Genomic DNA, 115,343 nt, shown 5'->3' with positions numbered 1-115,343 from the left:
CAACAGAGCTTGTTTGATGACAGCAGGGCCCCGGCCGGCAAACATACTGCATGGGCTTATTGCCATGTACCCAATGGCTCTACCGTCGACATGACCACGATCATCGAAGAACAGGTAGAACGCTATGCCCCCGGGTTCCGGAAACGCATACTTGCGCGTCACACCTTCAACACCAAACAACTGCAGGAATACAACAACAACTATGTAGGGGGCGATATCAATGGAGGTATCCTCGACCTGGGTCAACTGTATACAAGACCTGCTTTTAGTTTATCGCCTTACAATACCTCAGCGCGTGGATTGTACATCTGCTCTTCTTCTACCCCACCCGGCGGCGGCGTACACGGCATGTGCGGCCACCATGCTGCGCGCAAAGCACTGCGTGACATCTTTAAGATCAAGCTGTAATCGGTCAACTGAAAATATACCCGGACGGATACGGGCACCCCGCCACAGCCTATTGGCCTTTTATCATTGCTGCACGGTGTACAGACATTTGCCCATCAGTGGCGAAAACGACAACAAATAGCAGCAATCTTACATCACCCCTGTATGCCCCCATTCCGCCATTGCCGGATTCATCCCCACTGACAATCATACTACTACCTAACCTACCCGGTTTCTACCCGCTTGCTCACCGCCAGAAAACTTAACATTGGGAGATAAACCCAAATACTACCTTTATGTTATCCTTATATTATCGCAACGTTATCATTTCGTAAATTGTATCAAATCAAATAGCACATGTCCACGAGTAAGAACACTGAAAAGAAGAGCAAGCCCCTTTCCAAGAAAAAAGAAACCCGTGCAGCCGTCAGCGAGCAACTGACAACTACCCTGACGGACCTGAAAGAAACATTGGGACAAAAGAAATTTGCCCGCCGCATCAAGAAGGCAGCGCGGTTGCTCACCGAAGGCATCAAGGCAAAAGCTGAAAAGAAAGAGAAAAAAGAGCAAAAGGAAAAGAAAGTAAAGAAAGTTAAAGCTAAAACAAAGACCAACAAGGCTAACAAGGTCAAGAAAGCGGTGGCTGTGAAAGCAGTAGCAGTTTAAAACAATTAAGTTGTTTCAATAACTTCCACCGGGCAGGCCGCTTTTTCCGATAAAGCCTTCGGATCAACGAGTGAACCTGCCGCCCCTTCCTCTCTTCCGGCTCCTCCGTCAACAAAGATCTTGCTTACATTGCCCGCGACCTCCAGTATGGAGTCGACCGATGCGTCGTTGCTGACCCGCACCGTGCAAGCGACACCGGCTGTCTGCGCCTTATCGCGGATCAGCTTTGCCTTGCTGTGCAATAAACGGCGGTCGTCATCGACGGCATCTGCAATGTCGGTCAGCGATTCAGCCGCATCGATATCGCTGGGAAACAGGTAGTCCTCTTCAACAGGTGGCTCCACCAGAAAGAGCACCTGTACATCCGTATGCTGTTGCCTGGCAAAGGCAAGCGCGTGGTCGAGAACACCATAATTAAAAGAGAGACCAGGGAAGATGACGAGAACGGCTGACATGGTACCTAGTTTTGTTTAAACCATGTCTGCAATTATGCAGCCAGCCGTACACTGCCACCGCGCTGGTTGCTTCATTTTATTTTACACCATCAGTCTATCTCAATTCCGGCTACACAGTTGCTCCTACTTCCCTACTTCCAGGCTTCGCCTGCCTCCGCATCGGATGCTTTTTCCAGTAGGTCAGGCTACGCCAAACCCATTCAAAGGGGCCGAAATTGAAATACCTTAACCACAGGTGGCTCCAGATGATCTGGATAAACCATACCGCAAGTACGACATAATAAACTTCCAACCGGTTCAGCTTACCATACTTACCAAAGCCTACCCCATAAAAGAAAAGGCCGCAGAGGAGGGATTGGGTGAGGTAATTGGTAAAAGCCATTTGTCCGACCGGCTTCATCAGGTTAAACAACCAGTTGAACCAGCCAGACCGGTAGAGCAGGATCAGCAGACCTAGCAGACCAATACTGCGGGCGTAACGCGAAAGCGTATACAAGTCTATGAATTCATTTTTGGCGTTCTCATACCAATTGAAATCATGCTGGATGGTTGCCAGCAGGCGCAGGTACGAAAGCGTCAACCCGATGCCAAGTCCCGCAATGGCCATGATCCAATATACCCTCAACGAAGCATGTCCGGTAATAATACCCAATTTGAAGAAGGCCATACCGAGGAACATGAAGGTCAACACATCCCAGGGACTGTAATAGAGATAGCGTACGAGAAAACGCATGTAGGTATCGCCGCGATACTCGTACACATCACCGAAAGAGCCTTGTGTTTTCCGGATGGCTTTTTCCATGCGCTTTACTTTCGAGGCGTGACTGCTTTCTTCCTTGAAACCCGTCATAGCAGCGAGGTCTTCTTTTTGTTGCACTGTCAGCTTGGTTTTCGTGGTATCGATGGCCGCTACCTGTTCACCGGTGGTGATGATGGCCTTATCCACGTACAGATCGCGTGTTTCGCGCCCCACCATGCAGAGCAGGCAGATGACCGAGCCTATGATCAGCTTTTTGGCAGGCAAGCGGCGAAACGTGAACATCAACATACCCAACAATGCATAGTCGAACAGGATATCCCCATACCAGAGCAACAGCCAGATATCGATAAGACCGAAGAGAAGGAGCCACAATTGCCGGCGCAGGAAATAATCCGCTGGCCAGCTCCCTTCCAGTTTCTTTTCTGCCCGGCTGGTAAACAGGAGGATGCCCGCACCAAACAACATGGAGAACAAGGCCCGCTGGGTACCTTCCGGCACCAGGCTCATCCAGTACCACAACTGGTAATTGATCCCCGTTTCCTTCCAGATAGAAGGATCGTACCCGACACCAGCGGGTAAACCGAACCCTGGGATATTCATGAGTAGAATGCCGAGAATGGCGAATCCGCGCAGGGAATCGAGCAGGCTGATGCGCTCAGCCTGGCTCACCGGTGTAGCCGATGAGGATAGGTGGGTTGTCATGTGGTTGGTTTGATAAAAGGCAAATTACACTGTCCATCCGGCGCTGCCTATCATCAATATAGGTGATTTGACGCGTAAGCGGCGGCCCCAAAAAGGGAACGGTCATTTTCCAGCGATCCGTCGCGGGCGCTCAGCCTGGTACCTATCGTTGAAGTGGGTCTCTTCCCGGTTAACGGGTAGCGTGCTGGTCTTGAAGCAGTAGCTGCTGCTCACTGCCGGTGGCAGGCCAGTGAAGCATTATCGAACTTAGCGATGATCGCTATAATGGTTCCTGCCTGCTGGACTATGCTTTAACGTTTCTTTACCGGTTGCCATATACGGTTATACCTGCCTGCTACGTTAGAACGGCATCCCGGGCGTATCCGCGACGGGCAGGCCTGCCAGGACTTGTCCATATCCTTTCCCACTAACTTCAAACCTGCTTATGCGTCTGATTATCTACTTGATCTTGGCCACGATGATTACCCCAGCCGCCCTGCGGGCGCAAAAGATCGATGCACTGCGCGACAGTGCGGAAGTGTTGGCATTTGTGGGAATGCTTAAGCACGATTGGTACCGCATTACGTACCAAAAGCCTGAAAGGTATTTCATAAAAAAATATGTCGCACAGCGGCAGCGCGGACTAGGGATTCGCCCCTACGAAAAGGCCGACATCGACGGCAACGGCCTTACGGATTTGCTGTTCAATGGATTTGACACAAGCGGCCGGCAACTGGCTTTTGTAGTACTGGACAGGGGGAATAACGACTTTCTATTAAAAGACTTAACCAATTATAGTAACAGCTCCTTCATCGCAGCACGACTAATAGCGCTTGAGCATACAACCTATATACTAACCAATATCATCGACTATCATTCTAAAAGGTACAGTAAAAAGACTGAACGCACCGAACGCACGGACACCATCCGTTTTGCCATGGACGCTTTTATAGAAAAAGGCGCCCCCGGCCAATTTACCATGCAGGAATTCAGGTATGCTATGTGTGGAGCGATGGGTATTGAACCATTTGCCTTGATCTTCAAAAACGATTCTGTCACCTACCTGAAAAGTACTTCACCATGGCGTACAGAAAATGAGCTACCCGGCGGTACCTATAGAGGCTGGCTACCCCCTGAAATAAAGAAAGAGCTTACTCAATGGCTACAATTGGTCAACTTTCCTGCACTTAGCGATTCCTATCCGGAGCATGGCAGCGACACCAGTCCACAAATCACGGTGCTCATCGACGACCAGGGAAAAAGGAAGCGAATTATTGATTTTGGGGAGGCTTCCTATTCCCTGCATGCGTTGGAACATTACCTATATCACCTAAAGGACAAACTGCAGTGGACCTGGATCGGTGAAGAGCAATACTTTTATACATTTGGGCCTGAATGGGATGAGTGATCTTCATTTGCCACAATAGCGAACGCATGATACGGTGATTGGGCAGTTTGCGGTCATGGGTATTTCCCCCCAAACCAATCCCCCAGCAACGCACTCACATTGACCGGAGCCTCCCGCTGCGGGAAATGACCTACACCTTCCAGCACCACCCGTTTATAATCAGCCGTAAAACAGTGTTCCATATTCTCTGACAGCTCAGCCGGATCACAGCCATCCTCTCCGCCCACGATCACCAGCGTCGGCACTTTCAGCTGTCCGATAGCGCCCATTCGCTGGGACAGAATATCATACAGAGGATCAGTCTTTTCCGTGCAGAACCGGCTGCGGTAACCCTGAAGGGTGATGGCAGCCCAGTCGGGGTTGAGGAAACTATGTGCCGTGGCTGCAAAGTCGGCTTCGTTGTACCAATCCGCCGGGCTCCAGGTATCCCACTGTATCCGGGCAAAACCCACCGGATCTTCAGCAACGGCTGCTGCGCCCTCTTCTATATACATGAACCACTGGTACCAGAACCGGCGGGCCTGCTCAAACCCAGGCATGTGGAATTGACCGTTGGGCTGGAAAGCCAGTCCCAGCGCGGCGATCCGCTTCACCCGTTCGGGGAATAATGCGGCCAATAGATAAGCGGCGCGCGCTCCCCAATCGTTTCCTGCCACCTGAAATTGTTCAATATTCAATGCATTGGCCAGGTCGATCACATCCTGCGCCAGCGCTACTGCCCGGCCATCGCGGATCGTGTCTTCCCGTAGAAAGCGGGTCTCCCCCGTACCGCGCAAATACGGCGTGATGGTTCGGAACCCCTTCTCATTCAATATGGGTGCGATGTGCTGCCAGCTCCGGACATCATCGGGCCAGCCATGTAGCAAGAAAACAGGCGACCCGTCGGCTGGCCCCTGGTCGAGATAAACAATGTCCAACAAGTCGGTTTGGATAGTATTGGTGCGCATATGAAAGGAAGTTGAATGGTACGATCCCCGATTGCAATTCTCAGACCTTCCGCGCCCGCCGGCCGCTCACTTCCCTGAATTGACGTAATTTTGCGCCAAATTCGATGATTTGAGCGCTACCGTGTTTTTGCTGACGCCGCCTTTTACACAACTGAACACGCCGTACCCGGCGACCGCCTACCTGAAGGGATTCCTCAACACCCGGAATATCACCGCCTTCCAGGCCGACCTGGGTATCGAAACCACCGTCGCGCTCTTCAACCGCCAGGGACTGCAGGAGCTTTTTGCACGCATCGACGCTCAGCCGCCCCAGGCTATCAACGACAATATTGCCCGTATCATCGCCTTACGGGATGACTATATCTCTACGATCGACGATGCCATCCTCTTTCTGCAAGGCCACAACCCTACCCTTGCCCACCGCATCTGCAAACGCGATTTTCTCCCAGAGGCAGGCCGCTTTGCCCAACTGGAAGACCTCGACTGGGCCTTTGGCTCCATGGGTACGCAAGACAAGGCCAAGCACCTGGCCACCATGTACCTCGAAGACCTGAGTGACCTCATCCGAGAATGTGTGGACGAACATTTTGGTTTTAGCCGCTATGCGGAACGCCTTGCGCGCTCCGCCAATAGTTTCGACGAACTATACGCAGCCCTGCAAAAGGACTACACGTTTATCGACCAACTACTTATCAACCTGCTGCAACAACACATGCAGGCCGTACAGCCCAAACTGGTCGCCATCTCCGTACCCTTTCCCGGTAATCTCTATACCTCCCTACGATGCGGGCAGTGGATAAAACAACACTATCCCAGCGTGAAAGTGGTGATGGGTGGCGGCTTCGCCAATACTGAATTGCGTGGCCTTACCGATCCACGTGTATTCGAGTTCTATGACTTCATCACCCTCGACGATGGCGAAGCACCCATCGAGAACCTCATACACCATGTGGAAGGCATTAAGCCTTTGGAAGAGCTGAAGCGCACTTTTACGCTGGTAGACGGGCAGGTCACCTATTTCAACAACAAAGCCTGCAGCGATTACAAACAGGGGCAGGTAGGCACGCCCGATTACAGTGATTTCCAGCTACACAAATACATCAGCGCCATCGAGGTAGTGAATCCCATGCACCGCATGTGGAGTGACGGCCGCTGGAACAAGCTCACGATGGCGCATGGCTGCTATTGGGGTAAATGCACCTTCTGCGATATATCGCTGGACTATATACGCCTCTACGAACCCATTGCGGCCGCCCTGCTCTGCGATCGCATGGAGCAACTGATCGCCCAGACCGGTGAAAATGGTTTTCACTTTGTGGACGAAGCCGCGCCGCCCGCTTTGATGCGCGCCCTGGCACTGGAGATCATTAAACGCAAACTGGTCGTGAGTTGGTGGACGAATATCCGTTTTGAAAAGAGCTTCACCCGCGACCTCTGCCTCTTGCTGAAGCGCTCGGGCTGTATTGCCGTATCGGGTGGATTGGAAGTAGCCAGTGACCGCTTACTCGACCTGATCCAGAAAGGTATTACCGTAGCCCAGGTAGCCCAGGTCAACCGCAACTTTACCGAAGCCGGTATCATGGTACATGCTTACCTGATGTACGGCTTTCCGACTCAGACGGCCCAGGAAACGATCGACTCGATGGAGATGATCCGCCAGATGTTTGCAGCAGGCATCCTGCAATCGGCCTTCTGGCATTTGTTTACCATGACGGCGCACAGCCCGGTAGGTCTCGAACCCGCAAAATTCAATGTGCGCCGCGAGAACGACAACACACCCACCTTTGCCAACAACGACATCGTACACATCGACGATACCGGCGCCGATCATGAATCCTTCAGCTTTGGGCTGAAGAAGTCTTTGTTCAACTTCATGCACGGCATCGGCCTGCAGGACCCTTTGCAGAAATGGTTCGAGTTCAAAGTACCGAAAACGAAAGTGGCTCCGGACTATATTGCGCAGACGCTTACACAGGATCAGTTTGCTGCGGCCAGGCCTACTACCAAGATCGTGTGGCTGGGCCGGCAACCTGCCGTGGAGCATATTACCAAAAGTAAAAAAGGCAATAGCTGGGAGATGACCTCCCTGACCTTCCAGGATAGAAAGGAGAAATACAGCATCAGTGTAGGCCGCGAACAAGGCGACTGGCTGGCCGACATGCTCAGCAAGCTCTCCATCACCAACGCAAAGACCTATACGTTACAGGAGGTCATGGACAGCTACCGTGATGCGGGCCTGGAAGATTTTGAATTGTTCTGGGATAATAAGCCGGTGAATACCTTGCACAAGATGGGGTTGCTGAAGTTATAAAAAAGGTCTGACCGGATAGGCCGGTCAGACCTGTACAATTGTCTGCTATCGGGTTACAAACGAACTACCCTGACGGTCCTCGTCTCTTTCCCCTTCATGACTTTAATGAAATAAACGCCAGACACCGAACCTGGCAGTAAGAACGGCTGCTTTTCCAATGCCGAAGCGGACGATACCTTCCTGGCAGCAACCACTTTACCCGTGATGTCGGTGAGCACCATTTCCAACGGCTGATTGGCCGCGCCAAGTACCAGCACGGTTACCGCATTGCCGGGTACCGGGTTTTGCAGCAGGCTGACTGCAAAGGCATCTTTCACGGGGGTCGAAGTAGCGGCCCGGGCCGTCAACAACTGGACCGCCATTTCCGCGGGCTCTGTGCCGTACACCAATTGTCCTTTCACATATACGGTCACGTGGGCGTTCTCGGTAAACACCTCCGCAGGACGGAATGAATGATCATCGGACTGCGTGAAGGCACTCCAGTTGGTCTTTGCCATGCGCTGTTGAATATTACCGGTGGTACTGGCCGGATACAAACTATCCGGTGCCGTGAACGACAACTCGAGGTAACTATCTGCCCCCTGTAACGGCGCGGCAAGGTTCACGACTTTCCCCTTTACATACTGGTTGCCCATGGCCGCATAATCCAGGTAGTAATTGACCACCTGGCTGCCATCTGCCGTAAACCAGTAACGGAGGGTAACGTCTGTATAGCTGACGGGTGTGTTGCCTTCATTGTTCAGCTTTACATAGTTGGCGATGGTATTGGTATTGTTGCCGGCATTTCTGCTGTATGCTTTCAGGTTGTTGACCACCGGCACTTCCAAAGGCTCGGTGCCGCCCACCAATACCTGGTTTTGGTACACTGTGATACGATCATTCTTCGCATACGCTATGGCAGGCGTATAAGAATAGTCGTTCATTTTCTGGAAATTAGTCCAGTTGCTCTTTGCAGCCCTGGTTTGTATAGGACCAGAATTGCCATTGGCTATCAGGTTACCGGCAGTGCTGTCGAATCGGTACTCCAGGTAACCGTAAGCTCCTTCCCGCGGTACCGGCAATTTCACATAACGCATTTTCACTTTATCGGTTCCCAATTGCGCGTAGTCGGTGTACAGGTTGGTCATGGGGGCAAAATCCTCCGCCGTCAGCCAATAGCGAATACTGATGTCTTTGTAAGGGATCGCTTCACTGGTTTCATTCTGCACCTGTAATTGGTTGTGAATGGTATTATCAACCGGCTTATTGGCCGCCGGATCTTTGTGCAATACGATCAACCTTTCAGCGGCCGGCAGGGAGAAATAGCCCCATACCCTGAACTCCAGGATACCGGTTGATTCTACATTGTGTTTCATCACTACACGCAGGCGACTGGTATTGAGGCCGTGCAGGGCAACCTGGTTAAAGGCATCTTTTACAAGCGGAACATCGGCCACCTTTACCCAGGCGGTGTCATTCCAGTATTCGAGGAAAGCCATGGTGGGTGTACGCACGCCCCCACCATCATCAAACCAATAGAGGTCAACCTTATCGATCACACAATTGGCTGGCCACTCGTAGGCGACCCACTGTAGCGAATCGGGACTGTACCAGTTGCCGTATGCCCCGTGGCTCTTATCTCCGGAGTTCAATGGCGTAAAGCCATCGTTTACCGCACCGAGTGTTTCCCAGGGCGATACATAAGAAGTTGATGCCGTAGCCACCAGGGCAATGTTCTCTGTTTGGGTACTGATCTTTACCACAGTACTGTAGACGCTGTTGCCGGCAGTAAATACCTGCCGTACACGATAGTAACTGTTGCTGCTGTTGCTGGCATGCGTTGCACGATAGGCCTGTGCAGCATTTTTAGCCAGGGTAGCTACCTTGATGAAGTGAATGCTATCGGTGCCATATTCCAATTCATAGTGGGCGATGGACTCATCCGAGATCGTTTCCCACTGCAATTGATTGGCGCCGTCTGTACGTGTGCCCGCAAAAGACAACAAGGTGTAGCCTGGTACCGGTAAGGCCGTTTCGGAACCCCACACGCGCCATTCGATAATGCCTGTCGATTGAACATTGCTGCGCATGGACAACCTGATCTTATTGGTACGGATACCGTTCAGCAACACCGTATTGAATGCGTCCCGTTGTACAGGTATGCTGCCGAGAGCAACCCACTCGTTGTCTTTCCAATATTCCGCGTAGGCAGTGTCCGGAACACGTATTCCGGTATTATCATCAAACCAATACACTTCGGTTTTATTGATGAGGTAGGCTTGTGGCCACTCATATAGCACCCATTGAAAAGAATTGGGATTGTTCCAGTTGCCGTATACGCCATGTCCGCGGTCGCCGGAGCCGGCAGGTGTGAAACCATCATTGATGGCAGCCAGCGATTCCCAGGAAGAAACAAAGGAGGTGGAAGGCGTGGCCGTGCGTGCGAGGTTTTGTACAAACTCCACCGGAACGCACGCGGGCGACTCGCTGATGGACATTTCCTGGTTGGAGAACAAAGTATACACAGGATTGATGTCGATATTCGACACATCCGCCGCGCCTTTACCATCACAGGCAGCACGACCATTGTTGGAATTGGGCGTCTGCAGGTAGACACCATTGGTGCTACAGTTTTCGATCTCTGCATCACCGCCTACGACTACACTGTTGCCCAGGGTGGCCCCCCACTCCAGTGCATTGTCTTTCAATAACACGTTGCCCGATACCGTACAATAGTTGAGGATCGCATTGTCAGTCACCTTCACATTGCCGCTGAAAGTGCCGCCGAATATCCGCCCATTACCGCTCACCACGACCTGGTCGCTGATCAAGGCATTCTCTACCCAGGCGGTACCTTCTATCCGTACATTACCGGTAAGCCGGGAAGTACCGCGCACGATGGCCTTCGGTCCCACATACACACTGGCATCCACGGTAGCACTGTTGCTCACCCAACCGCCGCCGTTGGCATGTATCCGGCCTGCCGATCTGAACTCCTCCCGGAAACCTGGCTGGTAACCTTCGGGCAAGGCATTGCTGACACTGATCTCATAGGGAAACCTTTTTATTTTGGGGAAGCCTGCCTCCCACACATAAGTAGTATGTGATGTGGGCGCACCCGCTACCACGAGGTACAGTGACGTCTCGTCTTCCTTCATCGCAAATGTCACCTCCGCCTCAGGCGAGGAATAGGATGCACTGTAGCGGGCCGTTGAACCATCTGCTTTGACGGCCACAAGACCATACCGCCAGCCGGCACCGGCCGTTTCGGCATGTCCTTTGAATTTTATTTTCACGATCCTGTTGGCGCAGGTAGGATGCAGAGGGATAATGTTATAGCCATAATCCTGCGGCGCCTGGTAGTCGGGCACCACAAAGCGCGGTAGCGAGTCGCTCACCCGTTTCAACAAAGTATATTGGCGCCACAGGTTGTGCGGCTCTGCATTCTGCAACCGGCGACGTTCGGCGCGTATGAAAGCACCGGTTCCCAGCACATTGTAGTCAGCGATGACATCACGTTTCGCATAATTCCATATAAAATCATTTAGCTGACTTTGTGTCCAGCCCTTGATTCGGCGATAAGTCATTAGTGGGTGTTCATTGGCAGCTGACTCCTGCCAGATCCTGTTCACCATGCCAAGGCTGTCCAATTCCTGTATCGTCAACAGGAGATTAAAAGCACAATAGTGGTGACGGGTAGAAGAGAACTGGAAACTGCGGGTAGCCATCCAGCGAGGGGCATCTTCCTTGGCAAATTGCGGATACATCTGCAATCGCATGAAGTTGGCATGCGTTTCCCAGAAGGACCCTGTAGACTGATTTCTAAACCCTCCCACCAGGTTGCGGTCGATATTGTTCTGTCCCTGTAAGGAGTGCGTAAGCTCATGGCTGAGCACAGCCCCATCCCGCACTGCATTGGGATGTACCCACATGGCGCCGATCACTTCATCATAGCTGCTGCCGAAAGCCCATCCGGTGGGGCCACCAGGTGGCCAGGTATCGTTGATCACGACGATGATCTTATACTTGCCCAGGTTAGTCGTAGCATCATCTTTAACAAAATGAATTTCCCGCACAAATTTCTGATACACTTTCTCCAATGTGTCCAGCACATGGGCCGGCGTAAACCGGAGGTTGGGATCAGCATACGTTTCCGGATGTTCTCCAACTACCGGCCCCCAAAAGCATACAAAGTTTTCTGATTGTACCGAACGGCTGTATGACCAGGTGCTCAAGGCGGGATCGGTTGAAAAAATGCGGGGAATATAAACCTGTTTTTGGGCGCTTGCATGGAGTGCAAACAATAGCAATAGAACTGCGTAGCATTTTCGCATAGACAATAGTTAATGGTAATGAATGGTTCATGCTGCACGATACCCACTGAGAGCGTGCGCAGTAAATGATTCTGAACGATGTTCCAGTAAAGAATGAAGATAACGAAGGCAGCCAGCAAGGGCCTGACTGATATTAACTAAAAGCAGCAGGAAGTTGACCGGTTTGTGATGGGTAGAAAATCACCCATATCAAAGTTGATCTGAGAATTTGCGGTAATTTAGCCATCCTACAAACATAATTCCATGGCACAATTCGAACTACCTTATTTCGGCGTGATCGATACCGACAACCCGGAAGAGTACTATGATGTCGAGATTGATTTGAATGGCAGGATGGTCGAAGTCGACCTCAACTTCGACACCAAATCCATCGACCCTTCCCGATTGGAAACTGTTAACACATTTCTGGGCAAATTATCCACCTACGACGCACAAAGCAGGCAGGAGATCCGCGACAACTATTTCCTGGAAGACAACAATACCCTAAAAGGCTTTATCGAATTTTACGTAGAGGAGATCGATCACGACGAGCTCATCGAAGCCCTGGGTGTTACCCGGGACGATATCGAGCAACAGGTACCACTACTTGAAAAACTACAACTGGTAAGGGTCGGTTTTTATCCGCAGCAGGAAGGCCAACTCGCCACTTTTGATTACAGCTTTGGCCGCGACTTTACCGACGAATTGGTCGTTGTCAACAGAAACGATGAAGGGCAACTGAGATATATTACCTGGGAGAGCTGACAGTCAAATCTCCGTTCGAATCCTGCACAGTTTTACGACTATGTTTTGACGAAAAATATGCTTCCAAAATATTCTTATTGTGCAGATGGTCTTCCTCTGGCAGATTTAAGCAAAATAGCTTCAACAGTTCTAGCTGAATATTGCTTAAAGATTGATTCTCTGGCATAACAGGTAAGGTTGTTAGAAAATTCTTTAACAATACTTCTCCCGAAACCGGCTGACAATTACTCACCCACCCTCCACATACTCCGCCCAGGCGTATGACTCCACCGACGCATTAACCGCCCGCCTGGTAGCCCTATCCAGCAACTGACAGGCATATTGCTGCCAGCAAACCTTTTCCGCAGGCGGCTCATGCAACAAGTCTTCGCGCATAGCGCCCTGACGCGTAGTGCGTTTAAACTGCTCCCTGATGCGCATACAAACGCCGTCGGCGCTGGCCACAGGCTGACCATATTGCCTGATCAGGTACGCCACGATCTCTTCGTCCTTCCACTGGTATTTCAACCAGGTCATGGCTTCTCCCGTCAGCTTGCGGTACAGTGTATGTTGTCTACGCCGCGCCGGCAAGGACGCATACACCGACGAAGCGATCCGTGAAGCCCGCGACAGTAAGGCAGCATATTGCATCGTCTTCTGGAAGGCAGGATCCTTCTTCACCCTGTCGCCGGAAAGCGGGTTACTGGTACGCATATAATACCGCCCAAACATCTTGTAGATGCATACCGGCCCAATAGTGCCGGTCATGATCGGTATGCCCTCGAAGCGTGCCATGTTTATTACTGCCTGCAAACATACGTCGCCCGCCTCCTGTCTGGATACGCCATGTTGCGACCCGGCCGTCAGGTAGGTACGAGCCCCTAGACAGGTAGGTATGAATGTTTCGTAGTCCTGGGCGGACAGGCGCCTGCCGATGCCCCCACTGGACCATCTTCCCCCGCCTAACCATCGGCCATCCATCGGCCATCCTCCGTAGTTAAAGCGCACTTCACCCATGGTTCATCGAGCCATTGGGCCAGTTTCGCCCCTCCAACAACGTACCCATGCCATGACCGACAAGCCCCCACCACCCCGGTCTACCACTCCTGCTGCCACCAATCAATAAGGGCCGGCACGAAGCCAGCCCTTGAATACAGATCAGGACATGTTATAACCTACTGCTCATACCCTGGATTCTGAGGCATTTTTGCCGGATCCAGCTTGTTCTCGTTCAGCGGGATCGGGAAATACCGGTCTTTGGTAGTGATGTTCGTCAAAGGTGAGTTGTCATAGTCGGCCTGACTCTTGGCTTTGAAGTAACTCACCAGTTCCTCCGCCGTGAAGAAACGGTTCAGGTCATGCCAGCGATGGTGCTCAAATGCCAGCTCAACCCTACGCTCATGCAGGATCGCCAGCTTCAGCGAAGGATAGCGGGTTGCATAGGCAGGATCAGCCATCATCACCGCATACAACGGACGTTTGGCGCGCTCGCGTACCATATCGAGGTACTGAATAGCCGTAGCATTGTCGCCCAGCAACAGGTGCACTTCTGCCAGGTTCAGGATGATGTCGGCATAGCGCAATACGATCCAGTCGTTGCCACCATACCCGAGGTTGGTAGCACCCGAACTGTTGTCACGGAACTTGGTAATGAAGTAATTCTTCACCGACACATCATTTGCATATTTAATGGTATAATCCGTACGCAGATCACCTGTTTCAAATTCCTTCAGGAGGTCCTTGGTGAAAGTACCACCAGCACCGGTAGAGGCAAACTGAGAGTTGATGGTCTCGCCCTTCGCCTGGTTGTTGGCAGCCAGACGCGAGCTGTAAGTGATATCCCCCTGCTTATAAGCGATCTGCCAGATGACCTCCTGATTGGTGCCCTTCTTCGTTACATCGAACACATCGGCAAAAGGAATATCGGCCAGTTTCGTGAAGGCACGCAGGTTGTAGCAAGCCGTCAAATAGGTCTTTGCATTATTCAGGTTACCTGTTTTATCAGCCGCCAGATCGGTAGCCATTTTCAGGTATACCTGACCCAGCAATCCATTAGCTGCCTGGAGTGATACACGGCCTTTATTACCGGCCGCCTGCACATTGGGCAGTTTGCTGGCCACGGCATCTTTCAGGTCCGCTACGATCGCCGCATAAATATTCTCCTTCATCTCCCGGTATGTCTTTGCCTTGATCGCATCGAGATCAACGACACGCTCCGTAAACAAAGGGACACCCCCAAATTCCTGTACGAGGTTAAAGTACATCAACGCACGGATGAATTTCATTTCCGCTTTGTACTGACTGCGTGTGTCTTCTGAAGCAAAGGTGATATTGTCGATCTTCGAGAGTACGACATTAGCCCGGCTGATGGGCGCATACAAAGCTGTCCAGTGGCTTTGCAGGTAAGTATTGCCCGCCACCAGCAAGAATGCCGTAAACTGGAAGGGCTCACCTGCGTTCGACTGGTTATCGGTCGTATTGATATCATCCGAGCGGTCATCGGTCCAGGTAGAAGCGCCTTCGCCGATACAGTTGCTACTCCGGAGTGCCTGGTATACACCATTGACGCCGTTGGCAATATCATTCTCAGTCTGGTAATTGTTGTCGACATTCACCGAGTTGGGATTGGTTTGCTCTACAAACTCCTTGTTGCAGGAACTCATTGCTCCCGCCACACCCAAACCGATCGTTAATACAAGTATGTTACGCATAAAAAATCTTTTTGTTGTTCAGGGCTTAGAATTGAAGTTTAAGGCCCAGGTTGTAAGCACGCATCAAGGGGTATTTTCCATAGTCTACACCCGGTGTCGTATTGTTTCCGTTGTTGTAATCCACTTCCGGATTGTAACCTAAGTAGTTGGTGATGGTAAAGGCATTGTCTACACTGGCGTACACACGCAATCCGCTGAGACCCGCCTTCTTCACGAACGCCAGCCCATTGAGGCTGTAACCGAGGGTGATATTCGTGCACCGGAAGAAGGAACCATCCTGCAGGTAAAAATCGCTCAAACGGGTGCTGTTGCTCTGGGTACCACCACGTGAAGCGCGGTAGATATGTCTGTCGCCGGGTTCCGCTTCGGAGCGGTAACGGTTCTTCACCACTGCATAGTTGTTGCCGGAGCCTTCCATGTTCTTGATATAATAATCCTGGGCATCTACTACATCATTGCCCTGAGAACCGTTGAAAGAAGCCGTCAGATCCAGGTTCTTATAGCTCGCACTCAACATAAAACCATAGGTAAAATCAGGGTAAGGAGATCCGATCACCTGCTTATCGGCATCGTTCACAATACCATCGCCATTCACGTCTTCGAAATACAGGTCACCGGGGTTAAGCGGTGTAGCATTGGCAGTAGAACGGGGAGGTCCTTTCAGCTTGTAGCCCGAAGGGAAGGTATTGTTGGGCAACAGGGCAGCATTGTCGGCCTTGATATTGGCCATGTCCGACTCGCGTACCATGCCTTTTACTTTGAAACCATAGAACATACCGATCGGCTGTCCCACCATGGTAACGTGGGTCGTATACGATCTTTCGCCGCCCTGGGAGAAAATAGGCGCAGCACCACCAAGGCTGGCCACCTTATTCTTATTGGCAGTGATATTACCACTCACATTCAGGTTGAAGTCGCGGCCCGTGATCGCTTTCACGTCGATCTGTGCGTCGAAACCGGTGTTGCGCACTTCTGCTTCGCGCAGGTTGGTGAGCACCGAAGTAGAACCGGAAGCAGCGGTAATGTTCATGCTGAACAGCAGGTCGTACGACTTACTGATGTAGTAGTTCACCAATAGGTTCACCCGGTTGTTGAGCAACCCGAAGTCAGCACCGAAATTGTACTGGGAAGTAGACTCCCAGCCCAGTTTGGGATCGGCTACCCTACCAGGTGCTGTGGCGGTGTACACCGTATTGCCAAACACGACGCCGGTAGGTGTTGCCATGTTTTGCTCGTAGTTGTAGTTACCGATGTTATTGTTACCAGACAGTCCCCAGCTGGCGCGCAGCTTGACCGTAGAGCCGGCACCCAGCCAGTCGCCGTAGAAGCTTTCATTGGAGAGGTTCCAGCCGGCGGATACAGAAGGGAATTTACCCCAACGGTTGGCCGGGCCGAAACGCGAAGAGGCATCGGCGCGGAAAGAAGCCGTCAGGTAATACTTGCTATCATAGCTATAGATCGCACGGGCCAGGTATGATACCAGCGTGGTGGTCGATTTACCGGCTCCGTTCAGGTAAAAGTTAGTAGCATCCGCTCCTTTAGATGACAGCTCCGGTACCTGGTCATTCGAAAAGCCATTGGCGCCTACGCTCACCATATCGCTGGTAGATTCCTGCGCGGTATATCCAGCCAGAACGTTCAGGTCGCCTTTACCGATAGACTTCTTATAGTTCAGGGTAAACTCAGCCAGCTTATCCATCAGGGTCGTCGTCTGCACCGATGTATTGGCTGCCCGGATAGCGGTGGGTGAACCCGGAGGATTGGCGCCGCTGCTCAGGTTGGTGGGATAGTAATATTCGTACTTCTCGTTGTAGGTCTGCACACCGAGGTTTACTTTACCAGTAAACCCTTTGAAGAATTCATACGTTGCGTTGGCGCCATAGGTACCCCGGGTACCTTTGCGGGTGATCTTTACGCGATCGGCCAAAGCAACGGGATTCTCGATCGTCTGGAACGCATAGTTGTATCCATCGATCGGCACGTTGGCATTACCCAGCGCATACGAACCATCAGCTTTGTATACCGGGAAGAAAGGCATGTATACCAGCGCACCCAGAATGGGGCCGTTGTTGAAGCGCCCTTCCTGCACCTCGCGGTTGTCGATATCGGTGACAAACATGCTGGAGCTTACTTTCAGCTTAGGGCTGATATCCGCATCGATGTTAGCGCGGAAGTTTATACGCTTCTGGTTGGTGAACTTCAGGATACCATCCTGGTTCTGGTAGCCACCGCTGATGAGGTAACGTACGTTGTTGTTACCACCAGTCAGCGACAGGTTATGACGTTGCATCAGCGCATTGCGGTACAGCTCGTCCTGCCAGTCTGTATTGTATTTGGGGCGCAGCACCGTCTGTGTGGGAAAATCATAGAACTCCTTGATCAGCGTGATGTTGCCGGGATTGGACCCCAGGCGGGCAATACGGGCAGCGTTGTCGTCACTGAAATAAGCATCGTTCCAGGCTATGCCTTTTGCAATGATCTGGTCTTTGTAAGCACCATTGCGGCCATCGGCAAACAGTTTGGCAAATTCATAGCTATCGAGCATATCCACTTTCTTCGCCAACTGGTTGATACCGGCCATATAGTCATAGCTCAGCCGGCCCTTACCCGACTTACCACGTTTGGTAGTGATGAGTACTACACCCGCTGCAGCGCGTGATCCGTAGATCGCCGCGGAAGCCGCGTCTTTCAGGACCTCGATCGACTCGATGTCATCGGGATTGATGAAGACATCGTTACCGGCGGTATTGGAATTGTAACCACCAGTACCGTTGCCGCCGTTGCCCGGGCCCTGGCTGATATTACCCCCCACCGGATAACCGTCGATCACATACAGGGGTTCGGAGCTCGCACTAACGGAACCTATACCACGCACACGAACCTTGGTACCACCATAAGGTGCACCGCTCACCTGGGCGACCTGCACACCCGCTACCTTACCCACCAGCGCCTGGCTGAGTGTAGGTGTAGTCAGGTTCATCTCTTTGGCCTTCACACTGGAAATGGCGCCAGTCAGGTCGCTCTTGCGTACCCGCTGATAACCGATCGACACCTCTTCCAGCATCGCCGCTTCTTCTACCAATTGAATGTCGAGGGTCGCTTTGTTGCCTACCACCACGGTCTGCGCTGTGAACCCGGCAAAGGTCACTTTCAGCACATCGTCTGCCCCCACTTCAATCGTAAACTGACCTTTCTCATTGGTCATCACAGCCTTGCCCGACCTGGTTGCCAGTACACTGGCGCCGTGCAGGGGTTCCTTTTTGTCGGAGAGGACAGTACCGGTCACCGTGCCATTTTGGGCCCATACCGGACTGATCGCTGTAACCAAAACGGTCACCAGCATCAAGAGCAGTTTTGGAAGCAGTCCCTTGCGCTTACGCATAGGAATGTCCTGTGCAATGTTCATTTGCATGAATTGTTATTTGTGATCAATAAATAATACAGCAGACAGCAATCGCGCACTGCGGGCAGGATCTATTTCTCCCAGCTGATCGTCATCTTGTTGGCATTTTGCCTGCGGGATGAACTGACAGCAATGCCTTCTGCCATGTTGTCGAGGAATGTAAAGCCTTCCAGCTCATCGGGCCGTTCATTCAGGTCTACCACTTTGATCACCTGTTCCGTTCCGGTGGCCATGGACTTTTCGAAATCGAGGAAGGTGAAACGCCATTTGCGGCCTTCGAGCTGATTCTGGATCAGCACGAGGATGTTTTTGCCAGGTATCCAGTGCAGGTTCTGCACCCACGGTGAACAGGTAAACTTCTTAACAACAACACCAGGCTCGGAAGTCTTTTTTGCTTTATGTAAAAGAGCGGGATCGTAGAGACGTACTTCATTGGCCTTGCCGCCATAGTCGGCTGTAGCCACATACCATTTCTTATTGTATTGGATATATTCAGGTCGGGTGCCTTGTATGCAGGCATCATCATCGATCGTATTGAGAAGATTTCCATCGAGGGTACCGGTCTTCAGCAGCCCTTCCCAGTTGACGGAGTAAATAATGGCTTTCCATTTAGTGCCTTCGGGATTGAGCCGCACGCTGTTGCCGATGAAGGTTGGCAGGCCCTTGCGATAAGCAATGCCGGTGGGATGGTTGATCACATCGCTGTCGTTGACAGTCAGCTTGTATTCTTTACCGATCCAGACCAGCGTATCCTTTTCCAGTTTATACTCCCGGATCAGTCCGATCTCCCGGTCTCCATAGAGAAACAGGCGACCATCCAGGCGTGCTATACCCTGGCAGGCACCCAGAGAATCGATCGACCAGCTGCGGCTGATCTGCATCGACACGCTGGTGCGATGCGAGGCGCCGGCAATGGCCAAACAAGCAAGAGAAGCAAGAAGTGTTTTCATGATCATTTGATTTGACGTATCATGGACCGGCAATCGAAATCAAAGGATATAGTGGTAGCAGCAGATCCTGCCTGCTGCTACAGGAACGGGTGTCGGACGGGTCGGGGTTTTTAGGTTTGGGTATAAGGGCTCTGGTTGTTTTAAGGGTCCATCGGTTCGGTCGGGTCGATGTGCAGCGCCTCCAGTAAGGGATAAAACTCCGCCTCCGTTTCCGACAGGCGTGCTCCGGGACGATAAGGCACAAGGTCCAGTTCACGCTTGCATCTTTCAATGAGCGTGCCGGTGATCCAGGCGCTTTGCCCCTTTTCGGTAGAGGTAAGTCCTGGTTTATCCATCGGCATGCCATAACGGAACATCAACCGTACGGCGTTGCGCATGTTGGTGGTGGTATGCCGTGCATGCGGCTCCAAGATCACAGCATTTTCGGGAATATGGAGCTTATCGATCAGGAAATGTTTCATTTCTTCCGCTTCATTGTACTTTGTCTTATACGGATGTACTTTACCACCCGACACCACGATGAAAGGCGCCAGACCTTTATTGTACTGGATAGCGGCCAGCCTGCAGCGCAACATTCCACCGGCACTAAGTGGTACGGCAGGATCTTCGGGACCGGCACCGGGCACCACGATCACCGAGTACTTGTAATTGGCCCATTTGAGGGTTTTGATGCGGTCGAAAGCGGCCTTGTTGACGGTCGACTCCATGGGTTCGTAATCAGCCGCCTGGTCACGCTCGTTGAGTTCGATAAACTGTAAAGAAGCTTTCAGGGAAGGAAGAAAGAACAGCTTCGTATCCTGGCTCTCCTGCATCACCACATACGTAGGCGCATACAGCATAGCACCATAGCGTGGTGCATGAACGTTATAGCTGATGGAGTCGATAAGCGGATAATTGGGTTTCTTACCTTCGGCGTACACGCCGATCGCGAAGTTGATGCCCATCGCATCCTGCTCCCAGGCCTTGCGCAAGAATGCAGCGGGTGCCTCCTGCTGAAAAAGTATATAAGTACCGGAAGCAGCCAGGTGTTTCTTTATCAGCACGCCCAGCGCATTGTTATCGTTGTACAACGCCACAAGACGATCACCAGCAGTTTTGATCTCCCGTTCAGATAATCTAAGCTGCTCTGCATAGCAGGCAGCTGCATTGCCACAGGCCTTCAAAGCAGCGGCCAGGTTGTGTAATTTACGGGTGGCGATATTACTGAGGGCGGTATCGGACTCGACGAGTTTGCGGGCTGCCGCATCTTCCAGTAAGGTCGACAGCAGGTAGTAGTTCTTTGAGCGAACATAGTCATTGCCGGTAACCAGTTTGTATTTGGCATCGGGCACTGACTGTTGGGCAAAAAGCGAGCAGGCCATGGTAACCATGGCGGTAGTGAGTAAAACCTTAACCATACTTGTGATTGCTAATTGCCCGCAAAAGTCCGGTAGTCACATTAACTAAATATCACCGCCAGATTACCGGATTGTTACCAAAATTTTAACAGGTGCTTATATAAAGAACTATTTATCAGTGTTGAAATTCTACACCAGTTGCGTTATCAGCTGAATAATATACTTCCTTCAACCCGGTAAAGACATAGGTCTTTTTTCGCATAGGCGTTACCCCAACATCTGTAGACTGATAGATCAATAACAGGGCCTGGTCGAGCAATGGATCGCCCGGCAACCCCAATGGCATCAAGGGTAGCCGGCTAAATTCGTTGACCGCATGATCGGGCAACAGGCCGCTGCTATAGTTGCCTTTCCCGTTGGCATCGGCGATCTTATACACGATCGGGTACAGGATCCAGGGGATCTGTTTGGGACTGCGCTTGTCTTCTATGCGAAAGGAGGCTTCATCCTTGCCATAGGTTTTGCCACCCACCCGTACCACCTGCATAAAAGGTTTCAGGTTATTACACAATATCTCTGCAGCAGAAATGGTAGCCCCGGAAGTAAGTATAAAGATCCGTTTCAGGTTCAGGTTGCGTAACAACAGCTCCTGCGGCGTCTTGCCGGGCGCGGTGGCGGAGAAAGAAATGGTCTTTTCAAACGACTGCTTTACCGTTCCGCCCGACCGGTTGCCCTGAAAGGTAACAAAGGTCTGCCCGGGTTGATAGTTGGGCACCAGCATCGCAGCCAGTTTCGCGCAGGAAGCGACACTTCCCCCCGGATTAAAGCGCAGGTCGAGTATCAGCTCCGTTACACCTGCCTGTTTAAAACGCAGCATGGCATCGAGTACCCGGTAGTCCTGGCTTTCGATACACTGCAGGTACGAGAGGTAACCGGTGCGGATACCATTGCGCTCAAAAGCACGCGCCGTATAGATCGTTTGAAAAGGAACGCCGCCACCTGTAACCGACACAGCAGCTTTATCCGTCAGTTGAGTGCCCTGGTCATTGATCACGGCCTTCATCAGGGTAACCGCATCGCCATCCGTAAACTGCCGGCTGATCTCTTCCACATTGTCTTTCCCCAACTTACGGCCATTGACCTGGGTGAAAAGATCACCTCTTTCGAGGTACTGGGCCGCTGTAGATCCCGGTAGTACAAAAGTTACCACACCTACCAGCCTTTGCGCATCGAAGGGATGGGTGACGAGCGAATAGTACAATCCATACCACTCATACACGGACCGATGGGGCTGTACATCCCGGTTATTGGTGATCGCCGAGAACCGATCGGCCGGCGCCAGCAGGCTCCGGAAGAATTCGGGCGTGGCGAGCGAATAGTCCGGGTGTTTATTGAGCTGATCCGACCAGTAATAATACAACCGGAGGCTATCGTATACCCATTGATTCGCCCTGCCGAGGGCATCCGTTGGTTCGAAAGGGGCCACCTTCTTGCTGCAGGACTGGTGTTGCGAACAGATGGCCATCAATAACAGTACGTATACCCATTGGGTGCTGACCACTTTGCCAAGGCCGGCGGCCAATACCCTATGCACATTGTTCATAATGGCAGTTTTAAGAAATTTTTATTTTACTGTTAATTCCCAATTAGTATTTTTACGTTGGAATTAAACAATTAAACAAGCAAGAGGGCAGCCGTTATGCGGTTGCCCTTTTGTCATATAGCGCACCTGGTTGTATGTCTCACAATATGCTCCCATAGGAAAACAATTACCTGTGAGGTTGCCCCCACAGGTAACCGAGTACATCCATAGGAAACGCTTTTCTGTCAATTACTTCTTAATGAAGGATTTGCTTTGACGCTGGCCATTTGCACTGAATACCACATAGTAGTTACCAGCAATCAGCTTGTTGACATTTACCTTCGTCTGCACAGCACCTTCTGCCACATTTTGTGTCAACAGGCGACGGCCGTCGATGCCAATTACCTGGATAGCAGCACCGGCCTCAGCAGCAGGGTGTTGTACCAGCAGTTGGTCGGCAACGGGGTTGGGCAGTACGTTCAGCTTGATGAAGCCCTGTACTTTCAGCACATCGCTGGCAGTACGGGAACCGTCTTTGCTGGTCATCACGATGCGGTAGAAAGAAGCAGTAGCGGAACGGCTTTCTTTCAGTTCATATACCTGCTTATTCTCGCCTTTCGGGATCGATCTTAGCGGTGAAAAGGTCTTTCCATCTTCAGAACGCTCTACCATATATTCCACCGCCTCTTCTTCTGCCGGGCTGTTCCACTGCAGCGTGATCAGTTCTTCTTCGGTAAACGATTCACCCGACAACCACAGATTGATACCCAATACCCTGGCACCATCGATCACCAGTACCTGGTCGAGACCACCGGTAGGATTTTTGGTATCGATCAGGGTATTGCTGACAGAAGGCCAACGGAAACCGATGCGAAAAGGATTCCAGGACTCGATCACCGGGTAGGGATAATAAGAGCGCTTGAACGATCCGTTACCCAACTCGAACAGGTCGATACGGCGCAAGCCATTGGGCAGTGCGTTGGGTACGATGGTACCGAATGCACGGTTAACACCATTGACATGGCTGGCATAAAAAGGGGCATAGCCATTGGCCAGGCTGCCGTCGGTGCCATCGCTTTCCACATAGGTTGCAGTGAGCGGACGACCAGTAGCTTCGAAGTTGTCGTACAGGAGCACAAATTGTTTGGCAGCCGCCTTTTGCAGCGGGGTCGCGCGCAGACCGGTACCACTGGTACTGTCGGAGCCGAAATTGATTACCCGTACAGGAGTCGTAGAGGTCACGAATGAATTGATGTATTCACCGCCCGCACCATCATTGAGGAGGAGGTGAAAATAAATATTGATACCGGGAGCGAACGTATTCGCAATATTGGGCTCGGTTATAAACCAGCCCGTATAGGCACCTGTGCTGTCGGCCTTGAATTCGCCATGCTCACCGGGCGACATAGATGGTACAGGGATACGTACAAAACCAGCATCCGCTGCTACGATCACGGTGCCTTCGCCCTGACTGAAGGAACTCTCCCCTTCCATCAGGAACCTGTTGTAGAAAAAGTAAGTAGCATTCGGCGTCAATCCGGACACTTTTACGCGACAGGCGAAAGGTACACGGCGCTCTGCCGCCTCATTGAAGCTACCTACGCCCTGGATATAACGGGGCATGTACACCTCTGTCAGCGTTTGAGCAGATGCTGCCATACCAATAAACAAACAAATAAAAATGATAGATGTAAGTTTCATGATCTGTTGATTTTACCATCCGATGAAAAAATAAATGGCCGGGAAAATGTACAGTCATACACATACTCCCGGCCACTGTATAATCATTACCTGCCCATACATGTGGAAAAACAAAATTCAGTCCCTACACTGGTATTAGTGCTTGGTCCAACCAGCCAGCCAATTCGCGTTGGTAGTATTGCAAGCAGCAAAAGCGCCCCTGTAAGTAACAGATGTGAAGCCCAGCGTGCTAACGCAACCATCGGTAAAGTTCGCGCCGGAAGAAGGATAAGAACCTACTTTAGGCCTGAAGTCAGGGCAGCTATAGTTGCAAGGAGCCACCAGCTGAATGCTGTCGTTTGCGCTTGTACCAGTACGGAACTCCTGGTTGGTGTTGATATGTGAGAAGGTTGTGGGCTTGTATTTGGTATCAAATGCCTGAACCAGGTTGTATCGGAAACAACTTGTATCAGCAATCTGAGAACCCGTAAAGTCAACACCAGTAGGAAAGCCCATGAAAATAGAGTTAAATACAGTCAGCCTGGTATTTCTGCGGAACTGAGCGCCATTCAGCAATACATCACCCAGTTTCTTGGAAGTAGCTGAATCACAAACACCGATAACGGTCAGGTTAGACAACTTGGGGTAGGTGTAAGGCTGATCGCTGCTACCAGTAGCATCGTTATCACACTCGATACCATTTGGGTTGGGAGAAAAATCGTCTGTGGCGTTCAATACAGATACAGCAAACTGAATACGGCCAACATAACCCAGGTCGAAATCGAATGCGTCGTCATCGGGTACATAAGCATAGAGGTGGTCGGCATTGACAGTACCTCCGAAAAATTCGAAAGCATCGTCATTGCCTTTGTACACCTGAATATAACTAAGGGTTGTACCACTACCAACGCCGCCGCAGGTAAGACCATTGAGCTCGTTGTCGGTAGCGATGGCAGCACCGGCATATTCGATACGAACATAGCGGAGGATACCAGAGTTGTCATTGCTAACGTTGCCACCATAGTTGACATCGATACCAGCAGGAACGCTAGGCAGGTTGATACCTTCGATCGTAGGATTCACCTTGTTTACAGGCGCTCTGCCGAGCAACACGATACCACCCCAGTCACCAGTTGTAGGGGTAGTTTGGTTAGAAGTAAAGATAATGGGACAGGTAGCTGAACCATTGGCATTGATACGACCCCAGCGTGTTACAATAATCGCAGCGGCTGAGTCGTTAGATGTTCTCTTGATCGCCTTGATGATAGTGCCTGGATTTACGATCAGCTGTGCAGCGCTGTCTACATAACATTTGTAAGGCAGGATCCAGATCTTGTTGTTGGTCAGTGTAAAGTTCACACCGGTGCTGATGATCCGGGGAACGGTGTCGATCAGGGTAGCCGGCGTAATGTTACATACGTTGGAAACACAGGATACGGGCGTGCAGGTATCCACAATTACCGGACCTGCATCAGTACCACGTGCATCGAATTTGTCGAAACCTCTCTTACAAGCAACGATGGTTAAGGCAGCTATCGCTACAGCTGCGAAACCGAAAAGGATTTTCTTTTTCATAGTTGATAAGAAATTGGGAATTAAACAATTAAAAACAATTAAACAAATATGGACAGGTAATTTCTTATGGTTTAATGGTCGGCAGGTTGATTACTGCCAGTTGAACAAGAGGCCGAAACGAACAGTATTGGTCAGCGGGTTTCTATTGATCTTCTCCCCGGTCGGCACCAGGTAAGAAAAATTAACGGTAGCAAAACTAAATTGCACGCCCACGCCAGCGGTTACGTGCTGCCAGTTGCCCGACTCGTACGAGCGGCTATTGTATCCCAGCCGCAGGTGCAGTTGATCGTTGTACGTATATTCCATGCCAAATCCCAATTGCCAGGCTTTGTTGCCAAATGAATCGAACCAACTGTCTACTACCCCTTTATCGCGATAGGATTTCATAGCATTGGCCTCATTGGGCAGTTCGGGTACGAGTAATTTGTTGTATTCGGCCGCAAAAGTCATTTTGTTCTTATCATCCCACACCTCCGTATAGGCACCACCCAGTCCGATATTCGCCGGCAAGAAGTCTCTCTCTTCTGCATTATCGGTATAACCGATCTTTCCACCCAGGTTGCTCAGGGAAATGCCGGCCGTCCATCCCGCCTGCTTATCGTTGAGTCCGTTGTAATAGAAAGACAGGTCGCCGGCTACGGTATTACCTGCCTTGTAGTTTACGCCGTTCATAGCACCGGTACTCAGCTTGGAATGGATATACCGAATGGCTACACCCATACCAAACTTTTCGGACAGTTTACGGGAGTAACCCAGATCGACGGCCATTTCTGAAGGTCTTGTCGTTTGCAGTTTGTTGCCGTTGTAGTCGATCAGGGAGAGTTCGCCCAGGTTGAAATAACGCAGCGAAGCTGACAGCGCCTCGTTGTCATCCAGTTTTACATATCCGGCCAGCGTGGCCAGGTATACATCGTCGGCTATTTCACGCAACCAGGGCGTATACGTTACACCAATGCCCGATTTGGTATCGGCAAAGGGCATTTTAGCCAGGTTGTAGAATATGCTATTGGCATCTGGCGACAGGGCAATCCCCACATCCCCCATCCCACCACTGCGGGCATCGGGCGAGATACGAAGAAAGGGTACGGCGGATGTAGTGATGTTGACAGCATTGTTACTGTTGCCTTCCTGTGCCTGCAGTTCCTGCGAGCAAAAAGTAAACACCAGGAAGCAACTTGTGATAAAGCCTATATTGAACGTGCGCATGTAATTGTATTTAAAATTGAGACTTGCCTTTGGTTGAATGTTACCGGGTTGCCTGGTTAACGGATCACTACTTTATTTTTCAGGATAAACTCCGGCCCGTATACGCGTACATGGTAAATGCCTGGTGTGATATTTCCCACCGGCAGTATGGGCGTATTGAATCCTGCTGCCAGGTTGACCATGGCCTGTTGCAACCTGTTGCCCTGCTGGTCAAATACCTGGATCGTGGCTTTACCTGCTTTTACGGAATGAATATTGACCTGTAGCTGGCCGGGGGCACGCAGGAAGGCAACCATATTATCCTGTCCCGCGCCCAGCGAGGGTCTTACCTGCAGTGTTCCATTGACCTGGGCTATCGTATAGTTGGGCGATAGGGCGCCGGTAACCGAGATTACGTATTTACCCGGTACGGAGTTGGTCGTAGCCTGCGTACTTACCTGGGGAGCTGCCGTGAGGCTGGTCGCGGTTTCGTTGTTCACAAATCCGCTATAGTTCAGCAGCAAGGGCGGGTTGGCCTCCCCTTCCAGTTTAGCGGTATCCACCGCCTGGATAACCAGCTGGGCTTTGGCAACAGTCAACGTCCTGGTGACTTCCGGAGCTGCCGCGTGGTAAGGGTCACCTGGCTGTGCGGCAGTGATATTGGCCGTACCAGCACCTTTGAGCTGAATGAGGCCATTGGCATCTACGGTAGCCACCTGCGTATTGCTGCTCCGGTACTGTACGGATAAGCCGGATGAAGCGGTCGCACCGGCATTGATAGCAGCATCACCATACCTGACATACGGCAGCGTCGCGAAAGTGATCACCTGGGCCGGCAGTGGCTCCACAGTCAGTTCACCATCGATATAGGTGATCGTATAGTTAGCTGCCGCAGCCCCACTGACCCTGATCGGATACTTATCGGCAGGAGATGCGGGCGTCGCCGTAGTGGAGATGGTGGGCGGCGTGATCAGTACTGCCACCGTTTCGTTGTATACAAATCCTGTATAGGAAGCGGTCAATACGGGGTTGGCAAAACCTACGAGCCTGGTTTTATTGTCGGCGCGGATCGTCAATCCCGCTTTGTTGATGGTCAGCGATTGCTGCACATCGGTGGCGGGTTCAAAATTGGCATTGCCAGGATGAGTAGCGGTGATGGTCACCACCCCTGTTCCTTTGATATGGATCTTACCATTGACGATGTCCGCGATAGCCGGGTCACTGCTGGTATAGACAACCGGTAAACGAGAGCTGAGGGTAGCACCCGGATCGTAGTCTGCCGCTCCGTAAGTGACGGGCGCCAGCGCTGCAAAGGTGATCGTTTGTGGTTGTTTATTGGAACTAACAGACAGCTTGCCTTTTACATACGTGAAGTCATAATTGGCAGCCACAGCACCAGCAGGTATCAATTCATAGTCACCGGCTGGCGACACGTCGGTAGCTGTTGTATTGACTACCGGCGGTGTGGCCAGTACAGATTCATTTTCTCCGTTTACAAAACCACTATACAGTACAGTTAAAGCAGGCATGGGATCACCCTGCACTTTTACTTTATCTTCTGCTGTAATAGTCAGCGTAACCTTATTGATCGTAAGGGTATGGGTGATGGGGGTTGCCGCCAGAAAATCGCCATTGCCTGGCTGGCTCGCCGTGATATCGGTGGTTCCCGCACCCTTGATCGTAAGGGTATTACCACTCACCGTTGCAACGGCCGGGTTGCTGCTGCGGTATTGAACAGTCAATTGAGAACTGGCCGAAGCTCCGGGATCGAACGCTGCATCCCCGTATGTTTTGGCACCCGGAGCTGCAAAGGTGATCGTCTGTGGTTGTGCGATCGGCACACCCAGGGTGATCACCGTTCCATCCAGTTCGATCACGGTGGTCAATCCACCGGCAGGGTTTACCGTGTTCACTGCACCGCCGCCTGCCTGGGCCCATTTGCCATCGGCCGATGTTTTATAACCGATCTCGCTGCCATCCGCCAGGCTGTACTGTGCGATACGGCGTATACCATTGGCCAGGTTGTTGGGAATGATGCCTCCCCAGGCTTTGTCTACTGCATTCACGTGGTCGCCATAAAAAGGCGCGAAAAAAGTAGCGGCAGAATTGTCGGTCCCGTCCGATTCGATATAAGTTCCCATGACGGGAGCTTCACCCGGAGCAGGGTTAGCATTGGCGTATAAGAACACGAAATTTTTAGCAATACCTTCCGTGGCGGGCGTACTGCGGATAGCTGTACCACCATCTGCCCCACTACTAAAATTGATCATGGTAACTGGTTCGGGGCTGGCGATGAAGGAGTCACCCCAGGTGCCACCGCCGCCATCATTCAACATGAGCCTGAAATACGCAGTCTGACCAGGTGTGAAAGTACTGTTGGCGTCTGGCTCATTGATGAACCATCCCGTATAACTTCCACTGGCGTCGGTCGTAAATTCTCCGCAAACTGATACATCCCAAACGTCGGGATACTCCACCCGGTCAAAACTACCATCCGGCCGGATAAAAATACTGGTACCCGACACCCAGGTATCGGAGGTATTGGTGGCAAAATGATTTACATATCTGTAGGTAGCATTGGGTTTAAGATCTTTTACCGTAAAACGGCATACATAGGGTACCCTGTCTCCCCCGCTCCCGTTACCCTGCATATAAGACGGGTAATACACCGGAACGAGCGATTGAGCCGAAGCAGTAAGTGTAAAGAGTAAGGCAGTCATTACAGCCAGAAAATATCTCATTGCTTGTTCGATTATGGAATATTAATAAAGTTTTTTGCTTTCAAGATTGAACACACCTCCCCCGCTGGCCCGGTCAAACAAGAAGGTAGAGAAGTGGAAATTCGTGTTCAGGAATTGCTCAGGCGAAACAGTCGCGATCAACTTGCGTTCTGTGCCTGTCGTATACATCCTAAGGCGGGGCTTTTTCTCTTCATGATTCACACCGGTGAAATATTTGGAGAAGCTGAACTTATCGAGCACGAAGCTGTCAGTGGCCTGGTATTGGGTACCCGACGCCGGCACGACATTCTCTACCACGACTTTCATCGATGCCGGAAGCGCCGGTGCGGTATAGACGATGGAAACCTTGAGGGCACCTGTTGCCGGTGCCGGCTCTCCCACCGGCGGCCCCATCCAACGCAACTTATCGCCAGCCTTATCCTGGTAAAACGTCAGGTAAAAAGGCGTTCGTTCATATGTAACAAGGGTATCCAGCAACAGGGCATCTCCATAAAAATCGAAAACCCTTATCCGGTGTACCTTGTCGTAGTAAGTAACCGACGCAGTCACTGACCGTCCGGTAGATAACAAGGCATTGGTGAGTTGTTGCTCTCCATCCATCACCCGTAACCGCATCTGATCGACGGTAACAGCCTGCAGGAAAAGACCTGCAAATTCGGGCTCGGCGATGGGCTGCTCCTGCTTGGTACATCCTGCCGGCAGCACGAACATCAGCACAACAGCCTTTGCCAATATGCTATATATCAATCTATACGGTTTCATTGTTCTTGGTGTTTTGTTGATCACAGCGCCTGATAGCCTACCGTTATAGCCGGTAAGTGGCAGTAAGACTGAAATTGCTCCCCTTTCTGACTTTATAATTGATCAGGTCCAGTTTGTCATTGAAACCATCCCCCTTAGGATCATTGTTGGGACCAGGCGGCGTAATGATGCCCCGGCTGACATCGGTATTGGAATAAATAATAACAGGGTAGTTCAACAGGTCGGCCATATTCAACCTGATCTCCAGCTTTTGTTTCATCACCCTGAAATTGAACTGGCAGTCGAGTACACTGCGCGGGTTCTCCCACTGGATCAGTTCATTGATCATCCCCCCATTCAATATCCTTCGCCCAATCCGGTTGAAGCCGAGGTTGAATCCCCAGGATTTGTCCTGGTAATTGATACCCCAGTTGAGAATGAAGGGCGACAACCCTTGTATAGGTCGGTTGGCATCTACGATGATCATGGTATCCTTACCGGTCGTTTGGCTCTTGCTGTTCTCCCGGTGCTGGATAGATCCCTTCAGGTAGGTATAGTTTCCGCTTACATAGAGTTTTTCGAGCCAGCCGCTGCCGGCACTGATAAAGCTGAGTGACTTCCTGATATCGATCTCGAAGCCCTTGGCGGTGGCGCTGTACAGGTTGCGGTACTCGACCGTATTGCTGGTAGTGGCAATATTGTAGAACCGCTCTACGGGATTGCTGAAGTCTTTGAAGAACAGCGAGGCAGAAATGATCTCATCACCTGATGGATAATACTCCAACCGCAGGTCATAGTTCTTGATCCGGGCAACCTGCAGGCCTTTTTGCCCATACACTTCCGCCAGTTCCGTAAAGTCATAGTACACGTACGGTGAACGTTCTACAAAGTCCGGGCGCGCCAGGGTCTTGCTGTAGGCCGCCCGTACATTGATCTTGTCGGTGATGCTGTACACCACGTTCACGGAGGGCAGCCAATCCTTTTCAACATAACTGCTGTCGTCGAAATAGGGATCTCCGGTGGTATAGTCATAGAAGATGGTAGACATCTTCATCTTGTTGTCTTCGTACCGGATGCCACCAGTAATCCGAAGTCCTTTCAACACTTTTAGATCCAGCATGGCATAGCTGGCCTGCAACTGCTGCGAGCCGGTATACCGGTCGCCCAGGGTACTTGCCCTGGTAGATGTAGGGACATAAAAAATGTATCCTTTCCGGAACGCATCCTGGGTAGCGATCTGGTAATAAGGTACCGCTCCGAGCGAGCGGGTATAGGCCGACGCGTTGTCGTGCATGATGCGCAGGTTGGCTGCATCGAAATCCGCTTCGCGTTCTGACCAGCTATAGCCTATTTTGAATAGTTGTTTCTGGCCGGCGGCTACAGAAAAAGGAAGGGAAAAATTGCCGCCGGCATTCTTTCGCTTTTCGACCAGCAATGAATTGTAGATACCTCCCCGTATCAATAAGAAGTCACTGAAATCATAGGTATAGACACCATCGCCGGGAATGCCGTATTCTTGTCCCGTCATGAAGCGCGTATCGGGCTGGTCGCGCTTCAGCTGGATAAAATCACCAGCCCAATCCACTTTGATACCGCTTTCGGACAATTTGTGCTCGCCTTCCAGCCTGGTATGGATCATACGGCTATCGAGCGTCACCTCACCAGTACGCCGGGCCACCCAGCTTTGGGAAGCGTAGTCACCGGTACGCCAGTCCAGCTGGTTGCTGTATCGTTTGTTGTACAGGTTTTTCCAGGCAATCCGGTGGCGGGGCGTTTTGAAGGCGGCGTTGAACAAGCCGCCAATCGTTGTATTGTACCGGTAGCGTTCGCTGGCAAAATCGTACTGACTCAGCACGGCCGCACTGCCTTCCTCCACCAATTGCTCATTGAGATAAGTGACGGCAGCGACAAAGCCGATCGAGCTTTTATTGAGTCGCTTGTTGAGTCCACCGGCGAGTTGATAGTTCTGCTGCGGCTGGTAGGCATATTGAAAATACTGCCAGCGGTTGGGGATTTGCGCGCTGATCGAACGGATCGAAGCGGTATCACTGGCAACCCTGTACTTCATGAATTGAACAGGGTCGAATAACCGGCCGTCGCCAAAATACTTTCGGTCTTCATCGATCTTACCGAGCCCCGCTTTGTCATCACGCCGGTAGCTTTTCAGCTGCTTGTTCGAGCTGGCAGTGTTAAACCCTGTACCGATGGTAATACTCAGGAATCCTTCGGCCGGCACCTCTTTGGTATTGATCTGTACCAGGCCGCCGGCAAATTCACCGGGCAGGTCGGGGGAAGCGGTTTTGTTGACCACGATATTGTCGACCAACTGGCTGGGTACGATATCGAAACTGAAATTACGGCGATTGGGTTCGGTGCTGGGCAGTGTGGCGCCATTGATGAGTACATTGTTGTACCGGTCGCTGACACCCCGGATGGTAACAAATTTATCGTTCTGTACGGTGATACCGCTCACACGTTTTAGTACCTGGCCAGTATTATTATCCGGTGTAACGCGGATCTGTTCAGCACTGATGCCATTGGTCATGCTGGCATTGTTCTTCTGCGCCAGCAACAAAGCTTTCACCGATTCTCTTTTGGCCCCGCCCGTCACCACTACTGTTGAAAGTTGTCTGGAATCAGCCACTTCCAGTACCAGGTTCAGGTCGGTTGTTTCGCCCTCGGCCACCACCACATCGGTTACCTGCTTGGTCTTATAACCCACAAAAGAGATTTGCAGCGTGTAATTACCGGGCGCCAATGACAACGCATAGTCACCGGAAACAGAAGAGGTGAATCCACGCTCCATACCCTGAATGCCGATACTTACACCGGGCATGGTTTCGTTCTTTTCGTTGCGAATGACACCAATGATCTTACCTGTTTTATTTTTCACGGCCTGCGTTGTACTTGCTGGCTGGTTGACGCGTACAGCGATCGTTTTGCCCGAAATTTGCCAGGTAAGTCCTGCCTGGTTACCCAGTAATTCCAATGCTTTACCAAGGGTAATATTCTCCTGCTGAAAAGAACTAAGTTTTATCTTATCCAGCAGCGTTTGTGTATACAAAAATTCGTAAGTGCTTTGTTTGTCCAGTTCCTGCAATACCTGCAAAGCTGTTGTGTTCTTCAGCCTGATCGTGATCTTTTCAGTGAGTGTCGCCAGCTGCGCCTGCGTGGAAATATGTAGTAAGATGAGCAATAGGGTACCCACAAGCCAGCGCACGGTCACGCGGCCGCGTAAACGGTTAGTTAAGGTCATTAAGATCATCCTTGCGTTTTTATATATTGTATATCCGGGAAAACTGTTTAGGGTACCATCAATCGGCCAGTATGCTCACGACACCGTTCTTGTCATGAAATTGCAGTCCATGTACGAACAGCACGTTGCGCAGGGCTTCCTGCCAATCGTGAACGGAGAGAACGGCTGTGATCCGTTTATTGTGTAATAGTTCTTTATTGTATTGCAACTGCAGGTGATAGCGGCTCCCGATCCTTTCGATGGCTTCTCCGAGTGGCACCTCGTTGAATACGAGCGCACCGGAGGTCCATGCACTGATATTATTGACGGCCATGGGCATCAACTGCCAGTCCTTTGTTTGCAGGGAATAGCGTATCGTTTGGTTGGGCGCCAGCATAGCAGTGACCGACCTGGCTTTATCTTCGAGCGATACGCTACCGTGTACCAGGGAGATCCTGATCTCCGATTCCTCTTGATAAGCTTCTATATTGAATGCAGTGCCCAATACCCGGGTATGAATATTTCCGGTAGCTACGATAAAGGGCTTGAGGGGGTCTTTGGTCACTTCGAAATAACCTTCGCCCGACAATCGAACGAAACGTTGTTCCTGGTTATATTGATGCGGCTCAAATTCCAGTTGCGAATTTCGATTGAGCCATACAATAGTACCATCCGGCATGGTCACCTTACGAACCACATTGCGGTCGTTGCGGATCACAGAAAAAGCCAGTTGATCTTTTGCACCCTGCCCCGTCGTTCTGGCTTTCAGGTACAAGAACAAAATACCCGCACTCACCGTGATCACGATCGCGGCAGCAGCAGCATAGATCCGCCACATCGACCGGCGGCCTATGCGCGGTGCCGGAGTGGCCTTGATCGTGTCCATCAACTGCTGGTGCATACGCAGCTTGTAGACCTCCAGCTGTTCCAGTGTCAACGACTCGGTCTCAGCCGACAGATCTGCCGACGCTATCCAATCCCTGAACAGATCGATCTCTTCGGGGGTGGATGCGCCATCTTTAAGCCGTTGCAGAAATGATTCAAGTGATTGCCTGGAGGGTTGCATGTAGTAGTAGTAACACGACGCGCAAAAAGTACCATACGTTCTATATTACCAAAACGTTAAGGACGTCCACGCTACCAAAGGAGCGACAGGAAGATACCGTAAACACGTCTGCAGGCCACCTTTAAACGTTTAGAAGCCAGCTGCAACTGATTCTTGACAGTCTGTCTCGAAAGGGTCAGTTCGCCCGCGATCTGGTCGATGGATTGTGCCTGGTATACATTCCTGATAAATATATCACGCATCTTTACCGGCATCTCGCCGACAGCCGCAGAGAATGCATCATCGATACGCTCCCAGCGTTCGCGGTCTTCTGTTGTGCCCTGTAAGTCGTGCGAGGAAGATTGCCTGGTCAGGAAAAGCTCAAAGCTTTTGTAATGCTTTTCCTGTAGCCCCCTGGAGCGGAAGTAATTGAAGACTTTATGATACAGGGCCGCCACGAGGTAAGACCTTATCGTATCGTCACCTGGCAGCTTTTCGAATTTGCGCCAGATATCCGTAAACAGATCATGCACAAGATCATAGGCATCGTCTACGGATCCCGTTTTTTTACAGGCCAACCGGAACAGGAAATCCCAGTAGGCATGGTACAGCTTATTGAAAGCTGCTTCTTTTTCATCATGGATAGGTAACTGTAGGTTCATAACCGGTACCCACAAATGTATTGGGTTATTTGTCGAATTAATTGTTTTGGGCTGTTATCAAAATATGAAGTGGAATCGTTAACTCGCTGAGGTATACTGACCAATTTATTCTTTTTAAACTATAGCTGATTGACTGCCATATTATAACGCCGACACTACCCGAAAACAACCACAATTCAATAAGTACAACCCAGTACCCCCCCTTTTTCTGCGTAGTAGTACTCATTTCCAATGACAAGTGCTGGTAAAAAAAGTATACTTTAATCGGATCATTTTACATTTGCGCTTCACCCGTTATTTCTGACAATCTATGAGCCTGAACAATTTTGTGGTGTCGGCCGAGGGACTTAAGGTGGTGCTCATCTATACGGACAAACTGGGCCTTACGGCTGAACAGATTCTCCGTGAAGCCGGTTTGCGTACCGATATACCGGAACTGCCTCGTCATTTTATTACCATGGGGGAATTCAGCCAGTTTTTCCAGGCAGCCTGTAAACTGACCGGCGATCCCTACCTCGGGCTGCACATCGGCAACCATTCGAACCTGGACGCCCTGGGTATCGTAGGGCAGTTGTATCGCTACAGCCGCAATACCATCGAGGGAACCCAGCGCATTACGAAATACCTGCCGCTGCTGCACACCATCTTTAATTATGAACTGGAGGAAACAGCTGACCAGGTATCCATCTTCCTCACGCCCTGCAATCCGACCGAAGAGGCCACTTTTGCCAACCGCCATTTAGTAGAGCTCGCCATCGCCTTTACCCGGCATGGCATCCAGCACGGCACACAAAGCAAGATCAACCCGCTGGAGGTTCATTTCAGCTGGCCCCTTACCGCCGAAGAAGAAACGCATTATGCCGGTATCCTGGAAACGCGGGTGAAAGGCGGCCAGGTCCGCAACCAATTGGTCTATGACCGCGAGCCCTGCACCAAACCCCATGTGTTCTATGATCCTACTTTGCTGAAAGCACTGGAAGCAAGTGCCAATGCCGGTCTGCAATTCTCTCCCTGGAGTAGCAATGACCTGCAAAAGGCCTTATTGATCATGAACGCAGAAGAAAAGGAAAGAAGCCGTATAGCCCGCAATCTGCATGATGGGGTTTGCGGCACACTCGCAGCCGTCAAGATGCACCTGAGTGCCGTACAGGCGCAATACCCTTTTCGCGAATCGGCCGATTTCCAGCAGGCCCTGCAGCTATTGGATGAAGTATCGAACGAGGTACGCAAAACGGCGCATAGTCTGATGCCCGAGGTATTGCAGAACTATGGCCTGGATGAAGCCCTCAACCGTTACTGCCAGAACCTGTCGCCCTGCAGCACAGCCCGGATCAACTACTACCGGTCGGGTGATCCGGTACGTTTCGAGCGTGGTTTTGAACTGGCTACTTATCGCATTGCCCAGGAGTTACTGCACAATGCCATCCGTCATGCCAAAGCCACCGAAGTACTGGTGCAACTGTGTCTCGATGATGATATCGTGCTGACCATCGAAGATGATGGTATCGGTTTTCAGAAAGAACAACTGAGTCCCGGATCGGGGCTCGACAACCTGCAGCAACATGTAACCAGCCTGGGTGGTGTGATCAACTGGGACAGTAATACCGGAGAAGGCACTTCTGTCACCATCACTTTTCCCGCCGCCCACCTGCATTATAAAATTTAGTACGTTATGCCCATAAGTATTGCCCTTTGTGACGATCACCTGCTGGTCATCAACGGACTGAAATCGATGGTGAAGCAATTGCCCGATGTAGAGATGATCTTTGCAGCCATCGATGGCGCCTCCCTCCTTACAGCCCTGGAGCAACGGCAGCCCGATGTATTGCTGCTCGATATACAACTACCCGATGTGCCCGGCACCGAGCTTTGCCGCCGGGTGAAAAAACTGTATCCCGATATGCAGGTGGTAGCCCTCACCAGCCATGATGACGCCAACTACGTACGACAGATATTGCGCAATGGTGCATCGGGCTATCTATTGAAGAATACAGACCTCCCCACCCTGCAGAAAGCCCTGCAGACCGTTTACGACGGCGGCCGCTTCGTAGATGAACAAATTCAAAAGAACCTGGTACATGAGGCCATTACCGGCCAGCGGATGAGCCACAACGACATTCCCCTCACCAAAAGGGAAAAGGAGATCCTGACGCTGATCGGTCAGGAACTCAGTAGCCAGGAGATTGCCGACAAATTATTCATCAGCCTGCGTACGGCAGAAAACCACCGGTTCAATATTGCCAAGAAACTGAATGCCCGCAATACGGCAGCACTCGTTAAAGAAGCCATTCGTCGCGGATTGGTGTAACACCCGGCATCAGGGATAGCGGGTGGTGGACGGATGAAAGGTCCGCCAGCTGTGCCAGAACTCCTGGTAAGACTGCACCCATCTCAACTGTCTTCCTTTGTAGATGCCATCGGTACAGTTGCCCGCCAGGTCCCAGACCGAGCCTGTACCATGATCGACGAGTGAATCCTGCCCCGGTCGTATACTGAATTGAAGGGTCGTATCCCCGAGTACAGGAAGAAGCGTATGGTAGCTAGCGGTATCCCGCTGCAGCGTCAGTAAGACAGGCTTACCGGCAATCGTATCCTGGATCATTCTTTTGGCCACCAGTTCATTCCAGTCATACGCTTTGGCCGCCGTCCCCTGCGTAATCCCCACTACCCAGGACTTCATTTTCCAGGAGCCCGAATCACGTTTCTCCAGGCCACTCTCGATTGTGCCCTTGTCGAAGCCGGCCAGGTGTTCATATTGCTTGTTATACTGTGCGTCTGGTTCCAGTATCCAGGAGTCGGGGTGCAACTGCAACCAGGCCGACAAAGTCGTTTGCTGCGAAGGCACTTCACGCAATTGCTTCCCTTTGCGCGGCCCAATGATCGCTTCACCACTCACCTGACGCCACCAGCTTTTGGTGGTAGAATCTTCAAACATCGCATTGAAATGATCCATGCCCACCAACCTGAACTCTTCGTACCGCCCATCGACGATCGGAATGTATACCCGCCCGGTTCTGCACACCGTACAATAGGTCACCAATACGGGTACCCCGCCTACTTCATCCTGCACCTGGTGATGATAGCCGATGAATTGCACCGGGTACGCTTTGGCCATGCCACCTGCCACTACCCCGATCACCAGTTTGTCGCCCGGCACCTTGTTGAGGTCAGCATGGAGAAACCGGTTCACTTTGGGCATGATGAACATTTTATCGGCCATAAAGCGAAAGGTGAACAGATAAGCTACTGTGCCATACAACACGAGGGCGATCACCAGGGCAATCTTTTTCCAAAGTGCCGATTTCCGGAGTACCTGCAGGACCGGCCAGGCGATCATTCCCAGACACACGATCCTGATCCAGTAAATGTTTTGGTGCAGCCAGTAAGCAATGTCGATGGTATTGCTTTGCTGGCTGCCCGGGAAGGGCATGATAAAATAAACACGGAGTATTTCAGCAGCGAGGCCGACGAGCAGGCCGATGACAAGCAGCGTTGTTTTCATGTGACGTATGCAATGGTTAATAGTTGATCAGTGTTGGGCCGATGCCGGCGAGCAGCCAAGCAGTTTATCGGCAGCGATCGCAAAGTCTGCTTTGCGCAACGTACGCCTGGTGAGCGTAGCATTTCCTTCTTGCACGATTACATGGGCGCCTGCTTCTATTTTATCAAATACCTGTACGGTATGGCTGGCAGGCCAGTTGATCTCCACCTTTTCTACCTGCGTGGCCTGACCAATACCAATATGCTGGCGTAAAGGATTGGCACCAAAGCTGCCACCACTGTTGACCTCCCGGTACACCGATCTCAGGATGCCATTTTCCCGGAAACTGACTTTTATACCGGCGCCTATCGCCGACCGGTTGGTAGTAGTTCCTTCCAGGGTGATATCGATCCATCGATTGGCATTTTGCCCGGGATTCAGGTACAGGGAATTCTGGTAAGCATCTCCGGCAAAGGCCCCTCCCATTTCAATATAAATATCCTGGTCACCGTCGTTATCGAGGTCTGCGAAAGATACGCCATGCCCTTTTTGCAGGTTACCTACCCGGGCGGCCGTAGTAATATCCTGGAACGAATGCCCCTGTATATTCCGGAACAACTTATTGGGTACGAGAGATTGGTAAAGCGGATTGCCCGTACCAAAGTACATATCAAGATAACCATCATTGTCGATATCGCCGAAATTGGATCCCATGGCAAAGACCAGCCGGTGCAGGCCTGCTTGTTGAGACACCTCTTCAAAACTGCCGTCCCGTTTATTCCTGAAGAGGAATAGTTTACCCGATGGCCCTGGATCGCGGCCAAGTCCTTCCAGCGCCGCATAGAAAGCCAGCGACTGTTCGAATTCGTATCCGGATACCAGGATATCGAGCCAGCCATCATTATCGTAATCGAAAAACCAGGTGGGGAAAGTGCGTGTCAGGTTTTGCGTGAGGCCTGCTTTTTCACTGACATCGCTGAACTTCACGCGACCATCCCGGCCGGTGGTATTCTTCAGCAATATCTTACGACCATTCAGTGAGGAGACGAATATATCCGGCCATCCATCTTTATCATAGTCGCCGGAAGTGACACCCTTTACAAAGGCTATAACGGAGCAATTGGCGGCAGCAGCCTGCTCGGTAAAATGTCCGTTACCATCGTTGATATACAGCTCACAGGGATGTTGCTCATCGCCTTCGCTGGTTTCGTTGCCGATAAAAAGATCAAGCCAGCCATCCTGGTTGAAATCGGCCCAGGTGGCGGTTTGTGTAGGATGAAAAGAGAGCAATCCACTTTCCCTGGTTACGTCGGTAAAGGTACCATCGCCATTGTTGCGCAACAGTGAATTGGGTTCTTTGCCAAACTTCCCTTTCCACGCACCCCGCAATACGAAGATATCTTTATAGCCATCGTTGTTGTAATCGGCCTGAACCAGGTTCAACCCGCCGGTAAACCGCTGTAAACCGGAGGTAGCTGTTACATCACTGAATGATCCATTGCTGTTGTTGCGGCAGTAATGCATCTGCTGGTTCAGTCCCCAGCAACTGCTGACAATGTCGAGGTAACCATCATTGTCAAAATCATCGATGATGCTGCCACCAGCCATATTGTTTACGTTGAGCCCTACCGCACCTGCCACATCCATAAATGGCTTTACATCGGATGCCGTATCGGTATCGAGTCCACGGATCAGTTGTGGCGAAGGCACGCCACGCGGATATTCACCGATCGTCATATACGCCAGGTTCAGCAGCCACCTCGATTCAAGATCGGTGGGATCTTCCGACAACAATTGTTCGTAAATAGCAATAGCCCGCCGCGAACCGGCTTTATCGGCATGAATACCCCTGCCGGCGATGGGAAAAACACAGGATTCGCCGGAGTGGCTTTTAACGCAGTTCGTGCGCTCTCCCATCCGTAAACAGGCTATGGCCAGGTTCTTCAGCACTGCCTGGCGATGCGTCAGTTCATACCGGGGAATACGAAGTACCAGGGCCTCGCTGATCTGCATGGCCTTCTCTTCGTCGCCCACTTCGAGTAAGGTTCTGGCCAGGGAATACTGAATAAAATTGGAATCAGATTCATTGGAGGCGGCGCGCAGCAGGGAATCGAAATAGGGCAATCGGGCTTCGGGACAAAAAGGATTGTTGTTGTTGTACGACTGCCGGTCTACAGCCGCGATGAGCGACACCATACCGTGGTCGGCGCTTTCTTTACAAGCAGGGATGCACATGAGCACGCAGGCGCCCATGACAATGGTCTTGGTTAGTGAATACATAGTAAAGGTTTGATGATGATCTATGGCCCCTGCCGGTTAAACGTGCAGGGATGGCCCAAACAGCTGTTCAGGCAAGTACAGGATCGATCATCACCCACCGGGGAGGTTTGTCGGCTTGTGGTAAAGAAGGGCCGTCTACGCGCAGCAGACAACGCATGGCATAAGAGACCAGTGTCTCCGGACAGGAAGCCAGCTGATAGTTATTGACGGGCTGCTGCAATTCGGGCATGGATACCCCTTTCTTAACGGTATTGGCAGGCTGTCCGTCGGGGGTAGTTTGTCCGTTGGCCCGTCCGGCAAGCTGGTGCCTGAGGTTGTTGTAGTGTGTTTTGTCGTTGTTGGGCAAACAAAGCAGGTAGAGGGTATTGTTGGAGATCTTACGTTTTACGTAAGTATAATAAACGCCATTGACGACGATTTCGCCTTCTACCCGTTCGTATTGGTCCCAGTTGGCCGTATAAGGTAGATGCAATGGCAGTCTGATCTCGAGGAGATCCGATTCGAGGTAATTTCCCTGGTCGACCTGTTGTAACAGTTGTTGATCAGTCCGGGCGATACAGTATTCGAAGAAGAAATGATACCCTGCAAGATGGGCAAAGTGCAGGCAAAGCAGTGCTATGGCAGCAAATCTTTTCAGAACGAAAGTTTATGAAATTTAGCGATTTTCCGCCAAATCACCATTCTTTCGTTCTGAAAAGCAGTTAGTCCTGGCTGGCCTATTTCGGCATGATGCGGAAATGCTTGGTTGAAATGTACAGCATCAGGGTACCAATGTTGAGCAAAAACGTGGCCATTCCAAAGGCGAACATGATCTGTTTACTTTCCATCCAACCAAAAACAGTCCAGCACAAAGTAGCTGGTAACATCAACAGCAGCAGTCCGGTAGAAAGGTAACGGGCTTTCCGTTTCCGCAGCATACGAATCGATTGAGACAATAAAAGACTACACACAAGCGAGTTAGCAAAGATTGCGACCAGGGTATCCATGATATCAGATTTAGGGGGTAACGAACCAGGTTATAGAGAATATGTTCTTATTTTTTGTAATTTCAGGGCAAGCATTCACACAGTCCTCAGCCATGAAATATCAGCATTTTCCACCACCAGCGCACCTGCAAGAGTATATCCATGCCATCTGGACACTGGAACTACCGGCCGACAGCCAATCGTCATGTTCTTTACGCACTTTTGCCGAAGGTATGCCGGGTCTTATCTTTCAACAGGTCGATAATGGTTCCCTGTACCAGAACGATCAGCCGTTGCATGATCTTTTCCTGTATGGCCCAGCCACTACACATGCCCGTTTACACGCAACAGGCGACCTGCACATTACCGGCATATTTCTACGCCCCAATGCGCTTAAAACTGTCTTTGGCCTCAATGCCGGACTGTTGGCAGACACCTGCATGGATGCAAGTGAACTGGCAGTACGCGAACATCATTCACTGCCGGAACAATTGGTAAATTGTCGGTCTTCGACCGATCGGATAGGTTTGCTTGCTTCGTGGATAAAGGTTCAGGCTGACAAGAACCATGAACGCCGTGACAACATGATACAATATGCTGTTTCCGCCATTGCAGGGTCTAAAGGGAACGTAGCTTTGAAAGGGTTACAGATCGAGTTACAACTATCCGAAAGAACCTTTGAACGGAAATTCAAAGAATATATTGGGATTAGTCCTAAATTATTTTCCAGGATATGCCGGTTTCAATCATCCCTGCAACAATTAAGAGCAAACGATTTTTCGAAACTCTCCGATATTGCCTTTGATCATGAGTATGCCGATCAATCACATTTCATCCGCACCTTCAAAGAATTTGCCGGCTTCTCTCCGCTTCAGTACCAACAACAACCGGGTGGACTGATTGAAAATCTATCGACATTACTAAAATGATTAAACCGTCGCTTTTATTGTAATACGTAATAAAAAAGACCCCGGGGTTGCTCCCGGGGTCTTCTATTTTTCAGTACGATGGTGTAGGTGAGGTAAAATTGCTACACCCCTATTCGGTGCGCAGACTTTTGACCGGATTGCTCAGCGCCGCTTTGATGGCCTGGTAGCTGACCGTCACCAGGGCAATGGTCAAAGACAATAGTCCGGCAGCGGCAAATACCCACCATTGGATCGACACGCGGTAGGTATAGTCCTTCAACCAGGAATGCATCGCCCACCACGCCACCGGCGTTGCCAGCAGGAAGGCGATCATCACCAGCGTCAGGAAATCTTTGGATAACAGCGTCGCCAGGCCGGTAACGGAAGCGCCCAGCACCTTGCGTACACCGATCTCTTTCACCCGGCTTTCGGCCATATAGATAGCCAGCCCAAACAGGCCCAGGCAGGAGATGAAGATGGTGAGGCCGGCAAACAGACCAGCAAGCGTACCTGTGCGCTTTTCATCTTCAAACTTGCGGGCATACTCTTCATCCACAAATCTATATTCGAACGGATACTCGGAATTGTACTTACGGAAAACCTCTGTAGCACCCTTTATGTTGACGCTGGTGCTGTTGTCGGCATTCAGCTTCATCATGATCACATTGAACCAGGCTTTGCCACCTGCGATGAGCATGGGCCTGGTAGGCTCGTAGGGATTGGTGAGGATAAAGTCTTTGATCACCCCCACGATATGCCAGTCCCGACCGTTGTCCTTTACGATCTTTCCAAGGGGATCTTTAAACTTCATGACCTTGAGGGCCGATTCGTTGATGATCATACCCGTAGAATCGGTCGGGAACTTCGAGAGATCGAAGTCACGCCCCTTCACGAATTGCAGTCCCGCCGTTTTGCCGAGGCCCTGATCGGCATTGTACCGGTAGAAATCGGTTTTATCATTGGGATCTTTGCCTTCCCACTCCTGCCCCCAGCCATCGCTCCAGCTTTCGGTAATGGGCGCGCTGGTCTTGGTAATGGAGGTCGCGATGCCACTCGACAGCAAATCGTGTTTGATCAGTTCGAAGTTCTTTTCAATATCGCCGGTAAAGATGTGGTACACCAGGTTATTCTTGTTGTAACCTGTCTGCCTGTTCTGTGCATAGTCGATCTGTTGTTTGACGATGATCGTACAGATGATCAGTATGATAGCAAAAGTGAATTGCAGCACGACGAGTACTTTACGGGGAGCCACCAGCGCCTGCGCTTTTTTGAAGGTCCCTTTCAATACTTTGACGGGTTGAAAAGAGGAAAGAAAAAAGGCGGGATAACTACCGGCCAGCAAGCCTGTCAATAATACGAATCCCAGACCGGTGAGCCAAAAGACAGGATTACCGTATGGAACATATAGTTGTTTATCGGTAAGCCGGTTGAAACCACCGAGGCTACATTGTACAACGATGATAGCAATCAAACCGGCAATGAAGGCCAGCAAGATCGACTCTCCAATGAACTGCCCGATCAGTGATAACTTCTGCGCACCCACCACTTTGCGAATGCCCACTTCCTTTGCCCGCTTCTCACTACGCGCGGTACTCAGGTTCATGAAATTTATACAGGCAATGAGCAGGATGAAAGCGGCCACAATGCCGAAAAGCCGTACAAAAGTGATGCGTCCACCACTGTCTTCCACCCCATTGGTGAAACTGGAATACATCCTCCACCGGTCGAGGGGGTATAAAAACATTTCCCATTTGGGCTCGTCCTTGTCATACCGTTGTTTCATCACCTTGACCTTGGGCGCTGCGGAAGCCAGGGTAGCATTGGGCTTGAGCAATACGTACGTGCGGGTACTGTTGTTGCCCCAGTTCTCATCGTCGTCGCCCTTGAATCTCTTGTACGACCAGGGCACGAAGTATTCGAACCGGCTGAACCGGGTGTTGTTGGGCATGTCTTTAATGATACCAGTTACCGTAAAGTTCTCCTGGTTATCGATCCGGATGAGCTTACTCATGGGCTCTTCGTTACCAAACAACCGTTTGGCCAACGATTCCGTCAGCACGATAGAGCGCATCTCTTTCAAGGCGATAGACGCGTTACCCTTGAGGAGCGGAAAGGTAAACACCTGGAAGAAGTTGGAGTCGACAATGGTGCCCCGCACGGTCAGCTTTTTTTCGCCCACGGTGAAGAGGTAATTGGTTCCCCAGTCTACCCGGGCAGCAGCCTCTACTTCGGGCAGGTCGCGTTCAAGCGCACGGGCCAGCACCTTGGGGGTGGTATTCCAGCAGTTGAGCTCTCCGCTGAATTCAGCCTTGTTCCAGGCTTCGTAGATTCGATCCTTCTTTTCATGAAACTGGTCATAACTCACTTCATTCTGGATCCACAATAAAATGAGGATGGCGCTGGCCATACCTACGACTAGTCCGGCTATATTGATGGCCGAGAAACCTTTGCTGCGCAGCATGTTGCGCCAGGCAATTTTGAAGAAATTCTTGATCATAAGCGCTGGTTGGGCTGTTTTTATAGCATTATCAATAAGTAGGGACGCACTACTAAAAGATATGTTACAGCCAATAGCGCTTTTTATAAAAAAAAAGGAGTTAGCGGACCACCACCCGGAAGCTTTGCTGCTGTGCACCTGATTCCCGGACCGACAACCAATAGGCTCCAGGGGGCAGGCGGTCGACCGGAATGGCCCGTTCACTGGCCCCTGCAGCCTTAAAGCTATCCTGATAAAGAACTTGTCCTTGTGCATTGGCCAGCATCACCTGGTAATTGCCGGCCTGACCAACACGCAACCGGATCACGGAGTGCGCCGGATTTTCCAGCACGTACAATCTACGGACTCCCGTATTCCTGATGGCTACGATATTGGAATAGGCCAGGTGACCATCCCGGTCGGTGGCCTTCACCCGGTACCAGGTGAGCGGATAAGCGGAGGGGTCTTGTTGCCCATAAGAATAGCCGGAAAGGGAATTGCCTTTTGCGGACACCACGTTGCCGATGGGTTCAAAATGACTACCGTCTGTACTCCGTTCCAGTTGATAGTGGGCAGTCATTTCTTCGGCACGGGTCACCCAGGTCAGCCGGTTGAAGGTCCCATCTGCGCTACCAGTCAGGGAAAAGTCCCGGACGGGCAGCAGGGCACTTCCAGCCAGGTAATTGGCCGATGCACAAAACAGGTTGTCACGGACGGCCGGATCGGTGATGGCTTCCAACGGAAACCCAAAATACAATACATTAAAAGCTCCCCGGTACCCCACGCCTGCCCCACCACCGGTGCCACCAGTATAATTGAGCACCACCTGCGCGCCACCCTGGGCACCCACGACATCGGGAAAATCGACATTGTAATAACCATTCACCCCATTGCCAAAAGTTCCCGTTACGCCATTCAGCAGCGTGCTGGTGCCGGTAAAATTGTATGTACCTGCCCCATCGCTCACATATTGCGCTTTCAGGTAATTGTTGAAAAAGTCGAGGTCGACATTGGCAGAAGCCGCCCTGCCCAGGTCCCAACCAAGCTCGGCACCAGACATCAGCAAGCGGCCGCCGCCATCGAGATATGCTTTAATCAATTGTTTCTCGGGTGCATCCAGCGTCCTGTCGGCCGTACTTTCTTCGCCGACAAACCAATCGACGGCATAATAATTAGCGAGAATCACTCCACCAAGACCTTCATTCTGCACCCCGTCGAATGCCAGTTGACAGTTTGCCAACCCACTGCCATGCTCCACCATGTAGTTGTAGTTATTCATTTTATCCAGCACCATGCGACGTACATTGCCCAGCACGGCCCCTTCATTTTTCAACAACATAGCCGACGCATCAAGCCGGTCGAAGCCGTCAACGATCAGGTATTTGACCGATTCGCCCGCCATTGGAATACGCGCGGCTACGACTCCGGATGCAAATGATTCGCCGCCGGCATTGACGGCCGACACCTTGAAGAAATAGGTTTGCCCGGCCGTACCGGTAAAAGAGAAATCGGTGGTCAATACTTCCGTGGGATTATCGAAACCGCGGCCATTTTCACTGGTGTAAACACGATAACTGGTAGCAGGATGCCCATAGATGCCACCAGAGACCGGTGCCGTCCAGGAAAGTTGTACCTGGTTGTTACCGATATTTTTGGCCAGTAAGGCGGTAGGTTGCTCGGGCATATAGTTCAGCGGGATACCATCCCGATAATGAAAGAATTTCAGGATACCCTTGTAAACAGCCCTGGCTGCCAGACGCCTGAATTCGGGGGCACGCAGGTCTGCCGCATCGGTAGCATGATCGTGAAAGCCCAGCTCGATCAAGGTACCGGGTATGGTATGTAGTTCGCGTAGCTCGCCGAAGTTCGCTTCCTTCACGCCCCGGTCGGTCCAGGTACTGCGCCAGCCGGCCCGCAGGTCGGCTATGACCTGCTTGTGAATGCTGTCGCGCAATTGCGTACTGCCAGGCGTAATGACCGGCTGACCGCTGCCAAGTCCGTTATACCGATAGGTTTCGGTACCCGTACCGCCACCCGCATTGGTATGAAAGGCTACATAAATAGCCTGGTTGATCTCGCCAGGTGCGCCCTTCGATAGTTCCCATTCGGTATAGATAGGGCGCACGGTTACATCTTCGCGGCATATCGGATGCCCCTGGTAGCGGGCATATTGGCGAGCTGATTCTTCAAAACGGGGTTTACCACTGGCCAGGCCACCATTGAGACAATCGGGATCGCTTCCCACTCCGCCACCGAGCCGCACGGCATCTGCCACGACGCCCTGGCCCACGTCGGACGATTGATTGCTGATGACAATCCTGTTGTCGCCACCAGCCAGGAAATAATATTGGCCCAGGTAGATCCAGGTATCACTGTGCACCTCCTGGTTGACCGTATGCGTGGCCGATCCACCAGCATGGTAGATGGTATACTTGACATCCGTAGCACGGTTGGCATCGGCCATAAACCGAACAGACACCCAATAATAACCAGGGGTGGTTACAGTGATAGCAAATTGGGCCGCTGCCGTTTCACTCGCAGCAGCTGTGCTGATACGATAGGTGCCGTTATACCCGGGGATGGTTCCATCCTGCCAGGTGCCGGTTTCGGTATATCCCGGTGCTCCCTGGTTGTTATCGACAATGATCTCTGCCGGATTCACATCCCGCTCGCGCACGCTCCACACATTGGCGCCCGCATTCATCAGGTAATGCAACAGGTAATAATCGACCGTTTCGGCGGTGGTGAAATCTTCCACCAACTGGAGCGAGGTGCCGCGTTGCGTGGTAAAGCCACTGCCGGTATTGTGCCAGCCATGGCCGGGACTCAACCATACTGTTTTTCCGGAAAGGCCCCCGGCAACGCCGGGGATGCCTCCACCCGGAAAGATGCGGGCCTGTGCGGTGGGGGATTTGCCCGCCTGCGCGGGAAATGGGTCGCGGTTTTTCAGGGGCACGTATGTTGAAACGGGCGGTTGATCTACAAAATAATCGAGTGTCTTCCATTGGCCCGACAGCCGGTCGCGGGCCAGCAGGAGAATATTTTGCGTATTGGTTTCAGTAGTCAGGTGAGATAGCCATTCGGTCAGGGATTCTGCTTCCGTTTCGGAAATGGAGCCGCGAACAAAACGGTCGTGTTGGTTGAAAAAGATTTGTAACAGCCCATCTTGTCGTTGTATGCTGTCGGCGTGTAGTCGTCCGCCGGCCTCCCGGCCGATCAGCGTATTGATATGACCAATGAGGAGCGAATCGTGTTGTGCATAGAGCACGGAGCTGTGCAGGCATAGGATGGCCGGCAGCATCCATAGAAACAATTTTCTCATGACGCAGCGGTTAGGTTTGGTAGTTAAACTTACTAAATACTAACATGTCCTGCGCAGCCGGAATTTGCGTATACCCGATGTGGTCAGGTGGCAGTCGTTCTCCGCCAGTGGTACAGGTGGGACACTGATCGCGGGGTTGCCCCCAACAGGCTGCCCGCATTGGGCAAAATAGCGCTACAGGATCAGCCACTTAGTAAGGCCCAGGAATTTTACGGTAAACGCTGCAACATTTTGCGTGCGAAGCGCACGATACCACCTCCCGGAAACAAAAAAAAGGTTACATTTTTTTAATTCTCATCTATCAGCCGGTTTCATTGTTTATTTTTACGCAAATACCAAAGCGGCTGTTCGCATGCACAATGACTTCATCATCTATATTGTACTCGTGCTGGCAATCCTGTTTATCGTCATGCTGGCACAAAAGCTCAAGATCTCCTACCCCATTCTACTGGTCGTTGCCGGGCTCGTGATCAGTTTTGTGCCCGGCCTGCCCGCTATCGAGATCGATCCCGATCTTATTTTCGTGATCTTTCTTCCTCCCCTGCTGTACGAGGCTGCCTGGAAAACCTCCTGGAAAGAACTGTGGCGATGGCGACGGGTGATCATGAGCTTTGCTTTTCTGATCGTCATCCTCACGTCGGGCGTGGTGGCCGTGGTGTCCTACTGGCTGATACCGACGTTTACGCTGGCCCTGGGTTTCCTGCTGGGCGGCATTATTTCACCGCCGGATGCGGTATCGGCCTCCTCGATCCTGAAGTCGGTGAAAGTGCCGAGACGACTGGTATCGATCGTAGAAGGCGAAAGCCTGCTCAACGATGCAGCCAGCCTGATCGTTTTTCGCTTCGCGCTCGAAGCTGTAAAAACAGGCAAATTCGCTTTTCAGGATGCGGCCCTGAGTTTTGTGCTGGTGATTGTCATGGGGACCTTGATCGGTATCGGCATTGCACTCGTGTTTTACGCCATCCATCGCTGGTTACCGACGACCACGCAAATGAATATCGTGTTGTCTTTCATAGCTCCCTATACCATGTACCTGGCAGCAGAGCATTTTGAATTCTCCGGCGTACTCGCCGTCGTCAGTGGGGGCCTCTTCCTGTCAGTGCGCAGCCACCAGTTCCTCGATCACCGCAGCCGTATCCAGGGCTGGAATGTATGGGAAACCATTGCCTTCGTATTGAATGGTCTCGTGTTCATGCTGATCGGCCTGGAATTACCCGTCGTGGTGCGTGACCTGGGCAGGGAGAACCTGCCAACAGCGATTGGATATAGCGCCGTGATCTGTTTGCTGGTCATCATACTGCGGTTGGCCTGTACCATGGGCGCATCCGTATTCACCGTATGGATAAGCCGGTACATCAGAACGGCCGATAACCGGCCAGGTTGGCGGGGCCCTGTGGTGCTGGGGTGGGCAGGTATGCGTGGCGTGGTATCGCTGGCTGCTGCGCTCTCTATTCCGGTATACCTCGACAATGGTGCCCGCTTTCCCGAGCGCAGCATGATCCTGTTCATCACCTTCTCGGTCATCCTGGTGACGCTGGTGTTGCAGGGACTCACCTTGCCAGCCGTGATACGCTGGGTGAAGGTGGAAGACCGCGACAACCAGGTACCGCCGGAAGAGCAGGATGCCCTGGTGCGTACCAAAATGTCGAAGACCGCCTTACAGGTCCTGCAACAACAGCATGGAGCCGAAGTACGGGTAAATGGCTTACTCAAAAGCCTTGAAACAAGGCTCGAAACTGAGATCAGCATACTCAGTAATACGCCCGGTGCAGGTATGAACCTCGAAGAATCGAGAGAATACATACCTAACTTCCGGGCGGTATACCTTGAGTTGATCACAGCACAACGTCAACTACTACATAACCTGAACCACAAAGCCGAAGTAGACGAGGCGATCATCCGTAAATATTTATCCTTGCTGGATATTGAAGAGGAGAAACTGTACGTCCAGTTCAATAGCCACGAGCACTAATTCGGATAGTAACGTTTCGTTTTGATGAGATAAGCTTTCAGCAACGCAGGCTGATCTGTCTGAATAATATTGGCCCCTGGCATCAGTACTTCTTCAAAAGCGGCGATATCACCGGCCACTACTTTGGCATCGATATCGCCCAGTGCATTGTTCCAGACACGGGCTCCCTGTTGCTTGATGCGGGCGATCACGGCCGGCTGGTTGTGGGAAGGGTCGATATGAATGGCTTCCGGCTTGGCTACCTGGAATGCCGAGTCGGCCTCACCGGCACTATGGGTTCTGAGCAGGGCTCTGAAAGCAGGGTTCTTGCCTTTCAGCATTTTTACATGCGCTGCTTCACCCAGGAAAAACATACAATTGTTGGCGGTTCCCGTCTTTTCGACAGTGGCCATGATGGACTCTATACAGTTGGCTGATTTGATATCGAGGTCTACCAGGATCTTTCCTTTCGTCAGCAACAACGCTTCTTCCAGCGTGGGGATCTGTTCATTGGTCGATTGACCATTGTGTTTGAGCTTCAGCTGACGGATCTCGGCAAAGGTGAAGCTGTCTACCGGACCAGTACCGTTCGTGGTGCGGTTGACCGTCTTATCATGCATACATACCAGTACACCATCTTTGGTACAGCGTACATCCAACTCGATGATATCGATACCCAGTTCGATGCTTTTACGGAAAGCAGCCATCGAATTTTCAGGATCTTCCAGGTGAGCGCCCCGGTGCGCTGCAATCAATACAACCGGCGACGACGGCTGCAGAAAAGCCTGGTCGATCTGTTTAAAACGGGGTGTTGATTGCGAAAAAACGGTAGTCATAAAAAGCTGCAACAGCAGCAACGAAAATAGTGATTTGTACATGTAGGCGTGTTTGACAATTGATAATTAACGTTCGGATCAAACGGATACCCGATTGGATCGGGGGGTAAGGTTTGCTGAAGGTGGAAGAATGATCCCCAACTCCGGTTACAGCGCAAGCCTGCGGTTATGGACCGCAGGCTTACTTATCATTAATAGTACCCCTTGTTCTGTTCTTCTTCAATCGGTCCCTTGGGGTCCAGGCGATCGATATGCGTTTGTGGAATAGGACGCAACACATGGAAGTCGCGGATATTACCCGCATCCGGGTTGTATTTCTTCACACGCTCTACCAGTTTTTCGCAACGCGCCAGGTCTTCCCAACGGCCAAACTCGCCGAGTAATTCACGACCCCGCTCATCGAGGATGAAGTCGGTGAAGTTGCCACTGATCTGTGCCGCGGTGACCATCATCTGCGGTACAGACGTAGCAGTACGATCGGCATAGGAACCACCTTCAAATGTCCAATACTGAGTAGATTTCAATTCACCATCCTTGTACGCTGCCCGCTCTCTCACCTGGTTGATGTATTTGGCAGCGTTCTCATAATCACCTTTACGGCCATAAGCTTCGGCCAGGAGCAGCAAAGTCTCCGCATACCGCATCATCATCCAATCGCGGCCACCATTCACCTCGTTGGTCGTAGGGCGGGTACCATCGAGCCATTTGCGCAGACCCGGGAAGATGAAGTTGTAAGCGAAAGGCTGGTAGGTATTCAACGGCATGTACACCGCAAACCGTTTGTTATCCTGCACGGCTGCATTGAGTTCAGGGGTAGTGTTGTAGAAGATCGGTGAGAAGTAGATCGCCGTATCACCCACCTTCACATTGATGGAGTTTCCTGCGGTGGTCACCACACCCGTGGCCGCCTTATTGGCAATATATCCCCAGACAAAAGACTTCATGAAGCGGGAATCATATTTACGCGTGGCGCCAAACAATTCATTGTACACGAACGGCGTGGGACGTACGCGGCGATAAGGACGGCCATACTCTGTAGAACGGGCCAGTATCCGGGTATTTACGGCATCATACTGTGGTACGTGGTAAAGATGCTGCTGATTACCGCTACCATTGTTCAGCAGGGTATTGGTAAACTGAACCGCAAAGATCACTTCAGGATTCACCTGGTTACCGACATCAAACAACTTGGCATAATCTGCCACCAGCGAAAAGCTACCCAGCTCTTTGTTCACGATGCGGCTGGCATAGCGAATGGCGCTGTCGAGGTCGGTAGGCTGTGTACCACGCGTAGTTTTTTGCTCGGCAGAAACGGCGCTCGCCCTGGCCAGGTATACTTTCGCCATCAGGTGCGCAACAGGCGCTTTGGAAGCCCGTCCCTGTGCTTTGGCAGCAACCGGAAGCCGGTCATAGGAGATGCGCAGGTCATTCAGGATACTGTCGTAGATAGCGGCAACAGGTGCCCGTTTGAAATCGGTTTTGATCCGGTCATACGCTTCCAGTACCAGGGGTACTTTACCGTAGTGCTGTACGAGGTTGAAGTAGTAATAGGCACGGAGAAAACGCGCTTCCCCTTCCATTTCTACTTTACGGGCTGCATTCATGGTCACTTTGGGCAGGTAAGCCAGTGTTACATTACAAATAGAAATGCCCTTATAATGATAATCCCAGAAATCACCGATCTTCCCTTCGAGAGAGGATAAGGTGGCCAGGTATTGGTTGATCGCCGTATTGCCATCGGAACCTACGGTAAAGAGGTCGGTACCCGCATCACCCAGGGTCAACATACGCTCGGAACTAACCCCCAGGCGAAGACTATTGTAAGCAGATACCAGGGCCCCTTCCAGCCCTTCTTCCGTTTCATACAACTGGTACGATACCTGCGTTACCACCTTTTCGGTCAGGTATTTTTTACAGGCCGTAAAGGAAAGCATCACCAGGGAAGCCGCGCTATATAAAAGAAACTTTTTCATGATTGTGTTTTTAGTTCGTTCATCTACACAGGAACTACAATTAAAAAGCAATATTTACACCGAGCATATAAGTCGTTACACTGGGCTCATCGAAGCCGGTAGCGCCTTCCGGATCGGTACCGGGGAATTTGGTGAACAGGAATGGATTCTGAACACTGGCGTAGATCCGCAGTTTCTCCATGAAGGCTTTTCTCAGCATAGGCTGAGGCAGCGAATAGCCCAGGGAGATGTTCTTCACACGCACAAATGATCCATCATAGTAGTTCAGCGTGCTGAGGTAGTTCAGGCCGGCGGTACCCAGCAAAGGACGGGGATATTTATTGCTGGGGTTGGCGGGTGTCCAGTAATCCAGTGCAGGCTGGTTGTAACGGCCATCAAAACGCATGTCCAGATCATGATACAATGTTTGTCCAAACATACCTACCAGGAATACAGACGCGTCGAAATGGCGGTAGCGGAAATTATTGGCCCAGCTGGCAGTCCATTTGGGATCACGCTGACCAATGATGTAGCGGTCGCTGGCGTCGATCTTGTAGTCGCGATTGCGGTCGAGCGGCCTTACATCGCCCGGCTTGAACGTTGAACCGTTGGCGTTGAACTTAGCCATCTCCGCTTTGTCGCCATCCGTATCCTGCCAGATGCCGTTGAACCCGAGGTCATAGAGCGAACGTACCGGGTTGCCGATAAACAAGCCACCGGCAACATCGTCCTGTTTGCCATTATAGAGCTCAACGATCTCTTCCTTATTGGCGGAGAAGATCCAGTCCGAGCTCCATTCAAAGGCTCGGCTGCGCACATTGCTGGTATGCAGGCTCAACTCTACCCCTTTGTTCTTCGTTTTACCGACGTTGGTCAGGATCCTGTCGAACCCGGAAGCAGATGGCAGGAAACGATCGAGCAGCAGATCGTACGTATTCTGTTGATAAAACTCCAGGCTACCGGTCACGCGGCCGCTCCACAGACCGAAATCGAGACCTACATTGTACTGGCCCGTCGTTTCCCAGGTAAGGTTGGGGTTGATCATTTTGTTGGGTGCAAAGCCAAGGGCAGTCGCCTCTCCGAATACATACCGGATAGTTGACAGTTCGCCCCAGGTGGTATAGGGCTTCACGCTGGAGTTACCCGTTCTACCCCAGCCCAGTCGCAGCTTCAGGTCACTGAACAGGTTGGAATTGCGCAGGAAGTCTTCGTTCTTGATGCGCCAGGCCAGGGCTACAGAGGGGAAAGCCACCCATTTCTTGCCTTCTGCCAGTCGGGAAGAACCGTCGTAACGCGCAGAAACCGTAGCCAGGTATTTTCCTTTATAGCTATAGTTCAAACGACCCATAAAGGAAGCGAGGTTCCATTTGGAGATCTCACTGCTGACGTTGTTGAGGGTAAGTGCACTACCTACGTTGTAATACTGCTGACCATCATAAGGAAGGTCCTTTACAGAAATACCATTGCTCTCTACCTGCTCGGCTTGTACAGACTGTACGAGGGTGGCATACAAGGAGTGTCCGTTGCCGATGGTTTTGTTGTAACTCAGGATGTTTTCCAGGGTGTACATAAACTTCTTGGCAGTACCGTTCGAGGCTGCCGAAGGTGCCTGTCCACCGGCAATGGCCGTATTCTTGCCGTTAAAGTCCAGGGTTTGCAAACCGCGATAGTCGAGCCCCAGGTTGGTGCGGAAACTGAAATCACGCAGGAAGCTGACCTCTCCATAGTAATTACCTAAAAAACGATCGATGTTACGGACGCGTTTGGTCACCCCAAAATTGGTAATAGGGTTGGGGGTACGGGTATTGTTGGTCGGAAACAGAGAGAGTGTAGTGCCATCCGCTTCATAGGGAGAAGCCAGTGGATTGAAACTCTTGAGACCATATCCGTCAAATACATCATCCCAGCCGGCGTTCTGTTGTGAGCGGGAAAAAACGGTCTGGGTACCGATACGGAATCCTTTGACCACATTGTGTTCGGCGTTGATGCGTACCGAATAACGGGTAAAGTCCTGGTCACGCACCACCCCTTTGTTGTTGAAATAATCGGCCGATAGGAGAAATTTGGTGGGTTCGCTGCCACCACGCACACTGACCTGGTGGTCCTGCATCACACCATCGCGTAAGCCATAGCTTAACCAGTCTGTGCTGACGAGTTTGGAAGGATCGTAGGTACCGCTTTCCCAGGCACGCTGTATATTGGCCAACATGTAAGGTGTAGCTACCAGCTGCTCGTTCCTGAGGTCAAGTTCTTTATTGGGTTTGGGATCATAAGCACCGCCGAGCGAATTGCGTTGTGCTTCGCGGGAGTACTCCACAAAGGAGACCGCATCCATGAGTTCGGGCAAAGGTTGGTTCTTCTGTACACCATAATAGCCATTGTATTCAACGATGGTCTTACCTTGTTTGCCTTTCTTCGTGGTAATGAGGATAACCCCGTTGGCACCCCGGTTACCGTAGATGGCGGTAGCCGATGCATCTTTCAATACCTCGATCGATTCGATATCGTTGGGACTGATCTGGCTGATGGCATCCACGAAGGGAATACCATCTACCACATAGAGCGGTTCGTTGTCGGCCGTGATCGACCGATTGCCTCGTACCCTTACCTGCGACGGAGTACCCGGCCGCCAGGAAGTAGTTTGCACGTAGACACCCGATACACGCCCCTGCAACACCTGTGTGGCATCCCCGGCTGCGATTTCCGTGATCCTGTCCGACTTCAATGAACTGATGGAGCCGGTCACATCTTTCTTCTTCAGCGAGCCATAACCCACCACCACGACTTCATTCAGACCGGCAGAGGCATCCTTCATACGTACGATGAGGGAATTGTTCACGCCTGCCTTGATCTCAAAAGATTTTACTTCATAAGCCTCATACCCCACGTGGGTAAAGACAAAACGATACTTTGTTTTGGGTACCAGGGATTCCAATACAAACACCCCCTTCTCGTTGGATGTATAGGATTGTTTGTCTTTGGCACCTTCGGCGTGTACCGAGATGGAAACGCCGGCGAGCGCATCACCACTTTCCGTGGTGACGATACCTTTTAGCTGGACCTTGTCCTGCGCGTGCACGGCGATGGTGCCGAAAAGCGCCACGAGGGTGAGCCAGCACCATTTGCTGATTGTTTGGTTGAGTGCTACCATATACTTGTTTGTGTTTTTGGGGCAATAGCCGGCCTGCACGCGGGTAAGGCATGTTCACAACCGGTTCGTGCTATTATGCTATTATTCTGATTTCTTGACGACGATCGACCCATCCTGGTGGGTAAACGTCAATTTGTTTACAGTTCCGAGAATTGATAGTACCGTGGATAAGGAGTCGGATGACAGGAACTTGCCGGTTACCTGTTCGTTGCTCAAACTGGCTTCATCGTACACGAAGTGCACATGATAACGCTTTCCGATAGCGGTGAGGACAAGGGGTAATGGTTCCTGTGCAAATTCAAGGGCCCGCACAGACGTTCTTGGTTTAATGGTCTTTTGTTCTATAGGATCGGACTCAGGTATCGTTGTATTGATCTGCTTAAAGGGCCTGACCGAGCATTGATGTAGCAGTTGATCCAATGAAAATTCCTCACCAGGCTTCAACACCACTTCTTTCATAGACGGGCCACCGGCAGCCTGATGAATGGCTACTTTTCCTTCGTAGAGACGCACGGCTACTGTATGTTGTTCAAGGGTGGTGACCAGGAACTGGGTGCCCAATGCGGTGGTAGCAATACCACCGGCATATACCGTAAATGGCCGAAGAGAGTCCTTCGCTACTTTGAATAGTGCCTGACCGTCTAGACTGATATCCCGGAGATTATTCTTATAAGGTTGATAGAAACGGATCGTACTGCCAACAGCCAGTGTGACCAGGGAGCCATCTTCCATCCGGATCAGGCTATCGGTCTTTGTCCGATTGGTGATCGTATGCAGTTGCTGGTCGTTGGTAGCCAGCTCTGCAGGAGTTGAAGGGTGTCCCCCGCTTTGCGGACGGAACCAATAGATGGTCATTCCTACAACAGCCAGGACAGCAGCGGCCGCTATCCATTTTCCGATCGATGAGAATCGTACCACCCGCGCCGGCGCTTGCAACCGGGCCTCCTGCCTGATCTTTGTATGGAGTAGTGTCAATAAAAGTTCAGTACGACCTGTCGGCAGGTATTGACGCTGCTGCTGAACATCTTCCAGGAAGGCTGTTTCCAGCATAGCCTTCCAATCGGCTTCCTGTTCGAGAAAGGTAGCCAGCAACTGTTTCTTTTCAGCCACTGTGAGCGGTTCATTCCAAACCCCTATCCATGGTGTATTCTGCTGTTGCATATTGGTTAATCCCGACGGATGTTCACCATAAATACTCCGAAGTGCAAAAAAGGGGATGCCTTTTAATATTACGGAATTGTTAAGCCATATAGACCAGCAGGAGAGACAAGGAAGTCAATTCAAAATGTGGATATCGGCTACGAATGTATTGGCGGATGAATTGGGTCGATTGTTTGAGGTAATCCTTGACCGACAACTCGGAGATACCCAGTTGGCTGGCCACTTCGTTAGGCGATTTGCCCTCGAACCGGCACAGGCGGAATACTTCTTTCTTACGGGCAGGCAGGTGATTGATGGCCTCTTCCACAGCAGATAGCCTCAGCTGAAACAATTCTTCGTCGGGTGATTCAGCGGCAGCCATGTCATGGGTGATCGATTCGTCGTCTGCCACCAGCAGCGTAGGTTCTTTTAACTTACGCTTGAGGTAAGAAGCAGCTTTGTTATAGCTAACCACAAACAACCAACCGGCGACCTTATCGGGGTCGAGCGCTTGCCTGTTTTCCCAGAGGGAGAGAAATACTTCCTGTAAAATGTCTTCCGCGCAGGACGCATGGCTCACCATTTTGAAGATGTTGGCATATACAGCCTGGTGATAGGTATAGTACAACCTGTCGAAATGCTCCAGATCAGTAGCCAGTTCGGTAGCAGGCAGTGGATCGGGTATCTGCGCTTTCTTCATCCTGTAAGTTTTGAAGCAGCCGAGAAGGGGGCCGGATAAACAGCGGCAAAAATAATTGCCGGGCAGCAGCCAGCAGGTTATATAATTGTGAACTGGCTCTTGAGGCACGGAGAAGAAAAACGACAGGGCTGGTAGCGCCAGGTAATGGAGACGGCAAAATAAAAAAGGCGAGCGCTCTGCAGCCACCCGCCTTTGTTCAGAATCTTTTAGACGTGATCAGGAAAACTTAACCTTGGTCTTTCCCGGATGATTGGATTATTAATTATATGATAAGGTATCCTGGTGGTTTTTCGGATATTGAACATCCCTATTTAAGCTGGTTTTTCATGGATATTCCTGGAAGTTTCGGATAACCGTATCATGTAATCAACAATACAAAACTACTCAGCAGAGGCCGCCGGCGCAAGCGCAAAACCGCCCTTTCCTTTTTCTGCACCATCTACGGGCAACCTCGTACTATTACGAGTCGCCCGATCGGACAAATTTTACTCGGCCCGTAGTGACTTCACGGGGTTTACCAGGGCCGCTTTCAGCGCCTGAAAACCCACCGTAAGCAATGCTATTGAGGCAGCTAGCAAGCCTGCCAGCACAAAGATCCACCACTGAATATCGATCCGGTAGGCAAAAGTTTGCAGCCAGTTATGCATGGCATAATATCCTATTGGGAATGCGATCAGGATAGCCAGCAATACCGGCTTCAACAGATCCTTCGACAACAGTACTATAATACCGGTCACAGAGGAACCCAGCACCTTTCGCACGCCCACCTCTTTGGTACGCTTCGCCGCCGCAAACGAGGCCAAACCAAACAGTCCCAGGCAGGCAATGAATATGGCGAGACCAGAGAATACCGTTAGTAAGGATTGTTGTCTTTCGTCAGTCTTATAAGAGGCGTCAAATTGCTGATCGAGGAAATCATACTCGAAAGGATAAACGGATACCTGTTTCGAATACTCCGCCTTGATAGCAGCCAGCGCCTCCGGCACATCACCGGGCTTCAGGCGGATGGCAATGACGCGGTTGTCTTCGTTGGGAGAGATCACCAGTGGTTCCACTTCTTCTTTAAGCGATCTGAAATTATAATCTTCGATCACGCCCACAATCCGGCGCCTCGATTCATCGCGAATTGTATTCTTGATCCATTTACCGATAGCTTGTTCAGGCGTAAAGCCCAGCGTGGTGGCAGCCTTGCGGTTGATCAACACCGATCCGGCAGTATCTGTCGGGAACTGGGCCGACAGGTTGCGTCCTGCAATGACCTTCAGTCCCAGTGTGGGCACCAGTTCGAAATCGGCAAACTCCGTGCGCAGCTTGATGATCTGATCATTGCCGCCTTCCACTTCAAAATTGTGTATATCGTGAAATCCTCCGGGTGCTCCGGACATAATGGAAACCGCTGCGATCTGCCGGTTTTGTGTCAATTCATTTTTGAACGCCCACCGGTGGTTATAGATCTCATCATTGCTAACTGGCACCAACACGATATGTTCTTTGTCGAAGCCCAGCTCCTTACTTTTTACAAACCGCATCTGGTTAACGATAACAATGGTACCAATAATGAGGAATACGGAGATGCTGAACTGCACGACCACGAGGCCCTGGCGGAAGAAAGCACCACCTTTGCCAAGCCGTAGTTTACCCTTGAGCGCCTGCACGGGCGAGAAGGCCGACAACACGATGGCGGGATAGCTGCCTGCCAACAGACCAACCAACAGGATCACGCCGGCCAGGAAAGCATAGATAACCGGCGAATTCCAGGACACCGTCAGTGAATAACCGAGCAGTTGGTTGTACCAGGGCATCAGCAGTTCCACCAGCCCAATAGCCAGCAGACAGGATATCGTGGCCAGCAGTACGGATTCACCGATAAACTGCCGCACCAGGTCAAAACGTAGTGCCCCCAGTACCTTTCGCACCCCTACTTCCCGTGAACGTTCTATCGCCCGTACGGTAGAGAGGTTGGTGAAATTGATACAGGCCACCAGGAGGATCAATACGGCGATCGACAGGAATACATACACTACTTTTTTATCGCCATGACGCACATCATCGAATGCATTGGGCGCTTCAAAATAGATATCCTCCAGCGGATTCAACCTGAGGTCGAATTTGGTGCCAAAACGTTTCATATCAGCCCCCATGTACTTTTCCATAAAGGCAGGGAACTGCTTTTCCAACGCCGCTTTTTCAGCCGGGTTATTCAGTTGTACATAGACGAACTGGTTGTTGTTGATCCATACATTGAACCAGTCTTCTTTCGAGACGATCGAAATGGGCAATACCATATCAAAATTCAGGTGTGAATTGAGCGGTACGTCTTTGGCCACACCAGTCACTTTCAGCGCCAGTCGTTTGTTGAATTGTACGATCTTGCCGATGGGGTCTTCATCCCCAAAATACTTTTTCGCGGTTTTCTCGGTGAGCACGATGCTGCCCGGCTCTTTCAGCACGGAAGCAGCGTTGCCCTTGGTGAGCGGGAAAGAAAACAGATCAAAGAAGTTGTCATCGGCCATGACCAGCTTCTTTTCGTTGTATCCTTTGTCATCGATGGATATGAGGCCCGAGGTAGTTCTTACCCGTACGGCCGTCTTGAGCTGTGATGAGAAATCGTTCAGCAAGGCGGGACCATAGGGACCGGAGAGATAGGGCGCCCAGCGCTTATCGCCGTTGACCTCAAAACCACGCATCACGCGGTACATGTTCTTTCCATTCTTGTGGAAATTGTCGGCACTGAATTCGTTGAGGAGAAACAGAAAGATCATCATGCAACACGCAATACCGAACGTGAGCCCGAGTATGTTGATCACGGAAAAGACTTTGTTCTTCCGGATGGTGCGCCAACCGGTCTTGAGATAGGCTTTAAACATAGCAATACATTTACGACAATAGGTTCACTTATCCTTGCCAGTAAAGTGCCGCTTTTATAACCAACTCGTTTTCAATCAGTAGAATTGCTTTATCAAACCAGCACTGTCCGGTTTTGATACAAGCAGCGTTCAGTTCCGCTATTGTAGCGTACGCATTTGAATATTCCGGAAATCGATGGGAGATCCCTCGTATTGCAGCAGCAGGCGGCCTTTTTGGGTAGAGGCCTTGGTGCCTTCATTGACAAGTACACCGTTGAGATATTGCATACAGTGACCTTGCTGATGGATAATCCGGATCGTGTTCCACTCCCCGGCAGGCTTTTCCTGCTCACTAAGGCGGGGCACAGCCACACTTTTACCCGGCGCCTGGGTTTCCCCACGCACTTCCATCGTGACCTGCTCCAGCAGGATAAAATCGCCGGTAGCGCCTTCCTTGATCTGAAACTGGATGCCGGCAGGCCACAACATATCGCGGGCCGTATCGGGCACATTGTACATTACGCCACTGTTCTTTTTACCGGTACCCCGCTGGTATTCCTTTCCGGTATTCCACCGGTAATCAAGCGTGAGCTCAAAATCGCCGTAAGACTGCCTGGACATGAGGTAGCCTGTTTTGTCGCCAAACAACCGGATGACCCCATTGGTGATGGTATACAGCTCCCAGGGATTGTCATATCGTTTGTCTTTGGCATAGGCATACCATTCGACCGGAGTACCGGTGTTGGCAGCAGCACGGCTGGTGCTTCTGGAAACGGGCCCGCAGGCAAACAGGAACAACGCAAAGGCAGGAACAATCGATAGCTTCTTCATGCGGGGATATTTACACAAGGGCCGGGAAGGTAGGCAAAAAAATAAGCCCCGAAAAATCGGGGCTTCATAACTTTTTTGGACGGTCATCAGGAAAAATAATCACACAGCTTTTCCTGGATAATTGGACATTGACATTGGATTTAAAGGCGCCGATTAGTTGATATGTTTCCTGGTTTTTGGATTTTGGATGATGCTTGGTCTTTAACCTGGATATTGGATACAATCAGAGCTTTGGTTTTTCGGATATCTGGGTGCGAACACCTTTGGATTTTTTTGAAACCGTATCAACTAATTCAACAATACAAAAATACTTATTCACAATTGTGGATACAAGAGCAAAACTGCTCAATCTCCAAATTGCATCAAGTACGGCCGCTATCGTAAATTTACGAATACCTGAACCGCTGTAATAGAAAGAATTACGTTCATCCCCCCTGTTCCGACGCTCCTTTACTTTGTTTTTACCATTCCGTATCAATTGGTTTCATTTGCACCTGTAAACCGCTACACATGTTAACAGGCTTGAATAAGGGGTCACTATACTGGAAATGCCAACTGATCGGCTGGTCGGTTGCTTCCCTGTACTGGAACTTCCTGGGCTATATCGGAACGCAGTTTAGTCCCTGGCTGGCGGTGATTCACTTTTTTGCAGACTTGCTCATTTATATTCCACTCACACATGCCTACAAAACCTGGTCAGTGCGCCGGGGATGGCACCAGTTACCTACCCGGCAGCTGGTCGTGCGGTTGATACCCGCCATATTCCTGTTGGGCCTGGGCTTTATGGTATTGACGATCACCAAAAACTACCTGGTACGCCACTGGTTCGAGCCGGGCTTTTCAGATACGCTGCAGGAACATTTCCGGCAGCAAGGCCTTACCACCTTTGTTACCGGCACCCGGTTGATGAGTATCTGGCTACTGGCTTATTACGGTTATCACTATGCACAACGCGAATTGACAGCTACCCGCGAAAGCGCCCGCCTCGCTATTATAGCCCGGGAGGCACAGCTGAACAACCTGACGGCCCAGCTCAATCCGCATTTTTTTTTCAATTCGCTCAACAACATCAAAGCACAGGTGATCGACAACCCGCAGGGGGCACGGCGCGCCATCGATCTGTTGTCGGAAGTACTGAGAACCGCCTTGTACAACCGCGATGCGATGCTTATCCCCCTGCACCAGGAAATGGACCTGGTGGCAGATTTCCTGGAACTGGAGAAGATGCGGCTGGAGGAAAGATTGCAGGTATCCCTGCTGGTAGATAATACCCTGCTGCAGCAACAGGTATTGCCGCTCAGCATGCAGTTGCTGGTAGAAAACGCGGTCAAACATGGTATCGCCACCCGCAAGACAGGCGGCACACTCGGCATTACCGTCAAACGGCAGGAAGGCCAATTGCAGATCGTGGTGGAAAATCCCGGCAAATTGATCGATAGTCCCCATCCGGGACTGGGATTGAATAATCTCCGGGAGCGGCTACAACTGCAGTTTCACGGACAGGCCAGCCTGCACCTGGCACAAACAGACCACGAAACCGTATTGGCCACCCTGTTAATGCCCTTGTCATGAGTTATCCGGTATTGATCGTCGACGATGAACGCCTGGCGCGGGAAGAGATCAAAAGACATTTGTTGCTGTACCCCGATTTCACCATCGCCGGTGAGGCTGCGAATGCAGATGAGGCGGAAGAACTGATCCGGACCATCCGCCCGGTACTGATCTTCCTCGATGTACAAATGCCGGAACGATCAGGCTTTGACCTGCTGGAGTCGCTGGAGGAGATACCGGAAGTGATCTTTACCACCGCATTTGATAAATATGCTGTGCAGGCTTTCGATACCAATGCCATCGACTACCTGGTGAAGCCCATTCGCGAAGAACGGTTTGCCCGGGCCATCGAACGGGCACAAGCCGCCCTGCAGCCGGGCAACCAACCACTTTCGACCCTGTTTATCAGAGACGGAGAACGGTTTCATTTTATTCGTGTAGAGGAAATATTTCTCATCGAATCGACCGGCAACTATGCCCGCATATATTACGGGGATAAGAAAACATACCTGAAACGGTCACTCAATCAATTGGAAAAGACACTCGATGTGGCTGTGTTCTTTCGCGCCAGCAGAACGAGTGTGATCAATACACGGTTCATTCAATCGGTAAAAAGTTTATCCGATGGCAGACTGGAGATCCTGCTGCACAATGGTCTTCCGGTGATCGTATCCAACCGGCAGTCGGCTGTTTTCCGCAGCAAGCATAAACAATAACAATCATCATTTAAACCCACCTTCCATTTTATGAGAATACTATTCTCACTGGCCTTGCTATGCCTGGCCCTTCAACAACCGGTCACGGCACAAACCACGCCCTACGCTTCTGCTCCTGAAAGCAGTTATATCATCAACGACACCCTGCTGATCAACACGCGCGACGGCGCGCAGGTATCAGCCCTGCTGGTGCGGAAAAAAGGCGTACAAAAACCTTTGCCCACCATCCTGATCTTTACCATCTACGCCCGGGTAGCGGATATCCGCAAGGCCCAGGAAGCAGCAGACAGGGGGTACGCAGGCGTAGTAGCCTATACACGGGGCAAACGAAACAGTCCCGAAACAAACGTTGCCCCTTATGAATATGACGGACGCGATGCCTACGATGTCATCGACTGGATCGCACACCAATCCTGGAGCAACCAGCAGGTGGGCATGTATGGAGGCAGCTACAGTGGCTTTGCCCAATGGGCAGCCACCAAGCAATTGCATCCAGCCTTGAAAACGATCGTACCCTCGGCTTCCGTTGCCCCGGGCCTGGACGCACCCATGATGAACAATGTGATCATGACCTTTCCTTTCTCCTGGACTTATTATGTATCCAATAACAAATGGCTGGATACCGCCGATTACAACAGCCGGCATTGGAATGACCTGTTGTGGCAGTGGTACCAGGAAGGCAGCTCCTACCGGTCACTGGACAGCCTGGCCAACAGGCCCAACAACCGTATTTTCCGCAGCTGGCTCGCCCACCCCACCTATGATACCTATTGGCAAAACATGATTCCCTACCGGGAAGAGTTTGCGCATATCAACATTCCCGTACTGACCACAACAGGATATTTCGACGGCGGACAGGTGGGGGCCACTTACTATTTTCGGGAACACCTGCGTTACGTACCGAATGCGCAGCACTATTTATTGATCGGGCCTTATGGTCATTTCGGTTGCCAGGGATATCCCGACAGCGTCTTCAATAATTACCGCATCGATCCATCAGCCAATATTCCCATTCATGAGATCATTTACCAGTGGTTTGATCATATCTTCTTCGGCAAAGACAAGCCTGCCATCCTGCGCAACCAGGTCAACTACCAGGTGATGGGCACCAACCAGTGGAAACACGCTGCGTCCTGGAACACTACCAGCAACGACACCCTCACCCTTTACTTAAGCAAAACAGCCACCAATGGCCAGCCTACCTTAAGCAGCAGCCGTCCCCAACAACCTGCTTACATCAGGCAGGTGGTGGATATGGCTGATCGACGAACCGTCAACAGCTATTACTACATCAACAGCATTTTGTACGACAGCCTGCCAGACAACCACGGCATCGTGTTCAAAAGCGCCCCCCTATCCGCTCCGCTGGAATTGACAGGATGCTTTATGGGAAAATTATCTGCCACCATCAGCAAGCGGGATATAGATTTCAGCGTCGTATTATTTGAACAAACGGCCAAAGGCCAATACATCTACCTGACCTATTTTATGGGACGGGCCAGCTATGCCCAAGATCATCGTGTGCGACATTTACTGACCCCGGGTAACAAAACAACGATCCCATTCTCCAATTCCTATATGACCAGCAGGCAACTGCAGACAGGCAGCAGGATCGTTGCCATCGTCAACATCAATAAAAGCCCTTTCGAACAGATCAATTACGGTACAGGAAAAGACGTAAGCAGTGAAACCATCCGGGATGCGGGAACGCCCCTGGTGATCAAATGGCACAATGACAGCTTTCTTCAGCTACCCGTCTGGCGTTAATTTTCGAAGGATTGCCCCTTGTAATAACCTGCCGGGAGCGATTTGTTAACGATGGCAGTGGATGGATGCTAAACGAAAAAAGTCTTAAATTGTACTTCAGCCATTGAAGTCATGAAGGACAATAAAATCCACACCACCAACTACCACAATACATTTATTGAAATAGCAGACGATTGTCCTGTCAGGATCGGCGAAGTACCACCGCAGAAAGGTGACAGTAAAACAGTAGCCAATCACCATTTCGAGATAATCGCGCACAACCCTTATAAATATACTTCCGACGATGTATTATTCCAGGTTTTTGCTGAGCGAAACCATATAATCAGCCATGAACAACCTGCCGCACGGGCTGCCTTCTTTTCGAAAGGGCAGCCCTGCCTGCGTTCATCTCCCCTCTCCAAACGTTACGGATGGGGTATCCACAGCGATGCCGAGGGACGAGTAGCCTTGTATGCAGTAGATTCTGCCGAATACCGTCAGCTACAAAAAGACAAGAGCCTGCAACACATAAGAGCCATGCGCAGCAGGCGCGGATAGCAAGACAATTTTATGCGGTCGTTATATGTATCAAAAACAAAATGCATTATCTTAGCCCATAGCAACCTATCTCCATCCATTTACCTTATCCCGACATTCCGCCCCTGTTTAAACATTGACACTACCTTGTTTTGGCTGTATCACCATTAGTAACAGATCTGGACTGCATCATTTTCCTTTTGCATCAATTGTATGCCCAACCTGCTATATCAAAACATGCTTATGCAAGTCATTTACACGCCTGCAGCCATCTTCTGTCTCATTTCGGTCGTGTTATCGATGCTGACAGGCACCGTACTGCTGACTTTTTCTCCGCATACAGACATTAAAGCCAATCGTTTCCTGGGTGCTGCATTCATAGCTTTTGGGATCACGCTTACCGTCATCTACCTGATCTATACAAGACTCATCCTGTACGTACCCCACCTGTACAGAATGGGCAATGTATGCTGGCTTTTGTATATCCCGCTTTGTTATCTCTATGTACGGGTAGCCGCCAAAGGAAAATCGCTATCATGGTCCGACCTTATCCATTTGCTGCCGGCCTTGTATTACCTGATCGACTACACTCCTTTTATATTCTCGGCAACAGCCGTAAAAGTTCCTGTTATCCGGGCAGACCTTGACAACCTCGAACTGGCTGCCGCTTTCCGCCAGGGATGGTTGTTGCCAGCCAATGTGCATGTACCCATCAGGACGGTTATTGCTACCTTTTATTGGATACTGCAGGTACGCCTGCTGAGAAGTATCCCATCCGACATTGTGAAGGAAAACACCGTCTGGTTCCGCTGGCAGTATATCTATACGGGTTTACAATTGCTGCTGTTCCTGCCTACCATCATCAGCATGCTGGCAGGCGACTCACTGGTTTGGTCTACGACCATACCACCTGCCGCGGGCATTCTGCTATCAGCCGTTACGCTCTACCTATATCCGCAGATCTTATATGGCCTGACAGGCAGGTCAGTTAAACCGATGCAACAACCGGCAAAGCCAAAGCCCCCCATGGAAGAAGCTTTTATCCGGCAAACCACGCAGGCACTGGAGCGATTGATGACCAACAGCAAACCGTTTCTGAAAAGCAACTACAGCCTGAAAGAGCTGGCCGAAGACCTCCACCTCGCACCCCACCAGGTGTCGGCATTCATCAACCAAACCACCGGCAAGAATTTCAATGACTACCTGAACTATCAACGCATTCAATTCTGTATCGGTTTCATCCGGGAAGGAAAGGCCGAAAACCTCAATATGAACGGCATTTCACAACAATGCGGCTTCAACAACCGGAATACGTTCGCCATCGCCTTCAAGAAAGTAACCGGTCAACTCCCTTCCGAATACATTACCGGCCAGGAAGGCCGGGCCTTGAGATAGTCCCTATCCCCGGTATCAGGCAGTACAGGTTAACGTAGTTTTTGTATTTTCGCGGTATGAACCATCGCATTTTACAGTCCACACCTCCGCCACCGGTTGCCATTGGCCAATAACCGGTTTCTCTTTTTTTAAGTTACTGTCACCAGTGCTCCAATAGCGCTCCGGTTGTTGCTGCCCTCCAGCGAATCTGCAGGCCATCCGCCTGCCTTCTTTTATTTTTCAACCGGAATCAATGAATAAATACAGCGCAATGATCTTTGCGGGTGCATGCAGCTATGGCGTGCTCTCGACAATTGTAAAACTCGCCTACCTCGATGGACATAGCATCGCCTGGCTCTCTCTGTTACAACATGCCATTGGCATGATCGTTTTATGGCTATGGGTGTTACTGACACTCAGTCGGCAGCAGCAGCCTGCCTTACGACGTCGCTGGCTGCCCGTGATGGCCAGCGGCGCCACCATCGGCCTTTCGTCTTTTACCTACTACCTGTCGGTCCGGTACATTCCGGCCTCCCTCGCCATATTACTGCTCATGCAGTTTACCTGGATGGGATTACTTCTGGAGCGCGTGATCTTCCAGGCACGGCCCTCCAGGGGGCAGCTCCTGGCTGTTGGATGTATTCTATTGGGAACGCTGCTGGCAGGCAATCTCTCACGTACAACGATCTCGCCGCATTTCCTGAGCGGCGCAGGTTTTGCGTGCCTGTCGGCCCTGCTATATGCGCTGTACATCATTGCGAACAGCCGACTGGGTAAAGACTTCCCGGCTCCGCAGAAAAGCGCTTTGATCATGACAGGATCTACCCTGGGCATTCTGTTGGTCAACATGCGGCCTCTGACTGCACAGGTCTCCCTGAACCCGGATACTGTTAAATGGTCGGTATTACTGGCTTTATTCGGCACGATCATGCCGCCCCTGTTATTTTCCAAAGCCATGCCGAAGGTGGGAACGGGCCTGAGCAGCATCATCGTGACGGCGGAGCTTCCCGTGGCTATATTATCGGCTTACTGGGTACTGGACGAATCGGTAGATGGTCTGCAATGGGCAGGCGTCGGGATCATGCTCGGCGCCATCGTGTGGATGAACCGGCCATCGGTAGCTGCCGGGAAGGATGGATAAAAAAAACAAGCCCCGCTGGTGCGGGGCTTAAAAATCTTTTGGACGTGATTCAGATGAACATTAACCATGAAAGATTTTCCTGGATCATTGGATATCGATACTGGAATTTTAAATGGTTGTTAACTGATATTGTTTCCGATTGGTTTCTTTTTGGATGTTGGATGGTCTTGGTTTTTCTGGATATTGTTGGTCTTTCTGGATGTTGGATCGTCGGAAACCGTATCATTTAATCAACGATATAAAAGTACTATTAAGACTCTTTTAACACAAGAGTGAAACTGCGCAATTAAAAATGTTCAGTATTTACAACGGCGGATCGTAATTCTACGAGCCGCCGTTCTTTATCCCCCTAAAGAATTATAAAACAGGGCGTTCCCGTTAATTAATCATGAATTTTCCGACACTCCCCCGCGCTGCCAGTGGGTTCCGCAACAGGGTGCAATCGTTTGCTCAATATCGACACGGTCTTTTACTTACTTTTAGTCCTTAAGTATTTTCTATGAGCGAGCAAACCTCACCAGCCTTTGACAGAAGACATTTTCTCGGATCACTTACCCGCGCCAGCGCATTGGGCGCCGCAGCCCTGACGCCTATCGCCGGTATCGCCGCATCGGCGCCAGTCGCACCAAGGGCCGTGGAGCATGTTTTTCTCACCCGCCCCTACCTGCAGGCAGTCAACCCCACCAGCATATCTGTACGTTTCCTAACCGCCAGGCCAAGTTACAGCTGGGTAGAATACGGAGAAAACGGCGCGTTTGATAAAAAGGCGCATACGACTACCGATGGACTGGTCGATGCTTTTAACCGGGTGCATGAGGTCGTCATCGAAGGCCTGCAGCCAGGAAAGACCTACAACTACCGCGTGGTATCCAAAGATATTGTAGAGTTTCAGCCCTATAAACTGACCTATGGCGAAACCATCAAAAGTGAAGACTTCCATTTCTCCACCATCCACCCGGGTGCAACCGAGGTAAGTTGGTTGGTATTGAACGATATTCACGATCGGCCGGCCTCTTTTCAGCACCTGATGAACCACAACAAGGATTTTCCCTATGACTATGTTTTTCTGAATGGCGACATGTTCGACTACCAGACCGATGAACAACAGATCATCGATCATTTGCTGACGCCTTGCACCACCTGCTTTGCTTCCAGCAAACCCATGATGTTTGTACGCGGCAACCACGAAACCCGCGGAAAATATGCGCGTAACCTGAAGGAATATTTCACCAATCCCGGTGGACAATACTTCAGTTTCCAATGGGGGCCCGTATTTGCCATAGCGCTGGATACGGGGGAAGATAAACCAGATGATACAGCCGTATATGCAGGCATTGTAGACTTCGATCATTACCGGGAACAACAAGCGGTATGGCTGGAACAACAACTGCAAAGCAAAGCCTATAAAAAGGCCCCCTATAAGGTAGTGATGATGCATATTCCACCGCACTATTCCGGCGACTGGCATGGCACCTTGCATTGCCGTCAATTATTCTCTCCCCTGTTTGATAAATACAAAGTAGACCTGGTGATCTCTGGTCATACCCACAAATACGGCGTACACCCGCCGGTTGCCGGCACACACAATTATCCTATCGTTATCGGCGGCGGACCGAAAGATGGCAACCGGACACTCATCCGGGTAAAGGCCGATCAACGCGCACTCACCCTGCAAATGCTGGGAGACGATGGTACCGAAGTAGGAAAATACGAAGTGCTGGCGAAGCGATGAGGTTAACGGCCCAGGTCAGATTTTAACTGGGTCAACTGACCGAGCAGCCTGGTGGCAGACACCTGGCTGCCCAACCCCAGCTCTTCTGCAAACCCAACGATCGCTGCATTCAAGGTAGCGATCTCCGTTGGCCGTCCCTGCCGTATGTCCTGCAAAGTCGAGATCAGCTGACCATCCGATCGCTGGCTGATGAGCAGCACGCTTTCCAATACCTCCTCCTCCGTCAAGGCTATCCCTTTCGCCCGGGCTACGCCGACACATTCCGCAACCACGGCAGTAGCCAGGGAAAGCACCTGTTGATCGCGGTGAAAGATACCATTGTCTGCTTCGATCAAGGGGCAAATGGAGTTGAATACACAATTCGCAATCGCTTTTTTCCATACGATGGGCTCAAGGTCAGGTTCTGCCCGAAAAGGGAATACGGGAGTATGTAACCGCTCCACAACGCTTTCCAGCTGCGCGCCCTCCCCCTTCACGGCCCCCACGGGGCAAGTGGTTACAGGTCGAAAACGAATGTAACCATCGGCAGTAAACTGACTGGTCACAAACAATACACAACGGTACACTTCCGAAAATGCGGGATCCGCGAAACATTCTTCCACCCGCAGGCCATTCTGCAGAAGCACAATCGGCGAATGGCCTGTTTTGCCGCGGAGCAAACCAGCTATGCGTTCATTGCCAAACGATTTGTTGGTGAGCACCACGATCCCCTCGAAGCTGGCAACCTGTTCAAGGCTACTGACGGTAACTGTGGCCTGTATAGGCAGCTGTTCCGGCACTTCGAGCGTGATGGTTTCTTTATACGGTACGGCCTGCGCTGCACGCGCCCTAAGCAATACGACCTTTCGGTGATGATGTGTGAGGAGCGCTGCCAGGGCTTTGCCAATAGCGCCCGCTCCTACGATGTAGATGGTATCCATACGATATGTGCTTGGGCACAAAAATGCGACATTCACCTTGTTGAAAACAGTAGCAGATTGATCAAATGCGGGTATATCAGTTGCAGGCACTATCCCCCAAGCCCTAATTCCATCGCCTTCTTGACCAGTGCTGCCGTATTTTTTACATCCAGCTTTTGAATGAGGTTGAAACGGTGATTCTCGACGGTACGGATGCTGAGAAAAAGCCGGTCTGCGATCTCCTGGTTGCTCAGTCCCTGCACGATCAGGGCAATGATCTCCCGCTCACGCTTGGTCAGCGAGGGGGCAAAAGGATCGCTGCGTTTACTGGTGATCAATTGCTGCACCATCTGTTCTTTCAATTCATCGTGGATATACTGATTACCCCCTACCACCGAACCAATGGCAGTATGAATGATATTACCGTCGGCAGTCTTGAGCAGGTAACCGGCCGCTCCGTTTTGCATCATGCTTTTCACGTAGTGCCGGTCATGGCAATTGGTAAACACGATCACTTTAACAGCCGGCCAATTCGCTGTCACTTTTTTACACAAACTGATCCCATCCTCCCCGGGAAGCTGAATGTCCATGATCAGTACATCAGGTTGCCTTACGGCCAGGCCGGCCATCAGCTGACTACCATCGGTGTAAGTTCCTACTACTTCCAGGCCGGGGTAAGCGGTCAGGATCATACGCAAACCATTCAATATCGCTGGATGGTCGTCTACAAGTGCAACGTGGATCATATTCATACTGCTTGTTATAGCGCTGGAATAAGTAACTACAACAGCCGGTCCAGTCTGAGGAGGGTGTGAAAGACTGACAGAACAGGTCGTTGAGCGAATTGAGTACTACTACTCAATTTCAAATACAGGTATTTATTCTGCGAAAATAAAGATAGCCAGGGAATAGTTTTGTTACTGATTTTTTTAGTGTTCCATGATGCTACTAGAAAAGAAAATAGTGACACACACTATAGCCGGAAAAACAACGACCACCTGGTTGCTACATTCAGCAGAAGCGCTGAGCGTATTGTTCGTTGCGCTCCTGCTGTTCAAAAGCTGTTACCCGCCAGAGGAACTTTTTTCCCGTATCGTCGAGCTGCTCATCAAATTACTGCTGGTAGCTTCCTGCTGGTGGCTAAGCATTCACCTCTTCCGCCGTCAAAAACTGTCGACCCAATTCCTGGTGCATGTCATTACACTGGCGTTATTCGCCTTTAGCTGGCTCCTGGTCACCACGGATTGTTTTGGAGAAATGGTAATACCGCAGGAACGAGGCACTTTCGGATTCCTGTTCCTGGTCGTATTTTCCTACTGCATTATACTGGTCGTGTACCACCTGTGGCGCTTGCGGGCACGTAGCCAGGCGCACAAGGCGAGAGCGCTGGCCTGGCGGGAGCTGGCCAACCAGGGCGATGTACAGGTACTCAAAGCACAAATACAACCCCATTTCCTGTTCAATACACTCAACCGCATCAATGCCACCATTCCACCCCAACAGGAACAGACCCGCGAACTGATCGCCAAACTGGCCGATACCTTTCGTTATGCCCTGCAGGCCACCAAAGAAGACGAGGTGCAATTGAGCGACGAGCTGCATTTCATCCGGACCTACCTCGAACTGGAAAAAGAACGGTTTGCCGACAGGTTGCAGGTCTCCATTGAAGCCTGCCCCGCCGCCATGAACGCGCGCATTGCGCCTATGTTACTGCAACCCCTGATTGAGAATGCCGTAATACATGGCGTAGGGCCCTGTATCGATGGCGGATTGATCAGCCTGCATTGCCGCCAGGTCACTGACCGGATCGAGATCTGCATCAGTAATACGGGTTCCCGTTATATCGGCCCGCTCGAATGGCTGCTGGAAGGTAAAGGCATAGGCCTGCGCAACACCATTTTACGCCTGGATAAGATCTACCAGCAACAAATGCACATAGAAAAAAATGACGCAGGCGGCCTTACTTTCTCCTTTTCCATCCCTGCTAGCGCCTGACCAGGCATCCCGCCCAACGCCGGCCTTCCACTGCCCGCATCAGTCATTCCCGTCAACTTTCCCGATACCCGCCCGCAGCCCACCAGCTTGCAGGCTTTTTTTACGCCCCTTGTCCAATCGGGGGCAACTTGTTTGTTATGGTAATGACAGCCTTCTTTTCTGTATAAAACCAATAACATGCATCCATTATCATCTTTTACTTTTTTGACCCTCAACGGGTTTTACCAGGGCAGTAAGGGCGATACCAGTTGGCACCGGCATGGGGAAGAAGAATCCGCCTATGCGCTGGAAGGTCTGCAGACAGACAGCCTGTTGTTGTTTGGCCGCAAGACCTACGACATGATGGCCGGTTTCTGGCCAACGGCCCAGGCAGCCACCTTGATGCCCGAGATGGCCCGGGGCATGAATGCCGCCGACAAAATGGTCGTATCGCGCAGCCTCCGTCAGGCGTCCTGGCAAAATACCCGTATCGTACAGGGCGACCTGATCCCCGCTATCCGGGACCTCAAAGCCCATGGTGGTAAACCCATCACGGTATTGGGCAGCGGTCAACTGCTGGCTCAATTGGCGGCTGCCGGGCTGGTAGATACCTTCCAGGTGATGATCGACCCGGTGGCCCTGGGGGTCGGCACGCCTTTTTTACAGGGAATCGGGCACTCACTCGATCTGCAATTGAGCGGTCACCGTATATTCAGCAGTGGTGTGGTATTACTCACGTATGTACCATCCGGAATCTGATTTACATTTACCAGGCGCAGGCCATTGTCAAAAAACCTGCGCCAAACAAAATCTTGCCAACATGGAAGAATATCTATTGCTGATGCGCCTCGACCTCCTTACCAAAGAAAAACAACCTTCGCCGGAACAGATGCAGGTATTTATTCAGCAGTACCAGGACTGGGTGGGCGGCATTGCTGCGCAAAATAAATTCAGCGGCGGTACAGGTCTGTCCACCGAAGGCCGGGTATTGAAAGGAACAGCCGTGGTAACAGATGGCCCTTATGCAGAGATCAAAGAATCGCTGGCAGGGTTCATCATTGTGAAAGCCACTGATTTTGATGACGCCGTATCCATGGCCCGCGCCTGCCCCATCCTCGAGGGCGAAGGCAATAGCGTGGAAGTAAGAAAAGTAATGGGGGTGCACCAGGCTGCCTCCTAAACAGCATAGTATGCCAGGCGACCAGGAACCTGTATTGCTGCCGCACCTGTTCAGGACGGAATACCGCAAGATCGTGTCGGTACTATACCGGCATTTTGGTTTTGACGCCATGACCACGGCCGAAGACATCGCCAGTGAAACTTTTCTGACGGCAGCACAAACCTGGGGGGTGCAGGGCACACCCGCCAACCCGGTCGCCTGGCTTTACCAGGTAGCACGCAACAAAGCGATCAACCAGTTGCAACGCCAACGAACCTACCACCAAAAGATAATGCCAGCACTGGCAGCAGCCAGCCAGTCGACACAAACCACGATCGACCTTTCGCCACAAAACATCAATGACAGCCAGCTGCTCATGATGTTCACCATCTGTCATCCTGCTATACCCGCAGCAGCACAGATCGGGCTCGCCCTGCGCATCCTCTGCGGATTCGGGATCGACGAGATCGCCGCCGCATTTCTAACGTCTAAAGACACCATCAACAAACGCCTCTACCGTGCCAGGGAAACACTACGCGAAGCGAAGATCGTAATCGAACTGCCGCCGCCTAATGCTATCGACGCACGACTGGAAACCGTATTGACAACGATCTACCTGCTCTTCAACGAAGGTTATTATTCGCTGCAGGCGCCCCTGGCCATTCGCCGGGAGCTTTGCCTGGAGGCCATGCGCCTATGCACGATGCTGGTAGAGCACAGTACCACTAATACACCACCCGTAAACGCCTTGCTGGCACTGATGTGCTTTCATGCTTCCCGCCTGGATGCCCGCCTCGATGAACACGGCGGATTTATTCTTTATGCACAGCAGGACAGCAGCCGTTGGAACAGCGACCTGATCAGCAAGGGCGGGTATTTCCTGCGTTGCGCCGCCAGCGGCAATACCTTGTCGAAGTATCATCTCGAAGCGGGCATTGCCTGGTGGCATACCCAACAGACCGACAGTCAGGAGAAATGGGAGCATATCCTGCAGCACTATAACCACCTGCTGCAAATAGACTACAGTGCCCTGGCAGCCCTCAACCGCACCTATGCATTGGCCAAAGCACGTGACAAGCTGACAGCGATTCCCGAAGCGGAAAAACTATCCCTGCACGACCATCCCTTCTATCACCTGTTACTGGGTGATCTCTATACCGGTATCGACGAAGAACGAGCAAGGCAACACCTGCACGCCGCGCTGCAGCAGGCCCGCACCGAACAGGAACGGCAGGTCATCCGTAAAAAACTCGACGTGCGGTAGGTTGACACAGTACACCCAACCTACCGGTAAACCAGTAGCGCTTCATTCGGGGTTTGTTGGTATTCTGCAAGCGATCCGGGAGAATATTCGCCCTGCAACAGCCGGATTCCCCGCTTATGGTATTAGTTTTGCGAGGTACCCCGTATCCAAGCAACCATTCTCAAACACCTGAAACGCATGCTAAGAAAACGATCGTTCATCACCGCGCTCATCCTGACTTGCCATTCTTTTACTCCCCTGCTGGCTCAAAACAATGCTACCGCACAAACTGCCTTAAACCAGTTGATGGAAGGCAATTTCTTCCTGGCGCAGCAAACAGCCAACACCGTGATTGCCGCCGACGCCAACCAGGCCCTCGCCTATGCCGTCCGTGCCAGCGGTGCCATGTTCGAAAACAAAATGCCCTCCGCCCAGGCCGACCTGGAAAAGGCGCTCAAATTACAACCCACCAATGGTACGCTGGTAGCCCTGCAGGCCGACTACTACCGGATCAGCGGCAATAGCACAGCAGCCCGCACGACCGCAGAGAAAGCCATTGGAATGTTGCGCAATGCACAGTCTTCTTTCGATTACTACGCCCGTGGACTGGCTTATTCAGCCCTGGATAAATCGAAAGAATCGCTGGCAGATTACAGTAAATGTATCGAACTGAACCCACGCAATGCCAGGGCCCTCACCAAACGTGGCTTCATCTATTTCAGCCAGCAACAATACGAGCCGGCCATGGCCGACTACAACAAAGCCATCGCCGTCAACCCACGGTATGGAACGCCCTATCACTACCGAGGCAATATTTACCTCAATCAAAACCTGCCGGATAAAGCCATTCCCGACTATACACAATCCATCAACCTCGATCCGACTTTCGCCGACTCCTGGTTCAACCGTGGCGTGTGTTATAAACGTATTGGCAAACCGGAAGAAGCCATCGCCGACTATACCAAGGCCATACAACTCAACCCCAAAGACTGGGAAGCCTACAACAACCGGGGCAATGTATATTACGATCAGAAAAAATACGATGCTGCCCTCAGCGAATACAACAAGTCGGTAGAGGTCAACCCCAAGGCCCCCAATACCTACGTATTGCGCGGCAACACCTACAACGCCAGACAGCAGCCAGAGCAGGCGCTCAGAGAATACAACAAGGCGCTCGACCTGGACCCCAACTTCAAGGACGCTTATATGCAACACGGCTTCGTGCTGTACCGCAATAAACAACTGGATGAAGCTTTGAAAGATTTCAACAAGGTGTTGCAGATCGACCCAAAATCCGCCAATGGCTACCTGTACCTTGCCTTCATACACCACGACAAACAGCATTTCCAGGAAGCACTGAACAACTACAACAAAGCGATCGAGCTCGATGCTAAAAATATGTACGCATACCAGAACCGTGCAGAAGCGTACGATGCGATCGGTAAAAGCAAGGAGGCAGACCTCGACCGCAAGAAATTCGCAGAACTGGGTGGGAATATTACTGCCACCGGCGGCAATACCATGCGCTCACTGTTCCCCCTCGGCACGTTTGACCCGGCCATCGCCAAGGCTGGCCTGGAACGCGGTCTGTCAACCATTCGGGGAAAAGCCTGCACCAAAGTGGATGGGCGCATTTTCGATGCGCAGGGCGTGAAGGTGGTATTGTTTCCCGTTACCCCCTACCTGGAAGAATGGTACGACCTGCGGGAGAAGAAGGAGGGCAAACACACCAACGTATACATGTCGAATGAAGCGAACCAATACCGCATAGAAACGACCGCAGATGCCGATGGCCGCTTTGAATTCAAAGGACTGAAACCCGGCAAATACTTTATCCAGATCATACACAGCTTCAACCAGCTGAAGACCGCTAAAGTATACACCGGAAGCGATACCTACCAAAATGGTCCGGTAAGAACCACCACCAACTATTATTACAACCAGGACTATACGGTTGCCCGCGCCAAACGTCTGGAAAAATTTGTAGAGGTCAAAACCGATGGCGATACACAAAAGATCACGCTCGCCAACGGACTGATCAAGAGCTGCGCCTTCTAGTTCGATCGAGCAGCCTTGCCCCGGAACATCAGGTGCAGGATCACGCAAATAAGGAGAAAATTGAATTCGACGCCATTGCGTCCGCCACCGACCACAAACCATCCTTCTTTAAAATGTACCATAACAATGCCTGTTATGAGCACAAAAAGCGTGATCCAACCTGCGGCCTTTACGTACCTGTCGAGCAGAAAACAAATAGCCGCAGCCACATGCGACAATTTGATGGCCCAGGCGATGGGTAGTCCCAACGGCGCAAAACCAACCTGGTTGAGGTAGAGGTTGCCAAAATCATTGACACCACCGGTAAACATGCCCGGTACACTGTGCGCCAGCAAGGTGATGGCCACCGCAAGGCGCAGGAGGAAAGCATTGTTGAATAGATTCATGATGGCAGGTCTTTGATGAGGTGTTTATAACTTTTCCCGATGGGCAGTTCCTTACCATTGCGCAGGCGGATGGTATTGCCCTCTATATAGTGCACAAATTTTTTGTTGAGTATATAGGATTTATGGATCCGCAGGAAGGAATCGGCCGGTAACTGCTCTTCAAAACTACTCAGCGTTCGGGCCGTCAACAGGAATTTGTCCGCACCCCATACTTTGACATAATTGCCCACGCTTTCCAGGTAATATACCTCATCCAGCTCCAACTGTACTTGTTTCTTATCGGCTTTGATATAGATCCGGGCGGGTTCTGCCGCAGGCAGGTTACTGGTCGCCAGGGATGCCACAGCCGCGGCAGCGGGATGACGCAACGCATGCAGGGACAACGCGCGGTTGGCGGCTTTGAGAAACCGGTCGAAACGGAAAGGCTTGAGCAAATAATCACATACTTCCAGTTCGAAGCTCTCCAGGGCATGTTCTTCATAGGCCGACGTGATGATCACCAAGGGCCGCTGTTGCAGGGAGCGCAGCAAATCGAGCCCGTTGAGACGTGGCATCCGGATATCGAGAAAAATAAGGTCCACCGGTTGCGTATTCAGAAAGGCAATAGCTTCTGTAGCCAGGTAGCACTGGCCCGCCAGTTCCAGGAATGGCAGGTCTTCCATGTACCGGAGGATCACCTGGTGCGCCAACGGCTCATCATCCACGATCAGACAGCGTAGTTTCATACGTGTAACAACTCGAGTGTAGCCTTAAAAGTATGATTTTCCTGTTGGGTGGTAAAACGGTGTTTACCGGGATACAACAGGTCGAGCCGGCGTTGCAGGTTGGCCAGTCCGATCCCTCCCGGCGTAGCGCCTTGCTCTTCTACCGAATTGACACAGGAAAAATACAGTTGTTGGCGGTCCGCCACCAGGTCCATGTGCAGGAAAGAAGGTCCGGTAGCTGGTTCAATACCATGCTTACACGCGTTTTCTACCAGGATGATCAGCAGCAAAGGAGGAATGGGGGGCGCATCCGCCGCCACCTGGTAATTGAACCGTATATCGGGTTGCCGCTTCAACCGCATCTGCTGTAGCTGCAGGTAATCTTCAATATACCTGATCTCTTCCTCCGTCGATACCACGGGCTCCTTGGCCTTGTAGATCACATAGCGCATCAACTCCGACAATTGCAGAATGGTATCCGGTGTTTCTTTGGCCTGCGTGAGGCTGAGGGCATAGAGGTTATTGAGGGTATTGAAAAAGAAATGTGGATTGAGTTGCTGCTGCAACAGGTCCAGTTCGGTCTGCGCTTTTGATTTTTCGAGGGCCAGGATGGTATTGTTTTGCCGTACCCATTGCATGGCTACCACTACCGGAAGGCTGAGGAGCAGGATGAGCACGGCAGCAAATCCATTTTCGAGCCGGAAGGGATCGCTGTTAAACACCATGCCAAGCCGCTTATTGATCGGCAACCAGGCCAGCAGTTGTCCTACGATCGGATAGCTCAGGGCCACAAAGGCGAGTCCGGTCAGGCAATACAGTATCCATCCCTGCGCCTTCAATACCCTGGGCACCAGGATGCGGTTGTTGACATAAAAATAAAAATAACCGCAGGCATACATGAAGAGGAACTGCGCCGTATAACTGATAAAGGTGCCGAAGCGAACAAATACCTGCCGCAGTTTAAAGTCAAACCCGAGCAACAGCCGGTCTGGCAGATCGTATTCCGGATTGCCGATACTTGACACCGCCATGATGGACAACGTTACAGAGATCAATAACATGCTGATCAATAAGGCCTTTTCCAGACTGATGCGTTGAATCCATTTCCATTGACGCAGCCGCTGTTGCCCAACCCTGTTGACGACCAACACCAACTCCAGCACCAGCACACCAATTGCACACGTAATGACCAGGTCTCGCTGGTGCATATACGCCGTGTTCCAATAGGTAAGGCCAAGCAGCAGCGCCGGAAGGTATACGGCAAAACAAAGCAACCACCACCGCCAGTATCGACCAGTAGGCCAGCTGCTTTTCCATTGCTGCTGGAACCAGGAGAAAAAGAGTGCTGGCGCCAGGGCTACCCCCGTCAACAGGAGGTTACTGATGTAATACCCCCACCAACCAGGCTGCAGCCGGGTCATGTCCGACAACCAAACCCAACTGATCAACCCCAGGTACAGGATCGTGGAGGAACGACGGCCCAACCACGCCCCCATCACCGGCATCCAGGGTGCTATCTTTTGCTTCATTGGTTGTAAAAGAACGTTGGTCCTGGCATACCCGGAAAAAATAATGACCAACGTACCGGTTTTGATGATGTATGCCGCCACTCCCCGATATCAGGACCAGCCAGGGGTTTGTCACCACTTACCCGCTCCTGATCACTATTAGTTTTCACGCTGCCACCCCGGTGATAGTTTGCACCTGATTGAACCGGTCATCGGTACCGGGTAGTCATGAAAAACATTGCTTTTATTTAAAACCCTTCTTTTCCCATGATGCATCGTTTACAAATACGGGATCTTTCCAAACGGTACAGCAATGGTGTTCAGGCGCTGAGCCAGGTTTCGCTCGACATCTCCAATGGCCTCTTTGGCCTGCTGGGTCCCAATGGCGCCGGCAAATCGTCCCTGATGCGCACCCTGGCCACCCTGCAAACCGCCGATAGTGGCCAGGTGCAGTTTGATGGTATCGATATTTTTAAAGACCCTTACCAATTGCGTTGCCAGCTCGGCTATCTGCCACAGGATTTTGGGGTGTACCCACGCCTGTCGGCCCAGGAGCTGCTGCACCACCTGGCCGTGCTGAAAGGGATCGACAACAAAGCAGCCCGGCAAGAACAGGTAGCTGCGCTGCTGCAACAGACCAACCTGTACAACGTTCGCCGGCAGGCGGTGAGCACCTTCTCGGGCGGCATGCGCCAACGCTTTGGCATTGCACAGGCCCTGCTGGGCAACCCACAACTAATCATTGTAGATGAACCGACCGCTGGCCTCGATCCGCTGGAGCGCAACCGTTTTCACGACCTGCTGTGCCAGATCGGCGAACAGGTAGTGGTGATCCTATCCACCCATATTGTGGAAGATGTACATGACCTCTGTCCCAATATGGCCATCCTGGCCGGAGGAAGGGTGATCTTACAAGGGAAGCCCGCCGTATTGACGGAAAAACTGGCCGGCAAGGTCTGGCAAAAAGCCATAGCCAGGCAGGAGGTTGCGCGCTACCAGGACAAGCTACCAGTGATCAGCACCCGCATCACCGGTGGACAGCTACAGGTATTGGTGCTTTCAGACAGTCAGCCAGAAACCGGCTTTACCCAATGCCCACCCGATCTTTCGGCAGTATACTTCTCGGCCCTGACGGGTGCTACCGGCACTAAAAAGGAGGTAACGGTATGGTAAAGCACCTGATGCTGTTTGAAAGCAGGTACCACCTCCGGCAGCTGACGTTCATGATCGCCGGTGCTTTGTTTCTCGGATTGGGCATGCTGATCGCGCAGGGTAACTTTGGCAGTGGCGAACTACACAAGAATGCCCCTTATGTGATTAGCTATATCACGTGTATGATCAGCCTCGCAGGTATATTTGTAAGCACGCTGCTCTGTGCCCAGGTGGTATTGCGCGATACTACCTACGATATGAATGCCCTGCTGTTCAGCACCACGCTGCGGCGCCTGCCCTATTTTATCGTTCGCTTAACCGGGTTGTTCGTGGTGGTACTGTTGGTGCTGGCACTGGGTTCCGCAGGCATCTGGCTGGGGACGATGAGCGCAGATACAGCATCCCTGGGGCCTTTTCGCCTGCGGTATTTTATACAGCCACTGCTGGTATTCAGTGTCCCTAACGTATTGCTTTGTTGCAGCATCCTGTTTAGCGTAGCCCTGCTGACCAGGCAGGTGCGGGCCGTGTACATGGCCGGTGTCGGCTTATTCATCCTCTACTTTCTGGGTTCCATCCTGGGCAACTCGCCGCTGATGGCCAATTCATCCCTGAAAACACAAGAAAATCAACTATGGCCTCAACTGCTCGATCCCTTTGCCATCACTTCTTTCTTTGGTCTTACCCGCCACTGGACCGTGGATGAACGCAACCAACAATTGCTGCCACTGGCAGGAGCCCTGCTGCTCAACAGGCTGACCTGGCTGGCCCTGGCCGGTGGTTTATTGTGGTTGACCTATCGCCGGTTTGCCTTCCGGCTACCGGTTGCCACCAGCCGCCGCACCAGGCCCACTACGCCGGATAGCCCCATCCCGCTACCCTATCACCGGGTATCCGTACAGACTACCGGGCGCGGCTACAGCTGGCGGGCCTTTGCTTCGCAGTGGCGGCTCGAGACGAACTCGATCTTCCGGCATATCCCCTTCCTGGTATTGCTGGCCTTATGGGCCTTCCTGACGGCTGTAGACCTCAAGGAAACCATTTTACACGGTCCCTACAATATCCGGTTCTACACCGCCAGCGGGTACATTGTCGAATACCTGCGCCCGATGCGGCCCGCGCTATTGCTGGTAGTGTTTTATGCGGGAGAGCTCATTCACCGCGAACGGGCCACCCGCATGCATGAACTTATTTTTGCCACCCGGGTACCCGACACCGTTTTATGGTGTGCCAAAACAGCGGCACTGGCCAGTCTCATTGCATCCTTGGTCACCGTGAATATACTGACGGGCATTGGCTTTCAATTGGCGCAGGGGTTTCATCCCATCGAATGGAATTTGTATTGCTCGTTGTTCTTGTACAGTGGCTGGCCATTGCTCCTGTATGCCATCTTGATCGGCTTCCTGCAATCCTTGTTCAATAACAAATATGCCGGGATGTTGCTCAGCCTGGCCGTCGTTGGGGTTTTTCTGTTCGGAAACAGGCTCGGGCTGCACAGTTACCTGGTTCGTTATGCCGCCACGCCTTTGCCCGACTATGCCTACATGAGCGGCTGGGGTCATGAAGAAAAAGCCCTATACTATTACCTGCTGTATTGGACAGCCATCGCCGGACTCTTATTGTTGGCCGGCGCAGCCTGTTGGAAGACGAGGAACAAAGGCAGTTTCAGATCCACTTTCCGTCAGCAACAACGGCCCAGGTTTACGTGGAAGTTCATAATGACCGCGCTATGCCTAAGCACCTGCTTAGCCATTGCCATCTTTGTCCGGTATAGCGCCGGCCATCAACCCCTGGTTCGTGAAGCCTTGTACAGTTGGCAGGCATCCTACGAAAAAACATACCGCTCCAGAGTATCCCTGCCCCAACCTTCTATCACCCATGTACAACTCGCCACCGACCTGTACCCCGGTCAGCGGCGGTACACCGTACGCGGCCAATACAGGCTGCGCAATGAGTCGTCACAACCCGTCACCACTGTATGGCTGGGCAACGATGCAGCGGTGACGAGCATCCGCTACACCATCCCCAACGCCCGCCTTGCGGAGCAGGATGATCGCTTTGGACAATCCATCTACCAACTTGGTCAACCGCTGCAGCCCGGCGACTCTATGACCTTGTCATTTACTCAGGAAGTCATACAATCGCCGTTTGTTCCTTTCAACAGTGAACATGCCATTGTAGACAACGGTAGTTATGTGGAATTGGAAAAGTACCTGCCCTACCTGGGCTACCAGGAGCAGTATGAACTGGAAGATGCACCACTACGCAAAAAGCAGGGCTTGCCGCCTCAAACAAAGTTGCCCGCAACAGATAGCGCGTACCACTTCGTCACCATGGATCATGTTATTTCTACAGTGCCCGACCAACAGGTGGTAAGCGTTGGTGCCCTGCAACGGGACTGGACGCAGAATGGCCGGCATTATTTTCATTACCAGTCAGAAAGGCCCATTGCTTTTAAGTTTGCGTTCAGTTCGGCGCGGTATGCTTTGCACCGTGAAAACCACGATGGCGTACAATTGAATATATTGTATCAGCCCGGGCTCGACTATAATATACCCCTGATCGCGCAGGCCATGACAGACGCACTCGACTATGGCAGCAAACAGTGGGGAGCCTATCCATTCCAACAATTGACATTGGCAGCTATTCCCCATTATCCCGGTGCTGCGACGGCTTACCCCGGTGTCTTGTTCAGTACCGAACGCATCAGTTTTATGAGCAACCTGCACGACTCGACACGCTTCAACAGTGTATATGCAGTGACCGCCCACGAAGTAGCCCACCAGTGGTGGGCCAATGTGCTCTCGCCGATGGACGGCCCTGGCAGAGCCGTGCTGACAGAATCGCTGGCGAAGTTTGGAGAGTACATGGCGGTGGAAAAACGGTTTGGTGCCCATTATCTGCGCCGGCTGTTGCAGGCCGATAACAACCTGTATTTCGCGTTGCGGGGCATGGACCATGAACAGGAACAGCCCCTGTACCAGACAGACAAACCTTATGTATACTACCAAAAAGGGGGCATGGTGATGTATGGCATAAAAGAAATGCTGGGGGAAGATACGGTCAATGCAGCATTGCGCGCCTTGATCGCCCAACACGGGTACCCCGCCAGCAAGGGCAGGCCCGATGACCTGTTACAGTTGCTGGTCGCTGGAACAAACCAGCAACAAGCGGCACAGATACAGGAATGGTTTACCGGTACCGCTACCTACGACAACGCGGTAAGAGCTGTGCGGTGCGATTCGCTCACTGGCGGACGTTTCAGGCTTACCATCGAGGTGCAGCACGGGAAAAAGGGCACCGGGAAAAGCGCTCCTTCGGCCGACACACCACCAGACCTGGTGCCAATCGCCCTCTATGCGGCGCCACACATTACCTGGGATGGCAGCACACAACCACTCTACCGGCAGCATTATTGGCTATCCCGCTCCCAGCACACACTGGTGATCGAAGTAGACCGCCGGCCTGCGGTGGTCGCCATCGACCCATTGGGCTATTTACCAGACGAGGACCTGTCAAATAATTATTATTTGTTATCAGACACAGAATAGCGCCACCGGCCCGTTTGCCAAATGCTCCCTCCACACTGTTGCTGCAGTTTGTGGGTGGAGCATTTTAGTATGACTGCCAGGGCCTTTTATTATCCACATAACGTCCATTCCTGATTTAATCATACACTGCTTAAATAATTAAAAATTAAATAGGTACGGTTATAATAAAACGGCATTCATTCCCGTTTAGAGATTTGAAATCCAATATTGGGAACCAAATCGACAACCATGATACACACTTTACCAACTGCTGCCTACCGCCTGACCTACCCGTCAACGTATCCACCAGGACAGTTGGTAACGTCCTGATCTTACCAACCGGCACCAACCGGTATTTCCCTTGCACCAGGTTATCACCAACAGGATTCTCACGATTGTTTGCCATACTTTATTAAGCTTTTGTTACGAGCCCCAGGGGCAATGACAACAGCATCAGAAAAACCATTCATCAAATCTAATATCGGATAAAACCTATGCGCCGGTTTAGTCAAACCTATCTTTTGATCATCTTCGTGTCGGGTCTTGTGCTGGCGATGTCGTCGTGCACGATGAACAAAAAAATCACTTACTTCAAGGATATCCCCGATTCACTGTACCTGGCTGCCCTGCAATTGCCCAGCCTGCAATATTCCGATCCTGCCATTCAACCCAACGATCTGCTGCAGGTTTCGATTCTTACCCTCGACCCACAAGTAAACACACTGCTCGCAGTAGGAAATAATTCAACCTATTCCGTTCAACCTGGCTCTTCCAACTCCCCCGGCTCTCCAACGGCAGTAACGGGATTCCTGGTCGACCGGGAAGGCATGATCGAGTTGCCCATCGTTGGAAAAGTAAAGGTCTCTGGTTTATCGACCTCTATTGCCCGCGATTCGATACATGCGCGCGTAGCGCTATATTATAACAACCCGGTCATCAATGTGCGGTTTGCCAACTTCAGCATTACCGTCCTCGGTGAAGTAGCACGACCAGCCACGTATATCGTTCCCAATGAAAAGGTCAGCATCCTCGACGCGATCGGTATGGCCGGCGACCTCACCATTTATGGGAGACGGGAGAATATACTGCTGGTGCGGGATTCACTCGGACAAAAACAAACCATCCGTTTCAACCTGAACTCGGCTGAAACCTTTGTTTCGCCATACTTCTACCTCAGACAAGGTGATATGGTGTATGTAGAACCCAACAAATCGAAGATCGCGTCTACCGACGCGGTCAGAACACGGAATATCTCTTTGATCGCAACCGGCCTTTCCTTACTAATCGTAATCATATCAAGACTATAGAAGCTTATGCAGACTTACACTTTCAATGATAACAATGAACCAGACGAAAGTTCGAGCCTCCTTAAGAGCATTGGCGCCAAATTCTTCACCCTTTGGCCCTGGCTGATCGTTTCTGCAGCCATCTGTATTTCCGTGGCCTACGTATATTTCCGCCTGGCCACGCCCGAATACATGGCTCATGCAACGTTGCTGGTCCAGGATGACAAAAAAGGCACCAATTTCGGAGAAGCAGAAGTACTGCAGGATTTCGGCATGCTGATGGGCAAAAGCAACGTGGACAATGAAGCTGAGGTGCTTAAAAGCCGTACGATCATTGAAGATGTGGTTAAAAAGTACCAATTGTGTGTACGCTATTCGGCCTCCGGTAAAGTAAAAACATCGGACATCTACAACGAACGTCCTGTCAATTTCACGTTTGTACATCCGCCGGCCGACTCACTGACGAAGGGCAACGAGTACCTGCTGACCTTTGATCAACACAATATTGCCAATTTCGAGATCATTAGCGGCGAACAAAAATACAACGGACACCTGGGAGATACGCTGAAGCTGAAAGAAGGTTATGTCCTGATCAGCGCGGCACCAGGCATCTCCAAATGGCCTATCGACAAACCGGTAACCATCTCCATCAGTCCATTTGATGACGCCGTACAACGTTACAAAGGCGCCTTAAAAGTAGAGATCCCCAACAAACAGGTTAGCGTGATCTACCTGACGCTAAACGAAACCTTGCCCGACAAAGGAGAAGAGATCCTGAACGCCATCGTCAGCACCTATATTCAGCAAAGTGTCAACGATAAAAGCCGCATCGCCGACAGCACCATGAAATTCATCGACACCAGGCTGAAGCTGGTATCGGGTGAGTTGACCGGCATAGAAAAAGACATTGAAGGTTTTAAAACAGCCAACCGACTGACCAATATCAGCGAACACGCCAAATTATTACTGGAAAATACGAGCGATTACGCCAAACAACAGACAGAACAGGAAGTACAGTTATCGGTGGTTAAATCGCTGGAAGAGTTTCTCAAAAGCAACCAGAACACCCGCCAGGTTGTTCCCTCCTCGCTCGTCATGCAGGATCCCAGCTTTATAGCCCTTATTCAACGCTATAATGAAATGCAGTTACAGCGCGATAAAATGAAAATGAGCTTCACCGAAAGCCATCCTTCGATCATCAGCGTAGATGAGCAATTAAAGAACCTGCGGCTGGAACTGCTGAGCAGCATCGGTTCCATCAGAAAAGGAATCGAAGTAGGTATCGCTGAACTGAATAAACGCACCAGTAACTTCGAAGGCCAGATCAGCAAGGTACCAGCCAAGGAACGTATCTTCCTCGACTTCTCCCGTCAACAAGCTATTAAACAGGAGCTCTACCTGTTCTTGTTGAAGAAACGCGAAGAGTCGGCCATTTCCAAATCATCAACCATTGCTAATTCGCGCATTATCGACCCGGCCAAGTCCGAGCCTGCTCCTTTTAAACCCAAGAAAAATATCATCCTGATAGCTGGTTTTGCGATCGGTCTGATCCTGCCGTTTGGCATCAGCTTCCTGCTCGACATGCTGAACAGAAAAGTGACGACCATTGAAGACATCACCAAGATCACCCGACTTCCTATCCTGGCAGAAATAGGCCACAACAAAAACCAGGAAGTAATAGCGGTAACGGAAAAAACAAGAAGTCATATTGCTGAGCAATTCCGATCGCTCCGCACCAATATCCAATACCTGCTTACCGAATACAAAAGCAAGACGATCCTGATCACCTCCAGCATGAGTGGCGAAGGGAAATCATTCCTGTCCATCAACCTGTCGGCCGCCCTGGCGCTCACCGGCAAAAAAGTGGTGCTGCTGGAAATGGACTTGCGCAAACCCAAGATCTCCGAGAACCTGAACCTGACCAAACAAGGGTTTACCAATTTTGTACTCGCCGCCGATGACGACTGGCAATCCTGGATCCAGCCTTCCGGTATCAGTGAAAATTTCGATGTACTGGCCTCCGGTCCGCTGCCCCCCAACCCGACCGAACTGCTGCTGCTCGCAAAAACCAACAAGCTGTTCCAGGACCTGAAAAATCACTATGATTATATCATCATCGATACCTCTCCGGTAGGAATCGTTACCGACGCCGAGATCATGGCGACCTATGCAGATGCCACCTTCTATGTAGTAAGGCACCAGCATACGTTCAAACAGCAGATACATTTAATTGAAAAAATTAACGGTAAAAAGATATTCCCCAAGCTCAATATCATCGTTAATGATGTAGCGCACAAAAAAATGGGTTACGGCTACGGATACGGCTATGGCTACGGATATGGTTACGGCTATGGCCTGGAAAATGGCAAAAAGAAGAAGAAAGGATTCAAAAAAACAGCGCAAGAAGCATGACAGATATTTCGTTAAAGACGTCCGCTAAGGGGTCCGACAAAAAACAGGTCATGTCGGGAATGGTATGGAATGCCATTCAGATGGTCGTGAGCCAGGGTTTTACCCTGCTGATAAGAATGGTGCTGGCCAAACTGTTGTTTCCCGAACAGTTTGGTATCGTGGGCATGGCCCTCGTATTCACCAACCTCGTGCAGATGTTCAACGACATCGGTATCGGCGCAGCACTGGTACAAAAGAAAGAAGAAGAGCTTACGGAAAACCACTACCACACCGCATTCTGGACCGGCGTCATATGGTCGGTAGCATTATACCTGATCATGGCTTTTTTGCTGGGCCCGTTTGCAGCCCATTTTTATGAGCAACCGATCCTCGCCTCCATTATTCCGATCATCAGCATCGGGATCCTGTCGAGCCCGGTGAACCTGGTTCAGCAGGCTATGCTGACCAAAAAGATGAACTTCAAGCGGATCGCGGTCATCAACAATTACGCGACGATCTTTTCAGGCGTATTGTCGCTGGCACTGGCCTTTCTCGGTGCAGGTATCTGGGCACTGGTGTTCAACGCAGTGGCATCTTTCGTGATCACCATGCCGATGTTCTTCCGGGCTACCGGCTGGCGTCCCAAAATGGTGTGGAACAAACAGGCGTTTAAAGAGATCTTCGGATTTGGCGCTTATACCACCGGCACCAACGTAGTCAGCTACCTCATGAACAATGTGGATTACTTCCTCATTGGTAAATTGCTGAGCGCTGTACCACTGGGTATCTATACACTGGCATTTGTACTGACCGATACTTTCAGGGGCAAATTAATGGCGGTGATCAACAACGTCATGTATCCCCTGTACAGCAAAAAACAGGACGATCCGGCTTCTGTCAAAAAATATTACCTGAAGGTGATCGAATACAATAGCCTGGTGGTGTATCCCATCATGCTTTTCTTCATGGTATACGGAGAGTCATTCATCCTGAATTTCTTCGGGGAAAAATGGACAGATACCATCGTGCCACTGAAAATCCTTTCAGGATCAGTGATGTTGCACATGCTGGTCAACAGCAACACAGTATTGATCCGGGGACTGGGTAAAGCAGGCCTCGAGATGAAATTACAGCTGTTCAAAGCATGCATTTTCATCCCTACCCTTTCTATCGGCATTTATTACTACGGTATCGTTGGCGCAGCCTGGGCGGTGTTGATCAATAAGTTCATTGCAGTGCTCATTGCACAGTATACATTCAACTACCTGTTGAATATAAAAATGAAGGTGGGTGAGTTCCTGTCGTGCGTCAAAGTGCCGTTCATCGCCACCTTCGTGGCTTTGGCGATCTCGCTTAGCCTGTACAAATTCCAGCTGCACTATATCTGGGGCGGCCTGGTCATAGCAGCATCGTATGGCACAACCGTGTGGACGATGATGAAAGACGATATCGTTAAACAATTAAAAGATCTGAAGAAACTTAAAAAATAACCCCATGAATCTCAAAAGCAATCCGACACTTAAAAAGATAGCCAGGAGATTAAGGCCGCGGAATGAGAAGGTCATTCAAAAGCAACTGTCAAAGTTGTGTTACCGGTCGAGGTTACTCTCCAGTGTATATTATTTCTTGTTCGACAGGTCTTTTTCCCGCGAATACCAGGCGGTACTGGCAGGAAAAGTGAAACACCTGAAAGAAGCAGAGCGGATCAAAGCCAACTACTTCCTGCTGGTGCGTAATACCCATCGGATCGAGAAAGGATTGCTCATGCGCCCCAAAAGAAATGTCTTTGCGAAAGACTATATCGCAGAGACCGTCGATAGCTTTGAAGGTGTGTGGAAAAACCAGCAGGATCGCAATAACCCGCAGATCAAATGGTTTACCGATGTGCTGACCGAATATTTCGCCGGCGCTTCCAGCGACCCCGAAGTAGCTAAATCAGCCAACCGCTTCCACAAGATCATTGGCACCACCACCGACGCAACCGGATCAGCTACAGACTGCAAAGCCATTCCCTACGTGAGGCTCGACCAGGATAAAAGCAATATCAGCTATGATGAGCTGTATAAACTTTCGCGTCAGCGGAGATCCGTCAGGTGGTTCCTGGACAAACAGGTACCACGTGAGCTGATCGATAAGGCGATCCTGGTGGCCAACCAATCACCCAGCGCCTGTAACCGCCAGCCTTTCGAATTCCGCGTATTCGACAATCCGGAAATGGTGAAGGAAGTGGCCAAGCTGCCCATGGGTACCAAGGGCTACGAACACTCCATCCAGACCATGATCGTGATCGTAGGCAACCTGGATGCTTATTATGACGAGCGCGACCGCCACGTTATTTACATCGATGCCTCACTCGCTTCCATGTCGTTGATGCTGGCACTCGAAACACTCGGACTGAGTAGTTGCGCGATCAACTGGCCCGATCTGGAACCCCGTGAACGGAAGATGGAAAAATTCCTGGCACTCAATAAACACCAGCGCCCCATCATGTGCCTCGGCATAGGCTATCCAGATCCTGAAGGCATGGTGGCTTTCTCGGAAAAAAGACCCTTACACCAGATCAGGAGCTTCAATCACACAGACAAATAATCGCTAAAAAATTCAAAACTATGAAAATACAGATCGACGGAGTAGGTACCCACAACAAAGGTGCGGAACTCATGTTAAGAGCCATTCTTCAACACTTCGAACCCCACAATGCTACGATTTCTGTCGGCAAAGGAAACATCAAGCCACAGGAATATGCAGCCCTTAACCTGGTTAAGAATCCCCAGCCTCCTGTTAAGGATCAGTTACTGTATTTATTGCTCGGCTACGCCAGCCCGGCCGTAAAGAAATGTAAAGTGGGTCTGCTGATCGACAGCAGCGGCTTCAAGTATGGTGATTTCTGGGATAATTCCCGCAGCTGGGGCGCCAACTTCAAAGAATCTGTTTACCTGCGTTTCTTCAAAAAGCTGGGTACCAGGATCATCTTCCTGCCACAGGCTTTTGGCCCCTTCAGCACACCAAAATCAAAATACCGCATCCGCAATATCGTTCGCAATGCCGACCTGGTATTCTACCGTGATATGTCATCCAAAGAATTCCTGGAAGCAGCTATCAAGCCAGGCTCGCTGCGTGAAAAGATGCAATTTGCCCCCGACTTCACCGCTTCTTTCTCGCAGGGAAAAGAACGCAAGGAAACCTCTAACTCCTTCAAAAGAGTAGGTATCATTCCCAACTGCAAGATGCTGGAAAGCGACACGTTCAAATCCATGGAGGTATACATCGACTTCCTGAATAAACTGGTGGCTCACTATCAGCAGCAGGGTCTGCATGTATCACTGATCAACCATACCGGATCGGAAGACCAGGAAGTGATCAAACAACTGTATCAATCACTGCCCAATACGTCCAACGTGTCACTGGTATCGAACGACAATGCGCTGGCATTGAAAGACGACGTGGGTGCTTGTGATTTCATTGTGGCTTCGAGGTTCCATGGCGTCATCAATGCCCTGTCGCAGGCTATTCCTACCATCTGCCTCGGCTGGAGCCATAAGTACCAACGTATCATGGAGGATTACAACGTATTTGATTACTACGTACAACTCGATACGAACGAAAAGATGCTGGAGAACATCAAAAGATTGTCTACCGAAGCGGAGCTGAAGAGTGCCAAGGGAAGAATAGAAAGCCGCCGGTCACATTGGTTCACGCAGATCGCCAATATGTGGAGCACCGTCGATAAATCACTGAATTAATGCCAACTGTAAGCATCTATATCACTACCAAGAACAGGCCTCAATTGCTGGAGCGGGCGATCCTTTCGGTCGTCCGCCAGAGCTACCAGGACATTGAAGTGCTGGTGGTGGATGATGGGTCCGATTGCGACAACCAAAGTATCATCGACCGGGTACAACAACAAACCAACGTACCTGTGAGGTATTTCCGGAATGAGGTGTCAAAAGGAGCCTGCTACTCCCGCAACCTGGCGATCGATGCAGCCAAGGGGCAATTTGTAACCGGGTTGGATGACGATGATGAGTTTGTCGTGAACCGCATCGAGGTATTGCTGAAGTCATATGATAATAAGTATGCTTTCGTAGCAGCCAACGACAACCTGATCCTGGTAAACGGTAAAATCACACATACCCAAAGGCTACGCCTGATAAAGGCGGATACCTTGCTCGACGCAGGCGAGAACCTGATCGGCAACCAGGTATTCACAGAAAAAGCACGCTGGCAGGCCATCGGCGGGTTCGACGTGCAATTTCCGGCCTTCCAGGATTTCGATACCTTCTATCGCCTGATCAGGCAATTTGGTCCGGGACTGATTATTCCCGACAGGTTGCAGAATATTTACCGTAACGACACCGTGATCAAGATCACGACGTTAAAAAACCAACTGAAAGGGCTGTCCAGCTTTTACAAAAAACACAAAGCCGACATGAATAGCCGGCAGCGCAAACGCTTTATCCTGCGGTATCGCCTTATAAAAGCCAAACTGCTGGGCGCTAAAGGCAGTAAGGTGAGTATGCTGGATATCGTTTTCTGTTCAGGTTTGCATTCACTGAAGGCTAACCTGATCATGTACATAAAAAGCTACCTGAAACCACCAAAACCGGCCCTCCAATAACTACTTATGTCCAGCAATACGCTAGATTTCAGAACCCGCCTGGTGTGCCTCCTGCCCACCATCGCCATTGTGTTCAATTGCCTGCTGAGCTTTTTTCCCAGGCAGTCGGGCCTGGCCGTGGTTAAAGGTGGCCTGTTCATCGTGTTGCTGGTATACCTGTATCTGGGCAAATTCCCCAAGGCATTCAACCGCTTCGCCATCTTTTTCCTGTTGGTCCTGTATTGGTTCCTGCTTATACCACTGAGCACGGGTCAAACTCGATCATTCGAGTACATACTGAAAAATGGTATCGCGATCCTGATGTTGCCGCTTGGTTACTGCTATATCAATACGCCCGAGAAGATCAGCCGGTTTATCTACACACAGCTTAACCTGTTGATCATCTTTGTCGTTTTCGCTATCCTGTCCAATATCTTCAAATGGGGGGTAAATCAGTATGGAGGCAGCGCCGGGGTGCGTGTAGGACTGTATGATGCGCAATTATATTGTCCGGCTTCGGTACTGGCGCTTACTGTGTTCATTTTTCAGACCCACAAGCTGGATAAAATAAAAACGTATGCTATCTATGTAGTAGGCGTTTTGGCCTTTGCCTTTCTAATGTTGTCATTGCGACGCACCACCCTGCTGATCTCATTTGCAGGGATCGCGTTGTTCTTCACCCTGCGCGGAAAGATCAACAAACTCATTTCACTGGTCATCAGCATCGCTTTTGTACTGGTACTCACCTTCCCGATCTATGGTGATTACCTGATCGAGCGTATCCAGATGAGAAGTAACGTATTCTCGTCAGACTATGAAATGACGGATGAACTGCGTTACCAGGAGCTGTTTTTCGTTCTCAAAGACCTGGCCGACAATTTCTCCGTAACCACTTTGCTGTTCGGTAAAGAAATATTCAATTCTCCCGGGCACTACGGATTCACCGACGGCTTCTTGTCCATCCGGCAACTACACGTGGATTACACGATGCTGTTTCATGGTACGGGACTTTTCGGGCTCGTCCTTTACCTGGGTCTGTTTTTGCATATCGTTGTGTTGTTTAACAGAAGGTTCAAAAAATTCCGGAAGATCTTTCCATCCTTCTCCAAAGACGTCAAAGCGCTTTTTTATACGGCTGTTTGCCTGCTCCTGATGATCCACTTCTCAGGACAGATGGAAGAGCTCAGTTTCCGATCGGTATTACTACTGACAGCCGGGGCTTGCCTGGGTGTGTTGTACAACGTGACAGGCAGGGCTGTACCTGTACAGCGAAGTGAAGCAGCTACCGGCGAACCGGATATTGCCCCTAATGATGCTATCAAAAGATTACAGTTCATCTAGTGTAAACAATCAGTAACCATGGCAAACATTCTTTACTCAGCGTATTTCTGTAACCCCCGCGAAAGCTCGGAATCCTATACCGCCGTGAAGTGGCTGGATATCCTCCTGAAAGAACACAATGTAACACTACTCACCAATAAAAGCTCCGAGCTGGGATTACTGGAATATTACCAAACCATGCCGGCGAACCTGAAGATTATTGGTTTTGACATTCCCGAATGGCTGGAGAAGAAAAGGAATATCCAGTTGCACCTGGGCTATTTCAGCTTCAACAAACAAAGTTATCGTTATCTTAAAGCACATAAAGACCTGGTAAACTGGACGGATGTGATGTTACGAAAAACACCTTCCAGCTTCCGTTACTACTCTTCCCTCTCCAGAATACCACGCCCCCTGGTCGTGGGACCACTGGGAGGTGGTTTACAGGTACCACCTGAATTGAAATCCTATTTCAAAAAGGAATCGCTACTCAATAAACTGCGTCAGTTGGATTCCTTTCTGCTGAAGTTTCCGCCTTTCCGGTCACAGCTGAAAAAAGCAGATAAAATACTGATCACCCTCGACTACCTGCGCGACATTCTGCCGCAACAATATGTTCCGAAGATGGTCACCCTGTTCGATACAGGCATCGATACGTCGAACCGTACGCCAGTCGGGAAACCAGCACACAAAAAAACAGTCAACATACTATACGTCGGCAAACTGATCCGGTACAAAGGAGCAGAATTACTGATCAAGGGCATTGCCCCTTTGAAAGACAAATATGATTTCCACCTGCATGTGGTTGGAGATGGCGTTGAAAGAGAATCGCTGAAACAACTAACCCGCAACAGCAACCTCGGTTCGGTGGTCACTTTTCACGGCAACCTCGACCGGCAACAGGTGTTCGATTTCTTCCAAAAGGCAGATATCTTCTGCGCGCCATCGTTAACGGAAGCCAGCGGCAATGCCCTCCTGGAAGCCATGCTGTATTCGCTCCCGATCGTCACCATCGACAACGGAGGTCCTAAATACATGTGCCCCGACAACGGTGCCGTAAAGATCAGGATCCAGGATGAGAACGGCATCGTGCGGGAGATAACCGATGGGCTGACCGACCTCATCAACCACCCCGAAAAAAGAGTGGACATGGGTATGGCCAATTTCGATTTTCTGCAGCAGAACTTTTCCTGGCAGGTACTGGAAAAAAAGATCAACAATTTCTTCCATCAATACAATGGTCCAACAATTAATGTACGATGATAGACAAAGTAGCAGCCTTGTTGCGTTTTATAATGGTAAAGCTGGCTAAGCGGGGTGTGCAACTCCCCCGGGTATCGTATATAGGACGCCACACGTTGATCCAGGGTAAAAATGGCGGTACGATCAGTGCCCGGGGTAAGATCAGGCTGGACCATGACACCGAGTTGGTCTCCCTCGGAAGTATCACACTGGGTGAGAACTTTGTCATGAACGGCTATTCACGCATTGTGGCGCACCAGCGTATCGAAATCGGTAACAATGTCGTGATCGCCCGGTTTGTAAGTATACTCGACCATGATCACGCTTTTGAAAAGAATGCCTCGGATGGCAGCCTCGTCTTCGACGGATACAATATGGCGCCTATCAGGATCGGCAACAATGTATGGCTGGGTGACAAAGTGAGTATCCTGAAGGGGGTGACCATCGGAGACAATGTCATCATTGGCGCCAATGCCGTTGTAACGAAAGATATTCCATCCAACACGATCGCCGGCGGTATACCGGCAAAAGTGATCAAACACTTATAACAGAACCGATGAATAACGAGCGTACCTTGCGGATTTTAATGACTGGCCCGGAAAATGACCCTTCCATTTCTCTGGGCGGCATCGTGACGGTTGTGAATATGATACTCAATAACAGCCGCCAGGAGATACAGTACTTCAACCGGGACATGGGCGATAAGAACAAGGCGGTCACGCTATTCAAAAAGCTATCCGGCTTTCGGAAACAACTGAATCAAACCAGGTTCGACCTTATCCATTTCCATTTCTCCTTCGACCGGAAATCACTGGTCAGGGAGGCCCTGTACCTGTATATTGCCCGGCAGAAAAAGCAACGCATCATCGTTCACCTGCATGGCGGCGTGCTGTTGTTCCAAAAGAAGCAATCCAGGCTTACCGATTGGATACTCAAAACGGCAGACAATATCATTGTGCTCAGTGAGCTGGAAAAGGAGTCGCTGACAACACTCTATAATGTCCCGGCCACCAAAGTACTGGTGTTACGGAACTGTATAGACCTTAAAGAAATACCCCGCTTCGCAGACGAACAAACGAGTCAGAATAAATTGATCTTTTTTGGCAGGTTGCACGAAAGCAAAGGCATTGAAGACATTGTAGATGCCTGCGGTCAACTGAAAGAACAATCCCCCGACTTCCACTTCGACGCCTACGGCAGCGGGCCACAACAACAATGGTTCGTCTCGTCGATGGAGTCAGTACTCGCCGATCGTTTCAATTACGGTGGCCTGGTATGGGGAGAAAAAAAATGGCAGGCGCTGCAAAGTTCAGATATCTTTCTGCTGCCCTCCCGCTATGGCGAAGGCTTACCCATGGCATTGCTGGAAGCCATGGCGCTGGGAAAAGTTGTGATCGCTTCAGACGATGCCTCTATTTCAAAAGTGGTGCAGAACGGTGTCAATGGTATCCTGGTGCCTAAAAAAGCACCCGCATCGCTCGCACAAAAGATCGCCAGTCTGCTCGCCGATAAACAGAAACAAAAAGAATTGGGACAACAGGCTAAGTTGACGATAGAAAGGGAGTACTCGTCCGACTACTACATCCAATCACTATCGTCTGTATACACACAAATGCTGAATAACTGATCGTCATGGGTATTTTCAAGAAGATATATCAATTGTTGTTTTTACCGATGAACCTGCTGAAGCTGCGCCTGTTCGCAGTACAGCATGGAAAGGTAACGATATTCGGTCCTTTGTTGCTGATGAACCGCGGCGTGATGAAACTTGGTGCCGACGCACGGATCAATTCCGGTAAATACAAGAACCCCATCGGGGGAGATACACGCAGCAGTATCGTCGTAAAAAAGAACGCTTCGCTTTCAATAGGTACTAATTTCCGCATGAGCAACTCAGCCATCTATTGCGCCAACCAGATCACCATTGGTGACAACGTAATGATCGGCGGAAGTTGCAAATTGTGGGATTCCGATTTCCACCCCATCGATCCTGCAGTCAGACTGGCCACACCTAATGAAGGATACAAAACCGCTCCCATCAGGATCGGGAACAATGTATTCATAGGTGGCGCATCCATCATACTAAAAGGCACCACGATTGGCGAAAATTCGGTGATTGGTGCAGGAAGTGTTGTTTCGGGTACCGTACCGGCCAACGAAATTTGGGCAGGTAATCCGGCCCGCTTCATTAAAAAACTGAATTTGCATGAACAACCGGTTTGATTTTCTGGGTGTACATATTTCGATCATCAATCCATCAGCAGCTGTTGATGCGATCAGCAAATATGATTTCCGTTCCCCTTCCTATGTCAGCTTTCCCGATGCATCCGTTATCAAGGAAGCACATGGCAATCCGTTGCTGACGAACATACTTAACTCGTCATTCCTCACCATGCCCGATGGCAAACCCTCGCAGGTAGTGGCCAGGCTAAAAGGTCATAAGTCGGTATCCACCGTATCAGGATTCCACTTGTGCAAGGCACTGCTGCAAAAGAATACGCTTACCCATTATTTCTATGGCGGCGACGAGGCGACGCTCGGGAAACTGAAAAACAACCTTGAACGGGAGTTTCCCAACGCAAAGATCCTGGGTTATAAATCGCCCCCCTTTGTAGCAGCCGATCAGATCGCAACGAGCCCACAGTTAAAACAGGATATATCCGAGATCAATGCCTTGCAGCCCGACATCGTTTGGATTGGCATCAGCAGTCCCAAACAGGATTATCTCATTCATCACTATCACCAGCACTTTACAAAATCATTGATGATGGGCGTTGGAGGCGTATTCTTATACCTGGCCGACGAATCGTTGAAAAGCCCCGAATGGGTAAAGAAAATGGGATTGCGCTGGGCTTACCGGCTTTCTAAAGAACCAGCACGCCTATGGCCTAAATACTATGCAACCTTTCGCTTTCTGCTTGGTAATCTTGGGTTCTTTATGAAGCTGGCCATTCGCCGGAAATAAGAAAAACATAAAAGAAAGGGCCTGGTGGCCTCTCCAATAAATAAAATGAATAAAGCCTCTCAATATTTTGAGAGGCTTTATTCATTAACAAGTTATTGAATGTGCAGTTGGCCTAATCGCTGTTACGCTTGGCAAAGTGGAAGTTGTATGCCACCATTACGCCACCAACACCAATTTTCGACAAACGCATAGTCGTGGTAGAAGCATGGTAAAATACACCAAAATCAATCTTGGCATTCAGCGAGTACCCTACCATGGGCATCACAGAAAAAGTAGTATAGTCCGTTCCGGAAAAAGAAAACCCAACCTGCGGTTCCATGAAGAAATAATTATAGACATCTTCTCTTCTGAAATCGTATCTGTATCCTACAAACGCAGTCAGGATATCATGCTCTTTCAAACCTTTTCCGTTTGGCTTTTTGCCATTGATACTAAGTGCATTCAATGAAAATGTGAAGTAATCGCTGGTTCCCAGGGGAAGAGAAAACTTTCCAAGGCCACCCGCGGCCCACGAGTAATTGCGGACCTGCTTGTTAAACGGAAAACCAGCCTGAGCACCGATGCTCATAAAAGGGCCATCGCTCCATTGCGAATAACCTGCTGTAGAAATAAGTAACATACATATGATCCCTGCGAAGCGGGATTTTGCTGTTGCCATCATAAGATACGAGTTTAGAGCATGTTCAAATTGCGCCACAATATATATAACACTCCTTGTTAACGCAAGTGATGCAACGAATATTATGAGTAATAATTTATGACAGCTGCAATTGGCAAATGATTTGGAAACTAGAAAAATATTACGCGTAAAAACACGTTTAACTTTCATGTCAAACGAAAGGTTTACCTATATAGATGGTTTAAGAGGGATCGCCATTGCCGGCGTGATCATCACACACGCAGCAAGTATTACCCATATTGACGGTATATCCAACTACCTCGCCAGTATCGGTGGCATGGGTGTACAACTGTTTTTTGTCATCAGTGCGTTCACCATCTTTTATACCTTGTCTAAAACCGACGGACAACCTTTTCAATTCAGGGATTTTTATATTCGTAGATTATTCAGGATCATCCCCATCTATTGGTTGGGAATTATACTATATACATTAGTGTATGGTATGGAATCGAGGGGATGGCGCGAAGGCCCCGAATTATGGCACTACCCCTATCACATATTGCTGGTAAATACCTTTCATCCGCTTACTTCCAGTTCTGTAGTACCCGGTGGCTGGTCAATCAGTTGCGAAGTGATGTTCTACATGTTGGTGCCTGTTCTCTACAAATACTTCAATACCAATAAGAAAATATTGGTTCTGATGTTGATTGCCTTGTTTGTGCTGCCGGTAGGCAACTACCTCCTCAACAAATATGCGTCTACTCACTGGCTTGCAGGATATGAGAAAAGCGTCACCAATAACTTTTTCTATCGTTGGATACCCAGTCAGCTTGCGTGCTTCGGCTTTGGTATGATCCTCTACAGAATATGGCGGAAGGGTACTTACCAACATATCATCAGTAAGCGATCGACCAACCTGATGCTTGTCGGTGTGGTATCCCTGCTGCTATTGGTCGTTAAAAAGTTCAGTGTGCCTTTACCGCAAACACACCACGTATACGCGTTGTTATTCATGATACTGGCCTTATTGTTATCAGCCTACCCCTGGAAGTTATATGTAAATAAATTCACTGTATTCCTGGGCAAGATCAGCTATTCAGGTTATCTCATACACTTTCTGGTAATCAAGCAGGTAACCCTTGCCATGGAGCAATACACACCACAGTTAACGACCGGTCCGCTGTATTTCCCCATCGTTACATTGGCAGGTTTTGCCTTTACTATTCCACTGGCCTACATTAGTTATAAATACCTGGAATTGTCTTCTGTATCATGGGGGAAAGCACTGATCAAGCGGCTTTCCAGATCACGTGAGCTTGCTGTTAACTAAGCTACTACATCCAACCTAACGACTGCCTGAACGTATGAATATTCCTACATTGGGAATAGACATATATGTTCAAATTAATTTCTTTTAATTACTAGTAGCTCCATCATATAAAATATAGTTTTACGTTTCAATAGTCAGATCCTTTAGTCCAAATTCAGTAAAAACTGAATCCATATTCTTTAGAAAACTTAACCCATATCCTCTATGATTCGTTCAGATCGGCGGCTTACATTATTATATGGAGCTGGAGACTTTCTAACATTAGGAGGTTGTTTCGCAGGAATAAACCTTTTCTATGGCAAAGAAATGAGTGATCAGAATTATCTGTACCTCATCAGCCTTGCTTTTGCCTGGATATTCTTTACTTCCAAGAACAAAGTTTACTACCTGCACCTGCACAACGGACTCAAGTACAGGTTCAAGAACCAATTGAAAACTCATTTCGAGTTGATCGCCGTGTTATCCCTCTCCTATCTTGTATTGGGCATTCCACAGGGATATAGCAAATCACAGTTCATCGTTTTCCTGCTCGGATTCCCGGCAGTAAACCTGGTCGTCAATTACCTCACTTTCCTGATCGTACGTGCACTCCGCATTAAAGGCAAGAACGTTCGCAAGGCATTGGTGATCGGCGCAGGCCGGGTCGGTGCCCACATCGACAATTACTTCCGCCAGAATGCCGACTTTGGATACCGCATCATCGGATTCCTGGACGACAACCCGGAAGACTCCGATCTGCAATACCAGATCATTGGGCGCATCGATGAAATTGACCAGGTCATACAATCCAGGAAAGTGGATGAAGTGATCATTGCCTTGCCGACACACCTCGACGAAAAGATCCAACAAGTGGTAGACCGTGCAGACTACTTCGGCATCCGTGTGAGGCTCGTACCTGATTATTTCCGCCTGCTGGGCAGAAACTATAAGACGACTGCCTTTGGCGATATGCCGATCATCAATATTCGTGAAATATCACTCGACCGTTTGCGCTTTGCCTCCCTCAAGCGTATATGTGATGTCGCCTTCTCTGCCACCATGTTGCTGATGCTGGCGCCCCTGTTTCTGGTGCTTGGTATCCTGATCAAATGGGAATCGGCGGGCCCCGTATTCTATTGCCCCATCCGGCTCGGACAGGGTGGCCGTCAGTTTAAGCTGTACAAGTTCCGGAGTATGTATACCAATGATGCTGCAGTAGCAGGTAAAGCATCCACAACCAAAGACGACCCACGGGTTACACGGATTGGTAAGTTCATCCGCAAATACAGCCTCGACGAACTACCACAATTCATCAACGTACTGTTGGGCCATATGAGCGTGGTGGGCCCCCGCCCCCATCGTATCTTCCTAAATGAAGTGATGCAGAAAGAGGTAGACAACTATATGATCCGTCACTACCTGAAACCCGGCATCACCGGTTGGGCACAGGTGAACGGCTGGCGTGGCCCCACCGATACGGAAGAACAACGCAACAACCGTACAGCGCATGACCTGTGGTATGTGGAGAACTGGACGCCCCTGCTCGACATCAAGATCATCTTCCTCACAGTATTCAGTGAGAAAACGCATAAGGCAGCTTTTTAACACCAAGCTACCACAACCGCCAAGGGCAGGTATCCGCTATAGGATGCCTGCCCTTTGAACATTAGGGCCTTCAAAACAACCACCAAAGCGGTACATTTGTCGTATGAAAACATTTTTCATCTGTATGATCGGCGTACTGCTGGCACCGCTTACGCAAGCCCAGGAGGCCACGATACCCGCCAGCAGCGTAAAGGCTTATCCAGTATTATTTCAGCAAACCGCTGCCGAATACAGGGCGCTTTGCTACCAGGCATTCAATATGGCCGCGCTGCGCCTGCAGGAGATACCCCGGCGCAAGTTGCGCAAAAGCAAACTGGCCATCATCACCGACCTCGACGAAACCATCCTCGACAATAGTTACAGCGAAGCCCAACTGATCAAAGAAGGAAAAGAATACAGCAGCCAGGCCTGGAAGCAGTGGACCGATCGCGCCGCCGCCACCGCTGTACCCGGAGCTGTTGAATTCCTGCAGGCCGCCAAACAAAAAGGTATCAGCATCTTTTACATCAGCAACCGCGATACCACCGAGATCAACAGCACCCTGCTCAACCTGCGCAAACTGCAGTTGCCCGATGCCGATACCAGTCATATGTTGTTCCTCCGCAATACCTCTTCCAAAGAGGTGCGTCGGCAGCAGGTCATGGAACAATACGAAGTAGTGATGCTGCTGGGCGATAACCTCACCGATTTCACCACCGCTTTTGAAGTGAAAGGCATCGGCGCGCGCAACCAGGCGACCGACGCCGTCAAAGAAGAATGGGGCCGCCGCTTCATCGTACTGCCCAACGCCATCTACGGCGAATGGGAAAAAGCCATGTACGACTACGACATGCGCCGGACGCCGGCCGACAAAGAAGCGCTGCGCAAATCGCACCTGACCGGCTATTGAGCTGGCTGGCATGTACATCCTTTGGCCATCCCTGGCATCACTCAGCCCCTACGGGCGCGCCACCCAGCCTCACAGGCCCCTTGCCTCCTGATAATCAACATTTTTTCAACCGGTCGTTTAACAACCGGGTGAAAACCTTACTTTTGCTCAATTTTTTGAACAATGGTGTTGCTCATTCAACAGGCTTACATTACAGATCCATCCTCTCCTTTTCATCAAACCAGGCAGGATATTCTCATAGAATCCGGCATTATTAAAGACATTCAACCACGTATCGACGTAAAAGCCGATCAGGTCATTGCCGGTGAAGACCTCCATGCCTCACCAGGTTGGGTAGATATTTTTGCCCAGTTTGCCGACCCCGGTTATGAATTCAAGGAGACACTCGAAACCGGTGCGGCTGCCGCTGCAGCAGGTGGCTATACCGATGTATTGGTGATCCCCAATACCAAACCCGTCATCGACAACAAATCACAGGCAGAATACATCCGGCACAAGTCGAAAGGCCTGCCGGTCAACGTATACCCCATCGGCGCCGTATCGAAAGGAACGGAAGGGAAAGACCTCGCCGAGATGTACGATATGCGCAACAGCGGTGCCATTGCTTTCAGCGATGGATTGCATCCCATCCAAAGCGCCGGCCTGCTGATGAAAGCCCTGCAATATGTAAAAGCATTCGACGGTGTGATCATCCAGATCCCCGACGATAAAACGATCGGCACCAATGGCCTCATGCATGAAGGCATTGTGTCTACCCAACTCGGACTGCCTGGCAAACCCATGATGGCCGAAGAACTGCAGGTAGCACGCGATATCAAACTAGCCCGCTATACCGATTCCAAATTGCATTTTACAGGCGTTACGGCGCCCCGCTCGCTCGAGTACATCCGGCGCGCCAAAGAAGCCGGCCTGCCGGTAACCTGCTCGGTAACACCGTATCACCTGTTCTTTACCGATAAGGACCTGTGGGAGTACGACACCAACCTGAAAGTGTTTCCACCCTTACGTACAGCTACCGAGGTAAGCGCCCTGAAGGCAGCCATCCTCGATGGCACCATCGATTGTATCACCGCCCATCACCTGCCACACGAATACGACAGCAAGGTGCTGGAATTCGAATACGCCAAGTTTGGCATGACCGGTCTGGAAACGACCTACAGCGTGCTCCGCACGGCGATGCCCGAAGTAGCGGAAAGCCGTTGGGTAGAACTGTTGAGTACCAACCCGCGGAAGATCTTTGGCCTGGGTACAGCTGCCATCGACAAGGGAGCAGCCGCAGCCATCACGCTCTTTGAACCTGAAGCCAGCGTCACCATCGACGCCAAACAATTCAAATCGAAGTCGGTCAACTCGGCCTTTATCGGTAAAACACTCACCGGTAAGATCCGTGGTATCGTCAACGGTACACATATCTCCGTAAAATAAACAACAAGGCCAATGGAAAAGAAGACGATCTCGGCAGTGACGGCTGGCCTCATTACAGCAGCGATACTGATTGTGCTGGCACTGGTGATCTATTTCACCAAACGCAATGAAGAACAATGGCCCCAATACCTGGGCATTGGCGTCTATATGGTAGCCATCGTAGCCTTTATCAATATCCATGCAAACCAGGTGGGACGAACGGCCTCTTTCGGTCAATTGCTCGGTTTTGGTTTCCGGATCATTCCCGTAGTGATCATCCTGATGGTATTGTATACTGTCGCCAGCAACTATATGTTTCCGGAAGTAAAGCAGAACTTCCTCGATTACCAGCGTACAGAAGCCCTGAAACTGCAGAACAATACGGAAGCACAGATCGACGAGAACATCAAGAACCTGAGTAAGAACTATACGATCCTCCTTGTCATGGGCCAGCTCTTCTTCTACATGGTAGGGGGAGCACTTGCGACGGTGACGGGAGCGGTGATTGCAAAGAAAATCCCTACATCAACACTCCAAAATCAGTAGCCTGGCATGGACGTATCTATCGTAGTTCCCTTATTCAATGAAGAAGAATCACTGCCCGAGCTGTGTGCCTGGATAGACAAGGTGGCTGCAGGACACCGGCTGTCTTACGAGGTCATCCTTTGTGACGACGGCAGTACCGATAACTCCTGGGCGGTGGTAGAATCCCTGCGCAGTGCCAACCCCTGCATCAAAGGCATTCGTTTCCAACGCAACTATGGTAAATCGGCCGCACTCAACGAAGGCTTCAAAGCAGCCAAAGGCGAAGTGGTGATCACCATGGATGCCGACCTGCAAGACAGTCCGGATGAAATACCCGAACTGCGTCGCCTGATCGTGGAAGATGGGTACGATATGGTCAGCGGCTGGAAGAAAGTACGGTACGACAATACCCTGACGAAAAATATTCCTTCAAAATTCTTCAACTGGTGTACCCGCCGCATATCGAAGATCCCCCTGCACGATTTCAACTGCGGTTTGAAGTCATACAGGCGCAAGGTGGTCAAGAGCATTGAAGTATACGGCGAGATGCACCGCTATATTCCCGTACTGGCCAAATGGGCCGGCTTTCGCAAGATTGGTGAAAAGGTGGTAGAGCACCGCAAACGCAAATACGGCACCACCAAGTTTGGCTGGGAACGCTTTGTAAACGGATTCCTCGACCTCACCTCCATCACCTTTGTCAGCAAGTACGGGAAAAGACCCATGCACTTTTTCGGCATGATCGGCACCATTAGTTTTCTCATAGGCCTGGCCATGATCATGGTATTGGTGATCGGTAAGTTCATAGACCCTACCAAGGGGCTTACCAACCGGCCGCCTTTTTATATTTCACTCACCGCCATGGTGATTGGCACCCAGCTGTTCATGGCCGGCTTTCTGGGCGAGCTGATCGCCCGTAATGCACCAGGCCGCAATAATTACCTGATCGAAGACAAGATTGGCATCGAATAAGGTTCCGCATGGAAAAGAAAAAGATTGTCATCATAGGTCCTGCCCACCCATTGCGTGGTGGCATCGCAACGTTTAACCAGCGTTTGTGCCAGCAATTCATCGAAGAAGGGCATGAATGCAGTATTTATTCTTTTTCCTTGCAGTACCCTTCCTTCCTGTTTCCAGGCACCACCCAGTATTCGAGCGAACCGGCACCACCGGGACTGGAGATCTATTCCGTGATCAACTCCGTCCATCCGCTCAACTGGTACCAGGTGGGCAACGCCATCCGCCGCATCCGCCCCGATATCGTATTGGTGCGTTACTGGTTGCCTTTCATGGGACCAGCACTCGGCACCATCCTCCGCCAGGTAAAAAAGAACAAACACACGCGCATCGTTGCGCTGACCGATAACGTCATTCCCCACGAAAAGCGGCCCGGCGATGTGCCCTTCACGCGCTATTTCGTAAAACCCTGCGATGCCTTTATCGCCATGAGTGAAAAGGTCATGCAGGACCTGCGTCAGTTTGAACCCCATAAACCGGCCCGGCTGATCAGCCATCCGCTGTACGACAATTTTGGGGAAGCAGTCACCAAAACAGCCGCCCGCGAGCGGCTGGGCATCGACCCCGATGCACGTATCCTGTTGTTCTTTGGATTTATCCGCAAATACAAGGGGCTCGACATCCTGCTCGAAGCCATGCAGCTCATCCGACAGCAGCGGGCAGCCCATCCAGGCAACGAAACCCTGTCGACCGTGAAATTGCTGGTAGCCGGTGAATTCTACGAAGACCAGAAAGGATACGAAGAACAGATTAGCCGCCTGGGCATTGCCGACCAGCTCATTTTGCGTACCGACTTCATCCCCGACAGTGAAGTGAAATATTATATGTGTGCGGCAGATTGCGTCATACAACCTTACCGCAACGCCACCCAAAGCGGCGTAACACCCCTCGCCTACCATTTCGAGAAGCCAATGATCGTGACCAAAGTGGGCGGTCTGGCCGACCTGGTGCCGCATGAAAAGGTAGGACTGGTCTGCGAACCGACGGCGCCCTCACTGGCGGCCGCTATCCAACGTTATTTCGAATTGGGAGAATCCTTTTTCCTGCCCTCCTTACGCCAGGAAAAGGAAAAATATGCCTGGCACACGCTGACCGATGCCATCATCGATCTCGCCACGCCGGCCATCGTTTCCGGCAATTAAGGAATTATTCGCATCTTCGCGGCAGGCGCTGGCCGGGTGGTGCCACCATCAAAGGCTGCCACGCGTCTGTAAACCGAAAAACAGTTCTAATCAGTTCATATTTATAATACCTATGCAGGACAAGATCAAGCACATCATTGCAGAATCGATTGAAGTAAAGCACCGTGTACTCGAAAACGAAGCCATTGTAAAAACCGTTGGCGATATCGTGACCGCCATGGTAGAGGGCCTGAAGCAAGGCAAACACATTTATTTCTGTGGCAATGGCGGCAGCGCAGCCGATGCGCAACACCTCGCGGCAGAATTCTCCGGCCGCTTTTATATCAACCGTGATGCGTTGCCCGCAGAAGCGCTGCATTGCAACACCTCTTATATGACGGCGGTAGCCAATGACTACAGCTATGATGTGATCTATGCTCGCCTCATCAAAGGCATAGGCAAACCAGGCGATTTCCTCGTGGGCTTATCCACCTCGGGCAATTCTCCCAACATCGTACAGGCCTTTGAAGTGGCCCGCGAAAAAGGCATCGTCACCGTAGGTTTTACCGGTGAAACCGGTGGCCTGCTGAAACCCCTGAGCGATTACCTCATCAACATCCCGTCGAAGAATACGCCCCGCATCCAGGAAAGCCATATGCTGCTGGGCCATATCATCTGCGAATTGGTAGAAGAACAATATTTCAAAGGATAAGCCATTACCCCTATTCAACAAGATGCTCGACCTCAGGCAGATCGATAACAGCTGGACCTTATTCCTCGACCGCGATGGAGTACTCAATATCGAGAAATACCAGGATTACGTGTACAACTACGGGGAGTTTCACTTTTACGAAGGGGTATTGGATGCCATGCGCATCCTGGCCACCCGCTTTGACCGCATCGTGATCACCACCAATCAAAAGGGCATTGGCAAGGGGCTGATGACAGATGCCGATCTGCAGCAGATCCATGACCGCATGGTGCAGGACATCGAAGCGGCCGGTGGTCGCGTCGACAAGATATACTACTGCTCTTCCATCGACAATAACCATACACACCGCAAGCCACAACCCGGCATGGCCTTCGATGCTGTGAAAGATTTTCCCCTCATCGACCTGCGCAAATCGCTGATCGTCGGTAATAACCTCAGCGACATGGAGTTTGGCCGCAATGCCGGCATGCATACCGTTTTTGTACAAACTACCCATCCGGATCTGTCCTTACCCAACGCTTTGATCGATCTGGCCGTCTTAGACTTACCAGCTTTTGCAAAAGCTTTGCAAGGGGCATAAAATTTAACGGTAGCTTTAGCGTTCCTGCTGGTACACACAGGTACCTTTGTTGCCAGATCCAATCACCAGATCGTACGGATACTATGAAGAAGCGAATTGTCAATTATTTGTATACCAGCGTCCTCCTGATTTCCTTTTTTGTCGCGCCGGCAGCCATGGCGCAGCAGCGTATCGCTGCCGCAGATCTGACCGTGCTCGAAAAAAAGCAGGACAGCCTGCAACAGCTGTCGGCCCGTATGGTGTTTGATTCCATCAGCGGCGACCGTTTTCGTGCCGACAGCCAGTTTGTACGCACCTTTGTACGTGCCCTGGTGACCAAAAACTCTTTTTATTTTCCGTTCGATAGCCTGAATATATCCCGGCTCTATGCCCCCGACAGCGCTTTCCGCATCTTCACCTGGCAAATGAAAAAGGATGATTATGTGTACCTGCAGAAAGGGGCTATCCAGCTTCCTACCAGAGACGGATCGCTCAAACTGATCCCGCTGCATGACGTATCGATGTTCACCCGCAATCCGATGGACTCGGCCCGTACAGCCCGCAACTGGATCGGTGCCATCTACTATCGCATCGTGCTGAAGGAATTCAACGGCAAAAAGTATTACACCCTGTTTGGCTTCGATGACTTTACCGTCAACAGCAATAAGAAATGGATGGAGGTACTCACCTTCAATGACAATGGCGAGCCCATCTTTGGGGGCAACTATTTCTCGTATAAGAACGATTCGGTTCCGCGCCCTACCCAAAAGCGCTTCAGCATCGAGTACAAGAAAGAAGCCAGGACCTTCCTCAATTACGATCCTGAGATGGACGTGATCCTGGTAGACCACCTGGTATCCGAAAGCGACGAACCTGAAAAGAAATGGACACTGGTGCCCGATGGCGATTATGAAGCCTTTAAATGGCAAAATGGCCAGTGGATGCACATCAATAAGCTCTTCGACCAACGCCTGAAAGACGGCGAATTCCCCAAAGAGGCGCTGCTGCTAGATGATGCCGGCAAGGCCAATGAGAAGGCGCTGGAAGAGGCTTCCCGCCGGAATATTCAGCGGGCCGAGCAGAAACAGCCCCCCAAAACGCCTGTTAAAAAGAAAGACAACTAGGTTTTCCTCCGTTATTTACTGATTTTCAACGCGGCAATCGCCCTTTAAGAGTGGTTCCGGTAGGCATTTGCCGTATTCGGCAGGGTATCTACTGGCCCATGCTTTTATAGATGTTCCGTAGATATCTCGTATATATCCCGTAGATATCACCTAGATATTCCGTCCTTATATAGATACGAGACATCTACGGAATAACAGGGAGTTATCTTGCTGACATCTATGGAATATCAATAAACTCGTCACCCAACCGGACAGGGAAATGAACCCATCCGACCAGCTTGGCGAGCGACAGACCTTTGAAAACCAATAAGTAAGTGGAGAATTGAAGAAAATGGTGATGCCAGTGGCGCAAACGCCCTTACACTTTCCGCTTCGCGAGGCCCGGTATGGCCATTCCAATTGCCAGGGGGCAGGAAGACAGTGTAGGTCACGCAAGGCCATTCCACCTGCCGCCCTGTACTGCCGGCCCCTGTTGGGCGCGCAATGGTGCCTATTCGTTAAATGGTAGGCGACGAGGCGACCCGGTTGACAGAAAGGGCCCTACTGGCCCAGTAATTTGCTTTTAGCGCGGTTGTATTCCTCTTCCGTCAGCACGCCCTGCTGGCGCAATTGATGCAGTTTTTCCAGCTCGGAAGCGAGACTATGGTTACCACCGCCAGTGGTGCCGGTATGCCCGATAGCAGTGCCGGTAGCTGTCGACTGCCAGCCCATGGCGGTCGCCATTTGCCGGGCCTGGCTGGTAAGCTGGTAATTCTTGTATTCGGATTGAGCGAGGGTGATCGTGTCTTTGAGGCGTTTGGGCTGGTGCACATTGTAATATTCCGTGGCACCCAACTCCGCCGCTGTTTGAATCTCTACGTGGCCGTAGTTGAAAATACGTCCCCAGATATTCTGGTCATAAGATACATTATTGATCTTCTCCAGTGGGCTTTCTTTCGCGTAATGGTTGAGCAACCCCGTTTCGTCGATGACCCGCAGGTTGGTGACTACCCAGATATCAACCGACCAGTTCCAGTACGCGAAGCCGAAGTAGACGAGGCCTGCCACGGCAGCGATCCAGCCCCAATATTGGATGAACCCGATAAAATAAGACGCCACAAACCCTACCAGTACGAGAAAGGCGGGCAGCACCAACTGCAACCAGCTGCGGTGGGTTACGAGTAAGATCTTTTCATCTTTCTGCAAGGGTGTACGCATGTATCAGGTTTGAGGAATAAATGTAGTCTTTTCGATCAATATAACAGGTTACCAAACCCTGGCAGCCAGCTTTTCGGCCACCCATCGGTTCCACTTCTGCTGTACGGCAACGAGTGTACCATGTTTGGTTTCGGCATCATATTGCTTCTGAAGGGCATCGAGCTCCCGTTGCTTTTGCGCATGCACTTTCTCCAGCTCTTCCTGGTAATTGGCCTTGTTCAGCGACAGGGTACGCAGGGTATCGGCCAGTTCAGCCGCTTTGATCGCTGTAAGCTCAAAATGCTTTTGCTCGTGGGCCAGTATTTTATCGCTGCCGCGGTGTTTGGGATTGAACCAGGAGCGTGCTTTGTCGAAGTACACGGCGATCTGCACATCTACATTGATCCTGCCTTTATCAACGCTGGAAGAATACCGCAAAGACATGGCGGTGGCCGTGAGCGCAGCGGCCAGGCTTAGTCCATCGGGGGTGCCGATGAAGTCATTGTAGGTAAGTGGCCGTTGTGGTGAATAGATGATCTGTCCGGAATCTTTGACAGTACGCATCACCGTAACGGTGCATTCCACCGGTGCATTCTTTTCGTACAGCAGCCGGTTCTTATCCCACCAGTCATCAAACTGCAGCAGGCTGCTACGCACGTTTTGCCGCACCATATCTTCCACATGCTTCACCACATCGCCCATGGTCTCCAGTTCGCTGGTGCCTTTGTAGTCATAGGTCCGGGCTCCCTGTATCCAGAAAGCGAGCAGGAAACTCACTTCCACCTTGGTTCGAAGACCGCCGGGCCGTTCTACCAGGGCCAGTTCATCGATGTGCAATTCGATGGGGGTACTGCCATTATCCTGCCGGAAATTCGCAGCCATATAATCTTCCAGGGCGGCGGTCAGGCCACGTTCGAAGCCTAGCTGCAGGGTCTTCTTTCCCAACAAGCCACTCCGTACCGTACCCAACAGGGCGGTATCCCGGCGATCGTCTTTTATCCGCACGATATGGTAGTGCTTCAACGATTGCCGGTCCGGTTCGTTGCGAAAACGAATGAGGCGGGTATCCTGCGCGGGCAGCAGGCAGGTGGATAAAAGCATTAATAGCAGCAGGGAGAGCGTGCGCATACGAGGCAATATAAGGAAGATGAGGCAATTCATCAACGTTGCGTGGCCACCTGCGGCCATCCTGGTGCACAAAAAAATGGGCGCACCAGAGCAGGTACACCCATTACTATTTTTATGGAGGCGGGTGATCAATCGTCGAGCTTCAGTACAGCCAGGAAGGCTTCCTGCGGTACTTCTACGTTGCCGATCTGGCGCATCCGCTTCTTACCTTCTTTCTGTTTTTCGAGCAGTTTACGCTTACGGCTGATGTCACCACCATAACATTTAGCGGTTACGTCCTTACGCATGGCCGAGATGTTTTCGCGGGCCATGATCTTGGCCCCAACAGCTGCCTGGATAGCGATCTGGAACTGCTGACGCGGCACCAGTTCTTTCAGCTTTTCGCAAAGCTTGCGACCGAAATCCTGCGAGCGGCCACGGTGAATCAGGGCGCTGAGGGCATCGACCTTATCGTTGTTGAGCAGGATGTCCATCTTCACGATATCGCTTTCGCGGTAGCCGATAGGATGGTAATCGAACGAGGCGTAACCACGTGTCTGGCTCTTCAGCTTGTCGTAGAAGTCAAATACGATCTCGGTGAGGGGCATTTCGAACTGGAGCTCCACGCGGGTGGTGGTCAGGTAGCTCTGGTTCATGAGGATACCACGCTTGCCGAGGCACAGGGTCATGATATTACCGATGTACTCGGGTTTGGTGATGATCTGTGCTTTGATATAGGGCTCTTCGATACGGTCGGTCTTGACCGGATCGGGAAACTCGGTGGGGTTGTTGACGATCACCTTCTCTCCTTTGGTGGTGTAAGCGATGAAACTTACGTTGGGAACGGTGGTGATCACCGTTTGGTTGAATTCGCGCTCGAGACGCTCCTGGATGATCTCCATGTGCAGCATACCGAGGAAGCCGCAACGGAAACCGAAACCGAGTGCCTGCGAGGTTTCCAGTTCATAGGTGAGCGAGGCGTCATTCAATTGCAGCTTGTCCATGCAATCACGCAGCTCTTCAAACTCGTCGGTATTGACGGGGAAGATACCAGCGAATACCATGGGCTTCACTTCCTGGAAACCTTTGATCATTTCCTGGGTAGGCCTGTTGGCGAGGGTGATGGTATCACCCACTTTTACCTCTTTGGCATTTTTGATGCCGGTAATCAGGTATCCTACGTCACCGGCGCTCACTTCTTTCTTTTCGGTCATCTTTAGCTTCAGGATGCCTACTTCTGCGGCTTCGTAGTCGGCTTCGGTCGATACGAACCGAACCTTATCATTCTTGCGGATGGTACCGTTGAGTACCCGGAAGTACACGATGATACCGCGGAAGCTATTGAATACGCTGTCGAAGATCAGGGCCTGCAGGGGCGCTTCGGGATCGCCTTTGGGGGCGGGGATGCGCTGTACAATGGCTTCTAGGATGCCATCGATACCGATACCGGTACGACCGCTGGCCAGGAGGATCTCTTCGGGCTTACAGCCGATGAGCTCGATGATCTGGTCTTTCACCTCTTCGATCATGGCGCCGTCCATGTCGATCTTGTTGATCACGGGAATGATCTCCAGGTCGTTGTCGATGGCGAGGTAGAGGTTGCTGATGGTTTGTGCCTGGATGCCCTGGGTAGCATCTACCAGCAGCAGGGCGCCTTCGCAGGCGGCGAGGGCACGGCTCACTTCATAGCTGAAGTCGACGTGACCGGGGGTATCGATCAGGTTCAGGATGTATTCCTGACCATCTGTATGCTTGTAATTGATCTGGATCGCGTGGCTCTTGATGGTGATCCCTTTTTCCCGCTCCAGGTCCATATCATCCAGTACCTGGTCCATCATTTCACGTTCGCTGATGGTATTGGTGGATTGTAACAATCTGTCTGCCAGGGTACTTTTGCCGTGGTCAATATGGGCGATAATACAAAAATTGCGGATATTCTTCATGTACGTTGCTCCTCTGTTTAGGAGGTGCAAAAGTAGTTGATTTTAAGCAGAAAGTCCTCTCCAAACGGAGAGGACCTTTCAACATCTTACTGACGCGGGTGCATTATTTCTTGTCGTAGACCAGGGTCGTCTTGTTTTCGCCCCTTGGCGTGGTCGTGGTGGCATCGATGGAGAGGGTTTTACCGCCATCGAGCAGTTTCCAGATCTCTACCGACTTGATTTCGATGGTATTACCATCTCTTTCGAAATTGGTAGTCGCATTGATGGTGAGTTCTTCACCGCTGGCAGACCAGGCGGCCGTGCTCACTTTCTTGGAATTTCCAAAAACCGTGTTCTCGGAGGGCTTACCATCGGTGGTGATTTTTTCGCTGGAGGTGCGCGATTCGCCGTTGAACGAGGAAGTACGTTCGATCACGATCGCGGCGCCATCATTGGATACCTTCAGCGTAGTGGCATTCATACGCATACGGCCTTCGCCCATTTTGCTCTTACCTTCATTGAAAGACCATTCTCCTTTAAAATCAGCATTGACGATCACGGTAGCAGCGGTACCGATCAGTGCTACGGCTGCCAACAGCAGGGCAGCGAGTTTTCTTTTCATACCAGTTGATTTTGAGTGTGTTGATGTACCCGGAAGGTAAGCAATTAACTGAATGGCGGAAGCATATTATTTTACCTTATACTAGTC

The 115,343-nt window shown here is 50.9% G+C and carries 86 protein-coding genes (1 of these 86 only partly in view); 45 read left to right on the top strand and 41 right to left on the bottom strand.

The annotated features are described in order from the left end of the window. Together P2W70_RS10570 and P2W70_RS10565 are read left to right on the top strand one after the other, a co-directional pair. Window positions 1-408, top strand: the end of a protein-coding gene (locus tag P2W70_RS10570) for a phytoene desaturase family protein (protein WP_276481420.1). 1,026 nt of this gene lie to the left of the window's left edge; 408 of the gene's 1,434 nt are visible here — the last part of the coding sequence; its start codon lies beyond the left edge, outside the window; the stop codon is at window positions 406-408. Window positions 409-744: 336 nt separating this feature from the next. Then, on the top strand, window positions 745-1,053 hold the full coding sequence (locus P2W70_RS10565) for a hypothetical protein (protein ID WP_276481419.1): 309 nt from the start codon (window positions 745-747) through the stop codon (window positions 1,051-1,053). A gap of 5 nt (window positions 1,054-1,058) precedes the next feature. Here the strand turns inward: P2W70_RS10565 and P2W70_RS10560 are convergent, their stop codons facing one another. Together P2W70_RS10560 and P2W70_RS10555 are read right to left on the bottom strand one after the other, a co-directional pair. Further along, window positions 1,059-1,508 (bottom strand): hypothetical protein, encoded by a 450-nt coding sequence (locus P2W70_RS10560; protein WP_276481418.1) that lies wholly within the window; start codon window positions 1,506-1,508, stop codon window positions 1,059-1,061. A 109-nt stretch (window positions 1,509-1,617) separates the two neighbouring features. Further along, on the bottom strand, window positions 1,618-2,970 hold the full coding sequence (locus P2W70_RS10555; RefSeq protein WP_276481417.1) for a DUF418 domain-containing protein: 1,353 nt from the start codon (window positions 2,968-2,970) through the stop codon (window positions 1,618-1,620). Between the two features lie 424 nt (window positions 2,971-3,394). Here P2W70_RS10555 and P2W70_RS10550 point away from each other — a divergent pair, with 424 nt between their 5' ends. Then, window positions 3,395-4,357 carry a hypothetical protein gene (locus tag P2W70_RS10550; RefSeq protein ID WP_276481416.1) on the top strand — a complete coding sequence of 321 codons (963 nt, stop codon included), beginning with the start codon at window positions 3,395-3,397 and terminating at the stop codon, window positions 4,355-4,357. A 53-nt stretch (window positions 4,358-4,410) separates the two neighbouring features. On the opposite strand, the gene P2W70_RS10545 is transcribed toward P2W70_RS10550, so the two are convergent. Beyond that, complete coding sequence (locus P2W70_RS10545) at window positions 4,411-5,304, bottom strand: alpha/beta fold hydrolase (RefSeq protein WP_276481415.1); 894 nt, start codon at window positions 5,302-5,304, stop codon at window positions 4,411-4,413. Between the two features lie 109 nt (window positions 5,305-5,413). Between P2W70_RS10545 and P2W70_RS10540 the strand changes: the two genes are divergently transcribed. After that, entirely contained in the window at window positions 5,414-7,615 is a 2,202-nt protein-coding gene (locus tag P2W70_RS10540) for a B12-binding domain-containing radical SAM protein (RefSeq protein ID WP_276481414.1), read from the top strand. A 53-nt stretch (window positions 7,616-7,668) separates the two neighbouring features. On the opposite strand, the gene P2W70_RS10535 is transcribed toward P2W70_RS10540, so the two are convergent. Then, window positions 7,669-11,928 carry a DUF6055 domain-containing protein gene (locus P2W70_RS10535; protein ID WP_276481413.1) on the bottom strand — a complete coding sequence of 1,420 codons (4,260 nt, stop codon included), beginning with the start codon at window positions 11,926-11,928 and terminating at the stop codon, window positions 7,669-7,671. Window positions 11,929-12,171: 243 nt separating this feature from the next. Here P2W70_RS10535 and P2W70_RS10530 point away from each other — a divergent pair, with 243 nt between their 5' ends. Beyond that, window positions 12,172-12,672 (top strand): DUF2004 domain-containing protein, encoded by a 501-nt coding sequence (locus P2W70_RS10530; RefSeq protein ID WP_276481412.1) that lies wholly within the window; start codon window positions 12,172-12,174, stop codon window positions 12,670-12,672. Between the two features lie 228 nt (window positions 12,673-12,900). Here the strand turns inward: P2W70_RS10530 and P2W70_RS10525 are convergent, their stop codons facing one another. The 14 genes from P2W70_RS10525 to P2W70_RS10460 all read right to left on the bottom strand — a co-directional run bounded on the left by P2W70_RS10525 (window position 12,901) and on the right by P2W70_RS10460 (window position 35,498). Next, a complete protein-coding gene (locus P2W70_RS10525) occupies window positions 12,901-13,446 on the bottom strand; it encodes a hypothetical protein (RefSeq protein ID WP_276481411.1) in 546 nt (181 codons plus the stop codon). A 380-nt stretch (window positions 13,447-13,826) separates the two neighbouring features. Continuing rightward, entirely contained in the window at window positions 13,827-15,362 is a 1,536-nt protein-coding gene (locus P2W70_RS10520) for a RagB/SusD family nutrient uptake outer membrane protein (RefSeq protein WP_276481410.1), read from the bottom strand. Between the two features lie 25 nt (window positions 15,363-15,387). Beyond that, the gene (locus P2W70_RS10515) at window positions 15,388-18,774 is read right to left on the bottom strand and encodes a SusC/RagA family TonB-linked outer membrane protein (RefSeq protein WP_276481409.1); all 3,387 of its coding nucleotides are present in this window, start codon (window positions 18,772-18,774) and stop codon (window positions 15,388-15,390) included. 62 nt (window positions 18,775-18,836) lie between these two features. Then, entirely contained in the window at window positions 18,837-19,715 is an 879-nt protein-coding gene (locus P2W70_RS10510) for a hypothetical protein (protein WP_276481408.1), read from the bottom strand. Between the two features lie 140 nt (window positions 19,716-19,855). Continuing rightward, window positions 19,856-21,112, bottom strand: coding sequence for a YdcF family protein (locus P2W70_RS10505; protein ID WP_276481407.1), 1,257 nt, complete (start codon window positions 21,110-21,112; stop codon window positions 19,856-19,858). Between the two features lie 115 nt (window positions 21,113-21,227). Beyond that, window positions 21,228-22,655 (bottom strand): S41 family peptidase, encoded by a 1,428-nt coding sequence (locus tag P2W70_RS10500; RefSeq protein ID WP_276481406.1) that lies wholly within the window; start codon window positions 22,653-22,655, stop codon window positions 21,228-21,230. A gap of 228 nt (window positions 22,656-22,883) precedes the next feature. Further along, entirely contained in the window at window positions 22,884-24,335 is a 1,452-nt protein-coding gene (locus P2W70_RS10495; RefSeq protein WP_276481405.1) for a T9SS type A sorting domain-containing protein, read from the bottom strand. Window positions 24,336-24,470: 135 nt separating this feature from the next. Continuing rightward, entirely contained in the window at window positions 24,471-25,889 is a 1,419-nt protein-coding gene (locus P2W70_RS10490) for a hypothetical protein (RefSeq protein ID WP_276481404.1), read from the bottom strand. Window positions 25,890-25,979: 90 nt separating this feature from the next. Next, entirely contained in the window at window positions 25,980-27,095 is a 1,116-nt protein-coding gene (gene porV, locus P2W70_RS10485) for a type IX secretion system outer membrane channel protein PorV (protein WP_276481403.1), read from the bottom strand. Between the two features lie 56 nt (window positions 27,096-27,151). After that, on the bottom strand, window positions 27,152-29,815 hold the full coding sequence (locus P2W70_RS10480; protein ID WP_276481402.1) for an MBG domain-containing protein: 2,664 nt from the start codon (window positions 29,813-29,815) through the stop codon (window positions 27,152-27,154). A 21-nt stretch (window positions 29,816-29,836) separates the two neighbouring features. Further along, window positions 29,837-30,577 carry a hypothetical protein gene (locus P2W70_RS10475; RefSeq protein ID WP_276481401.1) on the bottom strand — a complete coding sequence of 247 codons (741 nt, stop codon included), beginning with the start codon at window positions 30,575-30,577 and terminating at the stop codon, window positions 29,837-29,839. A 43-nt stretch (window positions 30,578-30,620) separates the two neighbouring features. Continuing rightward, window positions 30,621-33,812, bottom strand: coding sequence for a TonB-dependent receptor (locus P2W70_RS10470; protein ID WP_276481400.1), 3,192 nt, complete (start codon window positions 33,810-33,812; stop codon window positions 30,621-30,623). Window positions 33,813-33,870: 58 nt separating this feature from the next. Then, on the bottom strand, window positions 33,871-34,857 hold the full coding sequence (locus P2W70_RS10465; RefSeq protein WP_276481399.1) for a FecR family protein: 987 nt from the start codon (window positions 34,855-34,857) through the stop codon (window positions 33,871-33,873). Between the two features lie 71 nt (window positions 34,858-34,928). Next, window positions 34,929-35,498, bottom strand: a complete 570-nt coding sequence (locus P2W70_RS10460; RefSeq protein ID WP_276481398.1) for a sigma-70 family RNA polymerase sigma factor — start codon at window positions 35,496-35,498, stop codon at window positions 34,929-34,931. A gap of 310 nt (window positions 35,499-35,808) precedes the next feature. On the opposite strand from P2W70_RS10460, the gene P2W70_RS10455 reads away from it, so the two are divergent. After that, window positions 35,809-37,164, top strand: a complete 1,356-nt coding sequence (locus tag P2W70_RS10455; RefSeq protein ID WP_276481397.1) for an AraC family transcriptional regulator ligand-binding domain-containing protein — start codon at window positions 35,809-35,811, stop codon at window positions 37,162-37,164. 6 nt (window positions 37,165-37,170) lie between these two features. After that, window positions 37,171-37,806, top strand: coding sequence for a response regulator (locus P2W70_RS10450; protein ID WP_276481396.1), 636 nt, complete (start codon window positions 37,171-37,173; stop codon window positions 37,804-37,806). A 9-nt stretch (window positions 37,807-37,815) separates the two neighbouring features. On the opposite strand, the gene P2W70_RS10445 is transcribed toward P2W70_RS10450, so the two are convergent. The 4 genes from P2W70_RS10445 to P2W70_RS10430 all read right to left on the bottom strand — a co-directional run bounded on the left by P2W70_RS10445 (window position 37,816) and on the right by P2W70_RS10430 (window position 42,245). Continuing rightward, window positions 37,816-39,000, bottom strand: a complete 1,185-nt coding sequence (locus P2W70_RS10445) for a DUF3179 domain-containing (seleno)protein (protein ID WP_276481395.1) — start codon at window positions 38,998-39,000, stop codon at window positions 37,816-37,818. A gap of 27 nt (window positions 39,001-39,027) precedes the next feature. Next, window positions 39,028-41,259 carry a CRTAC1 family protein gene (locus P2W70_RS10440; protein ID WP_276481394.1) on the bottom strand — a complete coding sequence of 744 codons (2,232 nt, stop codon included), beginning with the start codon at window positions 41,257-41,259 and terminating at the stop codon, window positions 39,028-39,030. Window positions 41,260-41,326: 67 nt separating this feature from the next. Then, window positions 41,327-41,731: a hypothetical protein gene (locus tag P2W70_RS10435; protein WP_276481393.1), complete on the bottom strand. Its 405-nt coding sequence runs from the start codon at window positions 41,729-41,731 to the stop codon at window positions 41,327-41,329. Window positions 41,732-41,975: 244 nt separating this feature from the next. Beyond that, window positions 41,976-42,245, bottom strand: a complete 270-nt coding sequence (locus tag P2W70_RS10430; protein WP_276481392.1) for a hypothetical protein — start codon at window positions 42,243-42,245, stop codon at window positions 41,976-41,978. A 41-nt stretch (window positions 42,246-42,286) separates the two neighbouring features. On the opposite strand from P2W70_RS10430, the gene P2W70_RS10425 reads away from it, so the two are divergent. Further along, window positions 42,287-43,153 carry a helix-turn-helix transcriptional regulator gene (locus P2W70_RS10425; RefSeq protein WP_276481391.1) on the top strand — a complete coding sequence of 289 codons (867 nt, stop codon included), beginning with the start codon at window positions 42,287-42,289 and terminating at the stop codon, window positions 43,151-43,153. A 109-nt stretch (window positions 43,154-43,262) separates the two neighbouring features. Here P2W70_RS10425 and P2W70_RS10420 read toward each other — a convergent pair whose 3' ends face one another. After that, window positions 43,263-45,629 (bottom strand): ABC transporter permease, encoded by a 2,367-nt coding sequence (locus tag P2W70_RS10420; protein WP_276481390.1) that lies wholly within the window; start codon window positions 45,627-45,629, stop codon window positions 43,263-43,265. Window positions 45,630-45,729: 100 nt separating this feature from the next. Beyond that, window positions 45,730-48,930: a golvesin C-terminal-like domain-containing protein gene (locus P2W70_RS10415; protein WP_276481389.1), complete on the bottom strand. Its 3,201-nt coding sequence runs from the start codon at window positions 48,928-48,930 to the stop codon at window positions 45,730-45,732. A 352-nt stretch (window positions 48,931-49,282) separates the two neighbouring features. Here P2W70_RS10415 and P2W70_RS10410 point away from each other — a divergent pair, with 352 nt between their 5' ends. Continuing rightward, on the top strand, window positions 49,283-50,902 hold the full coding sequence (locus P2W70_RS10410) for a Na+/H+ antiporter (protein WP_276481388.1): 1,620 nt from the start codon (window positions 49,283-49,285) through the stop codon (window positions 50,900-50,902). On the opposite strand, the gene P2W70_RS10405 is transcribed toward P2W70_RS10410, so the two are convergent. The 7 genes from P2W70_RS10405 to P2W70_RS10375 all read right to left on the bottom strand — a co-directional run bounded on the left by P2W70_RS10405 (window position 50,899) and on the right by P2W70_RS10375 (window position 62,337). After that, on the bottom strand, window positions 50,899-51,759 hold the full coding sequence (locus tag P2W70_RS10405; protein WP_276481387.1) for a glycerophosphodiester phosphodiesterase family protein: 861 nt from the start codon (window positions 51,757-51,759) through the stop codon (window positions 50,899-50,901). The genes P2W70_RS10410 and P2W70_RS10405 overlap by 4 nt on opposite strands. 149 nt (window positions 51,760-51,908) lie before the next feature. Next, window positions 51,909-53,690 (bottom strand): RagB/SusD family nutrient uptake outer membrane protein, encoded by a 1,782-nt coding sequence (locus tag P2W70_RS10400; RefSeq protein WP_276481386.1) that lies wholly within the window; start codon window positions 53,688-53,690, stop codon window positions 51,909-51,911. A 40-nt stretch (window positions 53,691-53,730) separates the two neighbouring features. Continuing rightward, a complete protein-coding gene (locus P2W70_RS10395) occupies window positions 53,731-56,820 on the bottom strand; it encodes a SusC/RagA family TonB-linked outer membrane protein (RefSeq protein ID WP_276481385.1) in 3,090 nt (1,029 codons plus the stop codon). Window positions 56,821-56,901: 81 nt separating this feature from the next. Next, window positions 56,902-57,981: a FecR family protein gene (locus P2W70_RS10390; RefSeq protein ID WP_276481384.1), complete on the bottom strand. Its 1,080-nt coding sequence runs from the start codon at window positions 57,979-57,981 to the stop codon at window positions 56,902-56,904. Between the two features lie 79 nt (window positions 57,982-58,060). Beyond that, entirely contained in the window at window positions 58,061-58,660 is a 600-nt protein-coding gene (locus tag P2W70_RS10385) for an RNA polymerase sigma factor (RefSeq protein WP_276481383.1), read from the bottom strand. Window positions 58,661-59,145: 485 nt separating this feature from the next. Next, entirely contained in the window at window positions 59,146-61,527 is a 2,382-nt protein-coding gene (locus tag P2W70_RS10380; protein WP_276481382.1) for an ABC transporter permease, read from the bottom strand. A gap of 138 nt (window positions 61,528-61,665) precedes the next feature. Next, window positions 61,666-62,337: a 3-keto-disaccharide hydrolase gene (locus P2W70_RS10375; RefSeq protein ID WP_276481381.1), complete on the bottom strand. Its 672-nt coding sequence runs from the start codon at window positions 62,335-62,337 to the stop codon at window positions 61,666-61,668. Between the two features lie 510 nt (window positions 62,338-62,847). Between P2W70_RS10375 and P2W70_RS10370 the strand changes: the two genes are divergently transcribed. The 7 genes from P2W70_RS10370 (at window position 62,848) to P2W70_RS10340 (ending at window position 71,134) form a co-directional block, all read left to right on the top strand. After that, window positions 62,848-63,909 carry a sensor histidine kinase gene (locus P2W70_RS10370; RefSeq protein WP_276481380.1) on the top strand — a complete coding sequence of 354 codons (1,062 nt, stop codon included), beginning with the start codon at window positions 62,848-62,850 and terminating at the stop codon, window positions 63,907-63,909. Beyond that, entirely contained in the window at window positions 63,906-64,604 is a 699-nt protein-coding gene (locus P2W70_RS10365) for a LytR/AlgR family response regulator transcription factor (RefSeq protein ID WP_276481379.1), read from the top strand. Before P2W70_RS10370 ends, P2W70_RS10365 begins: the two co-directional genes overlap by 4 nt. A gap of 30 nt (window positions 64,605-64,634) precedes the next feature. Next, window positions 64,635-66,371: a CocE/NonD family hydrolase gene (locus P2W70_RS10360; protein WP_276481378.1), complete on the top strand. Its 1,737-nt coding sequence runs from the start codon at window positions 64,635-64,637 to the stop codon at window positions 66,369-66,371. 111 nt (window positions 66,372-66,482) lie between these two features. Continuing rightward, on the top strand, window positions 66,483-66,908 hold the full coding sequence (locus P2W70_RS10355; protein ID WP_276481377.1) for a DUF6157 family protein: 426 nt from the start codon (window positions 66,483-66,485) through the stop codon (window positions 66,906-66,908). A gap of 222 nt (window positions 66,909-67,130) precedes the next feature. Continuing rightward, the gene (locus P2W70_RS10350; RefSeq protein WP_276481376.1) at window positions 67,131-68,282 is read left to right on the top strand and encodes a helix-turn-helix domain-containing protein; all 1,152 of its coding nucleotides are present in this window, start codon (window positions 67,131-67,133) and stop codon (window positions 68,280-68,282) included. A 232-nt stretch (window positions 68,283-68,514) separates the two neighbouring features. Next, complete coding sequence (locus tag P2W70_RS10345; RefSeq protein ID WP_276481375.1) at window positions 68,515-69,402, top strand: EamA family transporter; 888 nt, start codon at window positions 68,515-68,517, stop codon at window positions 69,400-69,402. A gap of 499 nt (window positions 69,403-69,901) precedes the next feature. Then, window positions 69,902-71,134 (top strand): purple acid phosphatase family protein, encoded by a 1,233-nt coding sequence (locus P2W70_RS10340; RefSeq protein WP_276481374.1) that lies wholly within the window; start codon window positions 69,902-69,904, stop codon window positions 71,132-71,134. Window positions 71,135-71,136: 2 nt separating this feature from the next. On the opposite strand, the gene P2W70_RS10335 is transcribed toward P2W70_RS10340, so the two are convergent. Beyond that, window positions 71,137-72,054 (bottom strand): ketopantoate reductase family protein, encoded by a 918-nt coding sequence (locus P2W70_RS10335; protein ID WP_276481373.1) that lies wholly within the window; start codon window positions 72,052-72,054, stop codon window positions 71,137-71,139. Window positions 72,055-72,143: 89 nt separating this feature from the next. Beyond that, window positions 72,144-72,785, bottom strand: coding sequence for a response regulator (locus P2W70_RS10330; protein WP_276481372.1), 642 nt, complete (start codon window positions 72,783-72,785; stop codon window positions 72,144-72,146). 187 nt (window positions 72,786-72,972) lie between these two features. Here P2W70_RS10330 and P2W70_RS10325 point away from each other — a divergent pair, with 187 nt between their 5' ends. The 5 genes from P2W70_RS10325 (at window position 72,973) to P2W70_RS10305 (ending at window position 78,467) form a co-directional block, all read left to right on the top strand. Next, window positions 72,973-74,028, top strand: coding sequence for a sensor histidine kinase (locus tag P2W70_RS10325; protein WP_276481371.1), 1,056 nt, complete (start codon window positions 72,973-72,975; stop codon window positions 74,026-74,028). A gap of 177 nt (window positions 74,029-74,205) precedes the next feature. After that, window positions 74,206-74,766 carry a dihydrofolate reductase family protein gene (locus P2W70_RS10320; protein ID WP_276481370.1) on the top strand — a complete coding sequence of 187 codons (561 nt, stop codon included), beginning with the start codon at window positions 74,206-74,208 and terminating at the stop codon, window positions 74,764-74,766. Between the two features lie 61 nt (window positions 74,767-74,827). Then, window positions 74,828-75,187, top strand: a complete 360-nt coding sequence (locus P2W70_RS10315) for a YciI family protein (RefSeq protein WP_276481369.1) — start codon at window positions 74,828-74,830, stop codon at window positions 75,185-75,187. Window positions 75,188-75,197: 10 nt separating this feature from the next. Continuing rightward, window positions 75,198-76,430 carry an RNA polymerase sigma factor gene (locus P2W70_RS10310; protein WP_276481368.1) on the top strand — a complete coding sequence of 411 codons (1,233 nt, stop codon included), beginning with the start codon at window positions 75,198-75,200 and terminating at the stop codon, window positions 76,428-76,430. 177 nt (window positions 76,431-76,607) lie between these two features. Beyond that, window positions 76,608-78,467, top strand: coding sequence for a tetratricopeptide repeat protein (locus P2W70_RS10305; RefSeq protein WP_276481367.1), 1,860 nt, complete (start codon window positions 76,608-76,610; stop codon window positions 78,465-78,467). On the opposite strand, the gene P2W70_RS10300 is transcribed toward P2W70_RS10305, so the two are convergent. From P2W70_RS10300 to P2W70_RS10290, 3 genes are read right to left on the bottom strand one after another with little or no spacing between them, the layout of a single operon-like run. Next, entirely contained in the window at window positions 78,464-78,853 is a 390-nt protein-coding gene (locus P2W70_RS10300) for a hypothetical protein (RefSeq protein WP_276481366.1), read from the bottom strand. The genes P2W70_RS10305 and P2W70_RS10300 overlap by 4 nt on opposite strands. Then, window positions 78,850-79,578 carry a LytR/AlgR family response regulator transcription factor gene (locus tag P2W70_RS10295; protein WP_276481365.1) on the bottom strand — a complete coding sequence of 243 codons (729 nt, stop codon included), beginning with the start codon at window positions 79,576-79,578 and terminating at the stop codon, window positions 78,850-78,852. The genes P2W70_RS10300 and P2W70_RS10295 overlap by 4 nt, the downstream gene beginning before the upstream one ends. Then, window positions 79,575-81,086, bottom strand: a complete 1,512-nt coding sequence (locus tag P2W70_RS10290; RefSeq protein ID WP_276481364.1) for a sensor histidine kinase — start codon at window positions 81,084-81,086, stop codon at window positions 79,575-79,577. The genes P2W70_RS10295 and P2W70_RS10290 overlap by 4 nt, the downstream gene beginning before the upstream one ends. A gap of 246 nt (window positions 81,087-81,332) precedes the next feature. On the opposite strand from P2W70_RS10290, the gene P2W70_RS10285 reads away from it, so the two are divergent. The 14 genes from P2W70_RS10285 to P2W70_RS10220 all read left to right on the top strand — a co-directional run bounded on the left by P2W70_RS10285 (window position 81,333) and on the right by P2W70_RS10220 (window position 99,545). Beyond that, on the top strand, window positions 81,333-82,238 hold the full coding sequence (locus P2W70_RS10285; RefSeq protein WP_276481363.1) for an ABC transporter ATP-binding protein: 906 nt from the start codon (window positions 81,333-81,335) through the stop codon (window positions 82,236-82,238). Beyond that, window positions 82,232-85,765 (top strand): M1 family aminopeptidase, encoded by a 3,534-nt coding sequence (locus tag P2W70_RS10280; RefSeq protein ID WP_276481362.1) that lies wholly within the window; start codon window positions 82,232-82,234, stop codon window positions 85,763-85,765. The genes P2W70_RS10285 and P2W70_RS10280 overlap by 7 nt, the downstream gene beginning before the upstream one ends. Window positions 85,766-86,265: 500 nt before the next feature. Continuing rightward, the gene (locus P2W70_RS10275; protein ID WP_276481361.1) at window positions 86,266-87,051 is read left to right on the top strand and encodes a polysaccharide biosynthesis/export family protein; all 786 of its coding nucleotides are present in this window, start codon (window positions 86,266-86,268) and stop codon (window positions 87,049-87,051) included. A gap of 6 nt (window positions 87,052-87,057) precedes the next feature. Further along, window positions 87,058-89,442, top strand: a complete 2,385-nt coding sequence (locus P2W70_RS10270) for a GumC family protein (protein WP_276481360.1) — start codon at window positions 87,058-87,060, stop codon at window positions 89,440-89,442. A gap of 50 nt (window positions 89,443-89,492) precedes the next feature. Then, window positions 89,493-90,911: a lipopolysaccharide biosynthesis protein gene (locus P2W70_RS10265; protein ID WP_276481359.1), complete on the top strand. Its 1,419-nt coding sequence runs from the start codon at window positions 89,493-89,495 to the stop codon at window positions 90,909-90,911. A gap of 4 nt (window positions 90,912-90,915) precedes the next feature. Next, complete coding sequence (locus tag P2W70_RS10260; protein WP_276481358.1) at window positions 90,916-92,010, top strand: nitroreductase family protein; 1,095 nt, start codon at window positions 90,916-90,918, stop codon at window positions 92,008-92,010. A gap of 20 nt (window positions 92,011-92,030) precedes the next feature. Next, window positions 92,031-93,164 carry a polysaccharide pyruvyl transferase family protein gene (locus P2W70_RS10255; RefSeq protein ID WP_276481357.1) on the top strand — a complete coding sequence of 378 codons (1,134 nt, stop codon included), beginning with the start codon at window positions 92,031-92,033 and terminating at the stop codon, window positions 93,162-93,164. Then, window positions 93,164-94,039, top strand: a complete 876-nt coding sequence (locus P2W70_RS10250; RefSeq protein WP_276481356.1) for a glycosyltransferase — start codon at window positions 93,164-93,166, stop codon at window positions 94,037-94,039. The genes P2W70_RS10255 and P2W70_RS10250 overlap by 1 nt, the downstream gene beginning before the upstream one ends. A 6-nt stretch (window positions 94,040-94,045) precedes the next feature. Next, window positions 94,046-95,359: a hypothetical protein gene (locus P2W70_RS10245; protein ID WP_276481355.1), complete on the top strand. Its 1,314-nt coding sequence runs from the start codon at window positions 94,046-94,048 to the stop codon at window positions 95,357-95,359. 18 nt (window positions 95,360-95,377) lie between these two features. Then, window positions 95,378-96,601 carry a glycosyltransferase family 4 protein gene (locus tag P2W70_RS10240; RefSeq protein WP_276481354.1) on the top strand — a complete coding sequence of 408 codons (1,224 nt, stop codon included), beginning with the start codon at window positions 95,378-95,380 and terminating at the stop codon, window positions 96,599-96,601. After that, window positions 96,598-97,128, top strand: coding sequence for an acyltransferase (locus P2W70_RS10235; protein ID WP_276481353.1), 531 nt, complete (start codon window positions 96,598-96,600; stop codon window positions 97,126-97,128). Before P2W70_RS10240 ends, P2W70_RS10235 begins: the two co-directional genes overlap by 4 nt. Before the next feature lie 8 nt (window positions 97,129-97,136). Then, window positions 97,137-98,207: a glycosyltransferase family 4 protein gene (locus P2W70_RS10230; RefSeq protein ID WP_276481352.1), complete on the top strand. Its 1,071-nt coding sequence runs from the start codon at window positions 97,137-97,139 to the stop codon at window positions 98,205-98,207. 5 nt (window positions 98,208-98,212) lie between these two features. Then, window positions 98,213-98,803 carry an acyltransferase gene (locus tag P2W70_RS10225; RefSeq protein ID WP_276481351.1) on the top strand — a complete coding sequence of 197 codons (591 nt, stop codon included), beginning with the start codon at window positions 98,213-98,215 and terminating at the stop codon, window positions 98,801-98,803. Then, window positions 98,787-99,545: a WecB/TagA/CpsF family glycosyltransferase gene (locus P2W70_RS10220; protein WP_276481350.1), complete on the top strand. Its 759-nt coding sequence runs from the start codon at window positions 98,787-98,789 to the stop codon at window positions 99,543-99,545. The genes P2W70_RS10225 and P2W70_RS10220 overlap by 17 nt, the downstream gene beginning before the upstream one ends. 112 nt (window positions 99,546-99,657) lie before the next feature. Here the strand turns inward: P2W70_RS10220 and P2W70_RS10215 are convergent, their stop codons facing one another. Next, complete coding sequence (locus tag P2W70_RS10215; RefSeq protein ID WP_276481349.1) at window positions 99,658-100,206, bottom strand: hypothetical protein; 549 nt, start codon at window positions 100,204-100,206, stop codon at window positions 99,658-99,660. A 166-nt stretch (window positions 100,207-100,372) separates the two neighbouring features. Between P2W70_RS10215 and P2W70_RS10210 the strand changes: the two genes are divergently transcribed. The 10 genes from P2W70_RS10210 (at window position 100,373) to P2W70_RS10165 (ending at window position 110,429) form a co-directional block, all read left to right on the top strand. Further along, on the top strand, window positions 100,373-101,494 hold the full coding sequence (locus P2W70_RS10210; protein WP_276481348.1) for an acyltransferase family protein: 1,122 nt from the start codon (window positions 100,373-100,375) through the stop codon (window positions 101,492-101,494). Between the two features lie 204 nt (window positions 101,495-101,698). Further along, window positions 101,699-103,078, top strand: coding sequence for an undecaprenyl-phosphate glucose phosphotransferase (locus P2W70_RS10205; RefSeq protein WP_276481347.1), 1,380 nt, complete (start codon window positions 101,699-101,701; stop codon window positions 103,076-103,078). 103 nt (window positions 103,079-103,181) lie between these two features. Next, window positions 103,182-103,967 (top strand): 5'-nucleotidase, lipoprotein e(P4) family, encoded by a 786-nt coding sequence (locus P2W70_RS10200; protein WP_276481346.1) that lies wholly within the window; start codon window positions 103,182-103,184, stop codon window positions 103,965-103,967. A gap of 162 nt (window positions 103,968-104,129) precedes the next feature. Next, the gene (locus P2W70_RS10195; protein WP_276481345.1) at window positions 104,130-105,392 is read left to right on the top strand and encodes a dihydroorotase; all 1,263 of its coding nucleotides are present in this window, start codon (window positions 104,130-104,132) and stop codon (window positions 105,390-105,392) included. A gap of 12 nt (window positions 105,393-105,404) precedes the next feature. After that, window positions 105,405-105,917 (top strand): DUF4199 domain-containing protein, encoded by a 513-nt coding sequence (locus P2W70_RS10190; protein ID WP_276481344.1) that lies wholly within the window; start codon window positions 105,405-105,407, stop codon window positions 105,915-105,917. Between the two features lie 6 nt (window positions 105,918-105,923). Then, window positions 105,924-106,868, top strand: a complete 945-nt coding sequence (locus P2W70_RS10185; protein WP_276481343.1) for a glycosyltransferase family 2 protein — start codon at window positions 105,924-105,926, stop codon at window positions 106,866-106,868. 8 nt (window positions 106,869-106,876) lie between these two features. After that, the gene (locus P2W70_RS10180; protein ID WP_276481342.1) at window positions 106,877-108,055 is read left to right on the top strand and encodes a glycosyltransferase; all 1,179 of its coding nucleotides are present in this window, start codon (window positions 106,877-106,879) and stop codon (window positions 108,053-108,055) included. Between the two features lie 112 nt (window positions 108,056-108,167). Then, window positions 108,168-108,746, top strand: a complete 579-nt coding sequence (locus tag P2W70_RS10175) for a D-sedoheptulose-7-phosphate isomerase (protein WP_276481341.1) — start codon at window positions 108,168-108,170, stop codon at window positions 108,744-108,746. Window positions 108,747-108,768: 22 nt separating this feature from the next. Beyond that, window positions 108,769-109,326: a D-glycero-alpha-D-manno-heptose-1,7-bisphosphate 7-phosphatase gene (locus P2W70_RS10170; protein ID WP_276481340.1), complete on the top strand. Its 558-nt coding sequence runs from the start codon at window positions 108,769-108,771 to the stop codon at window positions 109,324-109,326. An 83-nt stretch (window positions 109,327-109,409) separates the two neighbouring features. Next, window positions 109,410-110,429, top strand: a complete 1,020-nt coding sequence (locus tag P2W70_RS10165; RefSeq protein WP_276481339.1) for a hypothetical protein — start codon at window positions 109,410-109,412, stop codon at window positions 110,427-110,429. A gap of 540 nt (window positions 110,430-110,969) precedes the next feature. On the opposite strand, the gene P2W70_RS10160 is transcribed toward P2W70_RS10165, so the two are convergent. From P2W70_RS10160 to P2W70_RS10145, 4 genes are all read right to left on the bottom strand, one after another. Next, on the bottom strand, window positions 110,970-111,626 hold the full coding sequence (locus P2W70_RS10160; protein WP_276481338.1) for a PH domain-containing protein: 657 nt from the start codon (window positions 111,624-111,626) through the stop codon (window positions 110,970-110,972). Between the two features lie 48 nt (window positions 111,627-111,674). Then, complete coding sequence (locus P2W70_RS10155) at window positions 111,675-112,733, bottom strand: DUF922 domain-containing protein (protein WP_276481337.1); 1,059 nt, start codon at window positions 112,731-112,733, stop codon at window positions 111,675-111,677. Window positions 112,734-112,861: 128 nt separating this feature from the next. Continuing rightward, window positions 112,862-114,655: a translation elongation factor 4 gene (gene lepA / locus P2W70_RS10150; RefSeq protein ID WP_276481336.1), complete on the bottom strand. Its 1,794-nt coding sequence runs from the start codon at window positions 114,653-114,655 to the stop codon at window positions 112,862-112,864. 103 nt (window positions 114,656-114,758) lie between these two features. Further along, window positions 114,759-115,256 carry a hypothetical protein gene (locus P2W70_RS10145; RefSeq protein ID WP_276481335.1) on the bottom strand — a complete coding sequence of 166 codons (498 nt, stop codon included), beginning with the start codon at window positions 115,254-115,256 and terminating at the stop codon, window positions 114,759-114,761. Between the last annotated feature and the right edge of the window lie 87 nt (window positions 115,257-115,343).

The organism is Paraflavitalea pollutisoli (assembly GCF_029360705.1).
Taxonomy (GTDB): domain Bacteria; phylum Bacteroidota; class Bacteroidia; order Chitinophagales; family Chitinophagaceae; genus Paraflavitalea; species Paraflavitalea pollutisoli.
The sequence above is the reverse complement of the archived record's forward strand: the minus strand, read 5'-3'. Positions and strand labels throughout refer to the sequence as shown.

Coding starts and splice junctions, on each gene's coding strand:
- P2W70_RS10565 (WP_276481419.1), top strand. CDS start 745: ATGTCCACGAGTAAGAACACTGAAAAGAAGAGCAAGCCCCTTTCCAAG.
- P2W70_RS10560 (WP_276481418.1), bottom strand. CDS start 1,508: ATGTCAGCCGTTCTCGTCATCTTCCCTGGTCTCTCTTTTAATTATGGT.
- P2W70_RS10555 (WP_276481417.1), bottom strand. CDS start 2,970: ATGACAACCCACCTATCCTCATCGGCTACACCGGTGAGCCAGGCTGAG.
- P2W70_RS10550 (WP_276481416.1), top strand. CDS start 3,395: ATGCGTCTGATTATCTACTTGATCTTGGCCACGATGATTACCCCAGCC.
- P2W70_RS10545 (WP_276481415.1), bottom strand. CDS start 5,304: ATGCGCACCAATACTATCCAAACCGACTTGTTGGACATTGTTTATCTC.
- P2W70_RS10535 (WP_276481413.1), bottom strand. CDS start 11,928: ATGCGAAAATGCTACGCAGTTCTATTGCTATTGTTTGCACTCCATGCA.
- P2W70_RS10530 (WP_276481412.1), top strand. CDS start 12,172: ATGGCACAATTCGAACTACCTTATTTCGGCGTGATCGATACCGACAAC.
- P2W70_RS10525 (WP_276481411.1), bottom strand. CDS start 13,446: ATGGCACGCTTCGAGGGCATACCGATCATGACCGGCACTATTGGGCCG.
- P2W70_RS10520 (WP_276481410.1), bottom strand. CDS start 15,362: ATGCGTAACATACTTGTATTAACGATCGGTTTGGGTGTGGCGGGAGCA.
- P2W70_RS10515 (WP_276481409.1), bottom strand. CDS start 18,774: ATGCAAATGAACATTGCACAGGACATTCCTATGCGTAAGCGCAAGGGA.
- P2W70_RS10510 (WP_276481408.1), bottom strand. CDS start 19,715: ATGAAAACACTTCTTGCTTCTCTTGCTTGTTTGGCCATTGCCGGCGCC.
- P2W70_RS10505 (WP_276481407.1), bottom strand. CDS start 21,112: ATGGTTAAGGTTTTACTCACTACCGCCATGGTTACCATGGCCTGCTCG.
- P2W70_RS10500 (WP_276481406.1), bottom strand. CDS start 22,655: ATGAACAATGTGCATAGGGTATTGGCCGCCGGCCTTGGCAAAGTGGTC.
- P2W70_RS10495 (WP_276481405.1), bottom strand. CDS start 24,335: ATGAAACTTACATCTATCATTTTTATTTGTTTGTTTATTGGTATGGCA.
- P2W70_RS10490 (WP_276481404.1), bottom strand. CDS start 25,889: ATGAAAAAGAAAATCCTTTTCGGTTTCGCAGCTGTAGCGATAGCTGCC.
- porV (WP_276481403.1), bottom strand. CDS start 27,095: ATGCGCACGTTCAATATAGGCTTTATCACAAGTTGCTTCCTGGTGTTT.
- P2W70_RS10480 (WP_276481402.1), bottom strand. CDS start 29,815: ATGAGATATTTTCTGGCTGTAATGACTGCCTTACTCTTTACACTTACT.
- P2W70_RS10475 (WP_276481401.1), bottom strand. CDS start 30,577: ATGAAACCGTATAGATTGATATATAGCATATTGGCAAAGGCTGTTGTG.
- P2W70_RS10470 (WP_276481400.1), bottom strand. CDS start 33,812: ATGACCTTAACTAACCGTTTACGCGGCCGCGTGACCGTGCGCTGGCTT.
- P2W70_RS10465 (WP_276481399.1), bottom strand. CDS start 34,857: ATGCAACCCTCCAGGCAATCACTTGAATCATTTCTGCAACGGCTTAAA.
- P2W70_RS10460 (WP_276481398.1), bottom strand. CDS start 35,498: ATGAACCTACAGTTACCTATCCATGATGAAAAAGAAGCAGCTTTCAAT.
- P2W70_RS10455 (WP_276481397.1), top strand. CDS start 35,809: ATGAGCCTGAACAATTTTGTGGTGTCGGCCGAGGGACTTAAGGTGGTG.
- P2W70_RS10450 (WP_276481396.1), top strand. CDS start 37,171: ATGCCCATAAGTATTGCCCTTTGTGACGATCACCTGCTGGTCATCAAC.
- P2W70_RS10445 (WP_276481395.1), bottom strand. CDS start 39,000: ATGAAAACAACGCTGCTTGTCATCGGCCTGCTCGTCGGCCTCGCTGCT.
- P2W70_RS10440 (WP_276481394.1), bottom strand. CDS start 41,259: ATGTATTCACTAACCAAGACCATTGTCATGGGCGCCTGCGTGCTCATG.
- P2W70_RS10430 (WP_276481392.1), bottom strand. CDS start 42,245: ATGGATACCCTGGTCGCAATCTTTGCTAACTCGCTTGTGTGTAGTCTT.
- P2W70_RS10425 (WP_276481391.1), top strand. CDS start 42,287: ATGTTCTTATTTTTTGTAATTTCAGGGCAAGCATTCACACAGTCCTCA.
- P2W70_RS10420 (WP_276481390.1), bottom strand. CDS start 45,629: ATGATCAAGAATTTCTTCAAAATTGCCTGGCGCAACATGCTGCGCAGC.
- P2W70_RS10415 (WP_276481389.1), bottom strand. CDS start 48,930: ATGAGAAAATTGTTTCTATGGATGCTGCCGGCCATCCTATGCCTGCAC.
- P2W70_RS10410 (WP_276481388.1), top strand. CDS start 49,283: ATGCACAATGACTTCATCATCTATATTGTACTCGTGCTGGCAATCCTG.
- P2W70_RS10405 (WP_276481387.1), bottom strand. CDS start 51,759: ATGTACAAATCACTATTTTCGTTGCTGCTGTTGCAGCTTTTTATGACT.
- P2W70_RS10400 (WP_276481386.1), bottom strand. CDS start 53,690: ATGAAAAAGTTTCTTTTATATAGCGCGGCTTCCCTGGTGATGCTTTCC.
- P2W70_RS10395 (WP_276481385.1), bottom strand. CDS start 56,820: ATGGTAGCACTCAACCAAACAATCAGCAAATGGTGCTGGCTCACCCTC.
- P2W70_RS10390 (WP_276481384.1), bottom strand. CDS start 57,981: ATGCAACAGCAGAATACACCATGGATAGGGGTTTGGAATGAACCGCTC.
- P2W70_RS10385 (WP_276481383.1), bottom strand. CDS start 58,660: ATGAAGAAAGCGCAGATACCCGATCCACTGCCTGCTACCGAACTGGCT.
- P2W70_RS10380 (WP_276481382.1), bottom strand. CDS start 61,527: ATGTTTAAAGCCTATCTCAAGACCGGTTGGCGCACCATCCGGAAGAAC.
- P2W70_RS10375 (WP_276481381.1), bottom strand. CDS start 62,337: ATGAAGAAGCTATCGATTGTTCCTGCCTTTGCGTTGTTCCTGTTTGCC.
- P2W70_RS10370 (WP_276481380.1), top strand. CDS start 62,848: ATGTTAACAGGCTTGAATAAGGGGTCACTATACTGGAAATGCCAACTG.
- P2W70_RS10365 (WP_276481379.1), top strand. CDS start 63,906: ATGAGTTATCCGGTATTGATCGTCGACGATGAACGCCTGGCGCGGGAA.
- P2W70_RS10360 (WP_276481378.1), top strand. CDS start 64,635: ATGAGAATACTATTCTCACTGGCCTTGCTATGCCTGGCCCTTCAACAA.
- P2W70_RS10355 (WP_276481377.1), top strand. CDS start 66,483: ATGAAGGACAATAAAATCCACACCACCAACTACCACAATACATTTATT.
- P2W70_RS10350 (WP_276481376.1), top strand. CDS start 67,131: ATGCAAGTCATTTACACGCCTGCAGCCATCTTCTGTCTCATTTCGGTC.
- P2W70_RS10345 (WP_276481375.1), top strand. CDS start 68,515: ATGAATAAATACAGCGCAATGATCTTTGCGGGTGCATGCAGCTATGGC.
- P2W70_RS10340 (WP_276481374.1), top strand. CDS start 69,902: ATGAGCGAGCAAACCTCACCAGCCTTTGACAGAAGACATTTTCTCGGA.
- P2W70_RS10335 (WP_276481373.1), bottom strand. CDS start 72,054: ATGGATACCATCTACATCGTAGGAGCGGGCGCTATTGGCAAAGCCCTG.
- P2W70_RS10330 (WP_276481372.1), bottom strand. CDS start 72,785: ATGAATATGATCCACGTTGCACTTGTAGACGACCATCCAGCGATATTG.
- P2W70_RS10325 (WP_276481371.1), top strand. CDS start 72,973: ATGATGCTACTAGAAAAGAAAATAGTGACACACACTATAGCCGGAAAA.
- P2W70_RS10320 (WP_276481370.1), top strand. CDS start 74,206: ATGCATCCATTATCATCTTTTACTTTTTTGACCCTCAACGGGTTTTAC.
- P2W70_RS10315 (WP_276481369.1), top strand. CDS start 74,828: ATGGAAGAATATCTATTGCTGATGCGCCTCGACCTCCTTACCAAAGAA.
- P2W70_RS10310 (WP_276481368.1), top strand. CDS start 75,198: ATGCCAGGCGACCAGGAACCTGTATTGCTGCCGCACCTGTTCAGGACG.
- P2W70_RS10305 (WP_276481367.1), top strand. CDS start 76,608: ATGCTAAGAAAACGATCGTTCATCACCGCGCTCATCCTGACTTGCCAT.
- P2W70_RS10300 (WP_276481366.1), bottom strand. CDS start 78,853: ATGAATCTATTCAACAATGCTTTCCTCCTGCGCCTTGCGGTGGCCATC.
- P2W70_RS10295 (WP_276481365.1), bottom strand. CDS start 79,578: ATGAAACTACGCTGTCTGATCGTGGATGATGAGCCGTTGGCGCACCAG.
- P2W70_RS10290 (WP_276481364.1), bottom strand. CDS start 81,086: ATGAAGCAAAAGATAGCACCCTGGATGCCGGTGATGGGGGCGTGGTTG.
- P2W70_RS10285 (WP_276481363.1), top strand. CDS start 81,333: ATGATGCATCGTTTACAAATACGGGATCTTTCCAAACGGTACAGCAAT.
- P2W70_RS10280 (WP_276481362.1), top strand. CDS start 82,232: ATGGTAAAGCACCTGATGCTGTTTGAAAGCAGGTACCACCTCCGGCAG.
- P2W70_RS10270 (WP_276481360.1), top strand. CDS start 87,058: ATGCAGACTTACACTTTCAATGATAACAATGAACCAGACGAAAGTTCG.
- P2W70_RS10265 (WP_276481359.1), top strand. CDS start 89,493: ATGTCGGGAATGGTATGGAATGCCATTCAGATGGTCGTGAGCCAGGGT.
- P2W70_RS10260 (WP_276481358.1), top strand. CDS start 90,916: ATGAATCTCAAAAGCAATCCGACACTTAAAAAGATAGCCAGGAGATTA.
- P2W70_RS10255 (WP_276481357.1), top strand. CDS start 92,031: ATGAAAATACAGATCGACGGAGTAGGTACCCACAACAAAGGTGCGGAA.
- P2W70_RS10250 (WP_276481356.1), top strand. CDS start 93,164: ATGCCAACTGTAAGCATCTATATCACTACCAAGAACAGGCCTCAATTG.
- P2W70_RS10245 (WP_276481355.1), top strand. CDS start 94,046: ATGTCCAGCAATACGCTAGATTTCAGAACCCGCCTGGTGTGCCTCCTG.
- P2W70_RS10240 (WP_276481354.1), top strand. CDS start 95,378: ATGGCAAACATTCTTTACTCAGCGTATTTCTGTAACCCCCGCGAAAGC.
- P2W70_RS10235 (WP_276481353.1), top strand. CDS start 96,598: ATGATAGACAAAGTAGCAGCCTTGTTGCGTTTTATAATGGTAAAGCTG.
- P2W70_RS10230 (WP_276481352.1), top strand. CDS start 97,137: ATGAATAACGAGCGTACCTTGCGGATTTTAATGACTGGCCCGGAAAAT.
- P2W70_RS10225 (WP_276481351.1), top strand. CDS start 98,213: ATGGGTATTTTCAAGAAGATATATCAATTGTTGTTTTTACCGATGAAC.
- P2W70_RS10220 (WP_276481350.1), top strand. CDS start 98,787: ATGAACAACCGGTTTGATTTTCTGGGTGTACATATTTCGATCATCAAT.
- P2W70_RS10215 (WP_276481349.1), bottom strand. CDS start 100,206: ATGATGGCAACAGCAAAATCCCGCTTCGCAGGGATCATATGTATGTTA.
- P2W70_RS10210 (WP_276481348.1), top strand. CDS start 100,373: ATGTCAAACGAAAGGTTTACCTATATAGATGGTTTAAGAGGGATCGCC.
- P2W70_RS10205 (WP_276481347.1), top strand. CDS start 101,699: ATGATTCGTTCAGATCGGCGGCTTACATTATTATATGGAGCTGGAGAC.
- P2W70_RS10200 (WP_276481346.1), top strand. CDS start 103,182: ATGAAAACATTTTTCATCTGTATGATCGGCGTACTGCTGGCACCGCTT.
- P2W70_RS10195 (WP_276481345.1), top strand. CDS start 104,130: ATGGTGTTGCTCATTCAACAGGCTTACATTACAGATCCATCCTCTCCT.
- P2W70_RS10190 (WP_276481344.1), top strand. CDS start 105,405: ATGGAAAAGAAGACGATCTCGGCAGTGACGGCTGGCCTCATTACAGCA.
- P2W70_RS10185 (WP_276481343.1), top strand. CDS start 105,924: ATGGACGTATCTATCGTAGTTCCCTTATTCAATGAAGAAGAATCACTG.
- P2W70_RS10180 (WP_276481342.1), top strand. CDS start 106,877: ATGGAAAAGAAAAAGATTGTCATCATAGGTCCTGCCCACCCATTGCGT.
- P2W70_RS10175 (WP_276481341.1), top strand. CDS start 108,168: ATGCAGGACAAGATCAAGCACATCATTGCAGAATCGATTGAAGTAAAG.
- P2W70_RS10170 (WP_276481340.1), top strand. CDS start 108,769: ATGCTCGACCTCAGGCAGATCGATAACAGCTGGACCTTATTCCTCGAC.
- P2W70_RS10165 (WP_276481339.1), top strand. CDS start 109,410: ATGAAGAAGCGAATTGTCAATTATTTGTATACCAGCGTCCTCCTGATT.
- P2W70_RS10160 (WP_276481338.1), bottom strand. CDS start 111,626: ATGCGTACACCCTTGCAGAAAGATGAAAAGATCTTACTCGTAACCCAC.
- P2W70_RS10155 (WP_276481337.1), bottom strand. CDS start 112,733: ATGCGCACGCTCTCCCTGCTGCTATTAATGCTTTTATCCACCTGCCTG.
- lepA (WP_276481336.1), bottom strand. CDS start 114,655: ATGAAGAATATCCGCAATTTTTGTATTATCGCCCATATTGACCACGGC.
- P2W70_RS10145 (WP_276481335.1), bottom strand. CDS start 115,256: ATGAAAAGAAAACTCGCTGCCCTGCTGTTGGCAGCCGTAGCACTGATC.